The sequence below is a fragment of the Lysobacter sp. yr284 genome, assembly GCF_900107375.1.
Classification (GTDB): Bacteria; Pseudomonadota; Gammaproteobacteria; order Xanthomonadales; family Xanthomonadaceae; genus Lysobacter.
The window spans coordinates 182,690-293,887 of sequence record NZ_FNPT01000002.1 but is presented as its reverse complement, the minus strand read 5'-3'; the positions used below and the strand labels follow the sequence as shown (position 1 = coordinate 293,887).

Below are 111,198 nucleotides of genomic sequence, written 5' to 3'. Positions count from 1 at the left end.
CCATTCGTACACCAGCACCTTGTACAGGCCGAGCCGGCGCTCGCGCGGGACCAGTTCGCCCTCGACTTCCAGCTTGCCCGGGAAGTAGGTCCAGCGGCCCTGCTCGCGATGGGCGACGCGCTTGACCACGCCCTTCTCGTCCTTCTCCTCGCTGATCCAGGTGTCCTCGTAGGGCACGATCAGCGCCGGGCCGGAGAACGCCTGCGCGCCGGCGTAGCTGCGCGCCACCGTCGCCACGGCCTGGGCCCGATAGCCCTGCCGCTCGTCGATGACGCCGCCGATCATCAGCAGCGGCACCAGGATCGCCAGGGTCAGCCCCAGCACCATCAGCATCTTCAACCACACCCGCATGTCGTACTCCTTGTCCGCGACGTTGGCGGCAAGGTTGATGCGCTTGTGCGGGGCAGCGATGGCGGGCCGGTGTGGCGCCGGTGAAGCTTGGGTGAAGCGCGGTGGCCGGCGCTAGCCGCCGGCGCAGGCCGCGTCCGCGCACACCGCGGCTTCGCCGTAGCGCGCTTGCAGCGGCTTGCCGAGGATGAAGTCGGCCATCAGGCGGAAATAGCCGTCGGGCTGGCGGGTGGAGACACGTTCGCCGTCGGCCGAGGTCTCGAATTCGTACAGGCCGTGCTCGGCGCGCGCGAACAGCGCGCGCGCGATCGGCTTGCCGGCGCGCTGCAAAGCCGCCAGCCGGCGCAGGGTCTCCTGCGGCGGCGCGTCGCGGTCCTGCCCGCCCAGCGCCCACAGCTGCGGCGTGTCGAGCTGTTCCAGCACCGGCATCGGGTCGTAGTGCGCGGGCACGCCGCGGACCAGGCCCGGCGCGTCGCGGCGGATGGTGTCGGCGTCGTTGCCGAGCAGGTACCAGGTGAAATTGCCGCGCACCGACGCGTACCACCGCGCCTGGGCGTACTTCGCCTTGACCGCGGCGAGCGCGTCGTAGCCCTCGGCGAAGCCGCTGTCGATCAGCGTCGCGGTGGCGTCGGCGATCGCCATCGCGCCGGCCATGGCCGCGGCGTCGCCGCCGAATCCGGCGCGGCGCAGGTCGAAGGCGATCGCTTCGCGGTCTTCCTCCAGCGGCGAGACCGCGAGCCCGAAACTGACCACGACGAAATCGACCGGCGCGATCCGCGCCGCCAGCGGCGCGACCCAGCCGCCCTGGCTGCCGCCCTGGTAGCCGACCCGGCCGATGCGCGCGCCGCCGAGGCGGCGCGCCTCGCCCAGGGCGTGGATGGCGTCGGCCGCCAGGGTCAGGTAGTCCTGGGTGTAGCGGCCGCCGGAGGCGCCGGTGCCGCGCTTGTCGTAGACGAAGGTGGCGATGCCGGCGTTGGCGAACTCGCGCTGCAGCGAGTAGCGCTGCAAGGCCGAGTCGTGTTCGGCGCCGTGCACCAGCACCACCAGCGGCACCCGGCCCTCGCCCGGCGGCAGGATCAGGCGGCCGGCGAGTTCCACGCCGCTGCCGCGAAAGCGCGTGTCGCGCTGGATCAGGCGCACGCGCTGTCCCGGCGTGTGGTCGAAGCGCAGGCGGTCGCGCGCGCAATCGAAGCGGACGCGATGGCCGTCGGCGCGCTCGGTCCAGCCCAGGGTGCTGGTCCAGGCGCCGTCCGCGCCGCGCGCGAGCGCGCCGGTGCGGCCGTCGTCGCTGCGCCAGCGCAGTCGGCCTTCGGCGCCGGGGCCGATGTCGAGCGGCCGGCCGTCGGCGAGGCGGTAGCTGCCGATGGCGCAGGCGGCGGCCGCCTTGGATTCGGCCGCGCTCGGATCGGCGGCGCCCGACCGGGCCGCGGCGGCGGCCTGGGTCGCGCACAGCAGCGCGGCGAGGGCCGTCGCGATCCATTGCGCCCGCATCGAGTGCCCTGCTCGTTTCAAATCCGTCGCCTCCGCTTGCCGTGAGCCTGCAGGCTCTCACCGCGGGGATAGCGATGCCATCGGCGCGCGACGGAACCCGGGCTGGGACGACGAAGCCATGCTGGGTCGGGGTGAAGCCGCCGCGTTCGCCGCCGCGAGACATCTCCCTGCGTCATTCCGGCGAAAGCCGGAACCCATCTTTATCCTGCCCCGCCTGGCAGTTCGTTCCATGCCGCAGGCGCGCGAAAGCGAAACGGATTCCGGCGTTCGCCGAAACGACGGTGCGCGGGGACGACAGCGGATGCGGATGCCTGCGCACGCAAACGCGCCGCGCAAGAGTCGCGCCGTTAGCCCGGCACGCTCAAACTCGCCTGCGCCCCGCCGCCCTCGCGGTTGGCCAGCGCCACCTCGCCGGCGTGCAGCGAGGCGACCTCGGCCACGAAGCACAAGCCCAGGCCGCTGCTGCGGCTGCCGCCGGCCGGGCGCGGCAACGAATAGAAGCGCTCGAACACGCGGCCGAGCGCGTAGTCGGGCACGCCCGGCCCGCGGTCGCCGACTTCGATGCGCTGGCGGTCGCCGTCGCGGCGCAGGCGCAACGCGATCTCGCCGCCCGCGGGCGAGAAGTCGGCGGCGTTGTCGATCAGGTTGACCAGCGCCTGGCGCAGCAGGAAGGCGTCGCCCTGCACCGGCGCAAGGTTCGGTTCCAGGTCCAGCAGCAGTTTCGCGCCGCTGTCGCGCAGGCGCTGCGCGCAGTGCCCGGCCGCTTCCTGGGCGATCGCCGCCAGCGCCACCGGCTCGGGCCGCTCCAGGCTCTGGCGGTGTTCGACCGCGGCCAGCGCCAACAGCTTGTCGATCATCTGCGCCAGGCGTTCGGCCTGGGCGCGGATGCTGCCGGCGAAGCGGGCGCGGTCGGCATCGGCCATGCCGCCTTCGCCGGGCGGCGATTCCAGCAGCTCGGCGCTGCCGCGGATCGCCGCCAGCGGGCTCTTCATCTCGTGGGTCAGCGTATGCACGTACTGCTCGACGTACTGCTTGCCCTCCAGGCGCGAGCGCATCGTCTCCAGCGCCCGGCCCAGTTCGCCGAATTCGCCGGCCGCGTCGGGCGCGGTCGCGCGCGCGCCGGCGGTGACCGCGTTGGCGTAGCGGCGCAGCAGCCCGATCTGGCGCGACAGCCACCACGACACGCCGACCCCGACCAGCAACGCCGCACCCATCAGCACGAAGCCCCAGCGCGCGACCACGCCCTGGCTGCGGGCGATGAACGGCGCGATCGCGCTGTTGGGCTTGGCCACGCTGAGCGCGCCGACGATGCGGCCGTCGTCGTCGCGGATCGGCGCGGCCACGTGCATCACCGTGTCGTCGGGATTGCCGGCCGCATCCGGGCTGGAGCGCGCGCCGTAACGGCCGCGCAGGGTGAGATAGACGTCGTTCCAGCGCGAATAATCCTGGCCCACGTCGCGCCCGGAACTGTCGAACACGACGATGCCGCGCGCGTCGGTGACATAGACGCGGTAGCTGGACGAACGCTTGCGGAAGCCCCAGATCGCCGCGCCGACGTCGCGCGCGGACAGCGCGCGCACGCGCTTGGCGAAATCGCCCTGGTCGATGCGCCCGGCCAGGAAATCGTCGGCGGCCAGTTCGGCCAGCACGTTGGCCGTATCGACCAGGGTGTCTTCCATCGCCTGGCGCACGCCGGGCTTGACCTCGGCCACGAACACCCGCGCCAGCAAGGTCGCGGCCAGCGCCACGATCAGGAAATACCCCAGGAAGATCCGCAGCCCGATGCGCATGCGCGGCTCAGCCGTTGTCCAGCGAATAGCCCAGGCCGCGATGGGTGCGGATCGGGTCGGCCTCGGCGTCGACCTCGCGCAGCTTGGCGCGCAGGGTCTTGATGTGGGTGTCGACGGTGCGGTCGCCGCTGTCGAGCGCGTCGCCCCAGACCCGGTCCATCAGCTGCGCGCGCGACAGCACCGCGCCGGGGCGCTGCAGCAGCGCGGCCAGCAGGCCGTATTCGTAGCGGGTCAGGTCCAGCGCCTGGCCGCGGTAGCGGATGCGCTTGCCCTCGGGATCGTGGGCGAAACCGGGCTCGGGGTCGGCCGCGGCCGCAACGCCGGCGCCGCCGTTGCCCACGCCGGCGCGGCGCAGCACCACGCGCACGCGGGTGGCCAGTTCGCGCGGCGAGAACGGCTTGGTGACGTAGTCGTCGGCGCCGATCTCCAGGCCGAGGATGCGGTCGGCCTCGGCGTTCTGCGCGGTCAGGAAGATCACCGGCAGGTCGCGCCCGCGGCGCAACTCGCGGCACAGGGCGAAGCCGCCGATATCGGGCAGGCCGATGTCGAGCACGGCCAGGTCGAACGGCGCGCGCGCGACCTCGCGCAGCGCCTCGCCGCCGGTGAGGCAATGCACCGCCTCGAACCCCTCCGCGCGCAGCGCGTAGAGCACGGTGTCGGCGATGGCGGATTCGTCTTCTACCAGGAGGATGCGCATGGGTTGGAGCAAGGCGATGAAGGCACTCAGGGGGAAAAAGGGCGATGGCGGGGGCGCCGGGCAATGATGCCCGAGCGCGCTCGCGCCGACCGCGGGCGGTCCAGGCGGCATAATGCCCCAATCCGGATCGGCCCCGCCGCCCCGTCTTTCCCTTCATTCCCGGCTCCAGCATGAATTACCGCCACGCCTTCCACGCCGGCAACCACGCCGACGTGCTCAAGCACATCGCCCTGCTCGCCCTGTGCGACGCGCTGACCGCCAAGCCGGCGCCGCTGTTCGCCCTGGACACCCACGCCGGGCGCGGGCTGTACGCGCTGGACGGCAACTCGGCGCAGCGCACCGGCGAGGCCGAGGGCGGCATCGGCCGGCTGCTCGCCGAGGCGCCCAAGCAGCCGCTGATCGGCCGCTACCTGGCCGCGGTGCGCGCCTGCCGCCAGGCCCACGGCGCGGCCGCCTATCCGGGCTCGCCGTGGCTGTTGGCGCACGCGCTGCGCGCCGACGACCGCATCGCCGCCTGCGAACTGCAGCCGGAAGAGGCGGCCCAGCTCAAGCACGCCTTCGCCGGCGACGAACGCATGGCCGCGCACCAGCGCGACGGCTACGCGGCGATGAAGGCGCTGCTGCCGCCGCGCATCGGCGAAACCCGCTACAACCGCGGCCTGGTCCTGATCGACCCGCCGTTCGAGGCGCAACTGGCCGAGTTCGACACCGCCCTGGCCGCGCTGCGCGACGCCCTGGGCCGCTGGCCGCAGGGCGTGTACGCGCTGTGGTACCCGATCAAGCGCCGGCGCGCGCTGCAGCCGTTCTACCGCCGCGCCGCGACCTTGCCGGCGAAGTCGGTCATGACCGCCGAACTGCTGGTGCGCGCCGACGACTCGCCGCTGCGCATGAACGGCAGCGGCCTGCTGGTGCTCAACGCGCCGTGGCATTTCGACCAGCAACTGCAGGCGGTACTGCCGGCGCTGGCGCGCACGCTGGGCGAAAGCGCGGATGCCGGCGGCGCGGTGCAGTGGCTCAAGCAGCCCGAATGAGCGCGACCGGGCCGCGGCGAACGCCCGCCGCGACCTGCGCGCGCTGAGCCGCGCGTCTCGCAGCCGACACCCGTGCCGGCGATGCCGGCGCCGCGCCTACCGGCAGGGCCGCGCTCGCTCGTGGCCCGGCCGCCGCAACCGCGGCTTCGCGCAACCGATCGTCCCCGGCGGCACGCGCGCACCGCCCCGCATCGTCACGCTGCAGCGCAACGAAAATCCCGTCTCCGCCGCGCCGCCGCCCACCCGCGGTTGCACTTGCGCGCGCCCGCGCGGGCGGACTTACGCGCCCCAATGCCGGGTCTAGCCGCGGCGTAGCCACTTTGCGGTAGCGCGCGCCGCGCCCGCCAGCGCACGCCGGCCCGAACGGCGGTTGCCCCGCCCGCATGCGTTGCCGTAAGACCGAAGACGCCCAATGACGGGCCCAGACCAAGGATTCGGCCATGCTCAGGAAGAACCTCACCCTGCTCGCTTTCGCCTTCGCGTTCGCTTTCGGCGCCGGCGCGGCGGCGTTTCCGGTCGCTGCCGCCGGCTGCAATCCTCACGGCGTGCTCGCCTGCGAAGCGGCCTTGCGCAACTGCGTGCGCACCGGCGGCGATCCAGCCGGCTGCTGCTCGGGCTACGAGCGCTGCATGACCGACAACCAGTGCGAACCGGTGTCGTGCGAGGTGTAGCCGCCGCCGGCCGCGCTCAATAGCAGTCCCAGTGGTACGACACGCGGCTGAAATCCGCGCGCGCCAGGTCGGCGGGATCGATGAAGAAATTGGCGATGCCCGAGTCGCCCCACATCATCTCGTCGTCGCTGTCGAGCTGGAACAGCAGCACGCGGCGGTCGCCGGGCGCGCGCGGATCGCTCTGGGTGAAGTGCGGGTGGCCGCCGAGCTTGTGGCCGCCGCGGTCGAGGTAGTCGGCGATCCGCTCGTTGAGGTCCTCGTCGCTGAGGTCCGCGCCGCTGCCGGCCGCCCCGGGATGGTCGCGCAGGTACTGCGCGGCCAGTTCGGACGGATCGCCGCCGAGCGCCTCGCCGATGCCGACGTCGCTGGCGCCGATGCTTTCGTAATCGCTGGAGAACCTCATCCGCCGCGGCTTGGACGGGTCGAACGGCAGCCGGTCGGGCTGCGCGCCCGCCGGCGTCGCCACGTCGGGCGAGGCGGCGTCGGCCCAGTACACCACGCGGAATCCCGTCTGCCGGGCCAGCGCGCGCATGCGGTCGCCGCGGTCGGCGGCATCGAGCGCGGCGCCGTAGTAGTCGTCGCCGGCGATGAAGAACTGCAGCAGGCCGCGCTCGGGATAGCCCGGCATCTTCGGCGCCGCGGCCAAGTCGATCTGCGCCAGCAGGCTCAACGCCCGGCCCTGCGGATCGCGCGGATAGTCGCGGCCGGCGGCCCAGTAGGCACGCCCGCCGACCTTGCTCGCGCGCGGTTCGTCGCCCGCCATCGGCTCCAGCTCGATCCGCACCACCGCACGCTGGCTGCGCTCCAGCGCCAGCGCCGCAGGCGCCAGCGCGGCCTTGGCCAGGCGGTGCTCGTCGCGCGAAGCGCACTTCGGCGCGGTTGGCTCGGTGCTTTCCGCCGCGCCCCCGGACTGCGCTGCTGGCGAGCCGGGCGGGGAGCGAAGGTTCGGGTGCTCCTGCTTCATCCTGCGGTCGAGCAGATACACCGCGCCGCCGGCCACGCCGAGCAGCGCCGCCACGATCGCCGCCGACAGCAGCACCGCCTTGCCGGTATTCATCGCATTCCTCGGTTCGGTCCGGCCCGCGATCGCGGGTCCGGCCGGATTATCGCCGCCCGCGGCGCAGAAACGAAAAGCCCGGCGCAAGGCCGGGCTTTTCGCATGCCGCCGCGGCCTCAGGCCGCCGGCTTGTGGTCTGGCTCGAAGAAGCTCCAGCGCACTTCCGGGAACGCCTGCTTCATCGCCCGCTCGACCGCGTTGATCTGCTCGGTCAGCCCGGACACGCTGTGCTCCTCGCGCATCTGCGCCTGCACCGAAACCATCACCTCGTTGCCCAGCTGCAGGGTGATCAGGCTGATGACCCGGGCGATCTCCGGGCGCGCGTCGAGGAACTCGCGGATCTGCTGCTGGCGCAGCGGGTCCACGCTTTGGCCGATCAGCATCGCCTTGACCTCGATGGCGACGAACACCGCCACGATGATCAGCAGCGCGCCGATGCACACCGTGCCGACGGCGTCCCAGATCGGGTTGCCGGTGACCACGGTCAGCATCACCGCGATCAGCGCCAGCACCAGGCCCAGCAGCGCGGCCAGGTCTTCGCCGAAGATCACCACCAGTTCGGCCTGGCGGCTCTCGCGGAACCACTGCCACAGCGAACGCTGGCCGCGCGCCTTGGACACTTCCTGCAGGCAGGCGCGCATCGAAATGCCTTCGGCGACGATGCCGAACACCAGCACGCCGGCCGCCCACCACCACTGCTTCAGCGGCTCGGGGTGCTGCAGTTTGTGGATGCCTTCGTACAGCGAGAACATGCCGCCGACGGTGAACAGCATCACCGCGACCAGGAACGACCAGAAGTAGATCGCCTTGCCGTAGCCCAGCGGATAGTCCGGCGATGGCGGGCGCTTGGCCTGCTTGAGGCCGAGGATCAGCAGGCCCTGGTTGCCGCAGTCGGCGAGCGAGTGGACGGTCTCGGCCAGCATCGCGCTGGAGCCGGTGAAGAACGCGGCCACGCCCTTGGCGACCGCGATCGCGAAATTGGCGCCGAGCGCGAACAAGATCGCGCGGGTCGAATCACCACCACCTGCCATGACTGAACTGCTCCTTGGGTCCGAGGCGGCGGAGTCTAGCATTGCCGATGCTGGCGGTTGAGTGGCCGAGGCATGGCCTGCGCGGGCGCGTGCGCAGCAGGCGCAAGCGATGCGCGCGGGCGGCGTGTGCGGCGGCGCGCGCGTTCGCGGGATCGGGGCTGGGGTCGGTCGATCGATGCGGCCGCTGCGTCCTACCGATGCGGCGAAGGCTCGGGCGGCCTGCAGGTCGTGCCGCGACGACCCCCTGGATTCCCGCCTTCGCCGGAATGAGGTTGTGCAGGCGTTCGGCGTCAAGCCAACGCCGTCGTTCCCGCACGGCTACAGCTAAAGCAATCCACAGCCGTCGGCACCCTGCCCCGGCGCGCGCTGCATCAAACCGTGGGAGGGCCGTCAGGCCCGATGCTCTTCTCTCAGGCCCCGGGAATCAGGCCCGGGCCGCCCCACCGAACGCATCGCCCCATCCCCCGACTCACCCCGCCACCACTGCCACGGTGCCGGCCGCCCTTCCGCCGCCACTTCGCCCGGCACCGGCACCACGCCCGTCGGGCGGGCATTGCCAGCCCGCTTTCACGCGGCCATCATGCAGGAACCGATCGCCGCCGTTCAGCGACCGCCGTACCCGCAAACCGCTGTAACGGCCCGGCAGGGCCCACCCTTCACCTTGCCGGACGCGCATTCAGGCTGTTCAGCGTCGCTGGGGTCCCGGCATGAGGCCGCGATCCGGATGAAGGGCCAAGTTCGTCACAATGTGCCACTATCCGCCCATGGCCACGCGTGAACGTCTACCGCCCTGGCATGAACGCCAGCGTCTTCCCAACGGGCGCGAGGTCCTGATCCGCCCGGTCAGGCCCGAGGATGCCGAGCCTCTGCGCGCCGGATTCACCCTGCTCCAGCCCGACGAAGTGCGGCAGCGCTTCCTGTACGCGCTCAAGGAGCTGACCCCCGAGATGGCCGAGCGCTTCACCCGGGTCGATCCGCGCACCGAGTTCGCCCTGGTCGCGGCCGAGCCGATGCCGCCGGGCGAGGCCCTGGTCGGCGCGGTGGCGCGGGTCGCCATCGACGAGCGCACCCAGGACGCCGAGTTCGCGATCCTGGTCAGCCGCTACATCGCCAACATGGGCCTGGGCCGCTACCTGATGACCCGGCTGGTGAAGTGGGCGCGCGGCAAGAAGGTCCACCGGCTCTACGGCGACGTGTTCGAGCACAACACGCCGATGCTGTCGCTGGCCCAGTCGCTGGGCTTCGAGCGCGAGTTCCACCAGGATTCGCCGGGCCTGATCCGGGTCTCGCTGGACCTGCGCAACAAGCCCGCCCCGGCCGAAGGCGGCGCCGGCGCCTGATGCGCGCCGTCGTGTGGAGCGCGCGGTCGCGGATCGCGCCGCTCTTGGGATCGTGTCGTCCCGACCGTCCCGTCTCGAGGGCCGCGTCGCCGTGGCCTGAACCCGCAACCGCCGCGCCCCGGCGCACACCCCAACGCCCCGATCCGCGCCGTCCGCCGCCGCGCGCGGCGACGGCGGACGGACGCGGGTTCATTGCGCTATCGGCGCCGGCGCATCAGAACGGCATCGGCACGTTGCCGACGTCGTCGCACATGACCGTGGTGTTGTCCGAGAACGGGCCGTACTGGCCGATCAGCTGGCCGTTGGCCCCGGGGCAATCGCCGTACATGCTGACCCCGACCAACTGGGTGCGCGCGGCGTCGTTGTAGTAGCTGGTGACCGAAACCGGGCTCGGCGGGTTGGGACCGACGGCCCAGGCCGAGGCGGACACGGCCGCGGCGGCGAGCAGCACGGCGATGCGGGAACGATTCGACATGCGGGATTTCCTCCTTGAACGATGGGTGGGCAGGCCGGTATAGCGCGCCGGCGTCCGCGCTTCCGCGACCGTGCGCGCAAAGCGCGCGCACGCCGGCGCGGCCGCGCGGACCGGGGCTGGCGACGCAACCGGACCGCCGTCTTGGCGGACCGACTGCGAATGCGCGGGCCGCGACCGGGCCGCGGCCCGCGCAGGCGGCTCAGTTCTGGCCGCAGGACACGTACTTGTAGGTGAAGCGCGAGGTGGTCACGCCGGAGTTGTGCGGCTGCGGGCCCGGGCAGCCGCCCTGGTAACGCATGCCGACCACGATGTCCTGGCCGCTCTCGTCCTTGGCGTAGTAGGTGTAGATCAACCAGCCGCCGCCGTTGGGCGGGGGCACCGGCAGCGCCAGGCTGCTCAACGAAAACACACAGCCGGCCAGGATCAGCGCGGCGAGGGCGGCGCGCCGCAGCGCGCGAGGGCGGTTCTTCCTTTGCATGTCTTGCCTCCTTGAGGTCCGTCGGGATGGTGCGTCTGTCCGTGGAGTCGCCTGCGCGGCCGCGCGAACGGCCGCTCGCGCAGGCTAGCACTGGCGCTTGCGCGCGCTGCGACCGTACATCCGCTGCCGCCGACGCGGCCGCCGCGCGGGCTCACAAAAGTCACCGGCCGTGCATGACCGGCCGCAGCAGCCAGCCGCGCCGGCGCGCGCTACGCTTGTTTCGGCGTCGTTCGCCCCCAGTTCCAACCCCGTTTCCGCCCCCACGCCGGCGCCGGCCGCGGCCGGGGTGACGGCCCCTTCCGCTGCGGCTAACCTAGCCGCCCCCAGCGAACTCCTCCGCACGTGCCCGCTCTTCTGCCCAAGACCGGCCAGCAGCGCGCCTGGTGGCGCGCGCCGGCCTCGCCCTCCGCGCTGGCCTGGGCGATCGCCCGCGCCGCCGCCGAACACGACGCCCCGCTGCTGGCGATCGCCCGCGACAACCACGGCGCGCACCAGCTCGAAGCCGACCTGCGCACCCTGCTCGGCGCCGCCGGCGGCCACGACGGCGCGCTGCCGGTGCTGCCGTTCCCGGATTGGGAAACGCTGCCCTACGACGTCTTCAGCCCGCATCCGGACATCGTGTCCCAGCGCCTGTCCGCGCTGCACCGCCTGCCTTCGCTCAAGCGCGGCATCGTGGTGGTGCCGGTGCAGACGCTGCTGCAACGGCTGGCGCCGCTGCGCCACGTGGTCGGCGGCAGCTTCGACGTGCGCGTCGGCCAGCGCCTGGACCTGGACGGGGAAAAGCGCCGGCTCGAATCGGCCGGCTACCGGCACGTGCCGCAGGTGCTCGATCCCGGCGATTTCGCCGTGCGCGGCGGCCTGCTCGACGTCTACCCGATGGGCGCGGATTCGCCGTTCCGGGTCGAGCTGCTCGACGACGAGATCGAGACCATCCGCGCGTTCGATCCCGAATCGCAGCGCTCGCTCGACAAGATCCAGCGCGTGCACCTGCTGCCGGGCCGCGAAGTGCCGCTGGACGAGGCCTCGCTCAAGCGCGCGCTGGACGCGCTGCGCGAACGCTTCGACCTCGACACCCGCCGCAGCGCGCTGTACCAGGACCTCAAGGCCGGTCTGGCGCCGTCGGGCATCGAGTACTACCTGCCGCTGTTCTTCGAACAGACCGCGACCTTGTTCGACTATCTTTCCGCCGACGCGCTGCCGGTGATCGCCGACGGCGCGCTGGAAGCCGCCGACGCGTTCTGGACCCAGACCGGCCAGCGCTACGAACAGCGGCGCCACGACATCGAACGCCCGCTGTTGCCGCCGGACCAGCTCTACCTCAGCCCGGTCGGCCTGCGCGAGCGGCTCAACCAGGGCGCGCGCATCGAACTGTGCGGCGAGCAGCACCCGCAGCGTTCGCGCGCGCTCGCGCTCGGCGACCAGCCGGCGCCGAGCCTGCCGGTGGCCGCGCGCGACGCCGCGCCGGCCGAAGCGCTCAAGTCGTTCCTGGGCCACTACCCCGGCCGCGTGCTGGTCGCCGCCGACAGCGCCGGCCGCCGCGAGGCGCTGCTGGAAGTGCTGCAATCGGCCGGCCTGCGCCCGCAAGTGGTCGCCGACTGGAGCGCGTTCGAGTCCGGCGATGCGCGCTTCGCCATCGCGGTGGCGCCGCTGGACGACGGCTTCGCCACCGACGATCCGGCGCTGGCGGTGCTGACCGAACGCCAGCTGTTCCCCGAGCGCGCCTCGCAGCCGCGCCGGCGCAAGCGCGCCGGGCGCGAGCCCGAGGCGATCATCCGCGACCTGGGTGAGCTGTCCGAGGGCGCGCCGATCGTGCACGAGGACCACGGCGTCGGCCGTTACCGCGGCCTGATCGTGCTCGAAGCCGGCGGCCAGCCCGGCGAATACCTGGAAATCGAATACGCCAAGGGCGACCGGCTGTACGTGCCGGTCGCGCAGTTGCACCTGATCAGCCGCTATTCCGGCGCGTCGGTGGAAACCGCGCCGCTGCATTCGCTGGGCGGCGAGCAATGGACCAAGGCCAAGCGCAAGGCCGCGGAGAAAGTCCGCGACGTCGCCGCCGAACTGCTGGAGATCCAGGCCAAGCGCCAGGCCCGCGCCGGCCTCGCGCTGGACGTCGACCGGGCCATGTACGAACCCTTCGCCGCGGCGTTCCCGTTCGAGGAAACGCCCGACCAGCATTCCTCGATCGAGGCGGTGATCCGCGATCTCGGCAGCAGCCAGCCGATGGACCGCGTGGTCTGCGGCGACGTCGGCTTCGGCAAGACCGAAGTCGCGGTGCGCGCGGCGTTCGTCGCCGCCGCCGCCGGCAAGCAGGTCGCGGTGCTGGTGCCGACCACGCTGCTGGCCGAACAGCACTACCGCAATTTCCGCGACCGCTTCGCCGATTGGCCGCTCAAGGTCGAGGTGCTGTCGCGCTTCAAGACCGGCAAGGAGATCAAGGCCGAGCTGGAGAAGCTGACCGAAGGCAAGATCGACGTGGTCGTCGGCACCCATCGCCTGTTGCAGAGCGACGTGCGCTTCAAGGACCTGGGCCTGGTCATCGTCGACGAAGAGCAGCGCTTCGGCGTGCGCCAGAAGGAAGCGCTGAAGGCGCTGCGCGCCAACGTGCACCTGCTGACGCTGACCGCCACACCGATCCCGCGCACGCTCAACATGGCCATGGCCGGCCTGCGCGACCTCAGCATCATCGCCACCCCGCCGGCGCACCGGCTGGCGGTGCAGACCTTCGTCGTGCCGTGGGACGACATGCAATTGCGCGAGGCGTTCCAGCGCGAGCTCTCGCGCGGCGGCCAGGTCTATTTCCTGCACAACGACGTGGAAAGCATCGGCCGGATGAAGCGCCAGCTCGAAGAACTGGTGCCGGAAGCGCGCATCGGCATCGCCCACGGCCAGATGGCCGAGCGCGAGCTGGAGAGCGTGATGCTCGACTTCCACAAGCAGCGCTTCAACGTGCTGCTGTGCACGACCATCATCGAGTCGGGCATCGACATCCCCAACGCCAACACCATCATCATGAACCGTGCCGACAAGTTCGGCCTGGCCCAGCTGCACCAACTGCGCGGCCGCGTCGGCCGTTCGCACCATCGCGCCTACGCCTACCTGGTGATCCCCGACCAGCGCTCGATCACCGCCGACGCGCAAAAGCGCCTGGAAGCGATCGCCTCGATGGACGAACTCGGCGCCGGCTTCACCCTGGCCACCCACGACCTGGAAATCCGCGGCGCCGGCGAACTGCTCGGCGAGGACCAGAGCGGGCAGATGGCCGAGGTCGGTTTCAGCCTGTACACCGAACTGCTGGAGCGCGCGGTGCGCTCGATCCGCCAGGGCAAGCTGCCGGACGTGGACTCCACCGACGCGCGCGGCGCCGAAGTCGAGCTGCACATCCCGGCGCTGATCCCCGAGGATTACCTGCCCGACGTGCACACCCGCCTGACCCTTTACAAGCGCGTCAGCGGCGCGCGCAGCAGCGAGGAACTGCGCGAACTGCAGGTCGAGATGATCGACCGCTTCGGCCTGCTGCCGGATGCGGCCAAGCACCTGTTCGCGGTGGCCGAACTCAAGCTCGGCGCGACCGCGCTGGGCATCCGCAAGCTCGACCTCGGCGACAAGGGCGGGCGCCTGCAATTCGTCGAACGGCCGAACGTGGACCCCTTGTCGATCATCAAGATGATCCAGGGCCAGCCCAAGCTCTACCATATGGACGGGCCGGACAAGCTGCGGATCAAGCTCGAACTGCCCGACGCGCCGGCGCGGCTGGCGGCGGCGAAGGGATTGCTGACCCTGCTCGATACCAAGCACTGAGCGTCCCGGGATTCCCGGGCCTTGGGCCCATGCAGTTCGGCGGCGGCGACGTCCGCATCCGGCGACATCGCGCCTACGCCGCGACCGGCCGCTGCGCGGTCGCGGCTCGCGCCGCTCCTACAGGCAGCGCAGGCCGCTTCGCCGCGACCGGCGCGCAACAGCGGCAAGCCCCTGCAGGAGCGGCGCAAGCCGCGACCGCGCACCTGCGACGCCAGCGCCCTGCGCTCACTCGCAAAGCGAACAAGCACGCTCCTCCTGTAGCAGCGGCGCAAGCCGCGACCGCGACACCGCACCTGCGACGCCAGCGATCGCAACCCACAGTACAAAAAGCACTGTCGCCGATCCGCCCCATTGCCTAGCCTGCGCGCCTCCCATCCCGAGCCCCGCGCATGCTCCGCACCTCGCTCACGCTCGCCACCCTGCTGCTCGCCGCCATGCCCACCCACGCCGCGCCACCGCTGAAGACCCAACTGCCGCAGCGCACCGTCCTCAACCTCGCCGCCGCCGAGCGCATCGCCGCGGCGGCCGCGGCCCACGCCCGCGCGCAGGGCTTGTCGGTCTCCATCGCCATCGTCGACGAAGCCGGCCGCCTGCTGCACTTCCAGCGCATGGACGGCACCCCCAATTCCAGCGTCGAGGTCGCCATCGGCAAGGCCGTGCACGCGGCCGACTATCGCCGCGACAGCGGCTTCCACCAGAAGCTGCTCGAAGACGGCAACCACGTCGTGCTCGCCCTGCCGCGCTCGCTGCCGATCGAAGGCGGCGTGCGCCTGCTGCTGGACGGGCAAACCATCGGCGGCATCGGCGTGTCCGGCGCGCAGGCGGCGCAGGACGGGCAGATCGCCCAGGCCGGCGCCGACCTGCTGAAGTAAGCTGCGCGCTCGCGCACACCCACGGAGCCGACATGCCTCCCATCGCAGCCCTGGTTTCGGCCCTGGCGGCCGCCGCGGTCCTCGCCGGCTGCGCCAGCGCGCCGGCCGCCGCGCCGGCGCAACCCGCCGCCCGCTACATCGTCGTGCGGCATGCGGAAAAAGCCAGCGACGATCCGCGCGATCCCGATCTGTCCGCCGCCGGCCGCGAGCGCGCCGGGCGCCTGGCGCAACGCCTGCGCGAAGAGCCGTTGCGTGCGGTCTACGTCACCGCCTACCGGCGCACCCTGCAGACCGGCGAGCCGGCCGCGCGCGGGCACGGCCTGCGCCCTATCGTCTACGACGCCAAGTCGCCGGCCGCGGACTTCGCCGCGCAGTTACGCCGCGAGCGCCCGGCCGGCGCCACCCTCGTGGTCGGCCACAGCAACACCGCGCCCGACATCGCCGCGGCGCTGTGCGCCTGCGCGGTCGAGCCGATGCCCGACAGCGAATACGACCGGCGCATGATCGTCGACATCGACGCGCACGGCCGCGCCGCGCTGCGGATCGAACGCGACCGCTGAACGCGGCCGCCGGCCGCGCGCGGAAGCGGCGGACCGCTGCGCCGGCGCGATGCCCACCCGCATCGGCGCGCACGCGCGAAAGTGATCGCGTACGCAAGCGCGTCGTCCGCGGCTGGACGCCGCGGTGCGGATCGCCGAGGATCGGGCGCGACCGCCCGTCCCGCGCCGCTGCGCGCGCACCGATCCAGCACCCAGGCCGCCGCCAGGAGCCCACCGATGAAATCCACCCCGTTCGCCGCCGCGCTCGCCTGCGCGCTCGCGCTGTCCGCCTGCGCCCATGCCGGCGCCGGCGGCGAGCGCACCCTCGCCGCCGGCGAAGCGGCGCCGTTGCGCCCCGGCGACAGCGTCGCCCTGCCCGACCGTTCGCGCCTGCGCTTCGTCGAAGTGACCAGCGACTCGCGCTGCCGCCCCGGCCTGCAGTGCATCCGCGCCGGCGAAGCGGTGCTGGCGTTCGAACTCACCGGCGGCGACGGCGCCAAGACCGCGCTGTCGTTCGACACCTCCGCGCCGCAACCGCGCCAGCGCGCCGGCGCGTGGACGCTGGAACTGCAGTCGCTGGATTTCGCCGAGCCGCCGCAGGCGACGGTGAAGCTCGAGGCTGAATAATCCGGCGATCGGCGCGAAAAGCGTCGGGCCTGAAGGCCCTGCCACAGCAGCGGCCGCTCGCCGGATTTTTAACAAGCCGCTGCAGGCCTGCGCTTTTGCGCGGCTCGAACATCCGGTGCTTTTGCAGACCTCGAAGGCCCGCGCTTTTGTGGCAGGGCCTACAGGCCCGATGCCTTTCGATCGGGCCGCCACACCACCCCAGCGCCTGCAACACCGAGTTGCGCACCCGGTTGCAAGATTGCAGCCAAGACGTGCCAATCTGCAGATATCAGTCCTGCAGGAGAGCCCGTCCATGACCACGATCGTCGCCCCGCGCGTTCACGACCTCGGCGGTTTCCAGGTGCGCCGCGCCGTGCCCAGCCTGCAGGCCCGCTCGGTCGGGCCGTTCGTGTTCGTCGATCACATGGGCCCGGCCGAATTCGCGCCCGGCCAGGGCATTGACGTGCGCCCGCATCCGCACATCGGCCTGGCCACGGTCACCTTCCTGTGGGCCGGCGCGATCGGCCACCGCGACACCCTCGGCAGCGTCCAGGACATCCATCCCGGCGACGTCAACTGGATGACCGCCGGCCGCGGCATCGCCCATTCCGAACGCACCCCCGACGCGCCGCGCGCCGCCGGCCAGGCCGTGCACGGTTTGCAGACCTGGGTCGCGCTGCCGCGCTCGTTCGAGGAAACCGCGCCGGCCTTCCACCACCATCCCGCCGCGACCCTGCCGCAGCAGCGCCGCGACGGCACGTGGCTGCGCATCGTCGCCGGTCGCGGCTTCGGCGAGGAATCGCCGGTGCGGGTGTTCGCCGACACCCTCTACGTCGCCATCGACCTCGACCCCGGCAGCGAACTGGACATCGAGGACAGTCACGCCGAACGCGCCTTGTATGTGCTGGAAGGCCAGTCGCAGCTCGACGGCGCCGACCTGCCGGAGAAACACCTGATCGTGCTCGACCCGGGCACCCGCCCGCGCCTGCGCGCCAAGACTCCGCTCAAGGCCATGCTGCTCGGCGGCGAACCGCTCGACGGCCCGCGCCACCTGTGGTGGAACTTCGTGTCCAGCTCGCGCGAGCGCATCGAGCAGGCCAAGCAGGACTGGGCCGAGGGCCGCTTCGGCCAGATCCCCGGCGAACACGAGTTCATCCCGCTGCCCGAGCGCTGAGCGTCCCAGCTCGCGCTTTTCCCATCCCGCCCGCAACTTTTACCGAAACTGCCGCATGACTGCGCGGCAGCGTTTGTCAATCCCCACAAACTCGACTAAGGTCACAGCGGAAGGCTCGCAACACCGCTTAGACCAAACATCCGTGTTCCAGGGGGACGTGTCGTGAAGTCATGGGGGAAGGGCCGCGCACTGCCGTGGCTGGGGTTGTTGTTCGTCTTGTGCGCCAACGCCAAGGCCCAGGAAGCGCCGCCGGCCGAACCGGCGCAGGGCAACTGCCCGATGCTGCCGGCCTCGACCGGCCTGCACTGGGAATACCGCGGCACCGCCGACTCGGATTTCTGCCGCGCGCTGCGCGAGGACGGCAGCGAGGCGTTCGGCCTGTACATCGCCGACAAATCGCCGTTCCAGCCGCGTCGCGGCGACCGCGTCGAAGAAGCCACCATCGACGGCAAGCAAGTTCATTGGTACCGCAGCCAGATCGCCGGCAAGCCCGACGTGCAGGCGCGCGAGACCCTGATCGAAGTCGGCAACGGCAAGCTCGCCCACATCTGGGTGCAGGCGCAGTCGGCGGACCAGCTCAAGGAGGCCCTCGGTCAGACCGAGGGGCTGCGATTTCAATCGGCCCGACTGAGCCGCAAGTAAACCCGGCCGTCACAACGCGAATGCTTCGATGCCACCGTCCTCGCGACGGTGGCATCGTTTTGCCGGTTCAGTCTGAAATTTTGTGATGGATTGCACATTTTTTCAGGTTCGAGCAGCATGAGAATCGGCCTGGCTGAACAGGGTCTGCGTCAACGCCGCTCCCTGCCAGACAGGCGCAAAACAGGCGTGATCGTCGATCCTCGGGGCCGCTGCCTCTCGCGAGAGAGCCGCCTTTTATCCACCAAGGAAAGACGATCATGATCAAGCGACTGGGTGCGGAGTTCATCGGTACCTTCTGGCTGGTGCTCGGCGGCTGCGGCAGCGCCGTGCTCGCGGCCAACTTCGGCGGCGCCGGCAACCCGCTCGGCATCGGCCTGCTCGGCGTGGCGCTGGCGTTCGGCCTGACCGTGCTGACCGGCGCCTACGCGCTGGGCCACATCTCCGGCGGCCACTTCAACCCCGCGGTGAGCTTCGGCCTGTGGGCCGGCGGCCGGTTCCCGGCCAAGGACCTGCTGCCGTACATCGTCGCCCAGGTGCTCGGCGCGGTCCTCGCCGGCTTCGTGCTGTTCCACATCGCCAGCGGCACCGGCAGCTTCGTCATCGATCCCAACGCGGCCGGCACGTTCGCCAGCAACGGCTACGACCTGATGTCGCCGGGCGGCTACTCCGCGTCGGCGGCGTTCCTGACCGAAGTGGTGATGACCGCGATGTTCCTGGTGATCATCCTCGGCGCCACCCACAAGAACGCGCCGGCCGGCTTCGCCCCGATCGCGATCGGCCTGGGGCTGACCTTGATCCACCTGATCAGCATCCCGGTGACCAACACCTCGGTGAACCCGGCCCGCTCGACCGGCGTGGCCCTGTTCGCGGGCGCGGCGGCGCTGAGCCAGCTGTGGATGTTCTGGGTCGCGCCGATCCTGGGCGGGCTGATCGGCGGGGCGGTGTATCGCTGGTTGGGCAAGGACGACTGAGCGTCGTCTTGGCGAGAAAAAAGCCGCGCGGATGCGCGGCTTTTTTCTTGGGCGGGCGCGGGTGCCGCGGGTGGTTGTGCTGCAAGTTGGAGCGCGACGGCTGTTCTTCATTCGACCCGATCCCGCGCTCTTACCCAGCGCAATACCCCGCTATCGTCCAGCGCAATGCCCCGACGCAGCGCGCTACCCCTCATCCGGCGCAACGCCCTACCCCGTCGTTCCGGCGAACGCCGGAATCCATTTCGCTGTTGCTGTTGCCTTTGCCGTTCGCCCTGACGCAACCGCGCCCGAGGCCCACGTTCCGTAGCCCCGAAGGGCGCGCGCATGGATGCGCGCGTGCGCCATGGGACGGGATGTCCCTTATGGCGCAGCCCCGCGCCCGGTGCTGGACTTGGTGGCTGGTGACCTTAGACCAGCGTTTTTCTTTGGTTACTTTCTTTTGGCGCGCTGCCAAAAGAAAGTAACTCGGCCGCTTGCGGACGAAAGCTGTTGATTGTCGCTTGTCGTCACTCGTCAACGACGGCAGTGGAGTTGCGTATCCGACTGTAGGAGCGGCGCGAGCCGCGACCGCGACAGCGCAACTACGACGAAACGTTCGCAATCGCCGCGATGGCGCGGTCGCGGCTTGCGCCGCTCCTACAGGGGGCGTGCCGCGGTGGGGTCGGCCTTTGCGTGTTCTTACGCGTGACGACAGGCGAAGATCCAAAGCTTCCGTCCGCAAGCGGCCGGGTCACTTTCTTTGTCCAAAGCCACAAAGAAAGTAACCAAAGAAAAGGCATTGCTGTTTCGAATCAAAAGCCACTATGGCTCATCGTTGCGCGGGGCCGCGCCATAAGGGGCATCCTGCCCCATGGCGCGCGTGCGCATCCATGCGCACGCCCTCCGGGGCTGCGGGACGTGTGCTTTGCGTGGGGTTGCGTCCGAGCAAGCAGCAAGAGCAACAGCAACGACAACGGCAAGATCAAAACGCCGCGCGCACGACAAGAAGGCCACGCCGAAGCGTGGCCTTGTCCATGCATCGAATCGATTGCGCCATCGCCTCGACGGCGAGGCCGCGCGGCCTCGATCAGAACTTGCCTTCCTGGAAATCCACGAACGCCTGCATGATCTCCTGCTTGGTGTTCATCACGAACGGGCCGTAACGCGCCACCGGCTCGCGCAGCGGGCGGCCGCCGACCACGATCAGGCGGCTGCCGCGGCCGCCGTCGGCAAGCTTCAAGGTCGAGCCGCCGGCCAGCACCGCCATTTCCTGCGCGTCGACCGCGCGCGCGTCGGCGCCGTCGCCGAGCGACACCCCGCCTTCGTAGACGTAGGCGAACACGTTGTGGCCTTCGGGCAGTTCGTATTCCCACGCCGCACCGGGCTGCAGCTCGACGTCGAGGTAGACCGGATCGGTCGCCGGCTGCGAGATCGGCCCGCGCGCGTCGCCGAGAACGCCGGCGATCAGCTTGACCTGCACGCCGTCGGCCGGGGCCAACTGGACGATGCGGTCGGGCGCGAATTCCTGGTACTTCGGCTCCGTCATCTTCTCGCGCCCCGGCAGATTCACCCACAGCTGGAAGCCGCGCATGCGGCCCTGCTCCTGCTCGGGCATCTCCGAATGCACCAGGCCGCGGCCGGCGGTCATCCACTGCACGCTGCCGGGCACCAGCACGCCCTCGTTGCCGTGGTTGTCGCGATGGCGCATGCGGCCGTCGAGCATGTAGGTCACCGTCTCGAAGCCGCGGTGCGGGTGCTCGGGGAAGCCGGCGAGGTAATCCTCGGGCTGGTCGGTGCCGAACTCGTCGAGCAGCAGGAACGGATCGAGGTCGGGCAGCTGCGGCCCGCCGATGACCCGGGTCAGGCGCACGCCGGCGCCGTCGGACGTGGCCTGGCCGCGCAGCTTGCGGCCGACGCGGGCGTAAGTGGTGGCGGTGGTGGCCATGGGCCTTGCTCCTGGGGGATCGCCGGATTGGCGCTGGGCATAGGATGGCACCACAATTTCAGAACGATACCGCCATAACCGCAATCATCTGTAACAAAAACAGAACAAATCTGGACAGAGCCCCTGGAGCGGCGCAAGCCGCGACCGCGGGGTATCCGATCGCGCCGCAAGTTTCGCCCCCGGCCGCGTTACCGCGACCGCAGCGAATCCCTGCGGTACGCCGCTGCTGCAGCGGCCGCGGCGCAGGCCTCAGCCCGGTTGCCGCGTATAGACGTACACCGTCGCCGGCGGCACGTTGCGCAGCACGAACTCGCCGCGGCGCACGCGCAGCGACAGCTGCCGCGCGACCGCATCGGCGACCGGCGCGGCCGGGCCGTAGGTGAACTGCACGAACACCCCGCCCGGACGCAGGCACTGGAACGCGGCGGCGATGATGTCGCGCTGCAAGGGATGCGGCATGGTCAGCAGGCCCAGCCCGGACACGATCGCGTCGGCCGGGCCGCCGGCCAGGTAACCCTGCTCGCGCGCCAGCTGCGGCAGCATGCGCGCGTCGCCGAGCAACACCGGCACCTGCGGGAAGCGCACCCGCAGGTGCGCGTGCAGCTCTTCGTTGAGTTCCAGCACCAGCAGGTCGGCGTCGGCGATGCCGGCGTCGAGCAAGGCGCGGGTGATCGCGCCGGTGCCGCCGCCGAGTTCGATCACGCGGGCCGCGTCGTCGGGCAACTCGGCGATCATCGCCGCGGCCAGTTCGGCGCTGGACGGCGCCACTGCGGCCACCCGCAGCGGGTTCTTCAGCCACTGGCGGAAGAAGGTCCAGGCGCCGGGCTTGCGCTGCGGCTTCATGCGCGGCTCCCGGCCGCGCGAGCGTCGGGCGCCCGCGCCGTGGCTGCGCCGCATGCCGGCGCGCCCATAACACTACGCAAGATCATCAACGCGGCTCCAGGCGCCAGCAACGGTGGATGCGCGCATCGCGCTCGAAATCCGGCGGGATCGTCGCGGCGCTGATGTCCTGGCAACGGGCGAACTGCGCGATCGCCTCGGTGTCGAGGCGGAAGCGGCGGAAGTTGTTGGAGAAGTACAGCACGCCGTTGTCGGCCAGCCGCGCCACCGCCGCGCGCAGCAGCCGCACGTGTTCGCGCTGGATGTCGAAGTCGTCGGCGCGCGCGGAGTTGGAGAAGGTCGGCGGGTCGCAGAAGATCAGGTCGAAGCGGCCGCGCTCGGCCTCCAGCCAGGCGATGGCGTCGGCGTGGATGAGCTGGTGCTGGGCGCCGCCGAAGCCGTTTTCGCGCAGGTTGTCGGCGCACCACTGCAGGTAGGTCGCCGACAGGTCGACGGTGACGGTCTGCGCCGCGCCGCCGACCGCGGCCTGCACCGTGGCCGCGCCGGTATAGGCGAACAGGTTGAGGAAGCGCTTGCCGCGCGCCTGTTCGGCGATGCTCTGGCGGATCGGCCGGTGGTCGAGGAACAGGCCGGTGTCGAGATAGTCGAACAGGTTCACGCGCAGGCGCGCGGCGCCCTCGCGCACCGGCACGAACTCGCCGCGCTGGTCGAACTGGCCGTACTTGCTGCCGCCCTTGCCGCGCGCGCGGGTCTTCACCGCGATGCGTTCGCGCGGCACCTCGAACACTTCGCGCGCGGCGGCCAGCAGTTCGTTGCGGCGGCGGCGCTGGTCGGCCTCGGGGATGTCGGCGGGCGCGGCGTATTCCTGCACATGCAGCCAGGTGCGCGGCGCGGCTTCGTCGCTGGCGTAGACGTCGATGGCGGCGGCGTATTCGGGCAGGTCCGCGTCGTAGGCGCGAAAGCAGCTCACGCCTTCGCGCTGGCGCCAGGACTTGAGCTTGCGCAGGTTCTTGCGCAGGCGGTTGGCGACCATCTGCGCGCCTTCGCTGAGCGGCTGCGGCGCGGCGTCTTGCTCCTTGGCGCGCTGCTCGGCGTGGCCGACCCGGGCGATCGGGTCGCAGACGATCAGCGCGCATTCGATCGCGCCGTTGAACACTTGGTATTTCTTGCTCGCGCGCAGGCCGGTGGCCTGGGCCAGCGCCGGATCGCCGCACAGCAGGCTGGCGCGCCAGGACGGGACCAGGCGCTTGAGCGCTTCGCCGAGCGCGCGGTAGAGCGCGGGGTCGGCGGCGAGGCGGGCGTCGTAGGGCGGGTTGCAGACGGCGAGGCCAACTGGGGTAGCCGAATCCCTTTGCGCCGGCGCACTACCGGCGAAGCCAGATTCTTCCCCGGCGCCCTGCTCCAAACCGCCAGTATCGTCGCGATGAATCCCCGGATCCCCGCCTTCGCGGGGATGACGGTCGAAGGTTTGCGGCGCATCTTGCGCAGCACCGCCGGCTTGCCCAGCAGCACCCGCGCGCAACGGCTCCGGCGCCGCCTGCAACGACTCCACCGCCGCCACATCCCAGCGGATCAATCCCGCCAGCCCCGCCATCGCCTCGTTCTCGCGCGCCGCGCGGATCGCCTGCGGATCGATGTCGCTGCCGGCGAAGACCGGCCGCAGCGCGGTCAAGCCGGCGGTCTCGCGCGTACGCGCTTGATCGCACAGCGCGCGCCAGCCGGCGAAATCGAAACCACGCCAGCGTGTCGGCGGCAGCAGGCCGTGGCGCAGCAAACCCGGCGCGACGTCGGCGGCCATCAGCGCGCCTTCGATCAGCAAGGTGCCGCTGCCGCACATCGGGTCGAACAGGCCGCCGCCCGCGGCGTAGACCTTCGGCCACTGCCCGCGCAGCAGCACCGCCGCGGCGAGGTTCTCCTTCAGCGGCGCCTCGCCCTGGTGCTGGCGCCAGCCGCGCCGGTGCAGCGGGCCGCCGCCGAGGTCGATCGACAGGATCGCGCGGCCTTTGCGCACGACCAGATTCAAGCGCAGGTCCGGCGCTTCGGTATCGACGTCCGGGCGCGCGCCGGTGCGCGCGCGCATCACGTCGACCACCGCGTCCTTGACCCGCTGCGCGGCGTAGCGCGCGTGGGTGATGGCCTCGCCGGAGACGTGCGCGTCCACCGCCAGGGTGTGCACCGCTTCCAGGTGATCGGGCCACGGCAGCGCGGCCACGCCGGCGTACAGCGCGTGTTCGTCGGGGCAGTCGAATTCGGCGATCGGCCACAGCACGCGGCTGGCCAGGCGCGACCACAGCACCGCGCGCTGGGCGTCGGCGAGCGTGCCTTCGACGTTGGCGCCGGCGGTGGCGGCGGTGGCGCGCTGGCAACCCAGCGCGGCCAGTTCGTCGGCCAGCAGGTATTCCAGGCCTTTGCCGCAGCTTGCGTAGAACTTGCTCATGCGTTGTAGAGACTCTGCAGCAGACGAGCGAACGCAGCCGCGCTCGCGTCGACGTGGTTGGACAGGCGATGGCCGTCGTCGACCAGCAGCAGGCGCGCGCGGCGCGGCTGCGCCCAGGCGATCACATCGCTGGCGGGAATCAGTTCGTCGTCCCAGCCGTGCAGCAGGCTCAGCGGCACGTCCGCGGCCTGCAGCGCCGGCGCCGGGCCCATGTGGATCGGCGGCGCCATCAGGAACAGGCCGGCCGGACGCACCTGCATCGACACCGCGCCGGAGATGTAGGCGCCCAGGCTCGATCCGGCCAGCACCACCGGCCCGCGCTCGGCCGCGGCGCGCGCCAGCGCGAGCAGGCGCTCGATGCGCGCGTAGACGTCGCCGTACTTGCTGACGTCGCTGCGCGCGTCCAGGTCGGTGTAGTCGGGGCGCTCGGCGGTCCAGCCGTGGCGTTGCGCCGCTTCGGCCAGGGCCGCGACCTTGGTGGCGTCGGGGCCGCTTTCGAAGCCGTGCGAGAGGATGCAGTGTCCGGTAACGACCATTGTTTGAACCGATGGGAAGGAGTGGCGGATCGCGTGCGAACCGAAGCGATCGGCTTGGCGTCGGAAAGGGCGGGGCCGGGTCGCCTCAGCGCGGGGCCTGGCGGGCGGCGCGGCGGTGGCGGGCCAGCGCGGGCGCATCGCCGCCGGCGACCGCCAGCGGCCGGCGGGACGCCGCGGCCGCAGCCGCCGCGAACGCGCGATGCGAGCCGTCGCGCCCCACCCGGCCGGGCCGCGGCAGCGCGGCCCGGGGCATTCCCTGGGCGGAGTCGGCGGGCGTCGCAACAGGCATGGCGGAACTCCGGGGAAGGCCCGAATGGTAGCATCCGGGCCCATGCCGCCCCTGAACTCCGTCCTCGCGCCCCTGCCTTACGAGACCCGGCTGGATGCGCGCGATCCGGCCTCGGTGGACCTGGTGGTGATCCATTGCACCGAGCTGCCGGACCTGGCCGCCGCGCGCGAATACGGCGAGCGCGTGCTGTATCCGGCCTCGGGCACCGGCAACAGCGGCCACTACTACATCGACCGCGACGGCGCCACGCTGCGCTACGTCGCCGAGGACCGCATCGCCCACCACGTGCGCGGCTACAACCCGCGTTCGCTGGGGATCGAACTGGTCAACACCGGGCGCTACCCGCATTGGCTGGATTCGCGCCGCCAGGCGATGGACGAGGCCTATCCGCCGGCGCAGGTCGAGGCCTTGCTGGCGCTGCTCGCGCGGTTGCGCGCGCAGCTGCCGTCGCTGCGCTGGATCGCCGGCCACGAGGACCTGGACACCGCCACGGTCGAGGCCAGCGACGATCCGGCCGTGCAGGTGCCGCGCAAGCGCGATCCCGGCCCGCGCTTCCCCTGGCCGCAGGTGCTGGCCGCGTGCGGGCTGGAGCGGCTTCGCCCCTGACCCGCGCGGCGCGCTCGCCGGCCGCCCGCGCAAGCCTTCGCGCACCGGCGCGGCGCGCCCGGAGCGTGTCCGCCGTCCCGCTATACTCCCCGCGACCTCCCCACCCGGCCGGCCGATGACTTCCTCACCCGTCTCCGAACTGATCGAACTGCTGTCGCTGGAGCGGCTGGAAGACAACCTGTTCCGCGGCCAGAGCCGCGACATCGGCACCAAGTACGTGTTCGGCGGCCAAGTCCTGGGCCAGGCGCTGTCGGCGGCGCAGGCCACCCTGGATTCGCCGCGCGCGGCGCACTCGCTGCACGCCTATTTCCTCAAGGCCGGCGACATCGAGGCGCCGATCGTCTACCAGGCCGACCGCACCCGCGACGGCGGCAGCTTCTCGGTGCGCCGGGTCACCGCGATCCAGCACGGCCAGCCGATCTTCTTCCTCGCCGCCTCGTTCCAGGTCGAGCAGGACGGCGGCGAGCACCAGCTGTCGATGCCGGAGGTGCCCAAGCCCGAGGACATCGCGCCGGCGCCGCCGGTGCCGCCGCAGGTGATGGCGACGCTGCCGACCAAGGTGCAGCGCTGGCTCTCGCGCCAGGGGCCGTTCGAGTTCCGCCACGTGTACCCGCGCGACGAGCTCAATCCGCCCAAGCGCCCGCCGTATCAGCAAGTGTGGTTCCGCCTCAGCGAGCGCGTCGGCGACGCGCCCGAGCTGCACCGCGCGCTGCTGGCCTACGCTTCGGACTTCCATTTGCTCGGCACCGCGACTTTCCCGCACGGGATCAGCTATTACCAGCCCAACGTACAGATGGCTTCGCTCGACCACGCGCTGTGGTTCCACCGTCCGTTCCGCGCCGACGAATGGCTGCTGTATTCGATCGACAGCCCCAGCGCGCAGGGCGCGCGCGGGCTGGCGCGCGGGCAGATCTACGACCGCGACGGCCGGCTGGTCGCCAGCACCGCGCAGGAAGGCTTGATCAGGGTCGTCGCCGATCCGAACGCGGCCGCGCACGTACCGGCGAAGGATTGAGATGAGGCAGGTCTTCACCAGTTCGCGCCTGGAGAACGTGGAAGGCGTCGCCCAGTTGCTGCGCGAGGCCGGGATCGAGGTGCGGGTCACCAACGACCGTTCCTACAAGGGCAACCGCCGCTCCAGCTTCAGCTACCGCGAAGACGCCGGCGAACGGCCGACGGTGTGGGTGATCCGCTCGGAAGACCAGCTGCGCGCGCGCGACCTGCTGCGCGAGGCCGGCCTGATCGACAGCACCCGCGTCGAGCAGAGCCACCAGGCGCCGTACCGGTTCCGTTCCGACGCCGAACTGGCGCGCCGTCCCGGCGACAAGCGCGCGCTGCGGATCAAGGTCGGCCTGCTGGTGTGCATCGCGGTGGCGATGGGGCTGGCGCTGTTCCAGGGCATCCGCACCCGTCCCGCCGCGGCGCCGGCGCTGGAGCCGGCCGAGGCCGCGCTGGCCACGCACGCCTTCGACGGCAGCGTCGCCGCGACCCCGCGCGCGCTGGCGCAGGCGGTGTTCGCCGCGCAGCTGGCCGAGGCCGACCAGCCCACCCAATGCCTGCGCGTGGATCGCCGCGACGCCCCGCGTCCGCTGCTGGCCGCGCTGGCGCGGGACAAGCTGCGCCTGCTGCCGGCCAGCCAGTGCGAGGAGATCGCCGACGAGGCCAGCGGCAGCCGCGCGCGCGACGGCCAGCCGGCGGAAGTGATCGAGGTGCACGCGTTCCGGCCGACCTCGAAGGACGCCGGCACGGTCGAGTACAGCGCGTACCACAACCGTTCGGTGGCGGTGTACAAGACCTTGCAGGTCCAGCGCGTCGAAGGGCAGTGGCGCGTGGTCAAGACGGTCAAGACCGTGCGCGCGATGGGCTGAGGGCCGCCGGGCTCGCGCTTTGTCGCAGGCGGCGGTCGCTGCGCAGGCGGCTCGTGTGGGAACCCGCTTCTGCGGCAGCGGCTTTTGTGGGAGGGGCTTCAGCCCCGATGCTTTTCTCTCCGATAGCCCGAAGCCCCGCCGCGATCCGGCCCAAGGGCGTCGGGGCTGAAGCCTCTGCGACAGGAGCCTGCTCCCCGCCGAGGCCGCTCCCCGCAACCCAGCCGCCGGAGCGGTCACATTTCCGCGGCGCCGCCGTCCTGGACTGCAGGCATCGCCGATGCCGCCGATCCCAGGAGCCCGTCCGCATGCGCAGCCCCGCCCACCGCCCCTTCGCCGGACGCCGCGCCCGATGAGCGCCGAGGCCCTGGACTCGCTGATCGGCCTGGACCTGCCGCTGGCCTCGCGCGGCGACACCGCCGCCTATTCGCGCATCGTCGGCGCCTGCCAGAACTCGGTCACCGCGATCGCCCTGGCGATGGTGCGCGACGTCCAGGCCAGCGAGGACATCGCCCAGGAGGCCTTCCTCAGCGCCTGGCAGAACATCCGCAAGCTGCACAACCCGTCCAGCTTCCTGCCGTGGCTGCGCCAGATCACCCGCAACCTCGCCCGCGACCACCTGCGCGCGCGGGTGCGCCAGCCGCGCGCGGTCGAGGACGCGGAGCTGGCGATCGAGCTGGCCGCCGATCCCACGCCCGGCGCGATCGAAACCCTGCTGGAGGCCGAGCGCGCCCGGGTCGCGGCCGAGCTGATCTCGGCGCTGCCCGACGAAAGCCGCGAAGTGCTGCTGTTGTACTACCGCGAAGGCCAGAGCTCGCAGCAGGTCGCGGCCCTGCTCGGGCTCAGCGACGCGGCGGTGCGCAAGCGGCTGTCGCGCGCGCGCGGCGCGGTGCGCGAGGAACTGCTGGAGCGCTTCGCCGCGTTCGCCCGCGCCAGCGCGCCCTCGGTCGGCTTCACCACCCTGGTCGCCTCGAGCCTGGGCCTGATCGCGCCGCCGTCGATCGCCGTCGCGGCCCTGGCCGGCAGCGCCGCCGGCTCCAGCCTGGCCGGCAAGTTCGGCCTGGGCGCGTCCTCGGCCAGCGGCGGCGCCGCCGGCGGCGGCGCGGTCGCCCTGCTCGACCGCCTGCTCGCGCCGTTCGCGGCCGCCGGCGGCGGCGAGGCGCTGGAGCACGGCGCGCGCTGGAGCGTGCAGGTCGGCGGCGTCGTCGGCGGCATCGTCGGCGGCGCTTTCGGCACCTTCGTGATGACCCGCCTGCTGCTGTGCCACGCGCGCGACGCGCACGAGCGCCGGCGCGTGCACCGGCTGATGATCGCGATGTCGGCGAGCGCCGCGCTGGTCTGCCTGGGCCTGCTGCTGACCCTAGCCATGAGCGCGGGCTGGCTGGCGCCGGCGGCGTTCCTGCTGGTCTCGGTCGCGCTGATGAACTGGCAGATGCTGCACTGGCTGCCGCGCGAGATCGGGCCGCTGCTCGACCGCTCCTACCGCGAGAGCGGGCGCGACCCGCGCGCCGGCTTCGGCTACCGCTGGATGCTGGGCAAGCCGGCGATCGTCTGGAGCAACCTGGCCTTGCTGGCGAGCATCGCGCTGGTGCTGTACAAGGACGGCCGCTTCGGTTGAGCCGCGCGCCGCGCCGCGCGCGAAACGCGCGCAAAAGAAAGGGCGCCCTCACGGCGCCCTGAACTACAGCTAGGGTGGGGTGCGCGGCCGGACGCGAACGCGCCCGGCCGCAGCGGCGTCGGCGACGCCGGCGGTCAGCGCTTGCCGTCGGGCTTGAGCTCGGTCTTGCTCAGGAAGCCGTCGCGGTTCTCGTCGAGGAAGGCGAACTGCGCGGCCAGCCGCGGCATCTTTTCCTGCACTTCGATCTTGCTCAGCTTGCCGTCGCGGTTGAGGTCGGCTTCGGCGAACTTGGCGTCGAAGCGCTTGGCCCGCTCGGCCTCCCACTTCGGGCGCTCGCGCTGGAAATAGCCGCGCAGTTCGCCGCGCACGATGTAGCCGTCCTGGTTGGCGTCGATGGCGGCGAAATTCTTCGCCAGGCGCGGCGACTTGGCCGCCTCGGCCTGGCTGATCCGGCCGTCGCCGTCGGTGTCGAGCCGGGCCGCGCCGCCGGCGCCGCCGTGGCGGCCGCCGTGCTCGCGCCCGCCGCGGCGCTGCGGACGCTCGCTGGCGTCGAGCTTGCCGTCGCGGTTCTTGTCGAGTTCGTCGAAACGCTCGGCCAGGCGCGGGACCTTGGCCGCTTCCTCACGCGTGATCACGCCGTCGCCGTTGGCGTCGATCTTCATGCGCGGACGCTGCGCGCCGTCGCCGCCGGCCTGCGGCGCGGCGAACGCCGCCGTCGCCGCGCCGGCGAACATCGCGACCGCGGTCATCGCGGCGAGGTAGAGGGGAAAACGATTCATCGTGGACTCCTGCGGGCGGGCGCCACCGCGGCGCCGATGACCGGATCAACGCCCTGGCCGCGTGGCGGTTGACAAGGACCCGCGCCGGTTCAGCCCGGCGCCAGCCGCGCAGCGGCCGGCGCGCGCGCCCGCGGCGGGGTCCCAGGCCGCACCGACACCCCGCTTCGCGAACCGGGAGCCATTGCATGCGCAACTCACCGACCCGGCGCTATGCTGCCGCCATGGGCACGCAACCGCAGCAGCCGGACAGCGACGACCTCCGCCTGTTCCACACCGGCGAGCACGCCTGCGGCTACTGGCCCGAGCGCATCGCCCGCGACCTGGTGCTCGATCCGCGCGACCCGCGCCTGCGCGAGTGGTATCCGCATGCGCTGGGCTGGGGCTTCCGCCGCTCCGGCGACATCGTCTATCGCCCGCACTGCAGCGGCTGCCGCGCCTGCGTGGCGGTGCGCATTGCGGTCGACCGCTTCGTGCCCGACCGCAGCCAGCGCCGCTGCCTGGCGCGCAACGCGCAGGTGGAGATGCGCGTGCACCGCGCCGAACGCACGCCGGAACAACTGGCGCTGTACAAGCGCTACCTCGCCTCGCGCCACGCCGGCGGCGGCATGGACGGCCACGGCGCGATCGAGTTCGACCAGTTCCTGATCGGCAGCTGGAGCGAGAACCGCTTCCTGGAACTGCGCGAGGCCGGCCACGGCCGCCTGCTCGCGGTCGCGGTCACCGACGTGGTCGAGGACGCCCTGTCGGCGGTCTACACCTTCTACGACCCCGACCTCGCCGACCGCAGCCTGGGCACGCTGGCGATCCTGCGCCAGATCGAATGGGCGCGGCGCGAGCGCCGCCGCCACCTGTACCTGGGCTACTGGATCGCCGGCCATCCGAAGATGGACTACAAGCGCCGGTTCCGACCGTTGGAGGCCTTCGATGGCCGCGACTGGCGGGTTTTTACACATTCGTAACACGCGTCACGTTCAGGTCGTGTATCTCGTAGCCGCGTCGTAACCACGACGTGCGGGATGGCGCCACTCGCTGGCCTGGCAATGGAGCCGCCACCCTCATCACCTACCGCCACATGGAGTCCGCAATGAAAGTGAAGGTCCTGTTCCTGGCCGCCGCCGTTACCCTGGCGCTGGCCGCCTGCAACAAGCCGGCCGACAAGCCCGCCGACGCCGCCCCGGCCGCCGACGCCGCGGCCGCCCCGGCTGCCGACGCCCCGGCTGCGGCCCCGACCGACGCCGCTCCGGCCGCCCCGGCCGATGCCGCCGCGCCGGCCGCCGCCCCGACCGCCAGCGTCGGCGTGCCGGAATGCGACGACTACCTGACCAAGGTCAAGACCTGTCTGACCGACAAGGTCCCGGCCGAGCAGCGCGCCGGTCTGGAAGGCGCGCTCGAGCAGAGCCGCACCGCCTGGACCCAGGCCGCCTCGACCCCGCAGGGCAAGGCCGCCCTGGCCAGCGCCTGCAAGACCGCGCTGGAGCAGAGCAAGGCCCAGTACTCGGCGATGGGCTGCACGCTGTAAATCGCTGCGCAAGCGGCGTGAGGACGCCCCGGCCTGGCCGGGGCGTTTTTTTTGGCGAAGGCGACGAAGGAAACAGGCAATCAAGGCAGCGGCCGGGCGCGTCGATGCGTCCCATTGCCCTGGTTCCATGCGCCCCCTGGCGACTGCCCCGAACCTGTAACGCTGGCAACCTTCCCCCATGCGATCATCGCGCGCATGTCCAGACACCTCCTTCCCTGCGCCGCGCTCGCCGCGGCCCTGCTCGCGGCCTGCACGCAAGTGAACGTCCACGGCGATCCCCAGGCCTATGTCCGCGCCCAGGACGCAGCCGCGCCGGCGCGGCTGCGCGTGGCGACCTACAACACCTCGCTGTACGACGAGGCCGACGGCGGCCTGGTCAAGCGCTTCCAGGCCGGCGACGACAACGCGCGCAAGATCGCCGCGGTGCTGCAGCGCGTGCGCCCGGACCTGGTCCTGCTCAACGAATTCGACTACGACCCGCAGCAGCGCGCGGCCGAACTGTTCCAGCGCGACTACCTCGAAGTCGCCCAGCCCGGCGGCGGCGACGCGCTGCGCTATCCGTATCGCTACCTCGCCGCGGTCAACACCGGCGTGCCCAGCGGCCTGGACCTGGACGGCGACGGCAAGGCCGGCGACGCCGCGCGCAGCGACCGCGCGCGCGGCAACGACGCCTGGGGCTACGGCCTGCACCCGGGCCAGTACGGCATGCTGGTGCTGTCGAAGTACCCCATCGACGCCGCCGCGGTGCGCAGCTTCCAGACCTTCAAGTGGGCGAACCTGCCCAACGCGCGGCAACCGCGCGACCCGTCCACCGGCAAGCCGTGGTACTCCGCGGCGGTGTGGCCGCAGATGCGGCTGTCGTCCAAGTCGCATTGGGACGTGCCGGTGAAAACGCCGCTGGGCGTGCTGCACTTCCTCGCCGCGCACCCGACCCCGCCGGTGTTCGACGGTCCCGAGGACCGCAACGGCGCGCGCAACTTCGATGAGATCGGCCTGTGGGCGCGCTACCTCGACGGCGGCGCGCCGTCGTGGCTGTGCGACGACCAGGGCCGCTGCGGCGGCCTGGACGCGGACGCGCGCTTCGTCATCGTCGGCGACATGAACGCCGATCCGGTCGACGGCGACGGCGTGCCCGGCGCGATCAAGCAACTGCTCGACCACCCGCGCGTGGACTCCAGCCACGTCCCGCGCAGCGAAGGCGCCAGCGAACGCGCGCGCGGCTACGGCTTCGCGCGCAAGGGCGACATCGCCACCCACACCGGCGACTTCGGCCCGAAGGCCGGGACGCTGCGGCTGGACTACGTGCTGCCCTCGCGCGGCTGGAAGGTCGAGGGCACGGGCGTGTTCTGGCCGAAGGCCGGGAGCGAAGAGTCGAAGATCTCCGAAGCCAGCGATCATCATCTGGTTTGGGTGGATCTGGCGAAGTAAGCCCGCCCGCAGCAGCCGTCCGTCGACGGTCGCCGCATCGCCGCCGCCAGCGGTAGCGCGCTTCGGCCGGGCCTTCCGTCGTCGCCGAACGGTCGGCGTCTTTCGCTCCGGCATCGACGCGCTAGCATGACGCGCCGCCCCAGGATGGGCGGCGAACGCGCAACGCAAGGATTCGACATGAGCACGACCGTCACCTGGGCCATCCAGACCAATTTCATCGCCGACGAGCAGATCCGCCGGGTCTGGGCGGCCGCCGAGGACGCCGGCGCGCGCGTGCAGGAAATCGTCGTCGTTCCGTTCTGCGACGAACTCGGCAACCAAGTGCCGCCGCTCGACGGCGTGGTGATTCCCTACGGCGCGACCAAGCTCACCCGGCTGGCGCAGAAACGCGGCTGGCGCGGGCTGTGCTTCGACGAGGCCGCGTTCCGGGTCGACGCCTGGAACCGCCATCGCGACGACATGCTCAACCAGCGCGTGCGGCAGATGAGCGTGCGCGAGTGCATGGCCGCGATGCAGGGCGAGGACGAGGACAGCGTCTGGTTCGTGCGGCCGGTGCAGGACCTCAAGCATTTCGACGGCACCGTGACCGTGGCCCGCGAGATCCGCCGCTGGATGAGCAGCGTGGATTCGGGCAACTACAGCTTCGACGCCGAGACCGAAGTGATCGTGGCGCCGGTGCAGAGGCTGCACGGCGAGTGGCGTTTCTTCGTGGTCGACGGCCGCGTGGTGGACGGTTCGTCCTACCGCATCGCCGGCCAACGCCTGGCCAACGCGGTCGCGCGGCCGGAACTGTACGGGACGGCGCAGGCGCTGGCCGACGGCTGGCTGCCGCACCGCACCTGCGTCATGGACGTGGCGCTGACCGACGAGGGCTACAAGGTGATCGAGTTCAACACCTTCAACTCGTCGGGGTTCTACGCGCACGACATCGAGAAGATCGTCGCCGCGGCGACCGCGCACTTCGCGGCGCAGGGATGAGCGGCGCGGCGGCGTGGGCCGCGGTCGAATGCTGGTACGGCGCACCGCTGGCCGAACCGCTGCGCGCGTTCGTGCTCGCCCACGGCGGCCGCGAGATCGGCGCGGTGCGGCTCTATCCGGCCGATGAGATCGTCGAGCGCAACGAAACCTACGAAACCCGCGAATACTGCCCCGGTTACCTGACCCTCGGCGACGACGGCGGCGGGCGCGCGGTCGTGGTCCACGGCGCACTGACGCCGCCGACCGTGTTCGTGGTCGGCCACGGCAGCATGAGCGAGGCGGATTTCGTCGCGGTCGCCGCCGGCTTGCAAGCGTGGGTCGACGGCGGTTGCGCAGTGGATTGAGGGACGCATCGGCGCGAGGCGGGTTCGCCGCAACCGCAGCGGACGGTCCCGGCGTGGACGGCCCGCTGTTGTGGGAGGGGCTTCAGCCCCGACGCGTTCGGCTCAGGTCGCGGCGATCGGGTCGGAAAGCGTCGGGCCTGAAGGCCCTCCCACAATCAACAAGCCATTGCCGCTTCACTCGGCGCGAAATTCGCGCACGATTTCGATGACGCCGACGATGCGGTCGTTGAGCGCCTCCAACTCTTCCGCCGGTACCCACCACTCGGTGTGGTGCGCGCCACCGACTTTCTGGATCGGATAGCGGGCCATGAACTGCGCATCGACCTCGAAGCGGGTCACCGCGCCATAGCCGCTGTCCTTGACGTTCCAGCGCTCGGCGATCTCGGCGGCGTAACGCTCGTTGGTGACCGGATAAAAGATCGGCTGTTCCGGCAGGCGCGGCGGCCAGCGTTTGAATGCGTTTTCGCGCAGGCGCGCGAGTTCGTTGGGGCCGACGGGGCGGTAGAGCGCGATGGTGTCGCCTTGCATGGCACGAATCCTTGTGAACGAAAAACGGCCGCGTTCTCGCGGCCGTGCGCAGGGTAACCCCAGGAGGCGGGAGCGAGCCACCCGATCTCGCGCGTCGCTTTCCGACTTTTTGTGGGAGGGCCTTCAGGCCCGACGCTGTGGTTTCAGCTCGGCGCGACTTGAAACAAAAGCGTCGGGCCTGAAGACCCTCCCACAACAGCGGTATCGCCGCGGGCTTACTTCGGCTTGTCGTCGCCCGCGATCACCGGCGCCGGTGCGTCGGGCACCGCCGGCGCGGGCGCTTGCGGCGTCGGCACCGCCGGCGGCGACTGCGGTTGCGCCGGTGCGGGAGCCGATGCGGGCGCCGCGGCCGGCGCGCTCGCCGGCTTCGCCGCCGGACGGGCGATGCGCGGGCCGAAGCCGAACGAGCCTTCGCCGTGCGCGGAGACGATCATCCGCACCATGTTGCCGGGCACCATCAGTTCCAGGGTCAGGTCGCGGCCTTCGGAGGTGCGGCCTTCCAGGGTCATCTCGGTGAACGCGCCGCCGGTGTCGATCTCCTTGCACAGCACGTGCGGGCCGCCGGGGCCGTCGAGCAGGTACGGGCGGATGGCCTCGCCCAGCGCTTCCAGCGCCTGCGGGAAGAAGAACACGGCGTAGCCCTGGGTCTCGTTCATCGTCGCTCCGGTGCGAAGGGTCGTGCGGTTTGGACAACGCTCAGCGCAATTCGATCCGCAACTGCGCGGCGGCTTCGCGCGCCTTGGCGCGGGCTTCGTCGATGTCGCCGCCCAGCGCCAAGGTCACCGCGACGCGGCGGTGGCCTTCCACGCGCGGCTTGCCGAACAGGCGCAGTTGGGTGTCGGTCTGGCCCAGCGCCGCATCCACGCCGGAGAACACCGGCACGCCGTGGCCCTGCGCCAGCACCGCGCAGGACGCGGACGGGCCGTGTTCGCGGATGGTCGGGATCGGCAGGCCGAGGATCGCGCGCGCGTGCAGCGCGAATTCGCTCAGGTCCTGCGAGATCAGGGTGACCAGGCCGGTGTCGTGCGGGCGCGGCGAGACTTCGCTGAACCAGACCTCGTCGCCCTTGACGAACAGCTCCACGCCGAACACGCCGTAGCCGCCGAGGTCGTCGGTGATCGCGCGGGCGATCTCCTGCGCGCGCGCCAGCGCCACCGGATTCATCGGCTGCGGCTGCCAGCTCTCGCGGTAGTCGCCGTCGCGCTGCAGGTGGCCGATCGGCGCGCAGAAGGTGGTGCCGCCGGCGTGGCGCACGGTCAGCAGGGTGATCTCGTAGTCGAAGTCGATGAAGCCCTCGACGATGACCCGCCCCGCGCCGGCGCGGCCGCCGGTCTGGGCGTAGTCCCAGGCCTTGTCGATGTCGGCTTCGCCGCGCACCAGGCTCTGGCCCTTGCCCGAGGACGACATCACCGGCTTGACCACGCACGGCAGGCCGATCTCGGCCACCGCGGCGCGGTAGTCCTCGAGCGTGTCGACGAAGCGGTACGGCGAGGTCGCCAGCGTCAGGGTCTCGGCGGCGAGGCGGCGGATGCCTTCGCGGTCCATGGTCAGGCGCGCGGCGCGCGCGGTCGGGATCACCCGGGTGTCGCTGCCGCGGCGGGCGAACTCGTCTTCCAGCTCGACCAGGGTCTGGGTGTGGATGGCCTCGATCTCCGGCACGATCAGGTTCGGCCGCTCGGCCGCGATCAACGCGCGCACGGCCTGGCCGTCGAGCATGTCGAGCACGTGGCTGCGGTGGGCCACCTGCATCGCCGGCGCGTCGGCGTAGCGGTCGGCGGCGATCACTTCCACGCCGAAGCGCTGCAGCTCGATCGCCACCTCCTTGCCCAGTTCGCCCGAACCGAGCAGGAGCACGCGGTAAGCGTGCGGGGACAACGGCGTGCCGAGCGTGGTCATGGCGTGCAACCTCGAAAACGATGGGGCGGATGAGCCTAGTCTAACTTTCCGCGTCCGCCGCGGCCTTGCCGGGCTATGGCGGCGCCGGGGGCGCATGCGATGCTGTCGGCCATGTCCCCCGCGTCCGAACGGCACGCCGAGCGTGTCGCCGCCCCTGCTGTCTCCGCCGTCCCGGGCGGCGCGCGCGCGCCGCGCCGCTGGCGCTGGCTGGCCGCCGGCGCGCTGCTCGCGGCCGCGCTCGCCGGCGGGTGGATGCTGTGGCGCGCGCACCGCGCCCAGCCGCCCGCGCCGGGCACCCGCGAGCTGGCCGGGATGCTGCTGGACCCGCAACTGTCGGAGATCAGCGGCCTGGCCGCCTCGCGCCGGCACCCCGGCGTGCTGTGGATGCACGACGACGGCGGCAACCCCGAGCGCCTGTTCGCTGTGGCCGAGAACGGCGACCGCCTGGCCACCGCGCGGATCGAGGGCGTGATCAAGACCGACTGGGAGGACATGGCCGCCTTCGAGCTCGACGGCCGCCATTACCTGCTGATCGCCGACACCGGCGACAACGGCGGCCTGCGCCGCAGCCTGCAGCTGCACATCATCGAAGAGCCGGACAGGATCGAGAACGCGCGGCTCAAGCCGGCCTGGTCGATCGCCTTCCGCTGGCCCGACGGCGCGCGCGATTGCGAGGCGGTGGCGGTCGACGTGGCGCGCCGGCAGGTGTTGCTGATCTCCAAGAAACGCCAGCCGCCGGAGCTGTTCTCGCTGCCGCTGATGCCGGCCGGCAACGCCCTGCAGACCGCGACCCGGCTCGGCGATCTGGCCGGCATTCCCGAGCCCGACGCGCAGCTGCGCCAGAACAACCCGTTCCGGGCCCGGATCCAGGGCCAGGTCACCGCCGCCGACGTCTCGCCCGACGGTCGCACCCTGGCGGTGATGACCTACCGCTACCTGCTGCTGTACCCGCGCCAGCCGCAACAGGACTGGGCCCAGGCCGTGGCCGGCGCGCCGCGGGTCAGCGAACTGCCGTGGCTGCCGCAGGCCGAGGCGCTGGGCTGGTCGGCCGACGGCCGCTTCCTCTACGCCACCGGCGAGTTCATCCCGGCGCCGCTGTACCGGATCGCTCCGTAAGCCGGTTCACTCCCTGTAGTAGCGGCGCGAGCCGCGAACAACCGAAGCGACGCACGCCAGCGCCCTCCCCCGAAGCCCGTCCAATCGGTGGCCTTCCCCATCCAGCCCCCAAGAGTTCCGCCGCGAGCGGCCACTCCGCGGTCGCGGCTCGCGCCGCTCCTACAGGGGGCCTCGGCCGATTCCGACGGACGGCAGCTGACGACTTGATATCAATTTGATATCAATACATCCAGTTCCCAAGGACGAGCCGCCATGAAAGAAAACCCCATCCAGTCCCTGCCCGGCATCCCGGCCCTGCTCGTCCTGCTGCTGGTCCTGCTCGGCTGCGGCTACGGCTTCATCGCCACCGTCACCGGCCCCGACAGCCCGGTCACCTTCGGCGCGCTGGCCTTCGTCGCCGTGGCCGTGCTGGCCCTGGTCTGCCTGGCCGGGCTGTACATGGTCGAGCCCAACCAGGCCGCGGTGCTGAGCCTGTTCGGCAAGTACGTCGGCACGGTCAAGGACAACGGCCTGCGCTGGAACAACCCGCTGTACGCCAAGCGCAAGGTCAGCCAGCGCGTGCGCAACTTCGAGAGCGGCAAGCTCAAGGTCAACGAACTCGACGGCAGCCCGATCGAGATCGCCGCGGTGATCGTGTGGCAGGTGGTGGATTCGGCCGAGGCGGTCTACAACGTCGACGACTACGAGACCTTCGTCCATATCCAGTCCGAATCCGCGCTGCGGGCGATGGCCACCAGCTATCCCTACGACCAGCACGAGGAGGGCCAGCTGTCGCTGCGCAGCCACGCCAACGAGATCTCGCTGCACCTCAAGCAGGAACTGCAGGAACGCCTGGCCGACGCCGGCGTCAGCGTCATCGACGCGCGCATCAGCCACCTGGCCTACGCGCCGGAGATCGCCCAGGCGATGCTGCAGCGCCAGCAGGCCAACGCGGTGATCGCCGCGCGCACCCGCATCGTCGCCGGCGCGGTCGGCATGGTCGAGATGGCCCTGGCCGAGCTGCAGAAGAACGGCGTGGTCCAGCTCGACGAGGAGCGCAAGGCGCAGATGGTCAGCAACCTGCTGGTGGTGCTGTGCGGCGAACGCGGCACCCAGCCCATCGTCAACACCGGCAGCCTGTACTGAGGGCGCCGCGATGAACCTGCCCGACAACGCGCTGGTGCTGCCGCTGATCATGGCGGTCAGCGGCCTGCCGGTGCTGGTCGCCGCGGTCCTGGTCGCGCGCGGCAACCTGCACCTGATCAACGGCCTGGACGCCTCGCGCCTGCGCGACCCGGCCGCCGTCGCCGCGCGCTTCGCCCGGCTGCTGGCGCTGGTGGCGATCTCGATGTTCCTGGCCGCGCTCGGCTTCTACTGGGCCCACGGCGACTACAACCGCGTCCTCGTCGTCACCGTGCTGTTGCTGGTCTCGGTCAACGGGCTGGCGGTGACGATGCTGGTCGCGCTGTCGCGGCTCAAGCGCGACTACCGCGCCCCGCGCGACGACCCGCGGGCCGGCCGGCAGTGAGCGAGAAGAAAGCCTATCCGCTGCGGATCAACGCCGAAGTGCTGGCCGCGGCGCAACGCTGGGCCGACGACGAGTTGCGTTCGCTCAACGCCCAGATCGAATATGTGCTGCGCGATGCGCTGCGCAGGAACGGCCGCCTGCCGCGCCAGGAACCGCCGCCCCCGTCCCCCGAGGAAGACGCATGAGCCAGCAGTGGAAGCACCTCGTCATCGAACTGACCTACAAGCTGTTCGAGGCGCCGATGCGCGAGCGCATCCAGGAAGAGCTCGACCGCCAGGGCGCGCTGGGCTGGGAGCTGGTCGCGGCGGAACACGATCCGGGCGTGTTGGGGACGCGGCTTTACTTCAAGCGGCCGGGCTGAGGGCGGCTTTCGTCGTTGGCGCGTTGTCGCGGTCGCGGCTCGCGCCGCTCCTGCAGTCTGAATCGCGGCTACGGTTGCTCCCTGCAGGAGCGGCGCGAGCCGCGACCGCGACAACGCAACCACGGCGCACTTCCCGCTGCCAACGACCGCCGCCACCGTGGCAGGCCGCCCGCATGCGCGCTACCCTGCCCGCATGCTGCGCGGACACGGCCACGTCCTGATCAACACCCCGGACATCGAGCTCTGGCCCGGCGGCCTGCTGCGCGCGCGCAGCAACGCCGACGCCCGCGCCCTGGCGCGCGCGCGCCACGTGCTGCGGCGTAAGCGCGACGGCCGCTTCCTCGCCGCCGACCTGCCCGAAGGCGTGCTGCCGCTGGTGCACCGGCTGATGCGCGAGGACGGCATCGATGCCGCGCTGGACGCGCTCGAACGCATCGTCGACTACCGCCGCGAAGGCTTGCTGCGGGTCGCCGAACTGCCGCTGGACCGGCTCGAACAGCGCCTGGACGCGCTCGGCCTTGACGCCGCCGGCTACCAGGCGCGCACCGGCCTGGACCTGATCGCCGAACCCGACCGCCTGGCCCTGGCCGGCTTCGACCGCTACCGGCGCCCGCTGTGGCTGCATCCGGCCGCCGCGCGCGCCTGGACCCACCTGCGCGAGGCGGCGCTGCGCGACGGCATCGCGCTCGAGGCGATCTCCGGCTACCGCAGCCACGACTACCAACTGGGCATCTTCGAACGCAAGCGCGCGCGCGGCCAAAGCGTCGGCGAGATCCTCACCGTCAACGCCGCGCCCGGCTACAGCGAACACCACAGCGGGCTGGCGCTGGACATCGGCGCGCCCGGCGAGCCGCCGGCGGAGGAATCGTTCGAACGCACGCCCGCCTTCGCCTGGCTGCGCGAACAGGCCGGCGGCCACGGCTTCGCGATGAGCTACCCGCGCGGCAACCCGCACGGCATCGTCTACGAACCCTGGCACTGGCGCTACGCGCCGCCGGCCTGAACCCCGGGGCGATGCGATGAGCGCCGACGACGCCCGCCACAGCGATGCGCGCGTGCTCGCCGCCTGGCGCGAGAACGCCGCGCCGTGGACCCGCACGGTGCGTGCGCAGGCGATCGAAAGCCGCCGCCTGGTCACCGACCGCGCCGCGATCGAAGCCGCCGCGCGGCTGCGTCCGCGCACCGCGCTGGACCTGGGCTGCGGCGAAGGCTGGCTGACCCGCGCCCTGCTCGCCCGCGGCATCGACGCCCGCGGCAGCGACGCCGTACCGGCGCTGATCGAAGCCGCGCGCCGCGCCGATCCCGCCGCGCCGCCGCAGCGCTATGCCTGCCTGAGCTACGAAGACATCGCCGCCGGCGCGCTCGACGCGCGCTTCGACCTGATCGTGTGCAACTTCTCCCTGCTCGGCGGCGACGCGGTCGACGCCGTGCTGGCGGCCCTGCCGGCGCGCCTGAACGAAGGCGGCCACGTCCTGATCCAGACCCTGCACCCGCCCACCGCCTGCGCCGACGCCCCTTACCGCGACGGCTGGCGCGACGGCAGTTGGGCCGGCTGCGAAGGCGACTTCGGCGAACCCGCGCCGTGGTACTTCCGCACCCTCGGCGGCTGGCTGGCGCTGCTGCAACGCAGCGGCCTGACCCTGCGCGAACTGCAAGAACCCGTGCACCCGCAAACCCAGCGTCCGGCATCGCTGATCCTGCTGGCCGCACCGGGCTGAAACGTCCGGCAGCGAACCAGCCGCGTCGATCCGCACCGCGCCACGCCACTAAATGCCGACGAAGGCCGAAATCCATCCTGCCGTTGCCGTTGCTGTTGCCGTTGCCTTATTCCCCCACCTCGCCCGAGGCCGCCGCTGCGCAGACCCGGAGGGCGCGCGCATGGATGCGCGCGTGCGCCGTAGGGGCAGGATGCCCCTTACGGCGCATCCCCGCGCAAGGCGCTGGACTTGGTGGCTGGTGACTTCAGACAAGCGTTTTTCTTTGGTTGCTTTCTTTTGGCGCGCTGCCAAAGAAAGTAACTCGGCCGCTAGCGGACGAAAGCTGTTGATTGCGGCATGTCGTCACTCGTCAACGACGGCAGTGCAGTTGCGTGTCCGACTGTAGGAGCGGCGCAAGCCGCGACCGCGGCACCACCACTACGACGAAACCTCCGCAATCGCCGCGAGGCCGCGGTCGCAGCTTGCGCTTCCCCTACATCCAGGCAAGCGCAAACATCGCGCAAACCACCCCCACGACCAATCGAATACGCCCCCTCACCCCTGCGAGCGATCCACCGGCTTGGCCACCCCCGAGCCGATATCCGCGATCCGCCACAAATACAAACTGGCATAGGTCCGATACGGCCCCCACCGCTGTGCGATCTCCCCCAACGCTTTAGGCGCCGGCATCGCCCCCAGCTTGTCGACGAACTGCGCCCCCTTGCGGATGCCCAGGTCGTCCACCGGCAGGATGTCGGGACGGCCGAGGCGGAACATCAGCATCATCTCCACCGTCCAGCGGCCGATGCCGCGGATCGGCACCAGCGCGGCGACGATGGCGTCGTTGTCCATGTGCGCCATCGCGCGCAGGTCGGGAATCTCGCCGCGCGCTTCGCGCGCGGCCAGGTCGCGCAAGGCCAGCAGCTTGTTGCCGGACACGCCGCAGGCGCGCAAGGTCGCGTCGTCGCAGCGGCCCAGGGTGCCGTGGTGCAGGCGCGCGCTGCCGATCGCGGCCTCGACCCGGCCCACGATGGTCGAAGCGGCCTTGCCGCTGAGCTGCTGGAACAAGATCGCGCGCGCCAGCGCATCGACCGGATCGAAGCGCTGGCGCCAGCGCGCGTCGTTCGGGATCGGCCCGTTCTCGAGCGTGTCGACCTTCTTCATCCACGCGCCGAGCCGGCGGCACTTGCGGCTCAGGTGCGCGTGCGCGGCCTGCGCGTCGAACCCGCGGACCTGGCGCGGCACGTCAGCGCCGCACCGCGTCGGCGGCGTAGGCCAGCCACGCCAGGATCATCAAACTGCCGCCGTAGGGCGCGAGCCGGGTCGACGCGCCGAAGAAGTGCGCCGCGGCAAGGCTGCCGGCGAAGCCGAGCACGCCGAGCAGCAACGCGCCCAGCACCGCACGCGTGAACGCGCGTCGCGCCGGCGGCGCCAACGCCGCCAGGGCGATGCCGTGGCCGAAGGCGAACACCGCGGCGCTCTGCAGCCGGGCCTGCGCATGCGGATCGGCCGCCGCGTGCGCGGCGTAGGCCGACAGCGCCACCGCCAAAGCGGCAAGTACGGCGCCGCTGGCGGCGAGCAGGCGCGCGGACAACGGCGCGGGAATGCGGGTATCGGAAGCGCTGGCGCTCATGCGGGCGAACGCGGGAAGTGGGAGCGTTCAACGATAGCAGCGTTGGCGCGGGCGCGTTCGCGCAAGCTGCGGACTTGCGCTGCAGGAGCGGCGCGAGCCGCGACCGCGCGGCTTCAGCGCCGGGCGTTGGGAGGCCGCGGTCGCGGCTTGCGCCGCTCCTACAGCGGCACCCCATCGCCACGGCGATCCGGCCAAGACCGCCGTCGCGCTCGCCATCCCGAATCGCCAAAAAAAACGCGCCGCGGAATCCGCGGCGCGTTGGGGTGTCGCATCCGGCCCGCGCAAGCGCGGGCGACGGGATTACTTGACCGGCCAGTAGACGTCGAACTGGCCCAGGGCCGGGTCGAAGCTCTGGTCGATGCCGGCCTTCCAGCTCTCGTACGGACGGTCGGTGGTCGAGTAGCCGCGGGTCATCGCCCAGGCGCGCACGGCGTCGCGCACCGGCGGCAGCGCGGCGAAGTTGTGGCCGCCGCTGGAGGCGACGACGACCTTCGAGGCCGGCAGCAGCGAAGCCTTGACCGGGCCTTCGACCTTGACTTCCAGCGCGGTGGCGTCGCCGGTGGCGGTGTCGCCCTTCTTGCGCACGACCTGCACGGTGTCGAAGTCGTAGGTCTCGGTGCCGAACTCGTTGGTCACGATGCGCACCGGGCCGACCGCTTCCAGGCCGTTGGCGGCGATGACCTTGTTGATCCACTCCATGTTGGCGTGGATCTGGCCCTTGATCTTGTCGTTGTTGCGCTCGACCGCGGCGTTGACGCTGAGGATGTTCTCGGCGGGACGGTCGACGGCCTTCGGCGCATTGTTCGGATCGGTTTCCGACAGCTTGGCGTAGTCGTAGTTCGGCACGGTCGCGAGCAGGTTGCTCAGGCGCGCCAGGCCCATCTTGATGTCTTCGCCGACGCTGCTGCTGACGTACAGGCCGGAGTAGCGGCCGAGCAGGTTGAAGCCGTAGTCGACGTCGTAGGTCTGGGTGATCTCGACGTTGCGGTTGTTGCGGCCGGTCGGCTTGAAGGTGAACTCGGAGCGCTTGTTCTCGCCGCGCTCGGGGTTGGTGATCTTGTAGCCGACCAGCTTGCCCGGCTCGCTCTTGACGATTTCCCAGCTGCCCTGGCCCAGGCCGCGTTCCTTGGAGGAGTATTCCAGGCGGGCGCCCACGCCCTCATCCTTGCCGACCAGCTTGATCTCCATATTCGGATCGCGCAGCGCCAGCGGGTTCCATTCCTTGAAGCGACGCACGCTGTTCAAGGTGTCGAAGACGATGGTCAGCTTGCGGTTGGTCTCCACCGAATGCGACAGGTGGCGGCTCGACGGCAGAACGATGCCGACGACCAGGAACAGCACGGCGACGATCGCCAGGGAAATCAGAATCTCGATCAGACGGGTCATTCAGGGTTCTCCAGGGCCGGGCCCAGGTGCGGGCCAGGGGCGCAGACCCGCAATCGTAGCAAGATAAATCCCGGCAAGGGCAGCCGTCACAGGCAAGAAAGCCCATCGAAAGTCGTCGTGGCCGGCCCGCGCCGCGAAAAGCCCGCAACTGGCCGGCTTTGTGCCGCCTCGAAGCGGCATCCGCTCCGGTATGCGGACGCGTAAGCGCAAATCCGGTCAAGTCCGGACGCGGCGCAGGCGCCCTCGCCTCGCCCGCGCCTGCGCATTCGCGCGCCGCCGCGGCGCGCGCCGGGCGGAAGGATTCGACGAAAGTAGAAGCCGGGCCGGACGCGGCCGGCCGGCGGCCGCGCACCGCGGCGGCGACGGCGAAGCCCGGCTTACCGAGGCGGACCCGCCCCGATGCGGCCGGATCGCTGGATCCGGCCGGCCCGGACCGCGCCCCGGCGCGCCGCCCGTGGCCGCTCGCGCGCCGGCGACGGGCCGCCGGGCATGCAGCGCGCCCGGCCGGCGACCGCGCTCAGACCAACTGCAGCTCGAACGCCTTCAGCACCGCCCGGGTGCGGTCGCGCACGCCCAGCTTGGACAGGATGTTCGACACGTGGTTCTTGATCGTCCCCTCGGCCACCCCGAGCGAATTGGCGATCTCCTTGTTGGAGAAGCCGCCGGCCATCAGCCGCAGGATCTCGGTCTCGCGCTCGGTCAGCGGGTCGGGCCGGTCCAGGCTGACGAAGTCGTTGCGCATGTGCTCCAGGCCCGACAGCAGGCGCTGGGTCATCGCCGGCTGCACCAGCGAGCCGCCATCGGCCACGGTCTGGATGGCGCCGACCAGTTGCTCCAGCGACACGTCCTTGAGCAGGTAGCCCTTGGCCCCGGCCTTAAGCCCGGCCAGCACCAGTTGGTCGTCGTCGAAGGTGGTCAGGATGATCGTCGGCGGCAGGTAGCCGCTGCGGGCCAGGGCCTGCAGCGCCTCCAGGCCGGACATCACCGGCATGCGCATGTCCATCAGGACCACGTCCGGGCGCAGGTTCGGGATCATCTCGACCGCCTGGCGGCCGTCGCCGGCCTCGGCCACGACTTCGATGCCCTCGGCCAGGGCGAGCAGCGAGCGCACGCCCTGCCGGACCAGGGTCTGGTCGTCGACGAGCAATACGCGGATGGGATTGGGGATCATGTCAGGGCTCCTTCGCGGCCCATGGCGGCCGCGGTGGCGGGCAGGGTCAGGCGCAGGCTGAAGCCGGCCTCGGCCCGGGTTTCGATTCGCAGTTGGCCGCCGTGCTGCACCAGCCGCTCGCGCATGCCGCGCAGGCCGTTGCCGGCGATCAGGTGGTCGGCGCCGCGGCCGTCGTCGCGCGCGCTCATGACGATGTGGCCGTCGTTGCGGCGCACGTCGATCCACAGGTGCTGGGCGCCGGCGTGGCGGACCGCGTTGGTGATGATCTCCTGGGCGCAGCGCAGCAGCACGTGGGCGCGCTCGGGGTCGTCCAGGGTCAGCGGGGTCTCGATGTCCATGCGGATGTCCAGGGCGGGCACGTTCTCGGCGAGCGGGCGCAGCGCCAGCGACAGGTCGATGGCGCCGTTCTCGCGCAGTTGGCTGACCGCCTCGCGCACGTCGGTGAGCAGCAGTCGCGCCAGAGTATGCGCCTGCTGCACGTGTTCCTTGACCCGGCCTTCCGACAGGTGCCCGGCCACTTCCAGGTTCAGGCTCAGCGCGGTGAGGTGGTGGCCGAGCAGGTCGTGCAGCTCGCGCGAGATGCGGGTGCGCTCGTTGATGCGCGCGCTTTCGGCCAGCAGCGCGCGGGTCGCGCGCAGCTCGGCGTTGAGCCGGCGCTGGTCCTCGCGCGCCTGGGCCTGCTGCATCGCCACCAGCGAGCTGACGAAGACCAGGCTGGAGAACCCGGCGTAGGCCACCGACTGCACGATCGCCACCAGCAGCGGCTGGCCGATGGCGATGACGAACACCGGGATGATCGACAGGTTGCTCAGGACCAGCCACGCCACCCCGACCCGCAACGGCAGCAGCCACGGCAGCAGCCCGGCCACGACCATCAGCAGGATGCTGCCGATGCCGCTGTTGGAGTAGTAGCCCACGCCGATGGCGCAGGCGGTCAGGACCAGCAGCAGGGCGTGGTCGGCCGGTCCCGGCCGGCGCTGGCCGAGGCCGCGGCTGGCCCACCAGTAGACCGCGCCGAAGGCCAGGTGGATGGCCACCCAGCGCAGGATCAGCAGGAAGAAGGTGTGCTCGCTGCCGCCGGGCAGCGAAGTCGCCGCCTCCGGCTCGAGCCACATGATCACCAGCCAGCACCCGGCCACTCCCCAGGTGAACAGCCCGGCGAAGCGCATGAGTTGGGTGGGGGTCAGGCGTGCCAGCATGAACGCATGCTAACGGTAGCGGTGCCCGGGCGGAGCCGTCCGAAAGTCATGGACTTGGGCGTTCGCCCCGCGACCGCCCCCCGTGCGATAATCGACGGCGCCGGCACGGATTTCGCGCCGGCTTGCAACTATCTGGAGCCTGGAATGTCGATCGTCGTCCGCGACGTGCGCGAGCACGAGCTGGATTCCGTCCTTGCCCTCAACAACGCCGCCGGGCCTGCGATCCTGCCGCTGGATGCGGCGCGTCTGCGTCACTTCTTCGACACCGCCGAATATTTCCGCGTCGCCGAACGCGACGGCACCCTGGCCGGTTTCCTGATCGGCGTGGGTTCCGGCGCCGGCCACGACAGCAGCAATTTCCGCTGGTTCCACGAGCGCTATCCGGACTTCTTCTACATCGACCGCATCGTCGTCGCCAGCCGCCGCCGCGGCGGCGGCGTCGGCCGCGCCTTCTATGCCGACGCCCAGAGCTACGCCGAGCTGCGCTACCCGCAGCTGGCCTGCGAGGTGTTCCTGGAAGGCGGCAACGACCCGGCCCTGCTGTTCCACGGCAGCTTCGGCTTCCGCGAGGTCGGCCAGCACGTGATGGAAGAGGCCGGCGTGCGCGCGGCGATGCTGATGAAGCCGCTGTGCAGCTTCGAATGGGTGCGCCAGACCTACGGCGACGCCCTGCCCGACGCCGGCTGGCTGGCCCGCCCGCGGGTGCCGGTGGCGCCCGTCCACGCCGACGCGCCGCGTCCCACCGGGACCTGCCCGTGAGCGTGGCCGTGGATTACGAACAGGCCGGCGAACTCAAGATCGGCCAGGTCGGCATCGCCAACCTGCGCATCCGCAGCCTCGACGTGCCGCGCCTGGTCGAGGAAATGCGCAGCCGCGTGCAGCGCGCCCCGAACATGTTCGGCCGCGCCGCGGTGGTGATCGACTTCGGCGGCCTCAGCCATGCGCCCGACATCGCCTCCGCCCAGGCCCTGCTCGACGGGCTGCGCGCGGCCGGCGTGCTGCCGGTGGCGCTGGCCTACGGCACCAGCGAGATCGAGAAACTGTCGCAGGCGCTGGGCCTGCCGCTGCTGGCCAAGTTCCGCGCGTCCTACGAGCGCGCCGACGGCGCCGCCGTCGCCGAAGCCGCGGCGCCGCGACGCGAAGCGCCGGCGCCCGCGCCGGCCGCCGAACCGGCCCGCAGCACGCCGCGCCCGCCGGCCGGCGCGCCGGCCGTCGCGCAGGCTTCATCGGTAGGAATGATCCAATCCGCGCCGGTGCGCTCGGGCCAGCAGATCTACGCCGACAACCGCGACCTGACCGTGCTGACCACGGTCGGCGCCGGCGCCGAGGTCATCGCCGACGGCTCGGTCCACATCTACGGCCCGTTGCGCGGCCGCGCCCTGGCCGGCGCGCAGGGCAACGCGAAAGCGCGCATCTTCTGCCGCGAGTTCTACGCCGAACTGGTCGCCATCGCGGGCCGCTACAAAGTGCTCGAAGAAATCCCCAAGGAGCTGCGCGGCAAGCCCGTGCAGGTCTGGCTGGAAGACGAACAAATCAAGATTGCGGCGCTGGATTGACGCCGCACGAACGGAGGAACGAATTTTGACCGAGATTATTGTTGTCACTTCGGGCAAGGGCGGCGTCGGCAAGACCACGACCAGCGCCAGCCTGTCCTGCGGTCTCGCCCGACGCGGCCACAAAGTCGCGGTCATCGACTTCGACGTCGGTCTGCGCAACCTCGACCTCATCATGGGCTGCGAGCGCCGCGTGGTGTACGACTTCGTCAACGTCGTCAACGGCGAAGCCTCGCTCAAGCAAGCCCTGATCAAGGACAAGCGCTTCGACACCTTGTTCATCCTGGCCGCGTCGCAGACCCGCGACAAGGACGCGCTGACCAAGGAAGGCGTGCAGAAGGTGCTCGAGGACCTCACCGCCGAAGGCTTCGACTACATCGTCTGCGATTCGCCGGCCGGCATCGAGAAGGGCGCGTTCCTGGCGATGTACTTCGCCGACCAGGCGGTGGTGGTGGTGAACCCGGAAGTGTCCTCGGTGCGCGACTCCGACCGCATCCTGGGCCTGCTCTCGTCCAAGACCCGCCGCGCCGAGAACGGCGAGCGCGTCAAAGAACACCTGCTGCTGACCCGCTACAGCCCCAAGCGGGTGGAAACCGGCGAGATGCTCAGCATCGGCGACGTCGAGGAAATCCTCGGCCTCAAGACCGTCGGCGTGATCCCGGAGTCCGGCGACGTGCTCAACGCCTCCAACAAGGGCGAGCCGGTGATCCTGGAAACCGAATCCGATGCCGCCCAGGCCTACGACGACGCCGTCGCCCGCCTGCTCGGCGACACCCGTCCGATGCGCTTCACCCAAGTGGAAAAGAAGGGCTTCTTCAGCAAGATTTTCGGAGGCTGAACTCATGGGTCTGTTCGACTTCCTGCTGGCCAAGAAGCAAACCGCCGCGGTCGCCAAGGACCGCCTGCGGATCATCGTCGCGCACGAACGCGCCGGCCGCGGCGGCCCGGATTACCTGCCGATGCTGCAGCGCGAACTGTTGGAAGTGATCCGCAAGTACGTCAACGTCGACGTCGAGGCGGTCAAGGTCGACGTGGTCAAGGAAGGCCAGCACGACGTGCTCGACATCTCGGTGGCCTTGCCGGACGCGCCGGGCTCGACGCCGGCGTAAACGCCGGGCAGCGGCCGGGATTCCGGCCGCTTCGGCTACGCCGCTGCGCGATCCGCATCGCCGCGCATCGGCGGCGGCCGGGCGGTCGTCGCTGCAGGCGCGGCTCGCCATCGAATGGCTTCGGCCGGGGGGTTGGTTTCCGCCGGCGCCTGGCACCGAGCTTCTTCGCAGGATCGCGGCCGCCGCGCATCCTGCGCACCGATCCGCAACGCCGACTCCGCCGACTCCGCCATGCTCACCCTCGCCGACATCGCCTTCGACGACGCCTCCGCCCTGCTCGCCCGCTACGGGCTGGCGCTGGTGCATGTGGCCGACGGCGACGCGATTCCCGGCAGCTACTGGGGCGACAGCGAGGCCGGCATCATCGCCAGCACCGTCTATGCGCGCGCGGACACCCCGGTGCATTCGATGCTGCACGAGGCCTGCCACCTGATCGTGCTGCCGCCGCAGCGGCGCGCGGCGGTGCATACCGACGCCACCGACTCGGTCGAGGAAGAGGACGCGGTGCTGGTGCTGCAGACCGTGCTGGCCGACGCCCTGCCCGGCGTCGGGCGCGAACGCATGTACGCCGACATGGACGCCTGGGGCTACACCTTCCGCCTGGGCTCGGCCAAGGCCTACGTCGAGCAGGACGCGCAGACCTCGTGGCAATGGTTGGCCGAGCGCGGCCTGGTCGAGCTGCCGCAGCGCACGCTGGCGGCTTAGGCGGCGGCGCTCGCAGCCAAGCGGCTGCGCTTTAGCTTTTGTGGGAGGGGCTTCAGCCCCGATGCTCTTCGCTCAGGTCGCGGGGCAGCCCCCACCGCAAGACGATCGGGCAGGACAGCGTCGGGGCTGAAGCCCCTCCCACGACAGCAGACCGTCCCGCAAAAGCGGGCCACGCGGTTAGCGCGGATCTTCGCCGAGCGGCCACCGACGCCCTCCCTGGCGCCGACGCCATTCCAACCTTGCGGAGCGGGTTATCCCCATAACGCCGGCCCCGTCTTGCGTACCACGGTGCTTCCCTTCCCCTGAAGCGCCATCCAAGGCGCCACTCTCCCCGAGTTCCCGGGCGGCGCGCTCAGTGCGCGGCCAGCCGCTCGTGCCGCTCGCGCGAGACCGCCATCGGCGCCGCCGGCAGCGCCACGGCGCGGTCGACCTCGACCTCCGCCTCGCTGACCGGATCGGGCAAGGCGCGGGCGGCGCTGCGGTTGGGGCCGGCGTCGGCCGGCCCGTTGATCACCACCACCCCCACCGCCGCCAGCGCCAGCAAGGCGAACAGTGCGATGCGGATGGCGCGGCGTGCGTAAGGCAGGCGGCTGCGGACCGGGGCCTGCGGCGCCTGGGCCCAGCTCAGGTCCGCGCTGAACAGCCGGACCCCGCCATCGGCCCCGCGCAACGGCAGTGCCGTCAGCGTCGCCGTGTGCAACTTGCTGTGCGCGGAAGAGCCCAAGGTCTGTTTCATTCCTTATCCAATGCAGCCGATGCTCGATGCCAGGATCCCCACCCTGGCCGGGCCGCCGACGAGCGGCTGCCCTTGCACGTCACTTTTTCCGTTTTCGCGTCACAAATCAAATCTGTTTTCGTGACAGGCGCCCGACCACCCCGCTCACGCGCCGTTTCCTTGACTGAACGAAAGCGCGGCCCAGGTCGCGAGTGTTGCGTGGAGGCCGCGTTAATACCGAATATTTAACAATCTAAACGATTACACATAACTTTAAATTTACAAATTTCCGCGAACTTGTCCGCAGTTCGTCGTGGGGCAACGGCCCGAATCGGCCAAGACCGGCCGCTCCGCACGCTTCAGGTAACCGTTTTCACAGCCTCGACTGTGCCGGATTTGCGCAAACTCTCTGCAACAGCGGCCGCACGGCCGGCCTCGACGCGTCCGCATCGCACTGCGGCTTGCGCCTCGCCGACCCGCCCTCTAGCCTTCCGGTTCGCGCGCCAAGCGCAGCACTATTTCCGGAGAGAGCACACATGAAACCTGTCCGCGCCTTGTTGGCGCTCGGCGTCGCTGCGGCCGTGATCGGCCTGGCCGGCTGCAAGAAGGAACCCGCCTCCGTCCCGAGCGCCGCGGCGCCGGCGGCCGCGCCGGCCGGCGAGACCGCGGATCAGTTCATCGCCCGGGTCAACGACGAGTACAAGAAGATGTACCCGGAGATGACCGCCGCGCAGTGGCTGTCCTCGACCTACATCAACGACGACAGCCAGCTGCTGTCGGCCAAGGCCAACGAGCGCTACCTCGGCCAGCTCAACAGCTGGATCGAGCAGTCCAGGAAGTTCGAAGGCCAGCCGATGTCGCCGGCCACCGCGCGCGCGATCCAGTTGCTCAAGATCGGCACCGCGATGCCGGCGCCGAAGGATCCGGCCCGGCTCGCCGAGCTGACCCAGATCGCCACCCGCATGGAAGGCATGTACGGCGCCGGCAGCTACTGCAGCGGCCCCGGCGAGACCGATTGCCGCCAGCTCGGCGACCTGGAAGACGTGCTGCGCAACAGCCGCGACTACGACGCCCAGCTCGACGCCTGGAAGGGCTGGCACACCATCTCCAAGCCGATGCGCAAGGACTACACGCGCTTCGTCGAACTGGTCAACGAAGGCGCGCGCAACCTCGGCTACGCCGACACCGGCGAGCTGTGGCGCTCGGGCTACGACATGAGCCCGGCCGAACTGTCGGCCGAGACCGACCGCCTGTGGGGCCAGGTCAAGCCGCTGTACGAGCAGCTGCACTGCTACACCCGCTCGCGCCTGGAAGCCAAGTACGGCAACGACAAGGGCCAGGTCGCCGGCGGCCTGCTGCCCGCGCACCTGCTCGGCAACATGTGGCAGCAGGACTGGGGCAACCTGTGGGACGTGCTGGCGCCGTACAGCGAGCAGCAGGCCGGCAGCCTGGACATTAACGCCGCGCTGGCGCGCCAGTACCAGCAGGTCCTCGACGCGCAGCAGGCCAAGGCCGGCGGCGAACGCGACGCGGCCGGGCAGGCGCAGCTGGAGGTCGACGCGCAGCTCGCCAACGCCAAGCGCATGACCGAGCGCGCGCAGGACTTCTACGTCTCGCTGGGCATGCCCAAGCTGCCCGACAGCTACTGGGCCAAGACCCAGTTCGTGAAGCCGCGCGACCGCGACGTGGTCTGCCACGCCAGCGCCTGGGACATGAACATGTCCGGCGACGTGCGCACCAAGATGTGCATCAAGCCGAACGAAGAAGACTTCACCACGATCTACCACGAGCTCGGCCACGTCTATTACTACCTGGCCTACAACAAGCAGCCGCCGCTGTTCCAGACCGGCGCGCACGACGGCTTCCACGAGGCCATCGGCGACACCATCGTGCTGGCGATGACGCCGAAGTACCTGTCCTCGATCGGCATGGTCGCCAACCCGCAGCAGAGCCAGGAAGCGCTGATCAACGCGCAGATGCGCATGGCCCTGGCCAAGGTCTCGTTCCTGCCGTTCGGCCTGATGATCGACCGCTGGCGCTGGGGCGTGTTCGACGGCTCGATCAAGCCCGACCAGTACAACAAGGCGTGGTGGGAGCTGAAGGCGCGCTACCAGGGCGTGGCGCCTGTGGAGGCGCGCGGCGAGGACTTCTTCGACCCGGGCGCCAAGTACCACGTGCCGGGCAACACCCCGTACACGCGCTACTTCCTCTCGCACATCCTGCAGTTCCAGTTCTACAAGTCGCTGTGCGACGCGGCCGGCTACAAGGGCCCGCTGTACGAGTGCAGCTTCTACGGCAACAAGGCCGCCGGCGCCAAGTTCGAGGCGATGCTGAGCAAGGGCGCGAGCCAGCCGTGGCAGCAGACGATGAAGGAACTGACCGGCGGCGAGAAGATGGACGCCTCGGCGGTGCTGGAATACTTCGCGCCGCTGCAGACCTGGCTCAAGCAGCAAAACGAAGGCAGGAGCTGCGGCTGGCAGGCGTCGGCGGCGGGCGCGCCCGCGCCGACGTCGCCGGCCAAGCCGGCGGCGAAGGTCGAGGCGCCGGCCAAGCCCGCCAAGGGCTGAGCGCAGGCCGCGTCCGCAGGAGAGAAAAACCGGCTTCGGCCGATTTTTCTTTTCTGCGGCCTTCGCGCCGCGCGCGGCCGCCGCGCGCTATCGCGCCGCGCCGGGTTTGTTCGCGCTGCGTTTGCCCGCGCGTTTGTTCGCGTCGCGCCGTTCGCGCTGCTGCCGCACCTGCGCCAGCAGCGCGCGGTTGCGCGCCAGCAGCGTCTTCAGGCGCTCCTGCAGATACGCGCCGACCATCGCCGAATACGGCCGTTGCGGCTGCGCCAGCGCCTGAATGTCGTCGAGCGCGGCCTCCACCTGGGCCAACGCGGCCAACGCCCGGTCGGGCGGCAGATAGGCCACGTCGTCCAGGCGCGCCTCGACCCCGGCCAGGCGAGCCTGCACCATCGTCAGATGGTCGGTGCGCGCTTCCACCAGATGCTGGCGGTTGAGCCCGAGCACTTCGATGGTGGTGGTGCCGTAGGGATCGGCGGCGCGGCCGTGGAAACGTGGCGCGACCAGCGACAGCCCGGCCTCCGGCCAGCACAGGTGCCGGGCCGGGTCGCTGCGCGCCGGATCGATCAGCAACGCGTCCTCGGCTTTGTGATCGCTGCGCGGTCCGCGCGCGCGACGGCCGCGGATCGGGAACTGGTTGCCCTTGCCCACCGTGGTTTCCGCCGTCGCCGCCAGCTGCGCGCGGCTCATGCCGGCGCTGGCGATGCGCAGGCCGTTGCGGCGGTTGCACAGGATGCAGCTCGGCAGCAGGTTGTCCCAGTCCGCGGCCAGCCACCAGTAGCCGCGATGCCTGGCATCTTCGCTGACGCCGGCCTTGGGCCGGTAATGCTCGACGTCGGTCGGCGCGCCGGCGCTGTGGAAGGTTTCGCAGTACGCGCACTTGCCGTGGAACAGCTTGGCCATGGCCTCGGCGACGTCGTCGCCCTTGTAGGCGCCGAACCCCGGGAAGCTGCCCGCGGCGCCGCTGCGGTAATGCGCGCGCGCCAGCTTCGCCTCCGACTTGCCGGGGCCGTCGGCCTGGGTGAGCGAGCGCGGCGCGGCGACGTCGCCGCGCTTGACCGGCCTCATTTGCCGATCTCCTTGCCCAGGCGCTGTTCCAACCGACGCACAATCTCCTCCAGCGCCTGCTCGCGCAGCCGGCCGCGCTGCGGCGGCGATGCGCTGCGCCGGGTGCGGATGTAGCGCTCGGTCGCCTCGCCGATCAGTTGTTCGGCCGGCGTGTCGCCGCGCGGCAGCGCCTCCAGATCCAACGCCAGCCGCTCGCGCTCGCGCGCCTGCGCAGGCGTCGGTTCCGGCACCCCGAGCAGGTAGGCATAGCGGTTCAACGCGGCCTCGGTCTGCGGCCGCGCGGTGCTGGGCAGGCCGAAATAATCCGAGGTGAGCAGCTGGTCGGTGCGCATCAGCTCGATGTTGGGCAGGTTCGCGCGCGCGCGGATGCGGTCGTCCTCGTCGCGGTACAGCACATGCACCTCGCCGTCGCGCATGCCGCGCAGGCACAGCGCATCGTGCGCGCTGACGATGAACTGCACCTTCGGCATGGCCCGGCGCAGCGCCGCGATCACTTCGATCTTCCAGCGCGGATGCAGGTGCACGTCGATCTCGTCGACCAGGACCACGCCCTGGGCGAACTCCAGGTTGCCCCAGGTTTCGACCATGCGCCGCATGATGTCCACCGCCATCGCGAACAGCGCCCGGTAGCCGTCGCTCATCCGCTCCACCGGGGTGACCCTGCCGTGGGCCTGCACCAGCACGTGGCCGTCTTCGGCGCGGAACACGCGGTCGTCGCCGTGCAGGGCGAAGATCTCGCGCAGCGCGCGCGCGACCGGATCGAAGTGCGGGTTGTCCGGATCGCGCAGCCAGGCGCCCGGGTCCTGCAGCGCCGCGAACGGGTCGAACAGGCTGCGGGCGACGGCTCCGGCGGCGCCCTTGCCGTGGGCGCGGAAGAAGCGGCGTGCGCCGTAGGCCAGCAGCATCGGCGCGGCGCCGGCGCTGGCGCGCACTCCGCTGTCGGTAGAAGCGTCGGTGTCGTCGGCGAAGTCCGCGACGAACCGGCCCATCGAGTCCACGCCCAGGCGTCGGGTCTCGCCGTTGGAAAGGCGGACCTCGACCCGCGGCGGCTGCGGCGACGGATCCCAGGAGCGTCGTTCGCGCGGCAGGAATTCGGCGCCGTCGGCGCGCGCGGCGCGGCGTTGGGGGCCATCCATGAGCGCAAGCGCCAAGGCCTGCAGCACCGTACTCTTGCCGGCGGCGTTCTCGCCCAGCAGCATCGCGCCGGAAGTCGCCCCGGACTGGCTGCTGCGCGTGGCGAAGTCGAGTTTCAGGTCGTCGATGGCCTTGAAGTCGCGAATCCGCACCGATTCGATGTATGCCGCCGGCGGATGCACGCGCGTACGCCAGACCGTGGACTCGCGCGCCTGCGCCAGCACGCGCGCTTGGAAATCGCGATAGGCCGCAGCCGCGTCGATCCAGTCCTGGCCGCGGCCGTCGAGCGCCGCCAGGCCGCGGTCGCTGCGCAGCTTGCCGGGAAACGCCGCGCCGGCCCGCGCCAACGCCTCGGCGAACACCCAATCGATCGCCGCGCGCATCGCGCCGGAATGCGCCAGGGTGTCGAGTTGTTCCATGAACCCGGCGGATGTCGAATAGCGCCCGACGATCTTGTTCTCCAGGGTGACCAGGGCGAACTCGATCGCGTCCTTGCGCTGGCGCGCCAACCGTTCGCGATTGAGCGCCAGTATCTCGATGCTGGCGTAGCCGCGATCGTCGCGCGCCAGCAGATAGCCGTCGGGCAGGAAACTCAGGTGGCGCGAAGGGTCGTCGCGGCAGGGATCGATCAGCAGCGGGCGTTCGATCGCCACGGTCTCGCGGTACGCGGTCATCGCCCGCGCCCGCGGCGACGCCAGCGGGAAGGCGTTGCGCTTGTACGCGGCGCACTCGCGGCAGGCCAGCATCAGGTTGCGCCATTCGTAGGCCAGCCACGCGTAGTGATCGGCGCTTTCCTGGCCGCTGCGCGGGTCCAGGGCGGACATGACCGGGCGGAAGTTCTCGATCAGGCCCTGGTCCGGTTCCACCCGCGCCTCGCAGTAGGCGCACTTGCCGGCGAACTGGTCGCGCAGCCGCTGCATCACCTCCTCGTCCAGGAACAGGCGGTTGTAGCGTTCGAACGGCGGCCGCAAGCCTGCGCGCACGTCCGCGGGCCTGGCGTAGAAGGCGGTCATCTCGCTCGCCCAATGCAGCAGTTCCGGCCGCCGCAGCGAGTGCGGCGCAGCAATGCGTTTGACCTTCCTCATCCGGCCCCTCCCATGGGCGCTGCGACGCTGGCGCGGCGTTCCGGCCGCGCGGGCCGCCATTATGGACGTGACCGGCTGTGGCGGAATACGACCGCCTTGGCGATAGCGCCGCGGCGCTGGGGCACAATGCCGTCGGCGGCCTTCGCCGCCGGCCTTTCCAGGAGTTTGCGCATGCCCGCCCCGTTCCGTCCGTATGTCGCGCTGTTGGCGCTGAGTCCCTTCGCCGCCGTCGCCGCCGAGCCGGTGGACCTGCTGATCCGCCACGCCAACGTCGTCGACGTAGTCGCCGGCAAGCTGCGCGCCGACCGCCTGATCGCGGTGCGCGGCGACCGCATCGTCGCGGTCGAGCCCGACGCCCGCGCCGCGCGCTACCAGGCGCAGCGCAGCATCGACGCCGCCGGCAAGTACGCGATCCCCGGCTTGTGGGACATGCACGTGCACTTCGGCGGCGGCGACAAGCTGATCGAGGAGAACAAGAACCTGCTGCCGCTGTACGTCGCCCACGGCATCGCCGCGGTGCGCGACGCCGCCGGCGACCTCAGCCCGAGCGTGTTCCAATGGCGCGACGCGATCGCCGCCGGGCGCCTGGACGGCCCGACGGTGTTCACGTCCGGCCCGAAGCTGGAAGGCTACAAGTCGATCTGGCCCGGCGACATCGAAGTCGGCAGCCACGAAGAGATTTCCAAGGCGCTGGACCAGCTGCAGGGCTGGAAGGTCGACTTCGTCAAGATCACCGACAACACCTTGTCGCCGGAATTGTTCATGGACGCGCTGAGCCAGGCGCACGCGCGCGGGCTGCGGGTGTCGGCGCACCTGCCGTTCGCGCTGCCGGTCGACGAGGTCAGCCGCGCCGGCCTGAGTTCGATCGAGCATATCGAGTACGCGTACAAGGCCGGCTCGTCGCAGGAAGCGCAGATCAGCGCGATGGTGCGCCGCGGCGAGATCGACAGCCGCGAAGGCTGGAACCGCATCCAGGCCACGTTCGACCGCAAGACCGCGCTGGCCGCGTATCGCCGCCTGGCCCAGCGCGGCACCGCGGTGACGCCGACCCTCAACGGCAGCTTCGTCACTACCTACCTCGATCGCGACGACCACGCCCACGACGACTACCTGCAGTACATCGGCCCGGGCCTGCAGGCGACGTACGCCTGGCGGGTGGAGCGCGCGGCCAAGGACGACGCCGCGGCGATCGCGCGCCGACACGAGCGTTATGAACGCAACGCCTCGATCCTGCCGCTGCTGCAGCAGGCCGGGGTCAACATCCTGGCCGGCACCGACGCGGGCTTCCTCAATTCCTTCAACTATCCCGGCGTCGGCCTGCACGACGAGATGCAGCGCTTCGTCGACAGCGGCCTGACCCCGTTGCAGACCTTGCAGGCGGCGACGATCAACGGCGCGCGTTTCCTCGGCCAGGACCGGCGCCACGGCTCGCTCGCGGCGGGCAAGGCCGCCGACATCGTCCTGCTCGACGCCGACCCGCTGCGCGACATCGCCGCCACGCGGCGGATCGACACCTTCGTGCTGCGCGGCAAGGTGCACGACCGCGCGGCGCTGGATGCGATGTTGGCGGCGGTGCGCGAGGAGGTCGCCGAGCAGCGCGCGGCGCAGGCGGCTTCGGCGGCGCAGCCGCCGCGCACGGGCGGGCAACGCTGAGGTTCGCGTGCGGGTTTGGCGGGCGGCATGCTGCGGCCCGTCGATCCCGCACGCCGCTTTCGCGCGTCGGTCCGGCGGGAGCTTGAATCCATTTTTTTGCTTTGCCGTTGCTTTGCCGTTGCCTTGCCTTGCCGTTGCCTTGCTGTTGCTCTTGCCGTTCGCCCTGACGTGGCCCCGCCCGAGGCCCATGTTCCGCAGACCCGGAGGGCGCGCGCATGGATGCGCGCGTGCGCCGTAGGGGCAGGATGCCCCTTACGGCGCATCCCGGCGCCCGGTGCTGGACTTGGTGGCTGGTGACTTTAGACAAGCGTTTTTCTTTGGTTACTTTCTTTTGGCGCGCTGCCAAAAGAAAGTAACTCGGCCGCTTGCGGACGAAAGCTGTTGATTGTCGCTTGTCGTCACTCGTCAACGACGGAAGCAGAGTTGCGTATCCGTCTGTAGGAGCGGCGCGAGCCGCGACCGCGACAACGCAACTACGACGAAACTTTCGCAATCGCTGTGGTGGCGCGGTCGCGGCTTGCGCCGCTCCTACAGGGGGCGTGCCGCGGTGGGGTCGGCCTTTATCGCAGCAGCGAGTGACGACAAGCGATGATCCAAAGCTTCCGTCCGCAAGCGGCCGGGTCACTTTCTTTGTCCAAAGCCACAAAGAAAGTAACCAAAGAAAAGGCATTACTGTTTCGAATCAAGAGCCACTAGGTCCAGCACCAGGCGCGGGGCCGCGCCATAAGGGGCATCCTGCCCCATGGCGCGCGTGCGCATCCATGCGCACGCCCTCCGGGGCTGCGGAACGTGTCCTTCGCGTGGGGTTGCGTCCAAGCCAACGGCAACAACGGCAACGGCAACGGCAACGGCAATATCCTGCGGCTTCCGGCTATCGCCGGAATGACGATTCGCGGGAACAATCCACTTCGAATCGCCCCACGACGCACGTTCGCTTCGGGCGACTTCCACCGGCCCGGAACGACAACAGCGCGCGGAAGGCCGTAGCTGAGAACGCGTACCGGCAATCCCGCTGCGACTGCGCCCCCGCTTACGCTTGCACCTACCCCTGCTTGCCCTGCCGGAACTTCTGCGGCGTCGTTCCGCTGAACTGCTGGAACATCGCGATGAACGCCGAGGCGCTGGCGTAACCCATCTGCGTCGCCACCTGCTGCACGCTGCGCCCCTGCTCCAGCAACGGGATCGATTGCTGGAAACGCAGCCGCTGCCGCCATTGGCTGAACGACATGCCCAGTTCGTCGCGGCAGCGCCGGCTCAGGGTGCGTTCGGTGGTGTGCACGCGCTGCGCCCATTGCTCCAGCGTGGTGTTGTCGCCCGGCGCATGCTGCAAGGCGTCCAGGATCGGCCCGAGCAGGCGGTCGTCGCTGTGCGGCACGAAGCGCTGCAGCATCGGCGTGGCCAGCAGCTTGTCGATCAACACCCGCGCCAGGCGCCGGTCGGCGGGGGTGTCGGGGATCTCGATGCCGCGGTCGCACAGGTCCTCGACCCCGGCCAGGAACAACGGGTGCAGGCGGACGATGCCGGGCGCGGCCGGCAGCGCCGGGGTGTAGCGCTCGGCGATGTTGATCAGGCGGCATTTCGCTTCGCGCCGGTTGTGCGAGGTGTGGTCCATGCCGGCCGGGATCCAGGCGGCGTAGCCCGGCGGCGCGAACAAGGGCTCGCCCTCGACCACGAAGGCCATGCTGCCGGACTCCACGAACGCCAGCTGGCCCCAGGGATGCCGGTGCAGCGCGCTCTCGGTGTCCACCGCCAGCGCCTCGTAGCGCAGCAGCAGCGGGCCCGGCAATGAACGGTAGGGGTAATGGAACTGGCGGCTGCGGCGCATTTGTCCGGGCCTCGCTACGGCGTGTCGGGTTATCGGCATATGCCGTCTAGCCGACATTCTAGAATAGCCTGCCCCCACGTTGTGCCGTTGTACGGAAGGATGTTGCGATGCACCTGTTACTGCCGATCCTGGCCACCCTGATCTGGGCCGGAAACACGATCGTCAGCAAGCTCTCGGCCGGCGCGATCGAGCCGGCGGCGATCTCGTTCTACCGCTGGCTGGTCGCGCTGCTGGTGTTGACCCCGGTGATGCTGCCGCGGGTGTGGGCGCTGCGCGCGCAGGTGCGGCCGTACTGGCGCAAGCTGCTGGTGCTGGCCGCGCTGGGCATGGTGCTGTACCAGTCGCTGGCCTACTTCGCCGCGCACAGCGTCAGCGCGATGACCATGGGCCTGGTGGTGGCGGCGATCCCGCCGATGACGATGCTGATCGGCATGGTCCTGCTCAAGACCCGGCCGTCGCCGGGCATGTTGATCGGCGCGGCGGTGTCGTTCGCCGGCCTGACCTGGCTGCTCAGCGGCGGCCATCCGGCGCAGTTGCTGCAGCAGGGCCTGGGCCGCGGCGAACTGATGATGCTGCTGGCCGCGTTCTCGTATGCGCTGTACGGGGTGCTGGTCAAGCGCTGGGCGCTGCCGATCCCCAACGGCGAGTCGCTGTACCTGCAGGTGCTGTGCGGCTCGGTGCTGTTGCTGCCGGGCTTCGCGCTGGCGCCGTCGGTGGCGCTGACCGCGCACAACCTGCCGCTGGTGCTGTACGCCGGCATCCTCGCCTCGACCCTGGCGCCGTGGTTCTGGATGCACGGGCTGCTGCGGCTGGGCACCGACAAGACCGCGGTGCTGATGAACCTGACCCCGGTGTTCACCGCGCTGCTGGCGGTGTGCCTGCTCGGCGAACCGCTGCGCGCGTACCACTGGATCGGCGGCGGGCTGACCCTGCTCGGCGTAGCGCTGGCGCAGTTGCTGCGGCAGAAGCCGGCGCCGGCGCTGCGCACGCAGGAGTGCGCGGGTTGAGTTGAGAACCAGCGACCCGGTTTCCGGCGTGCGACGCAGTCCGGCCGGCGCAGTCGCGGCTCGCGCCGTTCCTGCAGTCGGCGACGCCGCGACACAGCCTTCGTAGCAGCGACGCGAGCCGCGACCGCGAAGCCGCGAAGCCGCGAATGCGACGAAAGTCGGCCTGCGCGCACGCCGCGATGCAACAGTATTGCGGCGATGCGGAGCGCGGCCATACGCCGGCGAACGCGCGGGCTCAGCGCTGTGAGCCGCGTCAAGTTTGCCGCCGGCGCGCGCTGCTACGGTCGCAGCCATGTCGTCGCCACCCGACTGCCCGACCCACATCGTCGTCCGCCCCTGCCGTCCCTCACCGGCGGCGCTGACGTTCGCGCAGCGACGCCGCGCTGCCCGCGCCGCGCTTGCCGGCGCTGCGTCCTGTTCCTTGCGATCGCGCGGTCGATCCGACGACCTCGCGGGCCATGCCGCTTTCGCCGAACGTCCCCGGCGCACGCCGCCGGGACACATGCCGATGCGCGATTGCTGCGGCTGATCCCCCTCGGCCGCAAGCCTGTGCCGGCCGCGGGGGGTGGCCCCCGGCCGGCTTTTTTTATCTGCGGCGTTTCGTCTGCGCTGGCTTCCTTCGGTGCCTGCGGCCTCGCTCGCGCGGTCCGCTGGCTGCGGCACCGGCCCATCGCGCCGCCTCGCACGCTTCAGGCCCCTGCCGCCGCGATGGCGGCCGGCTTGCTCGCGCGCGCGTTACGCAAACTGCGACCGCAACCGGACACCGGGCGCACGCAAGCGCCGGATACTGCACAGGCGCGCGGCGAACGCGCCGCGGACGCACCGAAGTTGCGTTTTCGATACAGACGCAGGCGACAAGGTTTGTTAGTTTGCGCACAGCAACACATTCCGCTCGACGCTGCGAAGGGGCGCAGCGTCCACGGCGGCCCCTCGCCCGCCGCGCCGGCTCCGGCTGCGCCCGCGGAACCGGGGCGCGCTTGAGGCTTCGCGCGGCACCGGCCCCGACGACCTGAAGCACGACACGCGAGCGCACGCTGCGATGCCCCAACGCATCGATCGGATCAAGAACCTGGCCAGCGTCTCGCAGTTCCGCATCGGCGCGCTGCTGGTGCAGCCCGAGCGCCTGACCATCGTCCGCGACGGCCAGTCCACCGCGCTGGAACCGCGCATGATGGAGGTGCTGATCGCGCTGGCCGAGCGCGCCGGCGAGGTGGTCAGCGCCGAGCAGCTGTTGATCGAGATCTGGCGCGGCACCTTCTACGGCGACAACCCGGTCCACAAGACCATCGCCCAGTTGCGCCGGCGCCTGGGCGACAGCAGCCGCGAGCCGGAGTTCATCGAGACCATCCGCAAGCGCGGCTATCGGCTGATCGCGCCGGTGGCTTTTCCCGACGACTACCGCAGCGGCCTGCCGCGCGCGGCGGCGTGGACCCAGGGCAGTCCCTACGTCGGCCTGCGCTCGTTCGACCAGGGCCACGCCGGGGTGTTCTTCGGCCGCAGCCGCGCCACCGCCGAGCTGCTGGCGACGCTGCGCGAGCAGATCGACAACCAGCGCCGCTTCGTCCTGGTCTCCGGCGCCAGCGGCTGCGGCAAGACCTCGCTGCTGCGCGCCGGGGTGCTGCCGCTGTTGCGCCAGGACGGCGGCTTCGACGGCCTGCATGCGCTGGCCAGCGCTTATTTCGACCTCGGCGCCTGCCGCGGCGGCGACCTGCTGGCGCGGCTGGCGCAGGCGCTGTGCGCGTGGTCGCTGGACGGCCGCCCGGTGTTCCTCGACGGCGAGGCGGCGTGGCTGGAGCGACAACTGCGCAGCGCGCCCGACGCGGTGCGCGCGCGCATCGACGACGCCTTCGCCCGCCGCACCGCGGCGCTGGCCGAGCGCGCCCACCTGTTGCTGGTGGTCGACCACGCCGAGGCCGCGGTCGCCGCGCCGGGCATCGACGATGCCGACCGCCGCGACTTCGGCGCCGCGCTCGACGCGCTGTGCGCGAGCGCGCGGGTCGCGGCGATCGCGATCACCCGCAGCGATTTCTATCCGGCGCTGGTGGAGAAAGTGCCGGGCCTGGCCGAACTCAAGGCCGGCGACGGCCACATCGACCTGCTGACCCCGCGCATCGGCGAGATCGGCCAGATCATCCGCGCGCCGGCCGCGCTGGCCGGGCTGAGTTTCGAGGAAGACCCCGACAGCTCGCTGCGCCTGGACGACCTGCTGCGCGACGCCGCCGCCGAGCATCCCGATTCGCTGCCGCTGCTGCAGCACACCCTGCAGGCGCTGTACGAGCGCCAGGGCGACGGCGGCGTGCTGCGGCTGTCGACCTACCGCGAACTCGGCGGCCTGGAGGGCGCGCTGGCGCACCGCGCCGAGCAGGCCTTCGCCGAACTGCCGGCGCCGGCGCAGGCGGCGCTGGAGCGGGTGCTGGCGGCGCTGATCGTGATCCGCCCCGACAGCGACGCGGTCACCGGCCGGCGGGTGCCGTGGTCGAGCCTGGAGGACGCGGCCGCGCGCGAGCTGGCCGAGGCCTTCGTGCGCGCGCGCCTGTTCGTCGGCGAGCTCAGCGGCGGCGAACCCGGCTTCGGCGTCGCCCACGAAGCGCTGCTGCGGCAGTGGCCGCGCGCGCGCGAGTGGACGCGCGAGAACCGGCAACTGCTGCAGGCGCGCGAACGCTTGCAGCGCGCGGCAAAGCGCTGGGCCGCCGAGGGCCGGCGCACCGACCACCTGCTCAATCCCGGCCGGCCGCTGGCCGAAGCGCGCGAGGCCGCGCGCCGCCTGCCCGCCGACCTGGACGCCGACGACCTGCAGTTCCTGCGCGCCTGCGAACGCCAGCAGCGGCGCAAGCAATGGTTGCGCGTCGGCGCGATCGGGACCTTGTGCCTGCTCGCCGTGGTCGCGATCGGCCTGGGCCTGCAGGCCTGGCAGGCGCGGCGCGAGGCCGAGCAGCGCCGCGACCAGGCCCAGCGCCTGGTCGCCTTCATGCTCGGCGACCTGGCCGAGCAGTTGCGCCCGATCGGCAACCTCAAGCTGCTCGACAGCGTCGGCAGCCAGGCGCTGTCCTACCTGGAGCGCATGCCCGAGGCCGACATGCAGCCGCGCGAACTGGTCAGCCACGCGCGCGCGTTGCGCACGGTCGGCGAGGTGCTGATGAACCAGGCCCGCTTCGCCGAGGCGCGCGCCGCGTTCGAGCGCGCGCAGGAGGCCTCCGCGCTCGCGGTCGCCGGCGCGCCGCAGTCGCTGGACGCGCTGGCCGAGTCCGGCACCACCGCCTATTGGCTGGGCTATCACGACTACCAGCAGAAGAAGTTCGACGGCGCGCGCAGCCACTGGCAAGCCTACCTGCATGCGTCCGAGCAACTGGTCAAGCGCGCCCCGGCCGATCCGCGCTGGCGGCTGGAGCTGTCCTACGCGCTCAACAACCTCGGCACCCTGGCCTTCAGCGGCCAGCGCAGCGACGAGGCCGGCGAACTGTTCGCGCGCTCGGTGGCGATCAAGCGCCAGTTGCTGGCCGACAAGCCCGACGACAAGTCGCTGCGCTTCGAACTGGTCGACAGCCTGTCGTGGCTGAGCAGTGCGCAGGACGCGCGCGGCCTGCTGGCTGAGGCCGCGCAGGGCTACGCGGCGCAGACGCAGATGCTGCGCGAACTGGTCGACAGCGAGCCCGACGCCGACGAATGGCGGCGCAAGCTGGCCACCTCGCTGCTGCGCAGTTCGGTGCTGGCGCTGGACCGCGGCGAAGCGGAGCAGGCCGAACGCGAGAGCGCCGAGGCCGTGCGCATGCTCGCTTCGCTGGTCGAGCAACAACCCGACAACAAGGTGTGGCGGCGCAACCTCGGCCACGCCTACGCCCATGCCGGCTGGGTCGCCTCGATGGCCGGCGCGCGCGAGCGCGCGCTGGAGCGGCTGCGCGCGGCGCAGCGCACGCTGGCGCCGATCATGCGCGAGACCGATCCGCCGCCGGAGTGGCGCCTGCTCGATGCGACGGTGCGCCTGCGCCTGGTCCAGGCCGATCCGCGCGCCGGCATCGGCGCCGCCGACGCCGCCATCGCCGATCTGCAGGCGCTGCAGCGCAACGCGCCGGCCGACATCCCCAACCTGTCCAGCCTCGCCCGCGCGCTGGCCTGGCGCGGCGAGCGCTATGCCGCCGCCGGCGAGGCTGCGCGCGCGCGCGCGGACTTCCGCCAGGTCGAGGGCCTGCTCGCCGACGCCGTCGCCGACACCCGCGACCGCATCGTCCTGGACGCCTGGTCGCGCTGCCAGGTGCACCTGGGCGAGCGCGCCGACGCGGCGCGCCAGATCGCCTGGCTGCAGCGCGCCGGCTACCGCAATCCCGGTTTCGTGGCCCTCTACGAAACCGCTCCGCAGCCACCATGACCACAGGAAACCCCATCATGGCCAAGAAAGACTCCGCCAAGTCCGCCAAGCCGGCGGCGCCGGCGATCGCCGACAAGTACGCGCGCAAGCACAAGGCGCACAAGCCCGACAGCAAGTACCCGACCCACCGCATCGAGCTGACCGTGGCCCACGTCGGCTTCGGCGGCAACGCCGGGCGGGGCCACTACTTCTACAGCTTCGCCCCGGACGTGGTGACCTTCCAGGGCGGCCCGGTCTGGATCGAGTACGCGTTCCAGGCGCAGGTCCAGGAGCGTTTCGAGATCGTCAACGTGCTGACCTCCGACGCCTTCAAGCAGATCGGCGAGCCGGAGTTCGAGTACGACAAGGAAGGCAACAAGGACGTGCGCAAGGTCTTCTTGTTCAACAAGAACTCGGTGTCCACGCTGATCTTCTTCACCGTGCTGGTGCGCGACCGCCAGAGCAACTACAACGACGTGGAACTGATCTCCTGCGATCCGCAGGTCGGCAACGACCCGCAGATCACCCCGAACAAGAACAAGGGCAAGGGCAAGTAAGCCCCGCGTCCGCGCCTTGGGGCGGGCGGCGCGCGCGCCGCCCGCCGCGACGGCAGCCCGCGCCGCCGCGCCGTGCGCCGCGGCCCGCCGCTCGCGCCGGCGCCGGCGTCAGTTGATCGTGCAGAAATTCGCGTAGTGGTCCGGCGTGTAGTAGCGCGCCGCGACCACCTTCTTGGTCCCGTCGTTGACCAGGTACACCAGCCGGCGCTGGCCGGCGGCGCCGGTGTCCTGGCGGATCTTGCCTTCCCAGTACACCTGGCCGCGGCCGGCGTTGGGCAGCTTGCCCTCGTTGTTGGAAAAGACCTGCACGTCCATGCCGTTGCGCCCGCATTCGGCCACCGGGTCGGTGGCGGTGATGCAGAACGACATGGTGCGCATGGCTTCCTTGATGTCCGGCGGCAGGCTGGTGCAGGCCTTCGGCGCGGCCGCGGCGGCGCTGCCGGCGAGCAGGCACAGGCCCAGCGCGAACGCGGCGCGATCGACGTAGTTCATGGCGGTTCTCCTCGAACAAGGTGGGACCGCGGCGGTACGGCGGCGCGCCTGCGCCGCCGCCCGCGCGGGGGTCACTTGGCGGCGATCTCGCAGAACGCCTTGAAGTTGTCGCCGGTGTAGTAGCGCTTGCTGATCGGCTTGCCCTTGGCGCCGACGGCGAGGTTGTAGACCAGGCCCTGCGGCGAACCCAGCAGCGCCGGCGAGGCGCGCCAGTACTGCGCGCCGATCCCGCCCAGCGGCGGCAGCAGGCCCTGGGCGTTGTCGTAGACGCGGGCGTTGAGCTTGGACTTGAGGCAGGCCTTGGCCGGGTCGGCGGTGCGGGCGCAGACGTCGAAGTCGCGGATCATGGTCTGCACGTTCTTGGGCAGGTCCTTGCAGGCCGGCAGCGGCTCGGCCGCCAGGGCCGGGACGGCGGCGAGCGCGAGGGCGGCGGTCAGCGACCACTTCACGAGGGTGGCGTTCATGGGTTTCTCTCTCCGGGAGTAAAGGTGCGCAAGACGGTGGGCCTGCGCCGGCCCGGCCCGCGGATCGGACCGACGGATCCGACCCGTCCAGGCGGGGCGGCCGGCGCGAAGCTGCGGCAACGGCCGCGACCCCACCTTGGCCGCGCGGCCGCGCCGGCACCTTCCGGCAACCTTACGGTCGCGCCCCTTCGCGACCCCGGTCGCAGATGCCGGTGAGGCCCGGTAGGGCGGCGGTGAGCGCGCGGTAAGCAGCCGTGAGCCTGGGCCGCGGGCCGCGCGGCGGCCGCCTGCGGGCTGCCGGCCGCCGCGCGAAGGCGCTGCCGACGCATTCGCAAGCCATTGAAATAAAAGCGCTTCGCGCTCCGTAAGGTTGCCGTAAGGCGCGCCTGCCGGCCGGCGCGCAGCCTGCGCGGCAACGGATCGCCGCACGCCGCGATCCGCCGCCTCGACGCCCTACCGGGCCCGCGGCCCGCGGCGCGCAAGGCCAGGCAGGAGCGCACCATGTCCGAATTCGAGCCCCCTTACTCCCACGTCGGCGAAGCGTCGCCGCCGGCGCTGGAGGCGCAGGACGAGGAGACCGGCCCGTTGTCGCAGTTCCGCCACGGCGCCCAGGACCGGCGCCTGCTGGAACTCGCCCGGCTCGACGCCGGCCTGGCCGCCAACGCCGACTTCGACGACAAACCCTGGGGCCTGCTGTACCGCGCCCTGGTCGATTCGATGGGCCTGTCGCCGGACGACTTCCAGCTGATCTATCCCAGCGTGCCCTGGGACTGGCCGTGCCCGCAGGCCGGCTTCGTCCACGCCGCCCAGTACGACTTCTGCGCCACCGCGCCGCAGTGGAGCGCGATCGGCGCCTACGTCTCCAGCGGCGACACCGTGCACCAGGCCTACCAGCAGTTCCTCAACACCGCGCTGGCGCAGACCGACTACCGCAGCCTGCGCCAGCACCTCAACGACGCCGACGACGCGCTGACCACCGCCACCAACCAGTACACCCTGGCCAGCGCCTCGGCCGCCTCGGCCTACGCCGCCCAGGTCGAGGACAACCAGCCCAGCTTCACCCAGTGGCTCGGCAGCGAGCGCGGGCGCGGCCATCAGGCGCGCATCGTCGCCGCCCAGGCCGGGATGAACCGGGCCCAGGCCCACTACGCCGCGCTGGCCGCGCAGTGCCAGTCGCCCGGGCTCGGCCAGGCCCAGCGCCGCTGCGGCGACGAGCGCTTCCACGTGCGCCTGTCCGACCTCAACCTGATCCGCATGCCCAAGGTCCCGGACTGGCGGCTGGCGCGCAGTTGCGACGAATGGGTCGCGCAGGTCGAATCCGGCCGCGGCCCGGCCGGGGTCACCCTGGGCTTCAGCAACCGCGAGGCGCCCTACGACTTCGCCCAGACCTGGGCCGGCCGCCGCGGCCGCATCCGCCAGTTGTTCTGGCAGGTGCGCATCAACGGCCGCTGGGAGCGCATCGACGAATTCGAATTCGACAACAAGCTGGAGCTGTCGCTGGACTTCCAGGCGGTGGACACCATCGCCATCCGTCCGGGCGAGTGGTTCGACGGCGAGTTCGCCCGCTCGATGATCGACGGGCCGTTCATGCCCGGCTACAGCGCCTTCGGCGGCGACACCGTGGAAACCCGCGGCCAGCCGGTGTTCGGCGAGCGCGGCTTCTTCGGCTTGATGAAGAACGGGGTGTGCGTGGGCTACCGGCCCTCGTTCGCGATCCGCACCAGCACCTCGACCTTCCGCCGCTTCGCCGACCCGTTCAAGGCCGCGACCGGGCTGCGGATCGGGCCGTTCGTGTTCGAGGCCGAAGGCGGCAGCCTCGCCGCCGGCTGGAGCGCGGACCCGGCGACGCAGACGTTTTCCGGCGCCACCACCTCGCGCAAGCCGAGCATCGTCGGCGCGACCGTGGCCGAACTGCCCAACGCGGGAGGCTGACGGCGAACTACAGCGCGGCCGGTCGCGACCGGCCGCAAGGAGCAAGCATCGGCCCGCTTCGACCGCCACCCCAGGGCGGTCCAGGCAACGCATCCGGCGCCTCCGCCTGCAACGGGCGGCGCGCCCCGGGCCGATGGGGGACCGGCTTGCAGGAGCCGGTCCCGGCGATCCGGCCGGTGCGCGTCAGTCAGGGGGCCGACGCGCACCGGCCGGAGCTTGCACGATGCAGGGGATGAGCGAGGCGAACAGCGGCGCGACGTTGGCGCCGCAGCAGGGCCAGGTGTGCAACGCGAACGAACACGCCGAATCCGCAGCAAGCACCGGGCCTGAAGGCCCTCCCACAAGGACGTGCGCGCTACGCGCGCCGCCGCTGACCGGACCTCCCCAGCGGTTGTGGGAGGGCTTTCAGGCCCGGTGCTTCGGTTCGATCGTCGCGCCCCGACGCGGCGCCGGCGCGTTTCGGCCGGCGCCGTCAGCGCAGGATCATCGTCGTCAGCACCAGCCAGATCGCCGCGGCGATCCCGGCCATCACGCCGGCATCGAGGTCGCGGTCGCGCCACGCCCGCCAGCCCACCGCGGCCAGCGACGGCACCCCCGCCAGCACCATCGCCGCGCCGAACCAGCGCGTGCGCGGCGGCACCGACGAGGCCAGCAGATAGCCCAGCGTGTCCATCGCCCACATCGGCAGCGACATCACCCAGGCGGTGGCCGGCGCCAGCACCAGCACGGTGAAGAACGCCAGCACCAGCGACTTGACCAGCGGGAAGCGGGTCGGCGCGCGCATGTGCCAGCGGTAGTTGGGCCGGCGCCAGCTCATGCGCGCACCAGCCGGCGCGGGATCGCGATCACGAACACGTAGCACAGCGCGACGAAGCCGGCGCCGAGGAAGGTCAGCAGGATCAGGTTCATCCAGCCGTCCAGCGGCGTGCGCGTGGCCGTGCGCAGCGACTCGTAGAAGCGCTGCACGTGGCTGGCGCCATAGCCGAACGCCAGCGGCGCGACCAGCGCGGCCAGCGCGCGCAGGCGTCCGGCCAGGCGCGCGCGCCAACCGCTGCGCGACGGCGCCGGCGCGCCCGGCGGGCCGGCCGGCGGCGCGTAGTAGGGATTCCATTGCATCGGCGGTTGCGGCCGCGCCACCCGCAGCCGCGGCGCCGCGGTCGTCGCCGCTTGCGCCGGCGCGGCCGGACGCGCGGTGCGCCACCAGCTGCGCGCCTGCGGCTGCGGCCGCGGCGCGTGCGCGTGCGGCCCCGGCCGCGGCCGCGTCGCGGCGGTGCGCGCGGTGGCGTTGAGCAGGTCGTGGCGCACGCAGGCCGCGCAGGGCTGGCCGGGGTAGTGCTGGTGCTCGCGGTTGTTGGCGCAGATCACGATCAGCCCGCGCGAAGGCTGGGCGTAGGCGCGCAGGCATTCGCTCCACTGCGACGAACTCGGCCGCTGCGAAGGATCCTCGCCGAAGGCGCGGTCGAACAGGTCGCGCAGCTCGCGCGGCATCAGCGCATGGCCGCTGACCGGGTTCGGCGCCATCATCGGGTTGCCGCGCTGGGAATAGGCGTAGCAGCGCTCGCGGATGCGTCCGGGCACGTCGGTCGGCACCCGGTCGTAGGCGGGCCGGCCGCTGTAGGGATGGATGCCGAAGTTGAGCAACTGGAAGATCACCACCGCCAGGGCGAAGCGGTCCTGGGTTTCCTCGCCGGCCTCGTCGAGCGGGCGCACCTGGTATTCCGGCGCCAGGTAATCGGGCGTGTACTGCGGCGCGTGGAAGCGGCGGCCGCGGCCCTGGATGCTGAAACCGTCGCAATCCAGCAGCGCGATGTACAGCGAGGCGCGGTAGAAACGCAGGTTGACCGGCTTGAGGTCGACCACGTAGTGATGCTGCGCGTGCAGCGCCGCCAGCACCGAGGCCAGGTTCGCCGCCAGGGTGACCTTGTGGCCGAGCCCGACCGGCAGCCCGGCCGCGCGCGCCTGGCGCTCCTGCAGGATCTGCTCCAGCTCGGAGGTGGCATCCACGTCCAGCGCCGGCATGGCGAAGCCGACGAAGCGGCCCTGCGCATCGCGCACGGTCGCGTCGGGCCAGGCGATCTGCACGTAGCGCTTGCCGTCCTCGTACTGGTCGGGCAGCTTCGGCCGCAGCTGCAGCATCGCCTCGATGCGGTCGGTGTAGCTCGGCGGATCGACCCGCGCGTGGTAGATCTTGGCCACGCTGCGCGGATCGTCGCCGAGCAGGTAGACGCTGCCGGCGCCGCCGCTCTTGATCAGCGGCCCCAGGCGCGTGGCGCGCGAGCCGATGAGGATGGGACTGCCGGTGGTGAGGCTGCTCATCGCCGGCGTTCTCAGCCCCGCAGCGCGATCAGCAGGGTCTTGTCGTCGGAAGTGATGCCGTGCGTGCGCGGATCGGCCAGGGTGCCGTGCAGCGCGCGGCTGCCGGTGTCCTCGTCCACCGAGGCCAGGTAGCGCGACACCGGATCGATGAACGGCGCATACAGCGCGGCGTTGCCGCGCGCCATCGCGAACGGCATCGCGCCGTCGGACATCAACGCCAGGCGCGCGGTCGGCGCCGGCACTTCGAGCAGGCGCAACTGCTCGCGCCAGCCTTCGCCGGTGACGAACCAGGTCTCGTTGGCGTACTCGCCGTTGGCCGGCAGCGACACCACCGGCGCCGCGGCGTCGGCGGCCTCGGCCACGCCGATGCCGTCGCCGATGTGCAGGAACCAGCCGCGCTGCGCGTCGCCGGCGTAGCCGACCACGGTCGCGGCGTAGTCGCCGAGCGCGCGGCCGTCGGCGTCGGCGCGCTCGACCAGCGCCGCGCGCGCCTGCGCGACGGCCTCGATCGCGGCCTCGGCGAAGCGCTCGCGCGGCCCCGCCAGCAGTTCGGGTTGTCGCGCCAGCCGCTCGCCCAGCGCGCGCGCCAGCGCGTCGGCGATCAGCCGCGCGCCGATGTCGCTGCGCGCGGCCGAGCCGGCGCCGTCGCAGACCACCGCGGCCAACAATTCGCCCTCGACGTGGAACGCGCACGCGTCCTGGCAGGGAATGCCCTTGTCCAGGTGCGAGGTGCCGACCGCCGATGCGGCATAGATCCGCCAGCCCATGCGCGCCCCGCTCAGGTCGGGACCGAGGACCAGGTGTCGGTCGAAGGCAGCTGCGCAGCGCCGCCCGGACGCGACTGCGAGACCACCTGCATGCTCGCGCTCAGCCACAGGAACAGCTCGCGGAACTGCAGCCCCTGCAGGCGCTTGACCCCGCCCGGCCCCTTGCTGCTGAACTGGCTCATGATGCGCTCGTCGCCCTGCCCGACCGCGATCGGGAAGATCGCCACCTTGTTGGCGGTTTCCGCATCGCGCGCGCGCTGCGCCGAAGCCTCCCACGCGTCGGTGGGGGCGCCGTCGGACATCAGGAACAGCCACGGACGGGTGTAGGCCACGCCGGCCGCCTTGAAGCGCTGCTTCTCGCTCTCGATCTCGCTCAGGGCCAGGTCGATCGCGCGCCCGGTCGGGGTGGTGCCCGCCGCTTCCAGCACCGGCGCGGTGAAGTCCATCGCGTCGCACCAGTCGCCGGCCGGCTCGGCCTGGTCGAAGCCGCCGTAGCGCACCACCAGCACGCGCACCCGCTTGGCCGCGATCACGTCGCTCTTGAGTTCGTCCTCGAGCAGCTTCAGGCCTTCGTTCAACTGCTGCATCGGCGGGCCGGTCATGCTGCCGGAGCAGTCGAGCACCAGCACCAGCGGAGTGCGCTGCTCGGTGTTGTCGACCAGGGCGACGTCGGGGATGGCGGTCTCGTTCATGACATTCCCTTGCTTTGACTGAACCGGGAGTATAGCCAGCGCGGGGCCGGACGGGCCATCGCGCACAACCGCGGCGCGAACGCCGCCACAGGTCGGCGCCGCGGTCGGCGAACCGTCACCGCACTGCCATACGCCCGCAGCACGCTGCCGAAGCGGTACTGCCCACCGCATCCCCCAGCCTCCGCTCCCCTGCGGACCTTCGCCCGGATCGCCATGACCGACCAACACGACACCTCGCGCCGCGGCTTCCTGCGCGGCGCCGCCGGCGCGAGCGCCGCCGGCCTCGCCCTCAACCTGTTCCCGCCCTCGATCCGCAAAGCGCTGGCGATCCCCGCCGCGCGCGTCACCGGCACCCTGCACGACGTCCAGCACGTGGTGGTCCTGATGCAGGAGAACCGCTCCTTCGACCATTACTTCGGCGCGATGCGCGGCGTGCGCGGCTTCGGCGACCGCTTCCCGATCCCGCTGCCCGGCGGCAAGCCGGTGTGGCGCCAGAGCGACGCCAACGGCCGCGAAATCCAGCCCTGGCACATCGATACGAAGACCACCAGCGCGCAGCGCATCGGCGGCACCCCGCACACCTGGCCCGACGCCCAGGCGGCCTGGAACAACGGCAAGATGGACCAGTGGCTGCCGGCCAAGACCGAGCGCTCGATGGGCCACTACGTGGAAGCCGACATCCCGTTCCAGTACGCGCTCGCCAACGCCTTCACCCTGTGCGACGCCTACCACTGCTCGCAGCTCACCGGCACCAACCCCAACCGCCTGTTCCTGTGGACCGGCACCAACAACCCGGCCGCCGACCGCGGCGGCCCGGCCATCGTCAACACCTTCGACGATTCCGGCCCGGCCGGCGAAGGCTATTTCTGGACCACCTACCCCGAGCGGCTGGAACGCGCCGGGGTGAGCTGGAAGCTGTACCAGGACATGGACGACAACTTCTCCGACAACCCGCTGGAGGGCTTCCGCCAGTACCGCGCGGCGGCGCCGGGTTCGGCGCTGGCTTCAAGGGCGCTCAAGACCTGGACGCTGGACGACTTGGCCGCGGACGTGCGCAGCGGCAAGCTGCCGCAGGTATCGTGGCTGGTCGCGCCGGCCAAGTATTCCGAACACCCCGGCCCGTCGGCGCCGATCTGGGGCGCCGACTACACCGCGCGCGTGCTCGATGCGCTCACCGCCGATCCCGATGTCTGGGCGCGCACCGTGCTGATCGTCAATTTCGACGAGAACGACGGCTTCTTCGACCACGTCCCGCCGCCGGCGCCGCCGGCGCTGGACGCGCAGCGCAAGCCGATCGGCGGCTCCACCGTCGAGCTGCGCGGCGAGCACCACTTCGCCCGCACCGGCCCCTCGCACGGCACCTCGGCCGACCCGGCGGCCTACTACGACCGTCCCTACGGCCTGGGCCCGCGCGTGCCGATGTACGTGATCTCGCCGTGGAGCCGCGGCGGCTGGATCAACTCGCAGGTGTTCGACCACACCTCGGTGATCCGCTTCCTGGAAAAGCGCTTCGGCGTGATCGAGCCGAACATCAGTCCGTGGCGGCGCGCGGTGTGCGGCGACCTCACCACCGCGTTCAATTTCGAGAACCCCAACCGCGAGCCGATCCCGACCCTGCCCTACACCGGCGACGCCGACCGCATCGTCGCCGAGCAGAGCAAGCTGCCCGCGCCCAAGCCGCCGGCGACGCCGAGCGCGGCGCGGCAGGACGCCGGCATCAAGCCTTCGCGCGCGTTGCCGTACGACCTGCACGTGGGCGAACGCTTCGACCGCGACGCGCGCGCGCTGCGCCTGAGTTTCGGCAACAGCGGCCGCGCCGCCGCGGTATTCCACGTCTACGACCTGCTCGACCCGGACGCGGTGCCCCGCCGCTACACCGTCGAACCCGGCCGCTCGCTCAACGGCGACTGGCCCCTGCGCAGCGGCGGCGAGCGCGCCTACGCGCTGCAAGTGTTCGGGCCGAACGGCTTCTACCGCGAATTCCGCGGTTCGCTGCACGGCGCCAACCCCAGCGCGACCACGATCCCCGACCTGCGCGTGCGCCACCGCAAGCTGGTGCTGGCCTTGCGCAACCCCGGGCGCAAGCCGCTGCGGCTGGAACTGGTCGACCAATACGGCCTGTACGACCGGCGCCTGGAGCGGCTGGGCGCAGGCTCGCTGCGCTACCGGCCGGTGCGGCTCGACGAAAGCTGCCAGTGGTACGACTTCGTGCTGACCGACGCGAACGATCCGGAGTATTACCGGCGCATCGCCGGGCGGGTGGAGACCGGCGAGCACGGGATCACCGACCCGGGCTTGCTTTGAGTTTTCGTTGATTTGGCTGCGAGTGCCGTGCGCCGAATTTTGCTGTTGCTGTTGCTGTTGCTGCCGTTGTTGTTGCCTTTCGCTTGGACGAAACCCCACGCGAAGGACACGCTTCGCAGCCCCGGAGGGCGTGCGCATGGATGCGCACGCGCGCCATGGGGCAGGATGCCCCTTATGGCGCGGCCCCGCGCCCGGTGCTGGACCTGGTGGCTCTTGATTCGAAACAGCAATGCCTTTTCTTTGGTTACTTTCTTTGTGGCTTTGGACAAAGAAAGTGACCCGGCCGCTTGCGGACGGAAGCTTTGGATGGTGGCTTGTCGTCAAACGCACGAACACGCAAAGACCGAACCCGCCGCGGCACGCCCCCTGTAGGAGCGGCGCAAGCCGCGACCGCGCCATCGCAGCGATTGCGAAGGTTTCGTCGTAGTTGCGTTGTCGCGGTCGCGGCTCGCGCCGCTCCTACAGTCGGATACGCAACTCTGCTTCCGTCGTTGACGAGTGACGGCAAGCGACAATCAAGAGCTTTCGTCCGCAAGCGGCCGAGTTACTTTCTTTTGGCAGCGCGCCAAAAGAAAGTAACCAAAGAAAAACGCTTTTCTAAGGTCACTAGCCACCAGGTCCAGCACCGGGCGCCGGGATGCGCCGTAAGGGGCATCCTGCCCCTACGGCGCACGCGCGCATCCATGCGCGCGCCCTCCGGGTCTGCGGAACATGGGCCTCGGGCGGGGGTGCGTCAGAGCGAATGGCAACAGCAACAGCAGCAACGACAGCAATGGCAAAAGCACCACCCGTCCATCGCTTCCCGCAGCGTCAATCCAACACCCGCCCCTTGCGCCAATACCCCATGAAACTGATCGCCGACTTCGCGAACCCGCGCTCGCCGACCAAGTGCCGCCGGATCGCCATCACCGCCCCCGCCTCGCCGGCGATCCAGGCGTAGAAGCCCGAAGCGGTCGCCGCCGCCTGTTCCCACAGGATCTCGCGGTCCACATCCACCTCCGCCAACGCCTCGCCGCCCTCGTCCGCCTGCGCCGGCGTCAACTGCGCCGCGCGGATCGCTTCGACCAGGCGCGTGCCGTAGTCGGCCGGCGGTTCGTCGCGCCGTTCGGCGCGCGGCAGCCAATGGATACGCATGTCGCCCGGGCCGACCAGATCGACCACGTCGGCGCGCAGCGGCACTTCGATGTAGGCGCGCACTTTCGGCGGGCGCGGCTGCGCGGCCAGCGATTCGAGGATGCCGGCCACCGCCGGCAGCGCGGTCTCGTCGGCGATCAGCAGCACCTCGCGTACGTCGGCCGGCGGGCGCCATTCGACCCCGCCGCTGTCGTCCTGGCTGGCGTGCGGCGCCAGCAGCAGCACCCGGTCGCCGGGGCGCGCGCGCAGCGCCCAGCTCGAGGCCGGGCCGCTGTCGCCGTGGGCGGCGAAGTCCACGTCCAATTCGGTCGCGCCCGGCCGCAGCGCGCGGATAGTGTAGGTGCGCATCGGCGCGCGCTGCGCTTCGTGCTGGTCGCGATAGCGCGCGTACCAGTCCTCGCCGCGCGGCACGCTGAGCTCGCCAGCGGCGTTGGGGAAGAAGATCTTGATGCGCTGGTCCGGGCCGAAACTGCGCGCCTGCGCCAGCGACGGGCCGGCGAAGACGAAGCGCAGCATCGACGGACTCAGCTCGATGCGCTCGCGCACCGAGACGTCGAACAGATGGAAGGGAACGCGTTGGGCCATGGCGGTTGCTCCTGCATGAGCGTATGCACATGGCTGGGAGCGCGTGGCGCGGCCTGGCTGCCGGTGCGGCGCCGTGCGCGCCGCGGTGGCTACAGCTTAGTCGCCGATGCCAGGCCTGGGCTTGCCGGGCTTGGCCGATGGCGGGCATCCGAATGTAGGAGCGGCGCGAGCCGCGACTGCGGGGTTGCCCGTTTGCGCCGTAAGCCACGGTTCGCGGTCGCGGCTCGCGCCGCTCCTACAGCGGGCGGCCGCCACGACGGCGCGACCCGACGACTACAACGAATCCTGCGGCTCGATCACCACCGCGTTCTCCGGCACCCGCGCCACGCGGTTGCGCGACACCCAGCCTTCCCAGCGCCAGAACAGCCACGCCACCGCGGTCAGGCCCGAGGCCGCCACCGCCAGGTGCAGCGCACTGTCGCTCAGCAGCGGCGAGATCACCCCGGCCAGCAGCGCGTTGACCACCAGCCCGGCGAAGGCCTGCAGCGAGGACGCCGAGCCGCGCTGGTGCGGGTACATGTCGAGGATCGACAAGGTCACGATCGGGAACACCAGGGCGATGCCGAACGCGCCGATGCACATCGGGACGACCGCCCACGGCACCTTCGGCGCATCGGTCCAGAAGTTGTAGCCCAGGTTCGCGGCGATCGCGAGCGCGCAGCAGGCGAAGCCGATGTCGACGAGGCGGTCGCCGCTGACCTTGCCGGCGGCGCGCCCGGACACGAACGAACCGGCGACCATGCCGCCGATGGTCGGCACGAAGAACCACGCGAAATCGCGTTCGCCGAGGCCGAGGATGTCGAGCACGAACGCCGGCGCCGAGGCGATGTACAGGAACAGCGCGCCGAAGTTGAACGCGCCGACCGCGGTCAGGCGCTGGAAGCGCGGGTTGAGGAAGATCGCCACGTAGTCGCGCATCAACCGCCTGGGCTTGAGCGCCAGCCGCGCCTGCGGCGGGTGGGTTTCCGGCAGCAGCAGCGCCACCGCGGCCCACAGCGCCACCGAGAACGCGACCAGGAACCAGAAGATCGCCGGCCAGTGCGACCAGCCCAGGATCCAGCCGCCGATCACCGGCGCGATCGCCGGGGCGATGCCGAAGATCATCATCACCTGGCTCATCAACCGCTGCGCGTCGTCGCCGTGCAGCAGGTCGCGGATTACCGCGCGGCCGACGATCAGCCCCACCCCCGCCGACAAGCCCTGGACCGCGCGGAAGCACAGCAGCGCGGTCAGGTCGGTGGCCAAGGCGCACGCGGCCGAGGCCAGGGTGAACACCGCCAGCCCGCCGAGGATCACCTTGCGCCGCCCGATCGCGTCCGACAGCGGCCCGTGCACGACGCTCATCAAGGCATAGGCCACCAGGTACACGCTGATGGTCTGCTGCATCTGCAGCTTGTCCGCGCCCAGCTGCGCGCCCATCGCCGGGAACGCCGGGAAGATGGTGTCGATCGAGAACGGCCCGAACATCGCCAGCCCGCCCAGCAGCAGGGCCAGGCGGCGGATCGGGATCGGCGGTTTGGCTGCGTCCGCGCTCATGCGGCCGCGCTCGGGCAGGTCGGGTTCATCGGGGCTGCGCTCATCGGCCCGCGCTCAGGCCGCGGCCGGGGCGTCGGGCGGGCCCTTGAGCTCGACCATGTTGCCTTCCGGGTCGTACAGGTACTGCGAGGGGCCCTCGCCCTGGGCGCCGTAGCGCGAGCCGAACTCGCCGATGCGCGCGCCGTGGGCGGCCAGGTGCGCGGCGATGGCCGCGCGGTCGAACGGCTCGGCGCGCAGGCACAGGTGGTCCATGTTGCGGCCCTGCTCGCCCGGCGCGGCGCCGCCGAGGCGGCCGATCTTGCCCTCGACGTCGACCAGGTCGATCAGCGAGTCGCCGGCGCGCAGTTGGACCAGGCCGATCTCGTCCTGGCGCCGCTCGATGCTGCAACCGAGCACCTCGCAATAGAAGGCCACCATCGCCGCGGTGTCGCGCACCCGCAGCACCACGTGGTCGAGTTGCAGCAGGCGGAACGGTCGCGCGGGCATGGCCGGGCCTCATCGCATGAATGGGGGGCGTCAGCATACTCCCGTGCGGCGCGGTGGACGGGCGGCGGACTTGTTCCGATCTGTCCGCAGCCCCTGCAGGAGCGGCGCGAGCCGCGACCGCGAAACCGCGCTTACGACGCGACCGGCTACCCCGCGGCCGCGGCTCGCGCCGCTCCTGCAGGGGGCTACCGGGACCTACCGGCCACCCGCCCCGCCCCGCCCGCCAGCCGCTATAATCCCCGCTTCGACCACGCGGTGGGAGAAGCGGCCACCCGGGCCTCCCGGCCGGCCGCTGCCGAAGGCGCAACGCCCGTAATCGCTCAGGCCCCAGACCGCCGCGTGTACAAAACTCTGGAGAGACCGCCCGGCCGCAGCGGCATCGCGGACGGAACCGGCGCCGAAGGGGCACGAAGCGAGCGCGGACAGGAGCGGCCCCAGCGGCCCACCCCTCCCCCAAGCGGCCTGCGCCGCAGCACGCTTTTAAACTCTCAGGCAAAAGGACAGAGGGGCGCCTCGCGTGCGGCACCGCACGCTGCCTTAGGACGCCCCTGCCCATGACCAACGTATCCCTGCGCGACCTCGAGCACCACGACGCTTTCATCGAGCGCCACATCGGCCCCAACGACGCCGAGATCGGCCACATGCTCGGGCAGGTCGGCTACGCCTCGCTCGAAGCGCTGACCGACGCCATCGTCCCCGGCTCGATCAAGTCCCCCCAGCCGCTGGCCCTGCCGCAGGCGATCAGCGAAGTGGAAGCGCTGGCGAAGATCCGCGCCATCGCCTCGAAGAACCAGGTGTTCCGCAGCTTCATCGGCCGCGGCTACTACGGCACCCATACCCCCAACGTCATCCTGCGCAACATCCTGGAGAACCCGGCGTGGTACACGGCCTACACGCCGTACCAGGCCGAGATCTCGCAGGGCCGCATGGAGGCGCTGATCAACTTCCAGACCATGGTCGCCGACCTGACCGGGATGGAGATCGCCAACGCCTCGCTGCTCGACGAAGCCACCGCCGCGGCCGAAGCGATGACCCTGGCCAAGCGTTCGGCCAAGTCCAAGTCCGATACGTTCTTCGTGTCCAAGAACGTGCACCCGCAGACCCTGGAAGTGCTGCGCACCCGCGCCGAGCCGCTGGAGATCCAGCTGTTGGTCGCCGACGACCGCGAAGCCGCCACCGCCGACGTGTTCGGCGCGCTGCTGCAATACCCCGACACCTTCGGCGGCCTGGGCGACTACCAGGCCACCGCCGACGCGCTGCACGCGCGCGGCGCGATCCTGGCCGTGGCCAGCGACCTGCTCGCGCTGGTGCTGCTGAAGTCGCCGGGCGAGTTCGGCGCCGACATCGTGGTCGGCAACACCCAGCGCTTCGGCGTGCCGTTCGGCTTCGGCGGCCCGCACGCCGGCTTCATGGCCTGCCGCGACGCCTACAAGCGCTCGATGCCGGGCCGCCTGATCGGCGTGTCGGTCGACAGCGACGGCAAGCCGGCCTACCGCCTGACCCTGCAGACCCGCGAGCAGCACATCCGCCGCGAGAAGGCCACCAGCAACATCTGCACCGCGCAGGTGCTGCTGGCGGTCATGGCGAGCATGTACGCGGTCTACCACGGCCCCGACGGCCTGACCCGGATCGCCCGCCGCGTCCACCGCCAGGCCGCGATCCTCGCCGCCGCGCTGCGCCAGGCCGGCGTATCGGTGGCCGACGCCTTCTTCGACACCCTGCGCATCGACGGCGTCGATGCCGCCGCGGTCCACGCCCAGGCGCGCGCCGCGCGCATCAACCTGCGCGAGATCGACGCGAACAGCGTCGGCGTCAGCCTCGACGAGACCGTCGCCCGCGCCGACCTGACCGCGCTGGCCGGCCTGTTCGGCGCCAAGCTCGACATCGACGCGCTCGACGCGTCCACCGCCGACGCGATCCCGGCCGCGCTGCAGCGCAGCTCCGCGTTCCTGCAGCACCCGGTGTTCAACACCCACCACAGCGAACACGAACTGCTGCGCTACATGCGCTCGCTGGCCGACAAGGACCTGGCGATGGATCGCACCATGATCCCGCTGGGCTCGTGCACGATGAAGCTCAACGCCACCGCCGAGATGATTCCGGTGACCTGGCCCGAGTTCGGCAACATCCATCCGCTGGCGCCGGCCGACCAGGCCACCGGCTACAAGCAGCTGATCGACGAGCTCGAAGCGATGCTGGTGGAATGCACCGGCTACGACGCGGTCAGCCTGCAGCCCAACTCCGGCGCGCAAGGCGAATACGCCGGCCTGCTGGCGATCCGCGCCTACCACCGCTCGCGCGGCGAAAGCCATCGCGACATCTGCCTGATCCCCGACTCGGCCCACGGCACCAACCCGGCCTCGGCGCAGATGTGCGGCATGACCGTCGTGGTGACCAAGACCGACGCCAACGGCAACGTCGACGTCGACGACATCCGCCGCAACGCCGAGAAGTACAGCAGCCGCCTGGCCGCGATCATGATGACCTACCCGTCCACGCATGGCGTGTTCGAGGAAGAGGTGGTCGAGATCTGCCAGATCATTCACCAGCACGGCGGCCAGGTGTACACCGACGGCGCCAACATGAACGCGTTGGTCGGCGTGGCCAAGCCGGGCAAGTGGGGTTCGGACGTTTCCCACCTGAACCTGCACAAGACCTTCTGCATCCCGCACGGCGGCGGCGGCCCGGGCGTCGGCCCGTGCGCGGTCAAGTCGCACCTGGCGCCGTTCCTGCCCAAGACGGTCGACGGCGAAGGCGCGGTCGGCATGGTCAGCGCGGCGAGCTTCGGCTCGGCGAGCATCCTGCCGATCTCGTGGATGTACGTCACGATGATGGGCACGCAGGGCCTGCGCAAGGCGACCCAGGTCGCGCTGCTCAACGCCAACTACATCGCCAAGCGCCTGGAACCGCACTACGAGACCCTCTACACCGGCCGCAACGGCCTGGTCGCGCACGAGTGCATCCTCGACCTGCGCCCGCTCAAGGACGCCACCGGCATCAGCGCCGAGGACGTGGCCAAGCGCCTGATCGACTTCGGCTTCCACGCCCCGACCCTGAGCTTCCCGGTCGCCGGCACGCTGATGGTCGAGCCGACCGAGAGCGAATCGCAGCACGAACTGGATCGTTTCATCGACGCGATGATCCAGATCCGCGACGAAATCCGCGCGGTCGAAGACGGCCGCCTGGACCGCGAGGACAACCCGCTCAAGCACGCTCCGCACACCGCCACCCAGGTCAGCGCCAGCGAGTGGACCCGCGCCTACCCGCGCGAACTGGCCGCGTTCCCGCTGCCGTCGCTGAAGCTGCAGAAGTACTGGCCGCCGGTGTCGCGCGTGGACAATGTGTATGGCGACAAGAACGTGATGTGCGCTTGTATTCCGGTGGATGCGTATAAGGAAGAAGTCGAGGCGTAATTTTCGGCGGATCGTGCGAGAAAAAAGCCCCGCATTCGCGGGGCTTTTTTTGCGTCCAGGAATCGGCTTGCGAGGTACCCGTGGTTGCGTGGTCGCGGCTTGCGCCGCTCCTACAGGGGAGCTGCGTTGCGGCATCGCCCAACTGTAGGAGCGGCGCGAGCCGCGACCGCGACAATCGATCTACGACGCCACTGCGAACGCCCGAAGCAACGCTCCGAACCGATCGCACGCGCGACGAAAAAGCCCCGCATCCGCGGGGCTTTTTCGTTCCTCAAACCACAACGCAGCCGCTTACTTCGAGCGTTCCTTCAACTTGGCCGAAATCGCATCGAAATCCACCTTCGTGGCCGGCGACAGGTTCGGTCGCCCGGCCAGCACGCCCATGCTGACGCCGCCCTGCACGTAATAGGTTTCGCCGGCTTCGACTTCCAGCGCCAGCACGTCCTTGGTCTCGGCGTGCACGGCGTACTCGTGCGCGCCCGGCTCGACTTCGACCGCGAAGTACTTGCCGGCGAACAGGTTGCCCATGACGGTTTCGCCTTCGCGCACCTTGTAGCCGATCGCGCCGCCGATCAGCTTCGGCGCGCGGAAGAACACGATCTTGCCCTTGCCCGCCTGCGGCGGCGAAATTTCCACGCCCTTGGCCTTGGCCTTCTTGCCCTTGTCCGCGGTGCCTTCCTCGGCCGCTGCGGCCGGCGCGGCCGCTTCGGCCTGCTGCGCGGCCCAAGCCGAGCACGGCGCGAGCAACGCCAAGGACAACAACAACACACTGGCATTCGACTTCATTGCACTACTTCCCCTGAGATTGACCACTCCGCGGATGCGGGCGGTTGCGAAATGTTTTGTGCGGACGCCGGCGCAGACGAACCCGCGGGCGTCGTGGCCGCGGGGCCGGCCACGCGCGCCTGGGCGCGGGTTCCGGCCGGAATCTCGATCTCCGTACCACGAACGAAGAACGCGAGCGGCCCGCCGACCAGCGCCACGCTCATGGTCGCGCCCATCTTCTGCTGACCGGTCGCTGCGATGCGGAAACCGCGCAGACCGATCCGGCGCCCGTCGAGTTCGATGTAGCGCGCCGCCAACAACAACTCGCCCGCACGACCGCCGCCGCGCGAGCGGTCGGCATGGATAACCTCGCCGTGGCAGGCAGCCCCGGCCGGCACTACGACCACCCCATCCACCACCACTGGCTCGGCGACACGCAAGGCGAACGCCTCGCCTCGCTTGAGCGTGGCCGAACTCAGCGGTTGCACGGTTTCCAGCCAGATCGCGGTGTCGGCGGGAATCGCGCCGGTGGCGCCCGCGACGGGTGCTGGGGCCGCGGTATCGATCGCGGATTCGCCCGGCCCGGCGTTCGCCGCTTCCGACGTCGCCTGCACAGCGGGCGCCTCGACCGCGGCAGCGGCCACGGAAGCCGTCGCGCGGGCTGGCGGTTCATCGGCAGGCGCAGGACCCGGCGCACACGCCAGCGCCGCCGCCAAAACCGCCAGCGATGCGCGCGTTATCACCTGCATACCCGACTCCCCTGCCCGTCCGTGGTGTGCGACACGCTAGCCAAAACCTCGATTTTTGCCAAGTGGGTCGCAATTTTTGGGTCGTAACCCAAACACCTCCCGGCCAGGCTGAACGCCGGCACCAGCCGACATAGCGGTGCACGCGCTCAGTCCGGATTCGCGATTGCCGTCGACGAGCCGCCGCGGAAGGCCGCGCCGCTCAGGGCGATTCGGCTACCAGCACCACGAATGCACCGAGACCCGCCGCCGCGTCGATCAGGCTGGCGTCGTCGAAACGCCGCGACGAGCGGTGCACCACCTGCCCGCGCTCCACCGCGGCCCAGAACGGCGCGAATGCCGTCAGTAGAATCTCGCCGCGGAAGGAGTTTTGGATCGCGCCCGGCAGCGGCACCAGGTATTCGAAGACATACGGCTCGCCGTCGCCGTCGGCGCCGATCGCCCGCCAGCCGGCGCCGGCGCGCAGCGCCAGCGGCACCACGCCCTGGCGCAGGGCGGTTTCCAACAACGACGACACGATCGCCGAGGCCAGGGATTCGTCGTCGGGCAGATGCAAATCCGGCCGGGCGCGGATCGCGTCCAACGACCGCCGCACCTGCCATTGCGCGCCGTCGGCGCTGCTGCGTTCCGACATTCCGACGCGCCCTGTGGTCCGTCGCGTACTCGATCTTCATGATCGCAACCGCGCGCCAGCGCCACTGTGCCGAATGCGGCCGCAGAACATTTCGATGGCGAACGCCCTTAGCGGTATACGAAATCCGCTACGCGCACGCCGCACCGTTCGCATGCAAGGGCGACGCCTGAACGCGGACCCCAGACCGCCGCACCCCAGCGATATACTGCGCCCCACCGCCGGGGGGCGTATGCCATGAACATGCAGGAACCGAAGCTGCAGGCGTTCTCCGAGCGCCTGTTGAAAGTGATCGAAACGCAGACCGAGATCGCCCGCCTGGGCCTGGACCTGGGCGGGGTGATGGCGCTGGTCGCGCATCGCGCGCAGGGCCTCACCGGCGCGGTCGGCGCCGTGGTCGAATTGGCCGAAGGCGAAGAGATGGTCTACCGCGCCGCCGCCGGCATCGCCGAACCCAGCCTGGGCATGCGCCTGCGCCGCGCCGCGAGCCTGTCGGGCCATTGCGTGGCCGAAGGCCGGCCGTTGAATTGCGAGGATTCCGAGACCGACGACCGCGTCGATCGCGCCGCCTGCCGCGCGGTCGGGTTGCGTTCGATGATCGTGGTGCCGCTCAAGCACCACGACACCGTGGTCGGCGTGCTCAAGGTGATGTCGCGCGAACCGACCGCGTTCGACGACGACGACCTGCGCGTGCTCGACATGATGTCGGGCCTGATCGCCGCGGCGATGTACCACGCCGCCAAGTACGAGACCAACGAGCTGTTCTACCAGGCCACCCACGACGCGCTGACCGGCCTGCCCAACCGCGCGCTGTTCTACGACCGCCTGCGCCACAACCTGGCCCAGGCCCATCGCGAGTCGCGCCGCGTGGGCATCCTCAATCTCGACATGGACGGGCTCAAGCCGGTCAACGACAACCTCGGCCACCGCGCCGGCGACGCCGCCATCCGCGAGTTCGCCGAGCGCATGAAGCTCAGCGCGCGCGCCGGCGACACGGTGGCGCGGGTCGGCGGCGACGAGTTCGCGGTGATCCTGCCGCGCATCGAGCACCGCGAAGGCGCCATCGCCCAGGTGCAGCGGCTGGCGCAGGCGCTGCGCTTCGGTTTCGAATTCGAGCAGCGGCCGATCGCGCTCGACGCCAGCATCGGCTGCGCGGTCTATCCCGACGATGGCGAAGACCTGGGCGAACTGCTGGAGAAGGCGGACCAGGCGATGTACGACGTCAAGCGGCTGAAGAAGCATCCGCGCGACTGAGTCGCCGATGCGCGCTCGCGCGGGGTCGCCGGCGACGCCGAGCGCGGATACCGAAACCTAGTCTTGCGCGTTGCCCGGACGGGCGTGCGTTCGCTCGTAGCTCGGCGCCGATGCGGCCTTGTGGAGCCGGCGGCGCAAGCGGATTGATGCGCAAAAAATACTTCTCCAGTGCACGCACTCTTCGATGCGTATGCACCGCATACGCGTTCGCCTACCTAGAAAATTCATATCGCTTGGGCCTATCGCGCCCCGGGCCCGGTGCTTAGCATTTGTTCGTGCGCGACCGCATTGCGGCGCCGCGATTCCGGACGCTCGCTCGCCGCGCCGGCGTAGCGATCCGCCGGGCCCGCGCATACAACGACGTAGCCGCCGAACGACGGCGCCGCTACAGGCCAGGACCAGGAACAGGACGTTCTGCATGTCTCGCATCGATCTCGCCGCAGCCGCGCTGCACACGCCCCTCGCATTCTCGCCCACGCCCGCGCGCACGCCATTGCGTCCGGCGCGATGCCGGGCTCGCCCCTGCCGATTCGTCGCCCTCGTCTTTGCCGGCGCCCTGGCGTGCGGCCCCGCGCTCGCCCAGAGCGCCTGGGAAGTGCACGACAAGCACGCCAACGACCATCTGGCCGAGATCGAGAAGCGCATCGGCGACGACGGCACCGTCAACGGCAACCTGAAGAAACTCGCCAAGATCGGCGGCTCGGGCAAGAGCGGCGACGACGCCAAGGAGCCGGAAGAAAAGCTCAACCCCGCCCAGCCCAGCGACCAGGTCAACAAGACCGTGAACGACCGTTGCCCCAGCCCCGGCGCCGCCGCGGGCGCGGCGCAGCAGCAATGGCAGCTGTGCCAGGAAATCGTCAAGACCGAACTGGCCCAATACAAGTACTCGATGACGATGTACCAACTCGCCCGCACCCGCCAGCAGCGGCTGCAGGAGATCGAGCGCGAACGCGGCGACCTCGGCGCCGACGAGCAAGGCAAGCTGCAGGACAACACCAACAAGCTGCTGGCGCTGCTCTCGCGCATGGAAGCCGATCGCCAGCAGGGCCGCGCCTACATGGACGCCTACACCGCGCGCCTGGCCTACCTGCGCGCGGTGCGCGACATGCTCAGCAACGAAGTGCTGCGCGGCAAGGACGGTGGCGGCAGCGGCGGCGGTTCGGCCGGTCGCGTCGCCGCGGGCGTGGTCGGCATCGCCACGATGAAGGCCGCGCTGGACGCGGTCAAATCCAAGCGCAAGGGCTGGCCACGCTAAGCGCCGCCGATCGCCGCCCCCCTGCCCCGCCAAGGACGAATCGCATGTTCGAGCAATGGACGCCCGCCCTTTCCCTGTTGCCGGACCTGCTGCGCAGTCCGCTTGCGCAGTTCGAGAGCCTCGGGCAATGGGTGTTCTTCAAGATCATCTTCGACTTCCTCGACAACGAAGTGCTGGCCTTCCGCGAGACCATGGTCCGCGGCATGGCCGACTGGGTCGGCGCGCTGGCCGCCACGCTGATGGCGCTGTGGATCTTCATGCAGGGCTACAAGGTCATGACCGGCCAGTCGCGCAACTCGATGATGGAACTGGTGGTCGGCTCGATGCGCAACGTGCTGATCGTGATGGTCGCCACGTCGCTGACGGTGGGCACCAGCAGCCTCTACGCCACGCTCACCGACGACTTGCCACGCGCCATCGCCGAAAGCGTGACCGGCCGCGACCAGGACCCGGCCCAGACCATCGACCGCGGCCTGACCAACATGCAACTGGCGATGGCCGCCATCGAAGCGCTGCCCGCGCTCGACAACCCCGGCATCAAGGACGACAAGGACCGCGCCCTGATGCTGACCGGCATCGGCGTAGCCGGCCCGGCCGTGGTCGGCGGCGCCTTGCTGGTCATGTACAAGTTCGCCCTCGCCCTGTTCGTCGGCCTGGGCCCGTTGTTCATCCTCGCGCTGATGTTCGACCAGACCAAATCGATGTTCGCCCGCTGGCTGCAGTACGGCATCGGCACGATGTTCTCGCTGGCGGTGCTGAGCTTCACCGTGACCGTGGCGATGAAGATGGTCGGCGCGGTGGCCGCGAACTTCGCCGCGCAGTACATGACGATGATGGCCCTGGGCGCGGGCGACTCGCCGGGCGTGAACACCATGGCGCTGCAGCAGGGCGGGCTGGGGATCTTCCTGACGGTGTTGATCCTCTCGGTGCCGCCGATGGCTTCGAGTTTCTTCCAGGGGGTGTTGGGGAACTTTACGCATTACTCGGCGTTTGGGTCGAACTCCGCATCCAGCTCATCGGCTGCACCCGGAAGCCCACAAAACTCGGGCTATTCGTCAGGGCAAGGCTCTCCGGGCAATGCCGGCCATGCATCTCCTCAGCCACCTCGGAACCCCGAGGAAAAGATTAATGGAGGAGGAGGAAAAACCAGCCCTCTCGCCAACATCCATGCGGACGGCGCTGCCAGGAGCCTCAGCCCCACGCCAGATACCATCAAGAAAATTTCCGAAATAGAACAGAAAAAATGATGCCTATCGCGGCCGTATCACACACCTGAAAAAATTCCGCAGACACCCAAGCAGTCCCCTCAAGTTCCATCTCCCCATCGGACAGCAACCCATGCAAAAAAGCCTGACCTGAATTGAGGATAGGACAATGAAATCCGCGAGATCGTTTTTATTTGCGCTGTTATGGCTGTTTTCTACAACTGGGAGCGCCTGCCCTCCGGGATCAGTTATCCAGCGGGGCGTAGGCTGGGAGACGTGCGTACCGGTCCCCGGCATGTCGGGAAACAACACTCAGCCGACTCCTTCCTCGACCACGGCTCCCGCATGGGCGTCGCGATGGGGAGCCATCGTAGTTGACCTGGCTGTCGGTGGCACAGGCGTTAGCGCCGTTTCGGGAATGCAGAAAGAGCGGCAAGCATCAAAAAGCGCCTTACAAGCCTGCAAGAAAAAAGGCGGAACACAGTGCTCGGTAAGACTTACATATCGTGACCAATGCGCGGCAGTAGTCACCGGCGACAAAGTATTCAGCACCACCAGCGCGATCTCAGTTGAAGAAGCCAGCCGAATCGGAATCGATTGGTGCAAGAACCAAGGCGACAAGAACTGCCACCTATACTTTTCCGACTGCAGCCTTCCCGAGCGAATCCGATAGCCGCTACCGCCTGCTCCCCAACGGCCTTGGGAACACTTCATGCGCACATACAATCTCCTGATCGCTGCTTTTATCGTCCTTCTTGCGTTCGTCGCCCCTGCTGCCGCCCACAATATCCCATCCGGCGTCTACGCCGAGGTTCCCTACAACAACAACCCGTTCCTGTTCTGCACGCTCGGCATGCCGCAAGACGGCTGGATCGCGGTCAACTGGCGCATCGGCAAGTGGAAGCCGATCACGCAGTATCCGAACCTGCGCTGGGTTCCTACCTACAGGCGCATCTGTCCCGCGGCCGCGAAGCCGGCCGGCGGGGGGCAGCCGTATCGGCCGACCGATCGGGCGGCGACGTCGTGACGGGCGATGCGGTGGGCGGCACGCCGGCGCGCATGCCAGAGTTGTCGGCGCTGCGCGGCCAGGCCGTGCGCGCTTTCGAATGCGCGCGGACCGGCGTGCTGTGGCTGGTGCTGGGCATCTGCATCGCGTTCCTCGCGCCCAAGGCCGACAGTCGATTGCTGACCTACATCGCCGGGGCCGTGGTCTTCCTCGCGACGCTGGTCCACTGCCGCGCTGCCGCCTTGGAAACCCGGTTCGCGCTGGGGGCGCGCCGCTACCTGAGCGAGCATTGGAATGCCTCGCCGCTGCCCGGGCTGGCCGAGCTGCTGCGCCTGGGCCGTCGTCGCCTGCGTACCGCGATCGTCGCCTGGATGCTCGCCGCGATGGTGGCGCTGCTGGTGGTTCCGATCGGGCTGACCTTCGAAGTGCCGGTGGCGTTGCGGGTCCATGCCGTCGTGCTGGTCCTGTCCGCGGCCCGCCTCCAGCACATGGCGACGGTCGACCGCCGGCTGCTGCGGGAGATCGGCGAGCACGTCCGCAGCCTCGCGCGGCGGGACATCGTGGCGGCCTGACCGGCTCCGGCGCGCTCGGGCCGCAGGCGAAACGCGACGACAACCCGCCCGGCAATACAGTCGCCCACGGATCGACGTCGGTCGCAGCGGCCGCGCCTGCAGCCCTCCCGGAGCGCGCCTTCCTGTACCACGCGCTCCTGCACAGCGCCCTCCTTCACTCCGGCTCCTGCATTCCGATCTGAGCGCCGCACGCGCCGGTCGAACGGTCCTCCCGCATCTCGCCCGACTTACGTCTCGCCCGACTTACGTCTCGCCCGACTTACGTCTCGCCCGACTTACGTCTCGCCCGGCTACGTCTCGCCCAGCTGCGTCGCGTACCACGGCATCTCGCCCTACTACGCCGCACCCTGCTGCGCCCCGCCACCAGCAAGCGCGAGCCGCCATGCCCCCTGCGTCCCACGCCCCCAGAGCGTCCAGCGCAATCAGGCCCCGCCCCTGCGCGCCCACGCCTCTTCGCCCCTGCGCCGCCCAACCGCCGTCCGGCAGCATCGCCACCCAGCCGCATCGCCAGCCGCACCGCCATCCAGCTTCGCCGCCCCAAGACCGGGTTTCGGTCGCCATCCCCGGGGTTTCGTCGCCCTGCGCTTTCTTTGTGGCGCCAGGACACTATCCTGCGCCCAGCCCTCCCGATGGACGCGCCCCGTGATCCGCAACCTGTTCTTCGTCGCCCGAATCGCCGCCGCCTGGTTCGGCCTGTTCGTGCTGCTGGCGATGATCGTCTCGGCCGTGCCGCTGATGAACCGCATGGACAACAATCCGTTGTTCGTGATCGCGCTGCTGGTGGTGATCTACGTCTCGATCAAGGCGTTCTCGCATCTGCGCCGGGTGCGCCTGATCGCCGAGCGGGTCGATGCGACCACGCGCGCCAACCGCCAGCGCCGCCAGATCGACGTGCCGCTGGAGGTCGAGGAGACCTTCGAACTGCTCGAAGCCGCCATCCGCGACCTGCCGCGGGTCGAGGACATCGAAAGCGTGCGCGACAGCCTGCAAGTGCGCGCCAAGGTCCAGCGCGCCGACCAGGCCCGCATGCTCGACCTGCACGGCGCCGATCCGCAGTCGTGGAAATACGGCCTGGCGCGCAACCAGATCCTGGCCACGATCGATTCCGGCCCCGGCGGCAGCCGCATCACCCTGATCTGCGAGCCCGAGGTCGGCCCCTGGATCGACTGGTTCTGCGTCGACCAGGGCACCAACCTGGAGAACGCCGAAGCGCTGTCGCGCGCCATCGCCCGGCGCGTGGCCGAGCGCCACCGCGGCGAGCGCAGCCAGGCCGCGCGCACCGCCACCGAGAAGGAACTGGCGGTGGCCAAGCTGAGCCTGCTGCACGCCCAGGTCGAGCCGCACTTCCTCTACAACACCCTGGCCAGCGCCCAGTACCTGACCCGCCACGATCCGCCGCGCGCCGACGAAATGCTCGGCCACCTGATCGAATTCCTGCGCCGTTCGCTGCCGCGCACCGAAGACGCGCTGTCCACCCTCGGCGACGAACTCGAACGCTCGCGCGCATACCTGGAAATCCTCAAGCTGCGCATGGGCCAGCGCCTGCAAACCCAGATCGACGTGCCCGAGGAACTGCGCACCATGCCGCTGCCGCCGATGATCCTGCAGACCCTGGCCGAGAACGCGATCAAGCACGGCCTGGAACCCAAGCCCGGCGGCGGCACCGTGTGGATCCGCGCGCGCAGCGGCGAGTCCGGCGTGTCGATCACCGTCGCCGACGACGGCATGGGCCTGAACTCGCTCAATTCCGGCAGCGGCATCGGCCTGAACAACGTGCGCGAGCGCTTGCGGCTGGTCTACGGCGATCGCGCGCAGTTGTCGATCGTCGCCAACTTCCCCAGCGGCGTCGCCGCCACCATCGTCGTGCCGGCGCCGTCCGGCGAGGAGCAGGCCCGTGTCTGAGCCGCACACCGCCGAGAGCGCCGCCAGCGCCCCCACCGCGCTGATCGCCGAAGACGAAACCCTGCTGCGCCAGGCCCTGGTCGAAGCGCTGCGCGAGGCCTGGCCGGAGCTGCGCATCCTGGCCGAATGCGAGGACGGCGCGCAGGCGCTGGAAGCGCTGGCCGAGCATCGCCCCGATGTGGCCTTCCTCGACATCCGCATGCCCGGCCTCACCGGCCTGGACCTCGCCGCGGCCGCGACCGACGTCAGCCCCGCGACCCAGGTCGTGTTCGTCACCGCCTACGACCAGCACGCCATCGACGCCTTCGAGCACGGCGCGGTCGATTACCTGCTCAAGCCCGTCACCGTCGACCGCCTGGCGGTGACGGTGCGCCGCCTGCGCGCGCGCCGCGGCCCCGGCGACGACCGCCACGCCGCGCTGCGCGAGATCGCCCGGCAACTGGCCGCGCGCCGCCCGGCCCAGGACGACAAGCCCGCGCTGACCTGGATCACCGCCAGCGCCGGCCGCGAGACCCGGCTGATCCTGGTCGACGACGTGGTCTATTTCCGCGCCGACAACAAGTACACCACCGTGGTCACCGCCGAAGGCGAAGCGTTGCTGCGCACGCCGATCCGCGACCTGCTCGACCGCCTCGACGGCGAACGCTTCAAGCAGATCCACCGCTCCACCATCGTCAACCTCAAGGCCATCGCCGGCATCGTCCGCGACGACAGCGGCAAGGGCACCGTGCGCTTGCGCGGGCGTCCGGAGACGCTGAGCGTGAGCCAGACGTTCATGGCCTTGTTCAAGAGCATGTAGCCGGGACGGCAATCGCCGCCCGCGCGAACCGCACCGCCCGAAAGAGCAACTGCGCGCCCCAAGCCTCACCCGCAACGCCCGAAACAGCCAACGCGCCGCCCGCGCCGCCGCTACCGCACCACCCGCAAGCGCACTCACCGCCAACGCCCCGCCCGCGCCGCCCACCGGCGCGAGCGGCCGCGCGCGCCCGCCCGGCGCGCGGCCTCATCCGCGCCGCCCGCGCGCCACGCACCAAGGAGTCGGACATGCGTAACCTGATGGCCCTGCTGTACTACCTCTGCGCCCTGTTCGGCTGCAGCGTCGGCGGCACCACCATCGAGCACCACAACGTGATCGACGGCGTCGACATCCTCGACAGCCGGGTGCGCATCACCGAACGCATCGCCCGTTTCGATTGCAAGGCCAGCCGCAGCGGGCAGTGCCACTACAGCCTGTTCCGCAGCGGCTGTCCGGCGACGACGGCGGCGGGCGCCGCAACGGATCCGCAGTGCGCGCAGCCAACCGAGCGTTTCGCGCTGGCCGCGGGCACGACGCGCGAGATCGTCGGCATCGCCGAGGGATTCAAGGTCTGCGCGAGCGAGACAACCACCGCGATGGACGCGGACTGCAAGCCGCAGCCGAACTGAGCCGGCTCAGCCGCTGGCGGCCCAGCGCTCGGCCAGGGCGCGGGCGTCTTGGGAACACGCTTCGGTATCGAGGTCCCAACGCCCCTGCGCGTACTTGATTTTCCAGATCATGCCGTTGTCGTAGATCTCCGAGTGACGCGTGATCGGCGGATCGGGCCCGCCGTGCAACTGGGTCGGCGCGATCCCCTGCGCCGCCATATGCTCTTGCAGCGGCTGCAGGCCGTCGTCGGGCTGCCAGTGCCGGTTCGCATGCGCCTGCTCGCGCAAGCAGTGCTTCAACAGCTGCGCCGCGCGCTGCGCGGTCGCGGCGATCGGGTCTGCGCGCTCGTCGTCGTCCCAACTGCGCAGCAAGGCGCGCTTGCTGTCTTCGGACAGTTCGCTCCACCAGCGGCGCGCGGCGGGGTCGGAAGAAACGCAGTACGGTGCGCGAATCGTTGCCATCGTCGCTCCTGTGTCGTGGAAAACCGGAACCGACGCGATGCCGCCCGCGCCGCGAAACGGCGCCGGCATCGGCGTGGACGAATGAAAGTCGTTGCGAAGCGGTGCGGACCGGAAGCCGGCGGCCTCCCCTGGCCGCCGTCGCGAAACGAGGCGGCATGGTACGCCGACGCACGCCCGATGGCGCATCGCCCCGCGTCGACGCTTCAGCGCCGGTCGCAGCGGCCCGGGTTATGATGCCGGCGCCATCGAGACGGAACCTGCGCGTTCGCAGCGCGCTCCCGGCGCCCCGCAGACGAAGTTCGAGACCGCCCTCGCGCCGCTTACGACTCCGCCGTCCGCTCCGCCAGCCACCGCTCCAGCGCCGGCGCATCGCTCAACGCGAACAAATGGCCCCACGGCCAATCCACCAGCAACAGCTCGCCCGCCTGCGGCAAGGATCGCAGCAACGCGGCGATCCGCGGCGCGTGCCGCGGCCACCAGCGATCGGCCAACAGCCACAGGCCTTCGACGCGGGCCTCGTCGCCATCGGCGAACAGGGCGAAGCCTTCCTCGCCCCAGGCGCGCAACCCGCGGCAGCGCGTGCGCGAGGACGAATAACCGGTCCAGACTTCCTCGTACGCCGGGAACTGCGCGGCCGCCGCCGCGGCGACCGCGGCGGGCGCCAGCCGCAGTTCGGCCAGCCGCTGCGGCGCATCCGGGCGCACCATCATGTCGCTGTAGCCGGCGCCGTCGAAGCGGGCCTGGGCGAAGTCGTGCAGGCTCGCCAGCGTGCCCTGGCAATGCGCCCAGGCCGCCATCGGCAGCAGTTCGATCTGGCTGTGGTCGTCTTCGTGGAAGTACAACGAGCGCGGCGGCGGCATGATCGCGGTTCCTTGCAGACGGCGTCGGAGCGCGCTCAGGCGCCTTCGACGATCTCGACCTCGCCGATCCAGTTGCGCTGCCGCCGCGCCAGCCGCGCCGACTCGGTTTCGCCGTCCAGCGAGGCCGGCGCGCGCTGGATCCGCGCCGGGTCGAAACCTTCGAACGTGTTGACGTTGACCACCGCATACAGCCGCCCCTCGATCCGGCTGACCACGGCCGGCACCGCGCCGCAGTGCGCGCAGACCAGGAAATCGGCGGTGCCGGTGCCGAAGGCGTAGCGCGAGACCCGCTGCGGATCGCGCAGGCTCAGGCGCAGCCCGGCCTGCGGCTGGGCGGTCCAGACCCCGCCGTGCTTGACGCAGAACGTGCAGTCGCAAGCGCGCGCGGCGATGACGTCGGGTTCGCTGCGCCAATCCAGGACGAAACGGATGTTGCCGCAGTGGCAGGCGCCGTCGATGCGCATGGCGAAGTCCTCGCTGGGGGCGGCCAGCTTACTCCGCGGCGGCAGCGCTGGCCGATGCCCGCGTCGCACCGCGTTGAACCCGCCGCGCGCGTCGCGCCGAGGGGCATCGCGGCGATGTCCGCCCCGCCGCGGCGAGCGCGTTGATCACAGCGTGCAAGGACCGGCCGACACCACGGCAGGGAGGACGACATGGACGCTTCCAGCGACGGATATCGCAGCGGCGCGGCGCAAGGACTGCAGGCGCGGGCGGACGGCGCGGACGCGCGCGCCTGGGCGCAGGGGCCGGGCGAGGCGGCTGCATGGCCGCGTCCGCGCGCCCGCGACGCCAGCCGGCTGGATCGCCTGTATCGGTTGAAACTGGCCGGGCGCGACCCGGAGCGCCGGCGCCGCCGCCGGCGGTCCTTGCACGAGCTGGCGTGCTGGTTCGCGCTGGGCTTGCTGCTGGCCGCGGCGCTGGCCTCGCCGGTGCGCGCGGCGACGCCGGCCGCGGCCGGCGCCCTCGCGATCGGCTGAGCGCCGGCGCTAGCCCGGCGGCGACGGCCCGGCCGCGAACAACGCGATCCGGTCCGTCGCCCACGACGCCTGCAGCGGACGCAGCCACGCCTGCGCCGCCAGCGCCCGGGTGCACGGCCCCAGGCCGGCGACGCGGATCGCGCGTTGCGCGGCCAGCGCGCGCAGGCGTTCGAGCACCTGCGCCAGCAAGTCGCCAGTGAACGGCGTGTACAGGTAGAACACCGTGCCCGCCGACAGGTCGGCGACGCGCGCATCGGCGTGGACGAAGCCGGCGCGCTGCAGGCCCAGGCGACGCGCACACTCGCGCGCGCTGTCGACATAGGCCGCCTCGTGTTCGATTCCCAGCGCGCGCGCCGGCGTGCACGCGGCGACCAGCAGCGGCACGTGGCCCAGGCCCGAACCCAGGTCGATCAACACATCGTCCGCGCCCAGTTCCAGCCGCGCCAGCAACTCGATCAGGTGCCGCGCCGGCGTGGGTTGGTAGAACACCGTCTGCGGCGCCGGCGCGGCGACCTCGCCCTGCGGTTCGGCCAGGTCCAGCACCGCGCCGAGCAGGGCGTCGAGCGGATCGTAGCCCTCGCCGTCCGCGTGCGGCGGCGATTCGCGCCGCCATTCGCGCAGCAACTGCGCGCCGTCGCCGGCGACGATGCGCGCGCGCAGCGCCGCGGACCAACGCGCGTCGGCGGCGTCCAGCCGCGCCTGGGCGGCGTCGGCGCGCGCGCGCAGATCCGCCGCGTCCGCCGCCGCGCCCAGGCCCGCGCGCTCGATCCGCTCCTGCCATTGCGCGCGCTCGCGCCAGCGCGGCGGCGGCGGCCACGACGGGTCGGTTTCGAACTGATCGAGCAGGGTTCGCAGGGTCGGGCTCATGCCTGGGGCGGGTTCCTGGCGGGCAGCGGCGCGGCGGCGCGGACGCCGCCACCGCAGGTGCGGTCGCGGCCGGCGATGGTCGCACGCCGACGGGCACGGGCCAGGCTCGCCGGCGCCCCGGCCGGCCGCCTTTTCGCGCAATCGCCCGCCGCCGCCTGCTGCGCCGCAGCAGACGAATCCCGCGAATTACCCCGCTTCGGCGCCACCGCCGCTCCGTTCGTCGCCCGAACTTGACTCTGAAGAAAATTAATTTTCTGATTCTGAAAATTCAATTTCAGCCGCCCACCGACCATGCCCAGCCGCCCCCGCCTGCAGATGTCGCTCGCGATCGAACCGCTGCCGTTGAAGGCGCCGTTCGCCATCGCCGGCCACCGCTTCGAAGCGATGCCGGCGCTGGTGGCGACGCTGACCGACGGCGACGGCCACCGCGGCCGCGGCGAAGCCTGCGGCGTGTACTACCTCGACGACCGTCCGGCCTCGATGCACGCGACGCTGGACGCGCAGCGCGAGGCGATCGAGGCCGGCATCGACCGCGCCGCGCTGCAGGCCCTGCTGCCGCCCGGCGGCGCGCGCAACGCGCTGGACTGCGCGCTGTGGGAACTGCAGGCGCAGCGCGAGCGCCGGCCGGTGTGGGCGCTGGCCGGGCTGGCGCCGCCGCGGCCGTTGCCGACCGCCTTCACCCTCGGCGCGGACGCGCCGGCGCAGGTCGCCGCCGGCGCGCGCGCGCTGGCGCAGGCGCGCCTGCTCAAGCTCAAGCTCGACGGCGACGCCGCGCTCGACATCGCCCGCGTCGCCGCCGCGCGCGCGGCGCGGCCCGACGTGCGGCTGCTGGTCGATGCCAACCAGGCCTACACGCTGCAGCGCATCGAGCCGCTGATCGCGACGCTGTCGGACCACCGGGTCGAATTGCTGGAGCAGCCTTTCCCGCGCGGCCGCGAAGCCGACCTCGACGCGCTGGACTGCGCAGTCGCGGTGGCCGCCGACGAAAGCGTGCAAGGGTTGGACGAACTCGACGCGCTGGCCGGCCGCTGCGACGTCGTCAACCTCAAGCTGGACAAGTGCGGCGGCCTCACCGAGGCGCTGGCGATGGTCGCGCGCGCGCGCGCGCTGGGCCTGCGCTGCATGGTCGGCAACATGCTCGGCACCAGCTGGGCGGCCGCGCCGGCGTTCGCGCTCGGCCAGGTCTGCGAACTGGTCGATCTCGACGGCCCCACTTTCATCCAGGCCGACCGCGCACCGGCGGTGGTCTATCGCGACGGATTCATCCACTGCCCCGACGAGGTCTGGGGCGGCGCCGTCGCGCCCCGTTCCGCGGCCGACGCCGCGGCTTCCGTGCCATCGACCCAGGTCCCACGCCCATGACGCCCGCGCCCGTCCGCCTCAGCCGTCGCCGCCTGCTGCAAGCCTCCGCCGCCGTCGCCGCGCTCGCCCTGCCCTTGCATGCCGCCGCCAGCGCGGCGACGCCGCAACCCACGCACGAACGACTCAAGCGCTATTCCCCGCGCGTGCGCGCCCTCGTCGAGCGCGCGCTGGTGATCGACATGCTCGCGCCGCTGCGGCTGGATCTTCGCGAAGACGTCTACGCGCAGCAACTCGACGAGCGCCGCATCGCCGATTTCCGCCTCAGCGGCATCGACGTCTTCCACAACTCCTGGGGCCTGACCGGCGCCGACGCGCGCGAACGCGTGGCCGAGTACCTCGCCGGCTGGCACGGGCTGCTCGCGCGCCACAGCGACCTGTTCGCGCTGGTCGGCCGCGCCGCCGACCTGGACCGGGCCAAGCGCGAGGGCAAGATCGCGGTGATCTCCGGCGTGCAGAACGCCGAGCACTTCCGCAAGACCGAGGACGTGGCCTTCTTCCACGGCCTGGGCCTGCGCTGTGCGCAGCTGACCTACAACAGCCAGACCACGATCGGCTCGGGCAGCACCGAGCGCGAGGACGGCGGGCTCAGCGACTACGGCGTGGCGATCGTGGCCGAGATGGAGAAGGTCGGCATGCTGGTCGATGTCTCGCACTGCGGCGACCGCACCACGCTCGACGCGATCGAACTGGCCAAGGGCCCGATCGCGATCACCCATTCCAACTGCCGCGCGCTCAACGACCACCCGCGGCTCAAGAGCGACGAGGCGATCCGCAAGCTCGCGGCCAAGGGCGGGGTCATGGGCATCACCGGCGTGCGCATGTTCGTCGGCGCGAAAGAGCCGACCACGCTCGACAGCATGATCGACCACATCGACCACGTCGCCCGGCTGGTCGGCATCGAGCACGTCGGCATCGGTTCGGACGCCGACCTGTACGGCTACGACGCGATGCCGGCCGAGCAGCTCAAGGCGCTCAAGGCGTCCTACAAGGCCAGCTACGGCTTTCGCGAACGCATCGACATCGAGGGCTTCGACCGCCCGACCAAGATCTACGAACTGACCCAGGCGCTGCTGCGCCGCGGCTACGGCGAGGCCGACATCGAAGCCGTGCTCGGCGGCAACTTCCGCCGCCTGCTCGGCCAGGTCTGGCGCTGAGCCGCGACCCTGCCGCTGCGCCGCGTTGCCGCGCCCGCCCGCGCCTTGCGCGCCGGCGACCCGCACGCCGAATCCACTCACGCACTTCGCCATCCGGGGAAACCGCCATGCCGCACCTCGTCCGCCCTCGCCGCTCCCGCCTTGCCCTGGGCCTGGCCGTCGGCCTGGCCCTGGCCGCTTGCGATGCCGCCGCGCAGCAAGCCGCCGACGGCGCCGCGCGCGACGCGCCCGACACCGCGCCTTCGGCGACCCTGGAAGCGGTCACCGTGACCGCGCAGAAGCGGACCGAGAACGCGCGCAAGGTGCCGTCCTCGATCAGCGTGGTCGGCGAACAGCAACTGGAGAACCAGCACGTCACCCAGTTGTCCGACCTCAACGGCTACCTGCCGGCGATGACCATCAGCAACGGCGGTTCGCCGGGCCAGGCCTCGGTGTCGCTGCGCGGCATCCCGACCATCGGCGCGGGCGCGGTGGTCGGCACCTATCTGGACGACACGCCGCTGGGTTCGAGCAGCAACTTCGCCCGCTCCAGCCGCTTCGTGCTCGACCTGCTGCCCTACGACATCCAGCGGGTGGAAGTGCTGCGCGGCCCGCAAGGCACGCTGTACGGCGCCGGCGCGATGGGCGGCTTGCTCAAGTACGTGCTCAAGGACCCGGACCTGCACGGCTTCGAAGGCCGCGTCGGCGCCGGGCTGTCGAGCATCGCCGGCGCCGGCGACCTGGGCTGGAGCGCCCGCGCCGGCCTCAACGCGCCGCTGGTCGAGGGCCGGCTGGCGCTGCGCGCGTCGTTCGCCGACGAATCCACGCCCGGCTGGAACGACAACCGCGCCAGCGGCCGCAAGGACATCAACGACACCCGCCAGCGCAGCGGCCATGTGTCGCTGCTGTGGCAGCCCAACGACGACGTCGGTTTGAAGCTGACCGGCCTGCACCAGAGCGTGGATTCCGACGACAACAGCCTGAGCAACCTCGACGCGGCGCGCCGTCCCGCGCTCGGCCGCGACGGCACCGACAAGCAAGTCCCGGAAACCTTCGAGAAGACGATCGATTTCTTCGCCGCGACCTTGGACTGGAACCTGCGCTGGGCCGATTTCGTGTCCGCCACCGGCTACTCCAAGACCTCCACCGACCAGGCCACCGACGAGAGCCGCATCTACGGCCCGGTGTTCCCGCTGTTTGGCGCGGCGCCGGGCATCTCCCGGTTCTCGCTGGCGCTGGAGCTGGAGAAGTGGACCCAGGAGCTGCGCCTGGTCTCCAAGCCCGACGACCGCTTCGAATGGATGATCGGCGGCTTCTACACCCGCGAGACCTCCGACAACCGCCAGGTGGTCGGCGCCACCACCGTGGCCGGCGAATCGATTCCCGGCGTGACCCCGCTGGCCATCGCCGAGATTCCCTCGGACTACACCGAGCGCGCGCTGTTCGCCAACGCGACCTACAAGTTCAGCGAACGCTTCGACATCACCGCCGGCCTGCGCCACGCACGCAACCGACAGAACTTCGAGCAGATCGTCACCGACGGCATCCTGCTGCCGCTGGGCGCCTCGCCCGGCCGCTCCTCGGAGAACGTCACCACGTACTTGTTCGGCTCGCGCTGGCATTTCGACCGCGACAGCATGGCGTATGCGCGCATCGCCAGCGGCTACCGTCCCGGCGGCCCCAACTTCGCCGTGCCCGGGGTGCCGCCGTCGGTCGATTCCGACCGCCTGGTGAACTACGAGATCGGCTGGAAATCGCTGTTTTTCGGCCAGCGCGCATCGATCGACCTGGCCGCGTTCGTGATCGACTGGAAGGACATCCAGCTGTCGGCCTCCACCCGCGACGGCATCAGCTACGCGGCCAACGGCGGCAAGGCGCGCAGCCGCGGCGTGGAACTCACCTCGATGTTCAAGCTGACGCCGGACCTGCGGGTCGGCGTCAACGGCTCGTACACCGACGCCTATCTGGTCGACGCGGCGCCCTCGCTGCGCGGCCTGCCGGGCGACGCCCTGCCGGGCATCCCGCGCTGGACCTTCGCCGCGACCGCCGACTATTTCTTCGAATGGAGCGCGGGCTACAACGGCCATCTCGGCGCGAGCTACCAATGGATCGGCAAGCGCAAGACCAACGTCGACAGCAATCCCGATGCCGCGCCGCTGCCCGCCAGCGGCCAGCTCAACCTCAACGCCGACGTGTCGCGCAACGACTGGACAGTGCGCGCCTACGTGCGCAACCTGACCGATGCGCGCGAGATCAGCGCGCTGTCGCCGGTCAAGAGCGCGGCCACCGGCGAGATCGTCGAATGGCGGGCCAACCGCGTGCAGCCGCGCACGATCGGCCTGGAGTTCGACCTGCGCTTCTGAGCCGGGCGCGCGCGCGGCGCCGGCGACGCAGCCGGCGACGCTCCGCCCAACCGCGCGCCCCGGCATCCATCGCACCGCCCGACCACCGCCGCCCCCACGACTCACCGGCCGCAGCCGCCGCACCGGCCCGGCCTACAACGGAATGTCCGCATGTCCACTCCCGCCGCAACCTCCGCGCCCGTTCCGCTGCCGTCGCTCGACCTGCCCCAGCCCTATCTGTTGTTCCTCGGCGACGTCGCACATCCGGCCTTCGCCAAGACCGCGTTCGGCCTGCGCGACTGGGCGCGCGAGCGCTGCGTCGGCGAGTACGCCTTGCCCGAAGCGAAGGTCGGCCTGGGCTTGCCGGCGCTGACGCCGCGACAGGCGCGCGAGGCAGGCGCGCGCGCGCTGGTGATCGGCGTGGCCAACGTCGGCGGCGTCATTCCCGAATCATGGCTGGCGCCGCTGGCGCAGGCGCTGGCCGAGGGCCTGGACCTGATCGGCGGCATGCATACCCGCCTGGCCGAGGTGCCGGCGTTGCGCGATGCGGCCGCGCGCCACGGCCGCCGCCTGATCGACGTGCGCGAACCGCCCAGTGCGCTGCCCACGGCGAGCGGGCGCAAGCGCTCCGGCAAGCGCCTGCTCACCGTCGGCACCGATTGCGCGCTCGGCAAGAAATACACCGCGCTGAGCCTGGCCCGGGCGATGCGCGAGGCCGGCATCGACGCCGAGTTCCGCGCCAGCGGCCAGACCGGATTGCTGATCGCCGGGCGCGGCCTGCCGCTGGACGCGGTGGTCGCCGATTTCGCCGCCGGCGCGGCCGAATGGCTCAGCCCCGACGCCGATCCGGCGCACTGGGACGTGATCGAAGGCCAGGGCTCGCTGTCGCACCCGGCCTATGCCGGCGTGTCGCTGGCGCTGCTGCACGGCAGCCAGCCCGATGCGATCGTGGTCTGCCACGCGCCCGGCCGGCGCGAACTGCTGGGTTATCCCGGCCACGCCGTGCCCTCGATCGAGGAAACCATCGACTTGAACCTGCGCCTGGGCCGCCTGACCAATCCGGCGATCCGCTGCGCCGGGATCAGCTTCAACACCGCGCACCTGCCGCCGGACCAGGCGCAGGCGCTGATGCGCAGCGAAAGCCGGCGCCTGGGCCTGCCGGTGGCCGACCCGATCCGCGGCGGCGAAGCGCTGCGCGCGCTGGTGCGCGCCTGCGTGGAGTCGCCGGCGTGAGCGCAGGCGCGGCGCCGGGCTCGTGGTTCCAGCGCTATCTGCTGCCGGGCTTCGCGTTCAAGGCGGTGGTGATCGGCGGCGGCTATGCGACCGGACGCGAACTGGTCGAGTTCTTCCTGCCCGCCGGCCCGTGGGGCGGCGTGTACGCGATGGCCGCGGCGACCGCGCTGTGGAGCCTGGTGTGCATGCTCACCTTCGTCCTGGCCCAGGCGCTGCGCAGTTTCGACTACCGCAGTTTCTTCCAGCGCCTGCTCGGGCCGCTGTGGTGGACGTTCGAGCTGGCCTACCTGGCGCTGCTGATCGTGCTGCTGGCGGTGTTCGGCGCCGCCGCCGGCGCGATCGGCCAGGCCTTGTTCGGCTGGCCGCCGCTGGCCGGCGCCGCCTGCCTGGTCGCGGCGATCGCGGCGGTGGTGAGCTTCGGCAACGAATCGGTGGAACGCGTGTTCAAGTGGGTGTCGGTGTTCCTCTACGGCGTCTATGCGCTGTTCGCGGCGCTGGCGCTGTCGGCGTTCGGCGACCGCATCCAGGCCGCGTTCGCCGCGCCGGCCGCGCCGGCCGCCGGCTGGCTCGGCGACGGCCTGACCTACGCCGGCTACAACTTGGTCGGCGCGGTGGTGATCCTGCCGGTAGCGCGGCACTTCGCCGGCCGCCGCGACGCCGCCGTCGCCGGCCTCATCGCCGGGCCGCTGGCGATGCTGCCGGCGCTGGCGTTCTTCGTGTGCATGATCGGCTTCCAGGCCCAGGTCGCCGACGCGGCGCTGCCGTCGGACTACCTGCTGCAACGGCTCGGTCGGCCGTGGTTCCATGCGCTGTTCCAGCTGATGGTGTTCGCCGCATTGCTCGAAAGCGGCGCCGGCGCGGTGCACGCGATCAACGAACGCGCCGCCGCGGCCTGGCGCGCGCGCCGCGGCCGGCCGTGGCCGCCGCGCGCGCGGCTGGCGCTGGCCGCGGCGCTGTTGCTGGGCTCGGTGTTCCTGGCCGACCGCGTCGGCCTGGTCGCATTGATCGCCAGCGGTTATCGCGGCCTGTCCTATCTGTTGCTGGCGGTGTACGTGCTGCCGCTGCTGACCCGCGGCGTGTGGCTGCTGTGGCGCCGCGATCCGGCGCCGGCCCCTCTCGCGCCGATTCTCCCCTCCCACCATTGACCGTCGAGGACGCCATGCGCCTGTCCCGCCTTCGCTCTTACCTGCTGTTCGCAGCACTGACGCTCGCCGCTTCCGCCGGCGCGCAGCCGCTGGCGCAAACGCCCGCGGCGCCATCGACCGTCGCGCCCGCAAGCGCTGCGCCTTCGACGCCGGCCGCCGCCGCGCGCCTGGACCCGGCCGAACTGGGCGCCTACGTCGACGGCGTGGTCGAGGCCTACCGCCGCCGCTACGGCATCGCCGGCGCCACCGTCGCCGTGGTCGATGCGCAAGGCCCGCTGCTGCTGCGCGGCTACGGCACGGCCGGGCAGAAACCGGCGCGCGCAGTGACGCCGGAGGCGACCTTGTTCCGGATCGGCTCGGTGTCCAAGACCTTCACCTACCTGGAAGCGCTCACGCTGATCGATGCCGGCAAACTGTCGCTGGACGCGCCGGTCAACGACTACCTGCCGCCGGCGCTGAAGCTGCCCGACGACGGCTACAAACCGGTGCGGCTGCGCCACCTGCTGACCCACACCGCCGGCTACGAGGATTCCGCCTTCGGCCACCTGTTCGCCCAGAACCCGCAGCACGCGCTGACCCTGGCCGACTACCTGCAGCGCCACCGCCCCGCGCGCGTGCGCGAGCCCGGGACCCACGCGGTGTACTCGAACTACAGCGTGGCCCTGCTCGGCGCGGTGCTGGCGCAAACCGCGGGCGTGCCGTTCGAGGCGCTGATCGAACGCGACCTGTTCCAGCCGATGGGCATGCGCCGCACCACCTTCCGCGAGCCGCTGGGCAAGCACGACCCGCGCGACAGCGGCGCGGCCTTCGCCGGGCTGTGGTCGGACGGCTACGAGCGCAAGCACGGCGGCTTCGAAAAACGCGACTTCGAATACATCGCGCAACTCGCGCCGGCCGGCTCGGTGTCCAGCGACGCCGCCGACATGGCCCGCTACCTGCGCATGCTGCTGGGCCGCGGCGAACTCGACGGCCGCCGGATCGTGCCGGCGACGGCGTTCGCCCGGCTCGAAGGCGCGCCGCTGTTCGCCAACGCGCCCGACGCCACCGGCCTGGCCTACGGCTTCTTCCGCCACCGCTACGGCCAGGTGCTGAGCCTGGAGCACGGCGGCGCCACCCTGTATTTCCACTCCAACCTGGTGGCGGTGCCGGAACTGGGCTTCGGCGTGTTCGTCTCCACCAACACCGACAGCGGTCGGCGCCTGGCCGCGGAACTGCCCGGGCTGTTGCTGCAACGCTACTTCGCCCGCGCGCGCCCGGCCGCGCTGCCGGCGCCGGGCGCGGCCGCCGCGGCCCAGCCCTACCTGGGCCGCTACCTCGGCGAGCGCCGCAACTACCGCCGCTTCGAGAAGCTGCTGACCGCGACCAACGCCGAAATCGGCGTCACCGCCGACGGCTACCTGACCTTGTCCGCCGGCGAGGAAACCTCGCGCTGGGCGGCCGAGAAACCCGACGTGTTCCGCGCCGTGGAAGGCCCGGACCGGCTGGTGTTCCTGCGCGAGAACGGCCGCGTGACCGGTTTCGTCTCGCCCTACGGCCACGACGTGTTCGACCGCGCCGGCGCGCTGGACAGCGCCAACACCTTGTATGCGTCGCTGGCGTTGGCGGTGCTGGCCGCGCTGGGCGTGTTGGCCGGGCAATGGCTGCGCCGGCGCCAGCCGCGCGCGGACGCGGCGGCGGACCGCAGCGCGCGCTGGCTCGCGTTCACCGCCGCGGCCTGGATCGCGTTCGCGCTCGCCTTCGCCGTCGCCCTGGTGCAGTTGGTCTCCGCCGGCAACGCCGCGGTCTTCAGCTATCCGGGCGGATTGCTGCGCGCGGCGCTGTGGCTGGGCACGCTGCCGCTGGCGCTGACCCTGGCCGATGTCGCCCTGCTGTGGCCGGCGCTGCGCACGCGCGAGTTCGGCCGCTGGCGCAAGCTGCGCCATGTCGCCGCGGTGCTGGCCTTCGCGCTGGCCGCGTGGGCGGCCTGGCATTGGAACGTGCTGGGCTGGCGCTTATAACCGCTCGCCCCGCCTCAGGCTCGAAGCGCCACGAGGGCCCCGCGCGGGGCCCTCGTCGTGTCCGCGCCGAGCGCGCGCCGGCATGCGCGTGCGTGTTGCTCATCCACGCCCAACGCCGGCGCGCATCGCGCCGCCGTCGCGGCGGTGCGATGCGCCGCTGCGCTCAGGGGTACTGGCAGCGGATCGCCACGGTGATGCCCCAGTTCGGATGGATGAACTGGCGCGAGACCACGGTGTAGCCGAACAGGACGCTGCCGCCGGACTGCTGGCACACGGTGATCGCCTGGTTGATGGCGATGACGGTGGCGGTGGTCTCGTCGCCCCAGGCGCCGCTGCCGTAGACGAGGTTGGTGTGCGGTTCGGCCGAGGCGGCGGGCGCGAACAGGGCGGCGGCGAGCAGCAGCGGGGCGAGCGCGGAACGCTTGGAAAGGTGCTTCATGGGGGCTGTCCTCCTGACACCGCCGGATCGGCGGCGGCACACGCTAGCCAGGCGGCGATCCGGCGAAGCTTGACCGCGCGCACGCGCGGCGAGGCGTTTTCCGGTTCCGCGACCGGCGTAGCAATCGCCGCCGCGCTTCGTGACCGCCGCGCTGAACCGGCGGCGCGGGCGTCGCGGCCGCGCCGCCGGCTCGATCACCCGCACTTGCCGGCCGCGGTCACGGCCGATACCGCCGGCCCGTGCGACCGCCGCGGACTGCGCGGAACGCCGGCGTACCCGCGCGGCCGGGGCGCTGTCGCCGCACTGTCACGAAACAGCCATAAATTGCGCTCAGCGGCGCGGCCGCGGTCCCGGCATTGGACCTGTCCACCCGCCCCTCCCTCCAAGCGATTCCCAGGCGATCCCCCATGCGTCCGTTCAAGCTCGCGTCCGTGCTGCTGGCCCTGTTCCTGCTGTCCTTCGCCGCGCAGGCGCGCAAACCCTATGTCGAGATCGAACGGCGGCTGACCCCGCAGCAGTTGCAGGAGGTCGGCCTGAGCGAGGAGCAACTGGCCAAGCTCAACCGCATGCTGCGCGACGCCGACGAAGGCGCCGCGCGCACCGCCGCGGCCGCCGCCCCGGCCGACGCGCAGGCCAACGCCGAGGACGCCGGCCCGCAGGTCGGCGCCGGCGCGCCGCGCGAACGCAGCCCCGGCGCGGGCCAGTTCATCGGCCTCAACGACGAGCCGATCAAGAGCCGGCTCAAGCACGACGTCAGCGGCTGGGAGCCGGGCACCGTGTTCGAGCTGGAGAACGGCCAGCAGTGGAAGGTGCTCAAGGGCCGCATGAGCCTGAAGAAGCCGATGCTCAAGCCCGAGATCGTGGTGGTGCCGGGCGTGGCCGGGCGCTGGTTCCTGCAGGTCGACGAGGACATGCCGAAGGCGCGGGTGTACCGGATCGATTGATCGGATCGACCGGCCGGCGCGCTCAGATCACTTCGATCGGGATCTCGACGTACAACCCCGTGTCGCTCCGGCGGTCGCGCGCGTACAGGTCGAAGCCGATGGACAATGTCGCCGGCCCCGCCGGGAACTCGTCCAGTTCGGGGTCGTCGGCGAGCTTTTCGTAGAGGTCCAGCGCCAGTTCCACCACCTGTCCGGCCTCGAAGATTTCCTCGCCGTCCAGCCGCCGCATGACGAATTCGGCGAAGCCCAGGCTCCAGCCTTCTTCCCCGCCCTCGATGTTCAACCGGCTCCAGCGCAACGGCGAGCGGTAGGCGACGACGCGCTCGAGAAACACGATCCGCACCGTCGCGCGGAAAAACCGCCGGCGGCGGTCGAAGACCCAGCCGTGCGCGGGATCCGGCGTCGCTTCCATCCGGGTGACCGCCGGTTCCGCATTCGCGCTTGCGTCGCTCTCGCTCATCGCGCCTGCCGGGCGTGGGTCGTCTCGGCGAATGTTAGCCGATGGCGGCGCCGCGCTACGGCCCCGTCGCCGCCGCGTACGCGCCCTGCACCACCTGCGCCATGCGCGCGTAGTCCAGGGTCTGGTAGGTATCGTCGGCCTGGTGATAGCGGTGGCTGCGCAGGAACGCGGTGTCGCCGACCATCAGCGCCGGGAAGCCTTCGCGCCAGTACGAGAGGTGATCGGAGAAATCCACGCCCTGCACCAGCAGCGGCGGCGCGTTGATCGAATGCACCGGCAGCGGCGTGGCCCCGGCCATCGCCGCCTTGACCTTGCGGGTCAGGCCGAAGTCGCCCATGCGGCCGACCACGACCACGAAATCGCCGCGGTCCGAATACAACCGGTGCATGCCGCGCACGGGATAGGTCTGGCTGCCGGGACGGTCGCTGAAGCGGCCGATCATCTCCAACGACAGCATGTACTCGACCTCGCGCCCGGACGCGCGCAGCGCGCGCGCATGCCAGGCGCTGCCCATGTGCTCGCTGCGGAAGTGCGGCGGCTCTTCCAGGGTGTAGGCCACCAGTTCGATCGGCCGCGACGGCGGCGCGCGGCCGAGCATGCGCGCCAGTTCCAGCAGGCCGGCGACGCCGCTGGCGTTGTCGTCGGCGCCGGGGGTGTGGGTGCGCGGCGAGTAGCCGCGTTCGTCGCCGCTGTCGACCCCGGTTTCGGCGAAGGAATCGTAGTGCGCGCCGATCACCCGCAGCGGCCCGTCCTGGGGACCGAAGCGCGCGACCACGTTGCGATAGGCCTGCCCCTCCACGGTCACCGGCTGGTAGCTCACCCGCGCGCCGGCGCGCTCGAACTCCTCATGCAGCCAGGCCGAGACCTGGTCGAGCTGGCCGGGCCGGTCGTAGCTGCGCGGATAGAAGTCCACCGACAATCGCTTGACGTCGTCGCGCAGGCGCTGCGCGTCGGCGGCCGGCGGCGACGAGGTGCGCGGGCCCACGCCGGGCTGGACCACGGCGAACAGCAGCGCCGCGGCCGCCGCAGCGACCACGGCCAGGAGCAACGACAATCGGCGCAGCCATTTCATCCAGAGCGTCCTTGTTCGGGCTTTCGCCGCAGGGGGTTGCGGGCCCCATGCAACCCGATTTCGCGCCGCCGCGCCAGTCGCGCGGCCGCCGCGCCCGCCCGCCGTAGCGCTCCGATTCACGCCACTGACACATGCCGGTGGTCGACTCGGCCGCGCCGCCGTGCCCGCGCGGCGCTCTTCCAAGGACTGCCCGCATGCCGTCGATCCGTACCTCGTTGCTCGCCCTCGCCCTGGTCAGCGCCGCCTGCGCGCAGGTCCCCGCCGACGCCGCCAGCGCGCGCAAGAGTTGGGTCGTGCAGCAGATCCGCGACCATAACCATCCCTACGCCGCCACCGCCAGCGGCGAGCTCGACACCAAGCTGGCGACCATGGCCGACGGCCCGTTCGCCTTCTATCGCGGCACCGCGCACCTGTTCTTCCAGGACATGACCACCCTGCCCGGCTCGGCCTACGCCAGCGCGCAGACCGGCTACACCTGGATCGGCGGCGACATGCACCTGGGCAACTTCGACGCCGCGCGCGACAGCAGCGGCAAGGCGGTGTTCAAGGTCGCCGACTTCGACGAGGGCTACCTCGGCCAGTACGTGTGGGACCTGCGCCGGCTCGCGGCCAGCCTGGTCCTGGCCGGCCACGACAACGGCTTGAGCGATGCCGCCATCGGCACCGCCATCGACACCCTGGTCGGCAAGTACGTCGACCAGATGGGCGAGTTCAAGGGCAACAACGGCGAAAGCGGCTTCCGCCTGGACAAGGACAGCACCACCGGCGCGGTCGACGACACCATCGGCAAGGCCGACGGCAAGACCCGCGCCAGTCTGTTGTCGAAGTACACCGCGGTCAGCGGCGGCGCGCGCCGCTTCCAGGCGCTGCCGAACCTGGTCGCGGTGCCGGCGGCGACCTACAGCGCGGTCAATACGGCGATGGCCGGCTACGTGTCCTCGATCGCCGCGTCCAAGCGCTATCCGGCCGCGTTCTACACGCTCAAGGACGTGCGCCAGAAGCTCGGCTCCGGCGTCGGCAGCCTCGGCCGCGCGCGCTACTACGCCTTGCTCGAAGGCGCGACGTCGGCGACCTCCGACGATGTGATCCTGGAGTTCAAGCAGGAAGCCGCCAGCGCGGTCGCCGCGGCCGCGCCGGGGCGCCTGCCGGCCGCCGCCTACGACAGCCACGAAGGCCTGCGCGTGGCGCGCACGGCCAAGGCCCAGGTGAGCAACGCCGAGGTGTTGATCGGCCATGCCAGCGTCGCCGGGGTGCCGTTCTACGTGCACGAGAAATCGCCGTTCCAGGAAGACTTCGACCCGGCCAAGCTCGACAGCGCCGGCAAGCTCGACACCGCCGCGGGTTATCTCGGCCAGGCCCTGGCGAGCGCGCACGCGCTGGCCGACCAGGACTACGACAGCTCGGTGGTGAGCTACAGCATCGACAAGCAGGTCAGCGAGGCGGTGACGAGCAAGAGCGGGCTGAAGACGGAGATCCGCGCGTTCGCGTTCGCGTATGCGCAGCAGGTGGAGCTGGATTGGCAGGCGTTCGTGGAAGCGTACGAGGCCGGGACGCCGCTGTACTGAGCGGCGCTCGCGCCGGCAGCAGACGCAAAGACGCTGAAGCCCCCTCTCCCGCATGCGGGAGAGGGGTTGCGGCGAGGGCGCCGCGCAGCGATCAGAAGCTGCGCACCACTCCGAAGAACACCTGCGCCACGCCGTCGGTATCCTCGGCGATCAACGGGCTGTCGCTGATCTCGTCCGGCAGCACCTGGTAGCCGACGTTGGCCATGAAGCGCCACTTCTCCGCGAACGGCCGCGCCACGGTCAGGCTCACCGACGGAATCGTGACGCTGCCGGGGCGATAGCTCACCACGCCGCGCCGCACTTCCTTGTCCAGGGTGCCGTAGTAGTAGTTGGCCAGGTCCTTGGACATCCAGCTCACCCCCACCGCCGGCGTCAGCAGCCACTCGCCGGCCTGCATCGGGTAGCGGTAGCTGAGGTCGGCCTCGTAGCCGCCGCTGACGTCGAGGATGTCGGCCTTGACCTCCAGCTGCACTTCGCCGGCGCTGCCGCGCCAGCTCACCGAGGCGCCGGCGTCGACGCTGTCGTCGCGGTTGGACAGCAAGTCGCGGTCGATGCCGCGCTTGGCCAGCTCGCGCCGGCCGAAGTCCTTGCGGTCCATCGCGTCCAGCCGCCCGCCCAGGAACACGTCGAAGGCGAATTCGTCGCTCTTGACCAGGTAATAGCCGGCGGTGATGCCGCGCAAGTAGAAACGCTCGCCCTCGTAGCCGAAGAACGGAATCACGCGGGTGTGGTTGCCCTCGCCGGCGTAGAGCTCGTTGCGGCTGCCGGCGGCGATGCCGACGCTCCAGCTCGTCGGCGCCATGTCGGCGCGCTCCTCGCCTTGTTTGCGGACTTGGGCCGATAGCGCGAGCGGGAGCGAGAGCAACAACAAGGGAACGATGCGGACGATGCGCATGAACAAGGGTTCCTGATTGGGTGGGGAAGGAATCGGGACAGCCGGGCGCCGCAGCGGACGAGCGCTCGCCGCCGCGATGCTGACTTCGGGGTTTTAAGAGTTGTTTAAACCGTTCCGCAGCGGCGCGGCGCGCGCGGCGCGCGCGCCCGGGGGCGGCGGCGGCGAACGACGGACGATGCGGATGGAACTGTACGGATGCAATCGTGCGATTTGCATTGCGCTCGGGCGCCGGCATCGAGTCCGGACGCGACCGCGCTCACGGAATACCCGATGCGATGCGTCAAAGTGTGCGCGACTTGTAACCGCGAGACCGGCCGCCCGGTTTTTCGTCCGCAACGGATAACTGCCGCTCAGCTTTCGCCGCCGGAGCGATCTGCGTGCGTATGAGGCGGCCGAGCGCGCTCGCGGCGAGGCGCAGGGATCGACGAGAACGGATGCGATCTTGCGCGCACACGCTTCAACGTTTCGATGTTTCGACGCGACGCCCGTACGCAGGCGTCCGGGGCGAGCGAGGGAGGCGCTTGAGCCCCGATGCTTTTGTTTCCGATGTAGCGCAGCGACCGGAACGAACAGCGTCGGGCCTGAAGGCCCTCCCACAA

The 111,198-nt window shown here is 70.9% G+C and carries 101 protein-coding genes and 1 riboswitch (1 of these 102 running past the window's edge); of the genes, 56 read left to right on the top strand and 45 right to left on the bottom strand.

The window, feature by feature from the left end:
- The 4 genes from creD to creB form a co-directional block, all read right to left on the bottom strand.
- Window positions 1-351, bottom strand: the 5' portion of a protein-coding gene (gene creD, locus BLV01_RS06380; RefSeq protein WP_091795552.1) for a cell envelope integrity protein CreD. Its footprint begins 1,089 nt before the window's first position; 351 of the gene's 1,440 nt are visible here — the first part of the coding sequence; it begins with the start codon at window positions 349-351; its stop codon lies off the left edge, out of view.
- Between the two features lie 111 nt (window positions 352-462).
- A complete protein-coding gene (locus BLV01_RS06375) occupies window positions 463-1,839 on the bottom strand; it encodes an alpha/beta hydrolase family protein (protein WP_091795549.1) in 1,377 nt (458 codons plus the stop codon).
- Window positions 1,840-2,186: 347 nt separating this feature from the next.
- Entirely contained in the window at window positions 2,187-3,629 is a 1,443-nt protein-coding gene (creC, locus tag BLV01_RS06370; RefSeq protein ID WP_091795545.1) for a two-component system sensor histidine kinase CreC, read from the bottom strand.
- Window positions 3,630-3,636: 7 nt separating this feature from the next.
- Window positions 3,637-4,326 (bottom strand): two-component system response regulator CreB, encoded by a 690-nt coding sequence (gene creB / locus BLV01_RS06365; RefSeq protein WP_254782529.1) that lies wholly within the window; start codon window positions 4,324-4,326, stop codon window positions 3,637-3,639.
- Window positions 4,327-4,496: 170 nt separating this feature from the next.
- Here creB and rlmJ point away from each other — a divergent pair, with 170 nt between their 5' ends.
- The gene (gene rlmJ, locus BLV01_RS06360; RefSeq protein ID WP_091795539.1) at window positions 4,497-5,357 is read left to right on the top strand and encodes a 23S rRNA (adenine(2030)-N(6))-methyltransferase RlmJ; all 861 of its coding nucleotides are present in this window, start codon (window positions 4,497-4,499) and stop codon (window positions 5,355-5,357) included.
- A 440-nt stretch (window positions 5,358-5,797) separates the two neighbouring features.
- A complete protein-coding gene (locus tag BLV01_RS06355; protein WP_091795536.1) occupies window positions 5,798-6,028 on the top strand; it encodes a hypothetical protein in 231 nt (76 codons plus the stop codon).
- 16 nt (window positions 6,029-6,044) lie between these two features.
- On the opposite strand, the gene BLV01_RS06350 is transcribed toward BLV01_RS06355, so the two are convergent.
- Together BLV01_RS06350 and BLV01_RS06345 are read right to left on the bottom strand one after the other, a co-directional pair.
- Complete coding sequence (locus BLV01_RS06350) at window positions 6,045-7,085, bottom strand: YwqG family protein (protein WP_091795533.1); 1,041 nt, start codon at window positions 7,083-7,085, stop codon at window positions 6,045-6,047.
- A 116-nt stretch (window positions 7,086-7,201) separates the two neighbouring features.
- On the bottom strand, window positions 7,202-8,116 hold the full coding sequence (locus BLV01_RS06345; RefSeq protein ID WP_091795530.1) for a cation diffusion facilitator family transporter: 915 nt from the start codon (window positions 8,114-8,116) through the stop codon (window positions 7,202-7,204).
- Between the two features lie 764 nt (window positions 8,117-8,880).
- On the opposite strand from BLV01_RS06345, the gene BLV01_RS06340 reads away from it, so the two are divergent.
- A complete protein-coding gene (locus BLV01_RS06340; protein WP_091795527.1) occupies window positions 8,881-9,456 on the top strand; it encodes a GNAT family N-acetyltransferase in 576 nt (191 codons plus the stop codon).
- Between the two features lie 214 nt (window positions 9,457-9,670).
- On the opposite strand, the gene BLV01_RS06335 is transcribed toward BLV01_RS06340, so the two are convergent.
- Both BLV01_RS06335 and BLV01_RS06330 read right to left on the bottom strand, forming a co-directional pair.
- Entirely contained in the window at window positions 9,671-9,931 is a 261-nt protein-coding gene (locus tag BLV01_RS06335) for a hypothetical protein (RefSeq protein ID WP_091795524.1), read from the bottom strand.
- Between the two features lie 199 nt (window positions 9,932-10,130).
- Window positions 10,131-10,409: a hypothetical protein gene (locus BLV01_RS06330; protein ID WP_091795521.1), complete on the bottom strand. Its 279-nt coding sequence runs from the start codon at window positions 10,407-10,409 to the stop codon at window positions 10,131-10,133.
- 342 nt (window positions 10,410-10,751) lie between these two features.
- On the opposite strand from BLV01_RS06330, the gene mfd reads away from it, so the two are divergent.
- The 7 genes from mfd to aqpZ all read left to right on the top strand — a co-directional run bounded on the left by mfd (window position 10,752) and on the right by aqpZ (window position 19,014).
- The gene (gene mfd / locus BLV01_RS06325; RefSeq protein ID WP_091795518.1) at window positions 10,752-14,210 is read left to right on the top strand and encodes a transcription-repair coupling factor; all 3,459 of its coding nucleotides are present in this window, start codon (window positions 10,752-10,754) and stop codon (window positions 14,208-14,210) included.
- Window positions 14,211-14,599: 389 nt separating this feature from the next.
- Window positions 14,600-15,082, top strand: coding sequence for a GlcG/HbpS family heme-binding protein (locus tag BLV01_RS06320; protein ID WP_091795515.1), 483 nt, complete (start codon window positions 14,600-14,602; stop codon window positions 15,080-15,082).
- A gap of 32 nt (window positions 15,083-15,114) precedes the next feature.
- On the top strand, window positions 15,115-15,642 hold the full coding sequence (locus BLV01_RS06315) for a SixA phosphatase family protein (protein ID WP_091795511.1): 528 nt from the start codon (window positions 15,115-15,117) through the stop codon (window positions 15,640-15,642).
- Window positions 15,643-15,858: 216 nt separating this feature from the next.
- Window positions 15,859-16,248 carry a hypothetical protein gene (locus BLV01_RS06310; protein WP_091795508.1) on the top strand — a complete coding sequence of 130 codons (390 nt, stop codon included), beginning with the start codon at window positions 15,859-15,861 and terminating at the stop codon, window positions 16,246-16,248.
- Between the two features lie 292 nt (window positions 16,249-16,540).
- A complete protein-coding gene (locus BLV01_RS06305) occupies window positions 16,541-17,401 on the top strand; it encodes a pirin family protein (protein WP_091795505.1) in 861 nt (286 codons plus the stop codon).
- A 162-nt stretch (window positions 17,402-17,563) separates the two neighbouring features.
- Window positions 17,564-18,043, top strand: a complete 480-nt coding sequence (locus tag BLV01_RS06300) for a hypothetical protein (protein ID WP_139178533.1) — start codon at window positions 17,564-17,566, stop codon at window positions 18,041-18,043.
- A 257-nt stretch (window positions 18,044-18,300) separates the two neighbouring features.
- Window positions 18,301-19,014 carry an aquaporin Z gene (gene aqpZ / locus BLV01_RS06295; RefSeq protein WP_091795498.1) on the top strand — a complete coding sequence of 238 codons (714 nt, stop codon included), beginning with the start codon at window positions 18,301-18,303 and terminating at the stop codon, window positions 19,012-19,014.
- Between the two features lie 1,066 nt (window positions 19,015-20,080).
- On the opposite strand, the gene BLV01_RS06290 is transcribed toward aqpZ, so the two are convergent.
- The 4 genes from BLV01_RS06290 to BLV01_RS06275 all read right to left on the bottom strand — a co-directional run bounded on the left by BLV01_RS06290 (window position 20,081) and on the right by BLV01_RS06275 (window position 24,751).
- Complete coding sequence (locus BLV01_RS06290; RefSeq protein ID WP_091795495.1) at window positions 20,081-20,938, bottom strand: pirin family protein; 858 nt, start codon at window positions 20,936-20,938, stop codon at window positions 20,081-20,083.
- Between the two features lie 249 nt (window positions 20,939-21,187).
- A complete protein-coding gene (locus BLV01_RS06285) occupies window positions 21,188-21,781 on the bottom strand; it encodes a class I SAM-dependent methyltransferase (protein ID WP_091795897.1) in 594 nt (197 codons plus the stop codon).
- 85 nt (window positions 21,782-21,866) lie between these two features.
- Window positions 21,867-24,215 carry a bifunctional 23S rRNA (guanine(2069)-N(7))-methyltransferase RlmK/23S rRNA (guanine(2445)-N(2))-methyltransferase RlmL gene (gene rlmKL / locus BLV01_RS06280; RefSeq protein WP_091795493.1) on the bottom strand — a complete coding sequence of 783 codons (2,349 nt, stop codon included), beginning with the start codon at window positions 24,213-24,215 and terminating at the stop codon, window positions 21,867-21,869.
- Window positions 24,212-24,751: a hypothetical protein gene (locus BLV01_RS06275; RefSeq protein WP_091795490.1), complete on the bottom strand. Its 540-nt coding sequence runs from the start codon at window positions 24,749-24,751 to the stop codon at window positions 24,212-24,214. The genes rlmKL and BLV01_RS06275 overlap by 4 nt, the downstream gene beginning before the upstream one ends.
- A gap of 331 nt (window positions 24,752-25,082) precedes the next feature.
- Here BLV01_RS06275 and BLV01_RS06270 point away from each other — a divergent pair, with 331 nt between their 5' ends.
- The 4 genes from BLV01_RS06270 to BLV01_RS06255 all read left to right on the top strand — a co-directional run bounded on the left by BLV01_RS06270 (window position 25,083) and on the right by BLV01_RS06255 (window position 29,129).
- A complete protein-coding gene (locus BLV01_RS06270) occupies window positions 25,083-25,646 on the top strand; it encodes an N-acetylmuramoyl-L-alanine amidase (protein WP_091795487.1) in 564 nt (187 codons plus the stop codon).
- 115 nt (window positions 25,647-25,761) lie between these two features.
- Window positions 25,762-26,661, top strand: coding sequence for an acyl-CoA thioesterase II (gene tesB / locus BLV01_RS06265; protein WP_091795483.1), 900 nt, complete (start codon window positions 25,762-25,764; stop codon window positions 26,659-26,661).
- A 1-nt stretch (window position 26,662) separates the two neighbouring features.
- Complete coding sequence (locus BLV01_RS26160; RefSeq protein ID WP_175485799.1) at window positions 26,663-27,514, top strand: hypothetical protein; 852 nt, start codon at window positions 26,663-26,665, stop codon at window positions 27,512-27,514.
- Between the two features lie 349 nt (window positions 27,515-27,863).
- Entirely contained in the window at window positions 27,864-29,129 is a 1,266-nt protein-coding gene (locus BLV01_RS06255) for an RNA polymerase sigma factor (protein ID WP_091795480.1), read from the top strand.
- A gap of 134 nt (window positions 29,130-29,263) precedes the next feature.
- On the opposite strand, the gene BLV01_RS06250 is transcribed toward BLV01_RS06255, so the two are convergent.
- Window positions 29,264-29,908: an EF-hand domain-containing protein gene (locus tag BLV01_RS06250; protein ID WP_091795476.1), complete on the bottom strand. Its 645-nt coding sequence runs from the start codon at window positions 29,906-29,908 to the stop codon at window positions 29,264-29,266.
- Between the two features lie 221 nt (window positions 29,909-30,129).
- Between BLV01_RS06250 and BLV01_RS06245 the strand changes: the two genes are divergently transcribed.
- The 5 genes from BLV01_RS06245 (at window position 30,130) to BLV01_RS06225 (ending at window position 34,177) form a co-directional block, all read left to right on the top strand.
- Complete coding sequence (locus tag BLV01_RS06245; RefSeq protein WP_091795473.1) at window positions 30,130-30,867, top strand: arginyltransferase; 738 nt, start codon at window positions 30,130-30,132, stop codon at window positions 30,865-30,867.
- Between the two features lie 125 nt (window positions 30,868-30,992).
- The gene (locus BLV01_RS06240; protein ID WP_091795470.1) at window positions 30,993-31,427 is read left to right on the top strand and encodes a hypothetical protein; all 435 of its coding nucleotides are present in this window, start codon (window positions 30,993-30,995) and stop codon (window positions 31,425-31,427) included.
- A gap of 195 nt (window positions 31,428-31,622) precedes the next feature.
- Window positions 31,623-32,855 (top strand): endonuclease/exonuclease/phosphatase family protein, encoded by a 1,233-nt coding sequence (locus BLV01_RS06235; protein WP_091795467.1) that lies wholly within the window; start codon window positions 31,623-31,625, stop codon window positions 32,853-32,855.
- Between the two features lie 177 nt (window positions 32,856-33,032).
- Window positions 33,033-33,833, top strand: a complete 801-nt coding sequence (locus BLV01_RS06230) for an ATP-grasp domain-containing protein (protein WP_175485797.1) — start codon at window positions 33,033-33,035, stop codon at window positions 33,831-33,833.
- Window positions 33,830-34,177 (top strand): SMI1/KNR4 family protein, encoded by a 348-nt coding sequence (locus tag BLV01_RS06225; RefSeq protein WP_091795462.1) that lies wholly within the window; start codon window positions 33,830-33,832, stop codon window positions 34,175-34,177. The genes BLV01_RS06230 and BLV01_RS06225 overlap by 4 nt, the downstream gene beginning before the upstream one ends.
- Window positions 34,178-34,351: 174 nt before the next feature.
- On the opposite strand, the gene BLV01_RS06220 is transcribed toward BLV01_RS06225, so the two are convergent.
- The 3 genes from BLV01_RS06220 to purT form a co-directional block, all read right to left on the bottom strand.
- Window positions 34,352-34,705 carry a hypothetical protein gene (locus BLV01_RS06220; RefSeq protein WP_091795459.1) on the bottom strand — a complete coding sequence of 118 codons (354 nt, stop codon included), beginning with the start codon at window positions 34,703-34,705 and terminating at the stop codon, window positions 34,352-34,354.
- A 215-nt stretch (window positions 34,706-34,920) separates the two neighbouring features.
- Window positions 34,921-35,361, bottom strand: coding sequence for a hypothetical protein (locus BLV01_RS26155; RefSeq protein WP_091795454.1), 441 nt, complete (start codon window positions 35,359-35,361; stop codon window positions 34,921-34,923).
- Between the two features lie 40 nt (window positions 35,362-35,401).
- The gene (gene purT / locus BLV01_RS06210; protein ID WP_091795447.1) at window positions 35,402-36,601 is read right to left on the bottom strand and encodes a formate-dependent phosphoribosylglycinamide formyltransferase; all 1,200 of its coding nucleotides are present in this window, start codon (window positions 36,599-36,601) and stop codon (window positions 35,402-35,404) included.
- Between the two features lie 111 nt (window positions 36,602-36,712).
- Here purT and BLV01_RS06205 point away from each other — a divergent pair, with 111 nt between their 5' ends.
- The 7 genes from BLV01_RS06205 to BLV01_RS06175 all read left to right on the top strand — a co-directional run bounded on the left by BLV01_RS06205 (window position 36,713) and on the right by BLV01_RS06175 (window position 41,303).
- Complete coding sequence (locus BLV01_RS06205) at window positions 36,713-37,717, top strand: hypothetical protein (RefSeq protein ID WP_139178532.1); 1,005 nt, start codon at window positions 36,713-36,715, stop codon at window positions 37,715-37,717.
- Window positions 37,718-37,969: 252 nt separating this feature from the next.
- Window positions 37,970-38,842 carry an SPFH domain-containing protein gene (locus BLV01_RS06200; RefSeq protein ID WP_091795434.1) on the top strand — a complete coding sequence of 291 codons (873 nt, stop codon included), beginning with the start codon at window positions 37,970-37,972 and terminating at the stop codon, window positions 38,840-38,842.
- 10 nt (window positions 38,843-38,852) lie between these two features.
- Window positions 38,853-39,224, top strand: a complete 372-nt coding sequence (locus tag BLV01_RS06195) for a hypothetical protein (RefSeq protein ID WP_091795428.1) — start codon at window positions 38,853-38,855, stop codon at window positions 39,222-39,224.
- On the top strand, window positions 39,221-39,409 hold the full coding sequence (locus tag BLV01_RS06190; RefSeq protein WP_091795421.1) for a type II toxin-antitoxin system antitoxin: 189 nt from the start codon (window positions 39,221-39,223) through the stop codon (window positions 39,407-39,409). Before BLV01_RS06195 ends, BLV01_RS06190 begins: the two co-directional genes overlap by 4 nt.
- Window positions 39,406-39,585, top strand: a complete 180-nt coding sequence (locus tag BLV01_RS06185; protein ID WP_091795415.1) for a hypothetical protein — start codon at window positions 39,406-39,408, stop codon at window positions 39,583-39,585. Before BLV01_RS06190 ends, BLV01_RS06185 begins: the two co-directional genes overlap by 4 nt.
- 193 nt (window positions 39,586-39,778) lie before the next feature.
- Entirely contained in the window at window positions 39,779-40,588 is an 810-nt protein-coding gene (locus BLV01_RS06180; RefSeq protein WP_091795409.1) for a M15 family metallopeptidase, read from the top strand.
- A 16-nt stretch (window positions 40,589-40,604) separates the two neighbouring features.
- Window positions 40,605-41,303, top strand: a complete 699-nt coding sequence (locus BLV01_RS06175) for a class I SAM-dependent methyltransferase (RefSeq protein ID WP_091795403.1) — start codon at window positions 40,605-40,607, stop codon at window positions 41,301-41,303.
- A 534-nt stretch (window positions 41,304-41,837) separates the two neighbouring features.
- Here the strand turns inward: BLV01_RS06175 and BLV01_RS06170 are convergent.
- The 5 genes from BLV01_RS06170 to BLV01_RS06150 form a co-directional block, all read right to left on the bottom strand.
- Window positions 41,838-42,527 (bottom strand): DNA-3-methyladenine glycosylase family protein, encoded by a 690-nt coding sequence (locus tag BLV01_RS06170; RefSeq protein ID WP_091795396.1) that lies wholly within the window; start codon window positions 42,525-42,527, stop codon window positions 41,838-41,840.
- 1 nt (window position 42,528) lies between these two features.
- Window positions 42,529-42,915 (bottom strand): hypothetical protein, encoded by a 387-nt coding sequence (locus BLV01_RS06165; protein WP_091795392.1) that lies wholly within the window; start codon window positions 42,913-42,915, stop codon window positions 42,529-42,531.
- A 300-nt stretch (window positions 42,916-43,215) separates the two neighbouring features.
- Complete coding sequence (locus tag BLV01_RS06160) at window positions 43,216-44,301, bottom strand: polyketide cyclase (RefSeq protein WP_091795389.1); 1,086 nt, start codon at window positions 44,299-44,301, stop codon at window positions 43,216-43,218.
- Window positions 44,302-44,818: 517 nt separating this feature from the next.
- The gene (locus BLV01_RS06155; RefSeq protein ID WP_091795385.1) at window positions 44,819-45,472 is read right to left on the bottom strand and encodes a response regulator; all 654 of its coding nucleotides are present in this window, start codon (window positions 45,470-45,472) and stop codon (window positions 44,819-44,821) included.
- Entirely contained in the window at window positions 45,469-46,671 is a 1,203-nt protein-coding gene (locus tag BLV01_RS06150; protein ID WP_091795382.1) for a sensor histidine kinase, read from the bottom strand. The genes BLV01_RS06155 and BLV01_RS06150 overlap by 4 nt, the downstream gene beginning before the upstream one ends.
- A gap of 144 nt (window positions 46,672-46,815) precedes the next feature.
- On the opposite strand from BLV01_RS06150, the gene BLV01_RS06145 reads away from it, so the two are divergent.
- The 5 genes from BLV01_RS06145 to BLV01_RS06125 all read left to right on the top strand — a co-directional run bounded on the left by BLV01_RS06145 (window position 46,816) and on the right by BLV01_RS06125 (window position 50,038).
- Entirely contained in the window at window positions 46,816-47,430 is a 615-nt protein-coding gene (locus BLV01_RS06145; protein WP_091795379.1) for a GNAT family N-acetyltransferase, read from the top strand.
- A complete protein-coding gene (gene minC, locus BLV01_RS06140) occupies window positions 47,427-48,227 on the top strand; it encodes a septum site-determining protein MinC (RefSeq protein ID WP_254782528.1) in 801 nt (266 codons plus the stop codon). The genes BLV01_RS06145 and minC overlap by 4 nt, the downstream gene beginning before the upstream one ends.
- A 25-nt stretch (window positions 48,228-48,252) precedes the next feature.
- Entirely contained in the window at window positions 48,253-49,062 is an 810-nt protein-coding gene (minD, locus tag BLV01_RS06135; protein ID WP_091795372.1) for a septum site-determining protein MinD, read from the top strand.
- A 4-nt stretch (window positions 49,063-49,066) separates the two neighbouring features.
- Complete coding sequence (gene minE, locus BLV01_RS06130; protein WP_057946887.1) at window positions 49,067-49,333, top strand: cell division topological specificity factor MinE; 267 nt, start codon at window positions 49,067-49,069, stop codon at window positions 49,331-49,333.
- A 231-nt stretch (window positions 49,334-49,564) separates the two neighbouring features.
- The gene (locus BLV01_RS06125; protein WP_091795369.1) at window positions 49,565-50,038 is read left to right on the top strand and encodes a hypothetical protein; all 474 of its coding nucleotides are present in this window, start codon (window positions 49,565-49,567) and stop codon (window positions 50,036-50,038) included.
- Between the two features lie 352 nt (window positions 50,039-50,390).
- Here BLV01_RS06125 and BLV01_RS06120 read toward each other — a convergent pair whose 3' ends face one another.
- Complete coding sequence (locus BLV01_RS06120; protein WP_091795366.1) at window positions 50,391-50,774, bottom strand: hypothetical protein; 384 nt, start codon at window positions 50,772-50,774, stop codon at window positions 50,391-50,393.
- Between the two features lie 515 nt (window positions 50,775-51,289).
- Here BLV01_RS06120 and BLV01_RS06115 point away from each other — a divergent pair.
- Window positions 51,290-53,320 (top strand): M2 family metallopeptidase, encoded by a 2,031-nt coding sequence (locus BLV01_RS06115; protein WP_091795364.1) that lies wholly within the window; start codon window positions 51,290-51,292, stop codon window positions 53,318-53,320.
- An 87-nt stretch (window positions 53,321-53,407) separates the two neighbouring features.
- Here the strand turns inward: BLV01_RS06115 and BLV01_RS06110 are convergent, their stop codons facing one another.
- Both BLV01_RS06110 and BLV01_RS06105 read right to left on the bottom strand, forming a co-directional pair.
- Window positions 53,408-54,382, bottom strand: a complete 975-nt coding sequence (locus BLV01_RS06110) for an HNH endonuclease family protein (protein ID WP_091795361.1) — start codon at window positions 54,380-54,382, stop codon at window positions 53,408-53,410.
- The gene (locus tag BLV01_RS06105) at window positions 54,379-56,601 is read right to left on the bottom strand and encodes an AAA family ATPase (protein WP_139178531.1); all 2,223 of its coding nucleotides are present in this window, start codon (window positions 56,599-56,601) and stop codon (window positions 54,379-54,381) included. Before BLV01_RS06105 ends, BLV01_RS06110 begins: the two co-directional genes overlap by 4 nt.
- Before the next feature lie 171 nt (window positions 56,602-56,772).
- Here BLV01_RS06105 and BLV01_RS06100 point away from each other — a divergent pair, with 171 nt between their 5' ends.
- A complete protein-coding gene (locus BLV01_RS06100) occupies window positions 56,773-58,254 on the top strand; it encodes an amidohydrolase family protein (protein WP_091795353.1) in 1,482 nt (493 codons plus the stop codon).
- A 1,042-nt stretch (window positions 58,255-59,296) separates the two neighbouring features.
- On the opposite strand, the gene BLV01_RS06095 is transcribed toward BLV01_RS06100, so the two are convergent.
- Window positions 59,297-60,079: a helix-turn-helix domain-containing protein gene (locus tag BLV01_RS06095; RefSeq protein WP_091795350.1), complete on the bottom strand. Its 783-nt coding sequence runs from the start codon at window positions 60,077-60,079 to the stop codon at window positions 59,297-59,299.
- A gap of 107 nt (window positions 60,080-60,186) precedes the next feature.
- Between BLV01_RS06095 and BLV01_RS06090 the strand changes: the two genes are divergently transcribed.
- The 3 genes from BLV01_RS06090 to BLV01_RS06080 all read left to right on the top strand — a co-directional run bounded on the left by BLV01_RS06090 (window position 60,187) and on the right by BLV01_RS06080 (window position 65,985).
- A complete protein-coding gene (locus BLV01_RS06090; RefSeq protein WP_091795347.1) occupies window positions 60,187-61,086 on the top strand; it encodes a DMT family transporter in 900 nt (299 codons plus the stop codon).
- 1,039 nt (window positions 61,087-62,125) lie between these two features.
- Window positions 62,126-65,449: an nSTAND1 domain-containing NTPase gene (locus tag BLV01_RS06085; RefSeq protein WP_091795344.1), complete on the top strand. Its 3,324-nt coding sequence runs from the start codon at window positions 62,126-62,128 to the stop codon at window positions 65,447-65,449.
- 17 nt (window positions 65,450-65,466) lie between these two features.
- On the top strand, window positions 65,467-65,985 hold the full coding sequence (locus BLV01_RS06080) for a hypothetical protein (protein WP_254782527.1): 519 nt from the start codon (window positions 65,467-65,469) through the stop codon (window positions 65,983-65,985).
- 108 nt (window positions 65,986-66,093) lie between these two features.
- Here BLV01_RS06080 and BLV01_RS06075 read toward each other — a convergent pair whose 3' ends face one another.
- Both BLV01_RS06075 and BLV01_RS06070 read right to left on the bottom strand, forming a co-directional pair.
- On the bottom strand, window positions 66,094-66,477 hold the full coding sequence (locus BLV01_RS06075) for a ribonuclease domain-containing protein (protein WP_091795341.1): 384 nt from the start codon (window positions 66,475-66,477) through the stop codon (window positions 66,094-66,096).
- Window positions 66,478-66,548: 71 nt separating this feature from the next.
- Entirely contained in the window at window positions 66,549-66,941 is a 393-nt protein-coding gene (locus BLV01_RS06070; RefSeq protein ID WP_091795338.1) for a hypothetical protein, read from the bottom strand.
- A 501-nt stretch (window positions 66,942-67,442) separates the two neighbouring features.
- On the opposite strand from BLV01_RS06070, the gene BLV01_RS06065 reads away from it, so the two are divergent.
- Window positions 67,443-68,873, top strand: a complete 1,431-nt coding sequence (locus BLV01_RS06065; RefSeq protein ID WP_091795335.1) for a hypothetical protein — start codon at window positions 67,443-67,445, stop codon at window positions 68,871-68,873.
- Between the two features lie 472 nt (window positions 68,874-69,345).
- On the opposite strand, the gene BLV01_RS06060 is transcribed toward BLV01_RS06065, so the two are convergent.
- The 4 genes from BLV01_RS06060 to BLV01_RS06045 are packed head-to-tail and all read right to left on the bottom strand — an operon-like array spanning window position 69,346 to window position 72,648.
- Window positions 69,346-69,690, bottom strand: coding sequence for a hypothetical protein (locus BLV01_RS06060; RefSeq protein ID WP_091795331.1), 345 nt, complete (start codon window positions 69,688-69,690; stop codon window positions 69,346-69,348).
- On the bottom strand, window positions 69,687-71,189 hold the full coding sequence (locus BLV01_RS06055) for a hypothetical protein (RefSeq protein ID WP_091795328.1): 1,503 nt from the start codon (window positions 71,187-71,189) through the stop codon (window positions 69,687-69,689). The genes BLV01_RS06060 and BLV01_RS06055 overlap by 4 nt, the downstream gene beginning before the upstream one ends.
- An 11-nt stretch (window positions 71,190-71,200) precedes the next feature.
- Window positions 71,201-71,956, bottom strand: a complete 756-nt coding sequence (locus BLV01_RS06050) for a PP2C family serine/threonine-protein phosphatase (RefSeq protein WP_091795325.1) — start codon at window positions 71,954-71,956, stop codon at window positions 71,201-71,203.
- An 11-nt stretch (window positions 71,957-71,967) separates the two neighbouring features.
- Window positions 71,968-72,648 carry a vWA domain-containing protein gene (locus BLV01_RS06045; RefSeq protein WP_091795322.1) on the bottom strand — a complete coding sequence of 227 codons (681 nt, stop codon included), beginning with the start codon at window positions 72,646-72,648 and terminating at the stop codon, window positions 71,968-71,970.
- A gap of 213 nt (window positions 72,649-72,861) precedes the next feature.
- Between BLV01_RS06045 and BLV01_RS06040 the strand changes: the two genes are divergently transcribed.
- Window positions 72,862-74,952 (top strand): phosphocholine-specific phospholipase C, encoded by a 2,091-nt coding sequence (locus tag BLV01_RS06040; protein WP_091795319.1) that lies wholly within the window; start codon window positions 72,862-72,864, stop codon window positions 74,950-74,952.
- An 810-nt stretch (window positions 74,953-75,762) separates the two neighbouring features.
- On the opposite strand, the gene BLV01_RS06035 is transcribed toward BLV01_RS06040, so the two are convergent.
- The 3 genes from BLV01_RS06035 to BLV01_RS06025 all read right to left on the bottom strand — a co-directional run bounded on the left by BLV01_RS06035 (window position 75,763) and on the right by BLV01_RS06025 (window position 78,693).
- The gene (locus BLV01_RS06035; RefSeq protein WP_091795316.1) at window positions 75,763-76,671 is read right to left on the bottom strand and encodes a siderophore-interacting protein; all 909 of its coding nucleotides are present in this window, start codon (window positions 76,669-76,671) and stop codon (window positions 75,763-75,765) included.
- 273 nt (window positions 76,672-76,944) lie between these two features.
- Window positions 76,945-78,207: a multidrug effflux MFS transporter gene (locus BLV01_RS06030; RefSeq protein ID WP_091795313.1), complete on the bottom strand. Its 1,263-nt coding sequence runs from the start codon at window positions 78,205-78,207 to the stop codon at window positions 76,945-76,947.
- Window positions 78,208-78,261: 54 nt separating this feature from the next.
- A complete protein-coding gene (locus tag BLV01_RS06025; RefSeq protein WP_091795310.1) occupies window positions 78,262-78,693 on the bottom strand; it encodes a VOC family protein in 432 nt (143 codons plus the stop codon).
- Between the two features lie 246 nt (window positions 78,694-78,939).
- Window positions 78,940-79,038: riboswitch (glycine riboswitch) on the top strand.
- A 209-nt stretch (window positions 79,039-79,247) separates the two neighbouring features.
- On the opposite strand from BLV01_RS06025, the gene gcvP reads away from it, so the two are divergent.
- On the top strand, window positions 79,248-82,106 hold the full coding sequence (gene gcvP / locus BLV01_RS06020) for an aminomethyl-transferring glycine dehydrogenase (RefSeq protein WP_091795307.1): 2,859 nt from the start codon (window positions 79,248-79,250) through the stop codon (window positions 82,104-82,106).
- Window positions 82,107-82,397: 291 nt separating this feature from the next.
- On the opposite strand, the gene BLV01_RS06015 is transcribed toward gcvP, so the two are convergent.
- The 3 genes from BLV01_RS06015 to BLV01_RS06005 all read right to left on the bottom strand — a co-directional run bounded on the left by BLV01_RS06015 (window position 82,398) and on the right by BLV01_RS06005 (window position 84,200).
- The gene (locus BLV01_RS06015) at window positions 82,398-82,892 is read right to left on the bottom strand and encodes a DUF2846 domain-containing protein (protein WP_091795304.1); all 495 of its coding nucleotides are present in this window, start codon (window positions 82,890-82,892) and stop codon (window positions 82,398-82,400) included.
- Window positions 82,889-83,620: a hypothetical protein gene (locus BLV01_RS26150; protein ID WP_175485796.1), complete on the bottom strand. Its 732-nt coding sequence runs from the start codon at window positions 83,618-83,620 to the stop codon at window positions 82,889-82,891. Before BLV01_RS26150 ends, BLV01_RS06015 begins: the two co-directional genes overlap by 4 nt.
- Before the next feature lie 199 nt (window positions 83,621-83,819).
- Window positions 83,820-84,200 carry a hypothetical protein gene (locus tag BLV01_RS06005; RefSeq protein ID WP_139178528.1) on the bottom strand — a complete coding sequence of 127 codons (381 nt, stop codon included), beginning with the start codon at window positions 84,198-84,200 and terminating at the stop codon, window positions 83,820-83,822.
- A 285-nt stretch (window positions 84,201-84,485) separates the two neighbouring features.
- Here BLV01_RS06005 and BLV01_RS06000 point away from each other — a divergent pair, with 285 nt between their 5' ends.
- The 8 genes from BLV01_RS06000 (at window position 84,486) to BLV01_RS05970 (ending at window position 92,867) form a co-directional block, all read left to right on the top strand.
- On the top strand, window positions 84,486-85,502 hold the full coding sequence (locus tag BLV01_RS06000) for a sensor domain-containing diguanylate cyclase (RefSeq protein WP_091795297.1): 1,017 nt from the start codon (window positions 84,486-84,488) through the stop codon (window positions 85,500-85,502).
- A 595-nt stretch (window positions 85,503-86,097) separates the two neighbouring features.
- A complete protein-coding gene (locus tag BLV01_RS26145) occupies window positions 86,098-86,757 on the top strand; it encodes a hypothetical protein (RefSeq protein ID WP_175485795.1) in 660 nt (219 codons plus the stop codon).
- A gap of 44 nt (window positions 86,758-86,801) precedes the next feature.
- Window positions 86,802-88,004 carry a TrbL/VirB6 family protein gene (locus tag BLV01_RS26140; RefSeq protein ID WP_175485794.1) on the top strand — a complete coding sequence of 401 codons (1,203 nt, stop codon included), beginning with the start codon at window positions 86,802-86,804 and terminating at the stop codon, window positions 88,002-88,004.
- A gap of 670 nt (window positions 88,005-88,674) precedes the next feature.
- Window positions 88,675-88,989, top strand: a complete 315-nt coding sequence (locus BLV01_RS25220; RefSeq protein WP_139178527.1) for a hypothetical protein — start codon at window positions 88,675-88,677, stop codon at window positions 88,987-88,989.
- Window positions 88,986-89,540, top strand: a complete 555-nt coding sequence (locus BLV01_RS05985) for a hypothetical protein (RefSeq protein WP_091795290.1) — start codon at window positions 88,986-88,988, stop codon at window positions 89,538-89,540. Before BLV01_RS25220 ends, BLV01_RS05985 begins: the two co-directional genes overlap by 4 nt.
- A gap of 642 nt (window positions 89,541-90,182) precedes the next feature.
- Window positions 90,183-91,442, top strand: a complete 1,260-nt coding sequence (locus BLV01_RS05980; protein ID WP_254782526.1) for a histidine kinase — start codon at window positions 90,183-90,185, stop codon at window positions 91,440-91,442.
- Window positions 91,435-92,241 carry a LytR/AlgR family response regulator transcription factor gene (locus BLV01_RS05975; RefSeq protein ID WP_091795287.1) on the top strand — a complete coding sequence of 269 codons (807 nt, stop codon included), beginning with the start codon at window positions 91,435-91,437 and terminating at the stop codon, window positions 92,239-92,241. The genes BLV01_RS05980 and BLV01_RS05975 overlap by 8 nt, the downstream gene beginning before the upstream one ends.
- A gap of 245 nt (window positions 92,242-92,486) precedes the next feature.
- A complete protein-coding gene (locus BLV01_RS05970) occupies window positions 92,487-92,867 on the top strand; it encodes a hypothetical protein (protein WP_139178526.1) in 381 nt (126 codons plus the stop codon).
- Window positions 92,868-92,873: 6 nt separating this feature from the next.
- Here BLV01_RS05970 and BLV01_RS05965 read toward each other — a convergent pair whose 3' ends face one another.
- From BLV01_RS05965 to BLV01_RS05955, 3 genes are all read right to left on the bottom strand, one after another.
- Window positions 92,874-93,377, bottom strand: coding sequence for a hypothetical protein (locus tag BLV01_RS05965; protein WP_139178525.1), 504 nt, complete (start codon window positions 93,375-93,377; stop codon window positions 92,874-92,876).
- A 251-nt stretch (window positions 93,378-93,628) separates the two neighbouring features.
- Entirely contained in the window at window positions 93,629-94,168 is a 540-nt protein-coding gene (locus tag BLV01_RS05960; RefSeq protein ID WP_091795277.1) for a hypothetical protein, read from the bottom strand.
- A 35-nt stretch (window positions 94,169-94,203) separates the two neighbouring features.
- A complete protein-coding gene (locus tag BLV01_RS05955) occupies window positions 94,204-94,632 on the bottom strand; it encodes a GFA family protein (protein WP_091795274.1) in 429 nt (142 codons plus the stop codon).
- A 189-nt stretch (window positions 94,633-94,821) separates the two neighbouring features.
- Here BLV01_RS05955 and BLV01_RS05950 point away from each other — a divergent pair, with 189 nt between their 5' ends.
- Entirely contained in the window at window positions 94,822-95,145 is a 324-nt protein-coding gene (locus tag BLV01_RS05950) for a hypothetical protein (protein WP_091795271.1), read from the top strand.
- A gap of 9 nt (window positions 95,146-95,154) precedes the next feature.
- On the opposite strand, the gene BLV01_RS05945 is transcribed toward BLV01_RS05950, so the two are convergent.
- Window positions 95,155-96,012 carry a class I SAM-dependent RNA methyltransferase gene (locus BLV01_RS05945; RefSeq protein WP_091795268.1) on the bottom strand — a complete coding sequence of 286 codons (858 nt, stop codon included), beginning with the start codon at window positions 96,010-96,012 and terminating at the stop codon, window positions 95,155-95,157.
- 291 nt (window positions 96,013-96,303) lie between these two features.
- On the opposite strand from BLV01_RS05945, the gene BLV01_RS05940 reads away from it, so the two are divergent.
- From BLV01_RS05940 to BLV01_RS05915, 6 genes are all read left to right on the top strand, one after another.
- Window positions 96,304-97,374, top strand: a complete 1,071-nt coding sequence (locus BLV01_RS05940; RefSeq protein WP_091795266.1) for a dipeptide epimerase — start codon at window positions 96,304-96,306, stop codon at window positions 97,372-97,374.
- Window positions 97,371-98,528 (top strand): dipeptidase, encoded by a 1,158-nt coding sequence (locus tag BLV01_RS05935; protein ID WP_091795264.1) that lies wholly within the window; start codon window positions 97,371-97,373, stop codon window positions 98,526-98,528. The genes BLV01_RS05940 and BLV01_RS05935 overlap by 4 nt, the downstream gene beginning before the upstream one ends.
- A 107-nt stretch (window positions 98,529-98,635) precedes the next feature.
- The gene (locus tag BLV01_RS05930; protein ID WP_091795261.1) at window positions 98,636-100,870 is read left to right on the top strand and encodes a TonB-dependent receptor; all 2,235 of its coding nucleotides are present in this window, start codon (window positions 98,636-98,638) and stop codon (window positions 100,868-100,870) included.
- Window positions 100,871-101,020: 150 nt separating this feature from the next.
- Window positions 101,021-102,082 (top strand): DUF1611 domain-containing protein, encoded by a 1,062-nt coding sequence (locus BLV01_RS05925; protein ID WP_091795257.1) that lies wholly within the window; start codon window positions 101,021-101,023, stop codon window positions 102,080-102,082.
- On the top strand, window positions 102,079-103,227 hold the full coding sequence (locus BLV01_RS05920; protein ID WP_091795254.1) for a hypothetical protein: 1,149 nt from the start codon (window positions 102,079-102,081) through the stop codon (window positions 103,225-103,227). The genes BLV01_RS05925 and BLV01_RS05920 overlap by 4 nt, the downstream gene beginning before the upstream one ends.
- 14 nt (window positions 103,228-103,241) lie before the next feature.
- Window positions 103,242-105,224, top strand: a complete 1,983-nt coding sequence (locus BLV01_RS05915; protein WP_139178524.1) for a serine hydrolase domain-containing protein — start codon at window positions 103,242-103,244, stop codon at window positions 105,222-105,224.
- Between the two features lie 163 nt (window positions 105,225-105,387).
- On the opposite strand, the gene BLV01_RS05910 is transcribed toward BLV01_RS05915, so the two are convergent.
- Window positions 105,388-105,663 (bottom strand): hypothetical protein, encoded by a 276-nt coding sequence (locus BLV01_RS05910; RefSeq protein WP_091795247.1) that lies wholly within the window; start codon window positions 105,661-105,663, stop codon window positions 105,388-105,390.
- 407 nt (window positions 105,664-106,070) lie between these two features.
- Between BLV01_RS05910 and BLV01_RS26135 the strand changes: the two genes are divergently transcribed.
- Window positions 106,071-106,607, top strand: coding sequence for a hypothetical protein (locus BLV01_RS26135; protein WP_091795244.1), 537 nt, complete (start codon window positions 106,071-106,073; stop codon window positions 106,605-106,607).
- Window positions 106,608-106,629: 22 nt separating this feature from the next.
- Here BLV01_RS26135 and BLV01_RS05900 read toward each other — a convergent pair whose 3' ends face one another.
- Window positions 106,630-107,067, bottom strand: a complete 438-nt coding sequence (locus BLV01_RS05900; RefSeq protein ID WP_091795241.1) for a hypothetical protein — start codon at window positions 107,065-107,067, stop codon at window positions 106,630-106,632.
- Window positions 107,068-107,122: 55 nt separating this feature from the next.
- Window positions 107,123-108,139 (bottom strand): M20/M25/M40 family metallo-hydrolase, encoded by a 1,017-nt coding sequence (locus BLV01_RS05895; RefSeq protein WP_091795237.1) that lies wholly within the window; start codon window positions 108,137-108,139, stop codon window positions 107,123-107,125.
- A gap of 194 nt (window positions 108,140-108,333) precedes the next feature.
- Here BLV01_RS05895 and BLV01_RS05890 point away from each other — a divergent pair, with 194 nt between their 5' ends.
- Complete coding sequence (locus BLV01_RS05890) at window positions 108,334-109,704, top strand: DUF2252 domain-containing protein (RefSeq protein WP_091795234.1); 1,371 nt, start codon at window positions 108,334-108,336, stop codon at window positions 109,702-109,704.
- Between the two features lie 91 nt (window positions 109,705-109,795).
- Here BLV01_RS05890 and BLV01_RS05885 read toward each other — a convergent pair whose 3' ends face one another.
- Window positions 109,796-110,506, bottom strand: a complete 711-nt coding sequence (locus tag BLV01_RS05885) for a MipA/OmpV family protein (RefSeq protein WP_217633455.1) — start codon at window positions 110,504-110,506, stop codon at window positions 109,796-109,798.
- Window positions 110,507-111,198 lie beyond the last annotated feature (692 nt).

What these genes read in the sequence shown, in the direction of transcription:
- BLV01_RS06160 (WP_091795389.1), bottom strand. Translation starts at nt 44,301, where the DNA reads ATGACCCGTCTGATCGAGATTCTGATTTCCCTGGCGATCGTCGCCGTG.
- BLV01_RS06120 (WP_091795366.1), bottom strand. Translation starts at nt 50,774, where the DNA reads ATGAAACAGACCTTGGGCTCTTCCGCGCACAGCAAGTTGCACACGGCG.
- BLV01_RS05925 (WP_091795257.1), top strand. Translation starts at nt 101,021, where the DNA reads ATGTCCACTCCCGCCGCAACCTCCGCGCCCGTTCCGCTGCCGTCGCTC.
- BLV01_RS05950 (WP_091795271.1), top strand. Translation starts at nt 94,822, where the DNA reads ATGGACGCTTCCAGCGACGGATATCGCAGCGGCGCGGCGCAAGGACTG.
- BLV01_RS06245 (WP_091795473.1), top strand. Translation starts at nt 30,130, where the DNA reads ATGGGCACGCAACCGCAGCAGCCGGACAGCGACGACCTCCGCCTGTTC.
- BLV01_RS25220 (WP_139178527.1), top strand. Translation starts at nt 88,675, where the DNA reads ATGCGCACATACAATCTCCTGATCGCTGCTTTTATCGTCCTTCTTGCG.
- BLV01_RS26140 (WP_175485794.1), top strand. Translation starts at nt 86,802, where the DNA reads ATGTTCGAGCAATGGACGCCCGCCCTTTCCCTGTTGCCGGACCTGCTG.
- rlmKL (WP_091795493.1), bottom strand. Translation starts at nt 24,215, where the DNA reads ATGAGCAAGTTCTACGCAAGCTGCGGCAAAGGCCTGGAATACCTGCTG.
- creB (WP_254782529.1), bottom strand. Translation starts at nt 4,326, where the DNA reads ATGCGCATCCTCCTGGTAGAAGACGAATCCGCCATCGCCGACACCGTG.
- BLV01_RS06070 (WP_091795338.1), bottom strand. Translation starts at nt 66,941, where the DNA reads ATGAACGCCACCCTCGTGAAGTGGTCGCTGACCGCCGCCCTCGCGCTC.
- minE (WP_057946887.1), top strand. Translation starts at nt 49,067, where the DNA reads ATGGGTCTGTTCGACTTCCTGCTGGCCAAGAAGCAAACCGCCGCGGTC.
- BLV01_RS05940 (WP_091795266.1), top strand. Translation starts at nt 96,304, where the DNA reads ATGCCCAGCCGCCCCCGCCTGCAGATGTCGCTCGCGATCGAACCGCTG.
- BLV01_RS06180 (WP_091795409.1), top strand. Translation starts at nt 39,779, where the DNA reads ATGCTGCGCGGACACGGCCACGTCCTGATCAACACCCCGGACATCGAG.
- BLV01_RS06145 (WP_091795379.1), top strand. Translation starts at nt 46,816, where the DNA reads ATGTCGATCGTCGTCCGCGACGTGCGCGAGCACGAGCTGGATTCCGTC.
- BLV01_RS05885 (WP_217633455.1), bottom strand. Translation starts at nt 110,506, where the DNA reads ATGGCGCCGACGAGCTGGAGCGTCGGCATCGCCGCCGGCAGCCGCAAC.
- BLV01_RS06115 (WP_091795364.1), top strand. Translation starts at nt 51,290, where the DNA reads ATGAAACCTGTCCGCGCCTTGTTGGCGCTCGGCGTCGCTGCGGCCGTG.
- BLV01_RS06075 (WP_091795341.1), bottom strand. Translation starts at nt 66,477, where the DNA reads ATGAACTACGTCGATCGCGCCGCGTTCGCGCTGGGCCTGTGCCTGCTC.
- BLV01_RS06205 (WP_139178532.1), top strand. Translation starts at nt 36,713, where the DNA reads ATGTCCCCCGCGTCCGAACGGCACGCCGAGCGTGTCGCCGCCCCTGCT.
- gcvP (WP_091795307.1), top strand. Translation starts at nt 79,248, where the DNA reads ATGACCAACGTATCCCTGCGCGACCTCGAGCACCACGACGCTTTCATC.
- BLV01_RS05935 (WP_091795264.1), top strand. Translation starts at nt 97,371, where the DNA reads ATGACGCCCGCGCCCGTCCGCCTCAGCCGTCGCCGCCTGCTGCAAGCC.
- BLV01_RS06315 (WP_091795511.1), top strand. Translation starts at nt 15,115, where the DNA reads ATGCCTCCCATCGCAGCCCTGGTTTCGGCCCTGGCGGCCGCCGCGGTC.
- BLV01_RS06335 (WP_091795524.1), bottom strand. Translation starts at nt 9,931, where the DNA reads ATGTCGAATCGTTCCCGCATCGCCGTGCTGCTCGCCGCCGCGGCCGTG.
- BLV01_RS06350 (WP_091795533.1), bottom strand. Translation starts at nt 7,085, where the DNA reads ATGAATACCGGCAAGGCGGTGCTGCTGTCGGCGGCGATCGTGGCGGCG.
- BLV01_RS26155 (WP_091795454.1), bottom strand. Translation starts at nt 35,361, where the DNA reads ATGAACGAGACCCAGGGCTACGCCGTGTTCTTCTTCCCGCAGGCGCTG.
- BLV01_RS06240 (WP_091795470.1), top strand. Translation starts at nt 30,993, where the DNA reads ATGAAAGTGAAGGTCCTGTTCCTGGCCGCCGCCGTTACCCTGGCGCTG.
- BLV01_RS06250 (WP_091795476.1), bottom strand. Translation starts at nt 29,908, where the DNA reads ATGAATCGTTTTCCCCTCTACCTCGCCGCGATGACCGCGGTCGCGATG.
- BLV01_RS06225 (WP_091795462.1), top strand. Translation starts at nt 33,830, where the DNA reads ATGAGCGGCGCGGCGGCGTGGGCCGCGGTCGAATGCTGGTACGGCGCA.
- BLV01_RS06155 (WP_091795385.1), bottom strand. Translation starts at nt 45,472, where the DNA reads ATGATCCCCAATCCCATCCGCGTATTGCTCGTCGACGACCAGACCCTG.
- BLV01_RS06000 (WP_091795297.1), top strand. Translation starts at nt 84,486, where the DNA reads ATGAACATGCAGGAACCGAAGCTGCAGGCGTTCTCCGAGCGCCTGTTG.
- BLV01_RS06040 (WP_091795319.1), top strand. Translation starts at nt 72,862, where the DNA reads ATGACCGACCAACACGACACCTCGCGCCGCGGCTTCCTGCGCGGCGCC.
- BLV01_RS06095 (WP_091795350.1), bottom strand. Translation starts at nt 60,079, where the DNA reads ATGCGCCGCAGCCGCCAGTTCCATTACCCCTACCGTTCATTGCCGGGC.
- BLV01_RS06355 (WP_091795536.1), top strand. Translation starts at nt 5,798, where the DNA reads ATGCTCAGGAAGAACCTCACCCTGCTCGCTTTCGCCTTCGCGTTCGCT.
- BLV01_RS06055 (WP_091795328.1), bottom strand. Translation starts at nt 71,189, where the DNA reads ATGAGCAGCCTCACCACCGGCAGTCCCATCCTCATCGGCTCGCGCGCC.
- BLV01_RS05965 (WP_139178525.1), bottom strand. Translation starts at nt 93,377, where the DNA reads ATGCCGGCGCCGTTTCGCGGCGCGGGCGGCATCGCGTCGGTTCCGGTT.
- BLV01_RS06235 (WP_091795467.1), top strand. Translation starts at nt 31,623, where the DNA reads ATGTCCAGACACCTCCTTCCCTGCGCCGCGCTCGCCGCGGCCCTGCTC.
- rlmJ (WP_091795539.1), top strand. Translation starts at nt 4,497, where the DNA reads ATGAATTACCGCCACGCCTTCCACGCCGGCAACCACGCCGACGTGCTC.
- BLV01_RS06290 (WP_091795495.1), bottom strand. Translation starts at nt 20,938, where the DNA reads ATGGCCACCACCGCCACCACTTACGCCCGCGTCGGCCGCAAGCTGCGC.
- BLV01_RS06330 (WP_091795521.1), bottom strand. Translation starts at nt 10,409, where the DNA reads ATGCAAAGGAAGAACCGCCCTCGCGCGCTGCGGCGCGCCGCCCTCGCC.
- BLV01_RS05945 (WP_091795268.1), bottom strand. Translation starts at nt 96,012, where the DNA reads ATGAGCCCGACCCTGCGAACCCTGCTCGATCAGTTCGAAACCGACCCG.
- BLV01_RS26135 (WP_091795244.1), top strand. Translation starts at nt 106,071, where the DNA reads ATGCGTCCGTTCAAGCTCGCGTCCGTGCTGCTGGCCCTGTTCCTGCTG.
- BLV01_RS06255 (WP_091795480.1), top strand. Translation starts at nt 27,864, where the DNA reads ATGAGCGCCGAGGCCCTGGACTCGCTGATCGGCCTGGACCTGCCGCTG.
- BLV01_RS06165 (WP_091795392.1), bottom strand. Translation starts at nt 42,915, where the DNA reads ATGAGCGCCAGCGCTTCCGATACCCGCATTCCCGCGCCGTTGTCCGCG.
- BLV01_RS06375 (WP_091795549.1), bottom strand. Translation starts at nt 1,839, where the DNA reads ATGCGGGCGCAATGGATCGCGACGGCCCTCGCCGCGCTGCTGTGCGCG.
- BLV01_RS06085 (WP_091795344.1), top strand. Translation starts at nt 62,126, where the DNA reads ATGCCCCAACGCATCGATCGGATCAAGAACCTGGCCAGCGTCTCGCAG.
- BLV01_RS06045 (WP_091795322.1), bottom strand. Translation starts at nt 72,648, where the DNA reads ATGAACGAGACCGCCATCCCCGACGTCGCCCTGGTCGACAACACCGAG.
- BLV01_RS06080 (WP_254782527.1), top strand. Translation starts at nt 65,467, where the DNA reads ATGGCCAAGAAAGACTCCGCCAAGTCCGCCAAGCCGGCGGCGCCGGCG.
- BLV01_RS06220 (WP_091795459.1), bottom strand. Translation starts at nt 34,705, where the DNA reads ATGCAAGGCGACACCATCGCGCTCTACCGCCCCGTCGGCCCCAACGAA.
- BLV01_RS26150 (WP_175485796.1), bottom strand. Translation starts at nt 83,620, where the DNA reads ATGCAGGTGATAACGCGCGCATCGCTGGCGGTTTTGGCGGCGGCGCTG.
- BLV01_RS06275 (WP_091795490.1), bottom strand. Translation starts at nt 24,751, where the DNA reads ATGGTCGTTACCGGACACTGCATCCTCTCGCACGGCTTCGAAAGCGGC.
- BLV01_RS06125 (WP_091795369.1), top strand. Translation starts at nt 49,565, where the DNA reads ATGCTCACCCTCGCCGACATCGCCTTCGACGACGCCTCCGCCCTGCTC.
- BLV01_RS05910 (WP_091795247.1), bottom strand. Translation starts at nt 105,663, where the DNA reads ATGAAGCACCTTTCCAAGCGTTCCGCGCTCGCCCCGCTGCTGCTCGCC.
- BLV01_RS06025 (WP_091795310.1), bottom strand. Translation starts at nt 78,693, where the DNA reads ATGCCCGCGCGACCGTTCCGCCTGCTGCAACTCGACCACGTGGTGCTG.
- tesB (WP_091795483.1), top strand. Translation starts at nt 25,762, where the DNA reads ATGACTTCCTCACCCGTCTCCGAACTGATCGAACTGCTGTCGCTGGAG.
- BLV01_RS06285 (WP_091795897.1), bottom strand. Translation starts at nt 21,781, where the DNA reads ATGAAGCCGCAGCGCAAGCCCGGCGCCTGGACCTTCTTCCGCCAGTGG.
- BLV01_RS06150 (WP_091795382.1), bottom strand. Translation starts at nt 46,671, where the DNA reads ATGCTGGCACGCCTGACCCCCACCCAACTCATGCGCTTCGCCGGGCTG.
- BLV01_RS06100 (WP_091795353.1), top strand. Translation starts at nt 56,773, where the DNA reads ATGCCCGCCCCGTTCCGTCCGTATGTCGCGCTGTTGGCGCTGAGTCCC.
- BLV01_RS06035 (WP_091795316.1), bottom strand. Translation starts at nt 76,671, where the DNA reads ATGGCCCAACGCGTTCCCTTCCATCTGTTCGACGTCTCGGTGCGCGAG.
- BLV01_RS05915 (WP_139178524.1), top strand. Translation starts at nt 103,242, where the DNA reads ATGCGCCTGTCCCGCCTTCGCTCTTACCTGCTGTTCGCAGCACTGACG.
- BLV01_RS05930 (WP_091795261.1), top strand. Translation starts at nt 98,636, where the DNA reads ATGCCGCACCTCGTCCGCCCTCGCCGCTCCCGCCTTGCCCTGGGCCTG.
- purT (WP_091795447.1), bottom strand. Translation starts at nt 36,601, where the DNA reads ATGACCACGCTCGGCACGCCGTTGTCCCCGCACGCTTACCGCGTGCTC.
- BLV01_RS26160 (WP_175485799.1), top strand. Translation starts at nt 26,663, where the DNA reads ATGAGGCAGGTCTTCACCAGTTCGCGCCTGGAGAACGTGGAAGGCGTC.
- creC (WP_091795545.1), bottom strand. Translation starts at nt 3,629, where the DNA reads ATGCGCATCGGGCTGCGGATCTTCCTGGGGTATTTCCTGATCGTGGCG.
- BLV01_RS06015 (WP_091795304.1), bottom strand. Translation starts at nt 82,892, where the DNA reads ATGAAGTCGAATGCCAGTGTGTTGTTGTTGTCCTTGGCGTTGCTCGCG.
- BLV01_RS05900 (WP_091795241.1), bottom strand. Translation starts at nt 107,067, where the DNA reads ATGAGCGAGAGCGACGCAAGCGCGAATGCGGAACCGGCGGTCACCCGG.
- aqpZ (WP_091795498.1), top strand. Translation starts at nt 18,301, where the DNA reads ATGATCAAGCGACTGGGTGCGGAGTTCATCGGTACCTTCTGGCTGGTG.
- BLV01_RS05970 (WP_139178526.1), top strand. Translation starts at nt 92,487, where the DNA reads ATGCGTAACCTGATGGCCCTGCTGTACTACCTCTGCGCCCTGTTCGGC.
- BLV01_RS06065 (WP_091795335.1), top strand. Translation starts at nt 67,443, where the DNA reads ATGTCCGAATTCGAGCCCCCTTACTCCCACGTCGGCGAAGCGTCGCCG.
- BLV01_RS05960 (WP_091795277.1), bottom strand. Translation starts at nt 94,168, where the DNA reads ATGCCGCCGCCGCGCTCGTTGTACTTCCACGAAGACGACCACAGCCAG.
- BLV01_RS05955 (WP_091795274.1), bottom strand. Translation starts at nt 94,632, where the DNA reads ATGCGCATCGACGGCGCCTGCCACTGCGGCAACATCCGTTTCGTCCTG.
- BLV01_RS06310 (WP_091795508.1), top strand. Translation starts at nt 15,859, where the DNA reads ATGAAATCCACCCCGTTCGCCGCCGCGCTCGCCTGCGCGCTCGCGCTG.
- BLV01_RS05895 (WP_091795237.1), bottom strand. Translation starts at nt 108,139, where the DNA reads ATGAAATGGCTGCGCCGATTGTCGTTGCTCCTGGCCGTGGTCGCTGCG.
- BLV01_RS06105 (WP_139178531.1), bottom strand. Translation starts at nt 56,601, where the DNA reads ATGAGGAAGGTCAAACGCATTGCTGCGCCGCACTCGCTGCGGCGGCCG.
- BLV01_RS06175 (WP_091795403.1), top strand. Translation starts at nt 40,605, where the DNA reads ATGAGCGCCGACGACGCCCGCCACAGCGATGCGCGCGTGCTCGCCGCC.
- BLV01_RS06110 (WP_091795361.1), bottom strand. Translation starts at nt 54,382, where the DNA reads ATGAGGCCGGTCAAGCGCGGCGACGTCGCCGCGCCGCGCTCGCTCACC.
- BLV01_RS06340 (WP_091795527.1), top strand. Translation starts at nt 8,881, where the DNA reads ATGGCCACGCGTGAACGTCTACCGCCCTGGCATGAACGCCAGCGTCTT.
- BLV01_RS06270 (WP_091795487.1), top strand. Translation starts at nt 25,083, where the DNA reads ATGCCGCCCCTGAACTCCGTCCTCGCGCCCCTGCCTTACGAGACCCGG.
- BLV01_RS06230 (WP_175485797.1), top strand. Translation starts at nt 33,033, where the DNA reads ATGAGCACGACCGTCACCTGGGCCATCCAGACCAATTTCATCGCCGAC.
- BLV01_RS06305 (WP_091795505.1), top strand. Translation starts at nt 16,541, where the DNA reads ATGACCACGATCGTCGCCCCGCGCGTTCACGACCTCGGCGGTTTCCAG.
- BLV01_RS06320 (WP_091795515.1), top strand. Translation starts at nt 14,600, where the DNA reads ATGCTCCGCACCTCGCTCACGCTCGCCACCCTGCTGCTCGCCGCCATG.
- BLV01_RS06195 (WP_091795428.1), top strand. Translation starts at nt 38,853, where the DNA reads ATGAACCTGCCCGACAACGCGCTGGTGCTGCCGCTGATCATGGCGGTC.
- BLV01_RS06345 (WP_091795530.1), bottom strand. Translation starts at nt 8,116, where the DNA reads ATGGCAGGTGGTGGTGATTCGACCCGCGCGATCTTGTTCGCGCTCGGC.
- BLV01_RS06090 (WP_091795347.1), top strand. Translation starts at nt 60,187, where the DNA reads ATGCACCTGTTACTGCCGATCCTGGCCACCCTGATCTGGGCCGGAAAC.
- BLV01_RS06050 (WP_091795325.1), bottom strand. Translation starts at nt 71,956, where the DNA reads ATGGGCTGGCGGATCTATGCCGCATCGGCGGTCGGCACCTCGCACCTG.
- BLV01_RS05890 (WP_091795234.1), top strand. Translation starts at nt 108,334, where the DNA reads ATGCCGTCGATCCGTACCTCGTTGCTCGCCCTCGCCCTGGTCAGCGCC.
- BLV01_RS06060 (WP_091795331.1), bottom strand. Translation starts at nt 69,690, where the DNA reads ATGAGCTGGCGCCGGCCCAACTACCGCTGGCACATGCGCGCGCCGACC.
- BLV01_RS06185 (WP_091795415.1), top strand. Translation starts at nt 39,406, where the DNA reads ATGAGCCAGCAGTGGAAGCACCTCGTCATCGAACTGACCTACAAGCTG.
- BLV01_RS06030 (WP_091795313.1), bottom strand. Translation starts at nt 78,207, where the DNA reads ATGAGCGCGGACGCAGCCAAACCGCCGATCCCGATCCGCCGCCTGGCC.
- BLV01_RS06200 (WP_091795434.1), top strand. Translation starts at nt 37,970, where the DNA reads ATGAAAGAAAACCCCATCCAGTCCCTGCCCGGCATCCCGGCCCTGCTC.